Annotated in this window: 77 protein-coding genes and 4 pseudogenes (1 of these 81 running past the window's edge); 52 read left to right on the top strand and 29 right to left on the bottom strand. The window is 59.1% G+C overall.

Translation table 11 applies throughout. The features are described from left to right. Positions 1 to 523: the 5' portion of a dihydromonapterin reductase gene (gene folM, locus AD668_RS03495; protein ID WP_053154673.1), read on the bottom strand. 188 nt of this gene lie to the left of the window's left edge; the window shows 523 of its 711 coding nt (coding positions 1–523); it begins with the start codon at positions 521 to 523; its stop codon lies off the left edge, out of view. A gap of 140 nt (positions 524 to 663) precedes the next feature. Continuing rightward, positions 664 to 1,233: an antibiotic biosynthesis monooxygenase gene (locus tag AD668_RS03500; RefSeq protein ID WP_053154676.1), complete on the bottom strand. Its 570-nt coding sequence runs from the start codon at positions 1,231 to 1,233 to the stop codon at positions 664 to 666. A gap of 219 nt (positions 1,234 to 1,452) precedes the next feature. On the opposite strand from AD668_RS03500, the gene AD668_RS03505 reads away from it, so the two are divergent. After that, positions 1,453 to 2,412 carry a MerR family transcriptional regulator gene (locus AD668_RS03505; protein WP_053154679.1) on the top strand — a complete coding sequence of 320 codons (960 nt, stop codon included), beginning with the start codon at positions 1,453 to 1,455 and terminating at the stop codon, positions 2,410 to 2,412. 3 nt (positions 2,413 to 2,415) lie between these two features. On the opposite strand, the gene AD668_RS03510 is transcribed toward AD668_RS03505, so the two are convergent. Further along, on the bottom strand, positions 2,416 to 3,021 hold the full coding sequence (locus AD668_RS03510) for a hypothetical protein (protein ID WP_053154683.1): 606 nt from the start codon (positions 3,019 to 3,021) through the stop codon (positions 2,416 to 2,418). A 54-nt stretch (positions 3,022 to 3,075) separates the two neighbouring features. Further along, the gene (locus AD668_RS03515) at positions 3,076 to 3,552 is read right to left on the bottom strand and encodes a PAS domain-containing protein (protein WP_053154686.1); all 477 of its coding nucleotides are present in this window, start codon (positions 3,550 to 3,552) and stop codon (positions 3,076 to 3,078) included. 102 nt (positions 3,553 to 3,654) lie between these two features. Between AD668_RS03515 and AD668_RS03520 the strand changes: the two genes are divergently transcribed. From AD668_RS03520 to AD668_RS03535, 4 genes and pseudogenes are all read left to right on the top strand, one after another. Next, positions 3,655 to 4,110, top strand: a complete 456-nt coding sequence (locus AD668_RS03520) for a flavodoxin (RefSeq protein WP_053154689.1) — start codon at positions 3,655 to 3,657, stop codon at positions 4,108 to 4,110. A 224-nt stretch (positions 4,111 to 4,334) separates the two neighbouring features. Beyond that, positions 4,335 to 4,553 (top strand): annotated as a pseudogene (locus tag AD668_RS03525) (class II aldolase/adducin family protein); the annotation flags it as partial. Positions 4,554 to 4,633: 80 nt separating this feature from the next. After that, positions 4,634 to 5,536, top strand: coding sequence for an alpha/beta fold hydrolase (locus AD668_RS03530; RefSeq protein ID WP_053154695.1), 903 nt, complete (start codon positions 4,634 to 4,636; stop codon positions 5,534 to 5,536). Positions 5,537 to 5,738: 202 nt separating this feature from the next. Continuing rightward, positions 5,739 to 6,650, top strand: coding sequence for an SDR family oxidoreductase (locus AD668_RS03535; protein WP_053154698.1), 912 nt, complete (start codon positions 5,739 to 5,741; stop codon positions 6,648 to 6,650). A gap of 72 nt (positions 6,651 to 6,722) precedes the next feature. Here AD668_RS03535 and AD668_RS03540 read toward each other — a convergent pair whose 3' ends face one another. Continuing rightward, entirely contained in the window at positions 6,723 to 7,493 is a 771-nt protein-coding gene (locus AD668_RS03540) for an N-acetylmuramoyl-L-alanine amidase (protein WP_053154702.1), read from the bottom strand. A gap of 581 nt (positions 7,494 to 8,074) precedes the next feature. Here AD668_RS03540 and AD668_RS03545 point away from each other — a divergent pair. The 4 genes from AD668_RS03545 to AD668_RS03560 all read left to right on the top strand — a co-directional run bounded on the left by AD668_RS03545 (position 8,075) and on the right by AD668_RS03560 (position 14,431). Then, complete coding sequence (locus tag AD668_RS03545) at positions 8,075 to 9,868, top strand: DUF1302 domain-containing protein (RefSeq protein ID WP_053154705.1); 1,794 nt, start codon at positions 8,075 to 8,077, stop codon at positions 9,866 to 9,868. A gap of 23 nt (positions 9,869 to 9,891) precedes the next feature. Continuing rightward, positions 9,892 to 11,262: a DUF1329 domain-containing protein gene (locus tag AD668_RS03550; protein WP_053154708.1), complete on the top strand. Its 1,371-nt coding sequence runs from the start codon at positions 9,892 to 9,894 to the stop codon at positions 11,260 to 11,262. 141 nt (positions 11,263 to 11,403) lie between these two features. Beyond that, positions 11,404 to 13,947, top strand: coding sequence for a LuxR C-terminal-related transcriptional regulator (locus AD668_RS03555; protein WP_053154711.1), 2,544 nt, complete (start codon positions 11,404 to 11,406; stop codon positions 13,945 to 13,947). 160 nt (positions 13,948 to 14,107) lie between these two features. Beyond that, on the top strand, positions 14,108 to 14,431 hold the full coding sequence (locus AD668_RS03560; protein ID WP_053154714.1) for a hypothetical protein: 324 nt from the start codon (positions 14,108 to 14,110) through the stop codon (positions 14,429 to 14,431). A 44-nt stretch (positions 14,432 to 14,475) separates the two neighbouring features. Here AD668_RS03560 and AD668_RS03565 read toward each other — a convergent pair whose 3' ends face one another. Next, a complete protein-coding gene (locus tag AD668_RS03565) occupies positions 14,476 to 15,273 on the bottom strand; it encodes an IclR family transcriptional regulator (RefSeq protein ID WP_053154716.1) in 798 nt (265 codons plus the stop codon). A 165-nt stretch (positions 15,274 to 15,438) separates the two neighbouring features. Between AD668_RS03565 and hmgA the strand changes: the two genes are divergently transcribed. The 3 genes from hmgA to maiA are packed head-to-tail and all read left to right on the top strand — an operon-like array spanning position 15,439 to position 18,689. Then, complete coding sequence (gene hmgA / locus AD668_RS03570; protein WP_053154719.1) at positions 15,439 to 16,734, top strand: homogentisate 1,2-dioxygenase; 1,296 nt, start codon at positions 15,439 to 15,441, stop codon at positions 16,732 to 16,734. A gap of 3 nt (positions 16,735 to 16,737) precedes the next feature. Continuing rightward, complete coding sequence (gene fahA / locus AD668_RS03575) at positions 16,738 to 18,042, top strand: fumarylacetoacetase (RefSeq protein ID WP_053154724.1); 1,305 nt, start codon at positions 16,738 to 16,740, stop codon at positions 18,040 to 18,042. An 11-nt stretch (positions 18,043 to 18,053) separates the two neighbouring features. Then, positions 18,054 to 18,689: a maleylacetoacetate isomerase gene (maiA, locus tag AD668_RS03580; RefSeq protein WP_053154727.1), complete on the top strand. Its 636-nt coding sequence runs from the start codon at positions 18,054 to 18,056 to the stop codon at positions 18,687 to 18,689. Between the two features lie 81 nt (positions 18,690 to 18,770). Here maiA and AD668_RS03585 read toward each other — a convergent pair whose 3' ends face one another. Further along, positions 18,771 to 19,574, bottom strand: coding sequence for a SirB1 family protein (locus AD668_RS03585; RefSeq protein ID WP_053154730.1), 804 nt, complete (start codon positions 19,572 to 19,574; stop codon positions 18,771 to 18,773). Positions 19,575 to 19,756: 182 nt separating this feature from the next. Between AD668_RS03585 and AD668_RS03590 the strand changes: the two genes are divergently transcribed. After that, complete coding sequence (locus tag AD668_RS03590) at positions 19,757 to 20,776, top strand: Glu/Leu/Phe/Val dehydrogenase dimerization domain-containing protein (RefSeq protein WP_053154733.1); 1,020 nt, start codon at positions 19,757 to 19,759, stop codon at positions 20,774 to 20,776. Between the two features lie 217 nt (positions 20,777 to 20,993). Here AD668_RS03590 and AD668_RS03595 read toward each other — a convergent pair. Continuing rightward, a pseudogene (locus AD668_RS03595) lies at positions 20,994 to 21,233 on the bottom strand (YebG family protein); the annotation flags it as partial. A gap of 280 nt (positions 21,234 to 21,513) precedes the next feature. On the opposite strand from AD668_RS03595, the gene AD668_RS03600 reads away from it, so the two are divergent. Continuing rightward, positions 21,514 to 22,014, top strand: coding sequence for a phosphate-starvation-inducible protein PsiE (locus AD668_RS03600; RefSeq protein WP_053154740.1), 501 nt, complete (start codon positions 21,514 to 21,516; stop codon positions 22,012 to 22,014). On the opposite strand, the gene AD668_RS03605 is transcribed toward AD668_RS03600, so the two are convergent. Next, positions 22,011 to 22,328 carry a DUF3509 domain-containing protein gene (locus AD668_RS03605; protein ID WP_053154743.1) on the bottom strand — a complete coding sequence of 106 codons (318 nt, stop codon included), beginning with the start codon at positions 22,326 to 22,328 and terminating at the stop codon, positions 22,011 to 22,013. The genes AD668_RS03600 and AD668_RS03605 overlap by 4 nt on opposite strands. A 298-nt stretch (positions 22,329 to 22,626) precedes the next feature. Continuing rightward, the gene (locus AD668_RS03610; RefSeq protein WP_053154746.1) at positions 22,627 to 24,003 is read right to left on the bottom strand and encodes an L-serine ammonia-lyase; all 1,377 of its coding nucleotides are present in this window, start codon (positions 24,001 to 24,003) and stop codon (positions 22,627 to 22,629) included. Between the two features lie 136 nt (positions 24,004 to 24,139). On the opposite strand from AD668_RS03610, the gene AD668_RS03615 reads away from it, so the two are divergent. Next, entirely contained in the window at positions 24,140 to 25,087 is a 948-nt protein-coding gene (locus tag AD668_RS03615; RefSeq protein ID WP_053154749.1) for a LysR substrate-binding domain-containing protein, read from the top strand. A gap of 214 nt (positions 25,088 to 25,301) precedes the next feature. Then, entirely contained in the window at positions 25,302 to 25,706 is a 405-nt protein-coding gene (locus tag AD668_RS03620) for an HPF/RaiA family ribosome-associated protein (RefSeq protein WP_053154753.1), read from the top strand. Positions 25,707 to 25,817: 111 nt separating this feature from the next. Here the strand turns inward: AD668_RS03620 and AD668_RS29385 are convergent. Together AD668_RS29385 and AD668_RS03625 are read right to left on the bottom strand one after the other, a co-directional pair. After that, positions 25,818 to 25,940, bottom strand: a pseudogene (locus AD668_RS29385) (hypothetical protein); the annotation flags it as partial. A gap of 31 nt (positions 25,941 to 25,971) precedes the next feature. Continuing rightward, positions 25,972 to 26,847: an AraC family transcriptional regulator gene (locus tag AD668_RS03625; protein WP_053154755.1), complete on the bottom strand. Its 876-nt coding sequence runs from the start codon at positions 26,845 to 26,847 to the stop codon at positions 25,972 to 25,974. Positions 26,848 to 26,998: 151 nt separating this feature from the next. Here AD668_RS03625 and AD668_RS03630 point away from each other — a divergent pair, with 151 nt between their 5' ends. After that, entirely contained in the window at positions 26,999 to 27,901 is a 903-nt protein-coding gene (locus AD668_RS03630; protein ID WP_053154759.1) for a DMT family transporter, read from the top strand. Between the two features lie 37 nt (positions 27,902 to 27,938). On the opposite strand, the gene AD668_RS03635 is transcribed toward AD668_RS03630, so the two are convergent. Then, positions 27,939 to 28,913, bottom strand: coding sequence for a D-glycerate dehydrogenase (locus AD668_RS03635; RefSeq protein WP_053154762.1), 975 nt, complete (start codon positions 28,911 to 28,913; stop codon positions 27,939 to 27,941). Positions 28,914 to 29,112: 199 nt separating this feature from the next. Between AD668_RS03635 and AD668_RS03640 the strand changes: the two genes are divergently transcribed. Further along, on the top strand, positions 29,113 to 29,370 hold the full coding sequence (locus AD668_RS03640) for a hypothetical protein (protein ID WP_053154765.1): 258 nt from the start codon (positions 29,113 to 29,115) through the stop codon (positions 29,368 to 29,370). 129 nt (positions 29,371 to 29,499) lie between these two features. On the opposite strand, the gene AD668_RS03645 is transcribed toward AD668_RS03640, so the two are convergent. From AD668_RS03645 to norR, 5 genes are all read right to left on the bottom strand, one after another. Beyond that, complete coding sequence (locus AD668_RS03645; RefSeq protein WP_053154769.1) at positions 29,500 to 30,249, bottom strand: YkgJ family cysteine cluster protein; 750 nt, start codon at positions 30,247 to 30,249, stop codon at positions 29,500 to 29,502. A gap of 83 nt (positions 30,250 to 30,332) precedes the next feature. Then, entirely contained in the window at positions 30,333 to 30,656 is a 324-nt protein-coding gene (locus AD668_RS03650; protein WP_053154771.1) for a hypothetical protein, read from the bottom strand. Between the two features lie 260 nt (positions 30,657 to 30,916). After that, entirely contained in the window at positions 30,917 to 31,375 is a 459-nt protein-coding gene (locus AD668_RS03655; RefSeq protein ID WP_053154912.1) for an N-acetyltransferase, read from the bottom strand. A gap of 27 nt (positions 31,376 to 31,402) precedes the next feature. Continuing rightward, entirely contained in the window at positions 31,403 to 32,305 is a 903-nt protein-coding gene (locus AD668_RS03660) for a chemotaxis protein CheV (protein WP_053154773.1), read from the bottom strand. 189 nt (positions 32,306 to 32,494) lie between these two features. Next, positions 32,495 to 34,045, bottom strand: coding sequence for a nitric oxide reductase transcriptional regulator NorR (gene norR, locus AD668_RS03665; RefSeq protein ID WP_053154775.1), 1,551 nt, complete (start codon positions 34,043 to 34,045; stop codon positions 32,495 to 32,497). Between the two features lie 146 nt (positions 34,046 to 34,191). On the opposite strand from norR, the gene hmpA reads away from it, so the two are divergent. The 7 genes from hmpA (at position 34,192) to cyoE (ending at position 41,866) form a co-directional block, all read left to right on the top strand. Continuing rightward, complete coding sequence (hmpA, locus tag AD668_RS03670; RefSeq protein WP_053154777.1) at positions 34,192 to 35,373, top strand: NO-inducible flavohemoprotein; 1,182 nt, start codon at positions 34,192 to 34,194, stop codon at positions 35,371 to 35,373. Positions 35,374 to 35,664: 291 nt separating this feature from the next. Further along, positions 35,665 to 36,174 (top strand): disulfide bond formation protein B, encoded by a 510-nt coding sequence (locus AD668_RS03675; protein WP_053154779.1) that lies wholly within the window; start codon positions 35,665 to 35,667, stop codon positions 36,172 to 36,174. A gap of 842 nt (positions 36,175 to 37,016) precedes the next feature. Beyond that, positions 37,017 to 37,961, top strand: coding sequence for a ubiquinol oxidase subunit II (cyoA, locus tag AD668_RS03680; RefSeq protein WP_053154782.1), 945 nt, complete (start codon positions 37,017 to 37,019; stop codon positions 37,959 to 37,961). Positions 37,962 to 37,964: 3 nt separating this feature from the next. Continuing rightward, positions 37,965 to 39,995: a cytochrome o ubiquinol oxidase subunit I gene (gene cyoB / locus AD668_RS03685; protein ID WP_053154785.1), complete on the top strand. Its 2,031-nt coding sequence runs from the start codon at positions 37,965 to 37,967 to the stop codon at positions 39,993 to 39,995. Between the two features lie 3 nt (positions 39,996 to 39,998). Continuing rightward, a complete protein-coding gene (locus tag AD668_RS03690) occupies positions 39,999 to 40,625 on the top strand; it encodes a cytochrome o ubiquinol oxidase subunit III (protein ID WP_053154788.1) in 627 nt (208 codons plus the stop codon). Then, positions 40,626 to 40,967, top strand: coding sequence for a cytochrome o ubiquinol oxidase subunit IV (gene cyoD / locus AD668_RS03695; protein WP_030128696.1), 342 nt, complete (start codon positions 40,626 to 40,628; stop codon positions 40,965 to 40,967). Positions 40,968 to 40,978: 11 nt separating this feature from the next. After that, positions 40,979 to 41,866, top strand: a complete 888-nt coding sequence (gene cyoE / locus AD668_RS03700; RefSeq protein ID WP_053154791.1) for a heme o synthase — start codon at positions 40,979 to 40,981, stop codon at positions 41,864 to 41,866. Positions 41,867 to 41,923: 57 nt separating this feature from the next. Here cyoE and AD668_RS03705 read toward each other — a convergent pair whose 3' ends face one another. Together AD668_RS03705 and AD668_RS03710 are read right to left on the bottom strand one after the other, a co-directional pair. Beyond that, positions 41,924 to 42,232, bottom strand: a complete 309-nt coding sequence (locus AD668_RS03705) for a DUF3077 domain-containing protein (protein ID WP_053154794.1) — start codon at positions 42,230 to 42,232, stop codon at positions 41,924 to 41,926. Positions 42,233 to 42,317: 85 nt separating this feature from the next. Further along, positions 42,318 to 43,736: a PLP-dependent aminotransferase family protein gene (locus AD668_RS03710; protein ID WP_053154797.1), complete on the bottom strand. Its 1,419-nt coding sequence runs from the start codon at positions 43,734 to 43,736 to the stop codon at positions 42,318 to 42,320. 149 nt (positions 43,737 to 43,885) lie between these two features. On the opposite strand from AD668_RS03710, the gene AD668_RS03715 reads away from it, so the two are divergent. From AD668_RS03715 to AD668_RS03760, 10 genes are all read left to right on the top strand, one after another. Further along, positions 43,886 to 44,986 carry a hypothetical protein gene (locus tag AD668_RS03715; protein WP_053154800.1) on the top strand — a complete coding sequence of 367 codons (1,101 nt, stop codon included), beginning with the start codon at positions 43,886 to 43,888 and terminating at the stop codon, positions 44,984 to 44,986. Between the two features lie 42 nt (positions 44,987 to 45,028). Further along, positions 45,029 to 46,309, top strand: coding sequence for an acetyl-CoA carboxylase biotin carboxylase subunit family protein (locus tag AD668_RS03720; protein ID WP_053154803.1), 1,281 nt, complete (start codon positions 45,029 to 45,031; stop codon positions 46,307 to 46,309). Between the two features lie 51 nt (positions 46,310 to 46,360). Beyond that, complete coding sequence (locus AD668_RS03725) at positions 46,361 to 46,855, top strand: RidA family protein (RefSeq protein ID WP_053154806.1); 495 nt, start codon at positions 46,361 to 46,363, stop codon at positions 46,853 to 46,855. Between the two features lie 82 nt (positions 46,856 to 46,937). Further along, the gene (locus tag AD668_RS03730; RefSeq protein WP_053154809.1) at positions 46,938 to 47,423 is read left to right on the top strand and encodes a cupin domain-containing protein; all 486 of its coding nucleotides are present in this window, start codon (positions 46,938 to 46,940) and stop codon (positions 47,421 to 47,423) included. Between the two features lie 211 nt (positions 47,424 to 47,634). Beyond that, the gene (gene yfcF / locus AD668_RS03735) at positions 47,635 to 48,279 is read left to right on the top strand and encodes a glutathione transferase (protein ID WP_053154812.1); all 645 of its coding nucleotides are present in this window, start codon (positions 47,635 to 47,637) and stop codon (positions 48,277 to 48,279) included. 22 nt (positions 48,280 to 48,301) lie between these two features. Further along, positions 48,302 to 49,642 (top strand): KamA family radical SAM protein, encoded by a 1,341-nt coding sequence (locus tag AD668_RS03740; RefSeq protein WP_053154815.1) that lies wholly within the window; start codon positions 48,302 to 48,304, stop codon positions 49,640 to 49,642. A 22-nt stretch (positions 49,643 to 49,664) separates the two neighbouring features. Beyond that, complete coding sequence (locus AD668_RS03745) at positions 49,665 to 50,540, top strand: branched-chain amino acid aminotransferase (RefSeq protein ID WP_053154818.1); 876 nt, start codon at positions 49,665 to 49,667, stop codon at positions 50,538 to 50,540. 18 nt (positions 50,541 to 50,558) lie between these two features. Then, positions 50,559 to 51,317, top strand: a complete 759-nt coding sequence (locus AD668_RS03750; RefSeq protein WP_053154821.1) for a TauD/TfdA family dioxygenase — start codon at positions 50,559 to 50,561, stop codon at positions 51,315 to 51,317. 67 nt (positions 51,318 to 51,384) lie between these two features. Beyond that, positions 51,385 to 52,344, top strand: a complete 960-nt coding sequence (locus AD668_RS03755; protein ID WP_053154824.1) for a diiron oxygenase — start codon at positions 51,385 to 51,387, stop codon at positions 52,342 to 52,344. Between the two features lie 15 nt (positions 52,345 to 52,359). Continuing rightward, positions 52,360 to 53,157, top strand: a complete 798-nt coding sequence (locus AD668_RS03760; protein ID WP_053154827.1) for an N-acyl homoserine lactonase family protein — start codon at positions 52,360 to 52,362, stop codon at positions 53,155 to 53,157. A gap of 84 nt (positions 53,158 to 53,241) precedes the next feature. On the opposite strand, the gene AD668_RS03765 is transcribed toward AD668_RS03760, so the two are convergent. From AD668_RS03765 to AD668_RS03780, 4 genes are all read right to left on the bottom strand, one after another. Then, the gene (locus AD668_RS03765; protein WP_053154830.1) at positions 53,242 to 54,672 is read right to left on the bottom strand and encodes a PLP-dependent aminotransferase family protein; all 1,431 of its coding nucleotides are present in this window, start codon (positions 54,670 to 54,672) and stop codon (positions 53,242 to 53,244) included. A gap of 316 nt (positions 54,673 to 54,988) precedes the next feature. Further along, positions 54,989 to 55,693: a hypothetical protein gene (locus tag AD668_RS03770; RefSeq protein ID WP_053154834.1), complete on the bottom strand. Its 705-nt coding sequence runs from the start codon at positions 55,691 to 55,693 to the stop codon at positions 54,989 to 54,991. 340 nt (positions 55,694 to 56,033) lie between these two features. Beyond that, positions 56,034 to 57,554, bottom strand: a complete 1,521-nt coding sequence (locus AD668_RS03775) for a HAMP domain-containing sensor histidine kinase (RefSeq protein WP_053154837.1) — start codon at positions 57,552 to 57,554, stop codon at positions 56,034 to 56,036. Next, the gene (locus AD668_RS03780) at positions 57,551 to 58,270 is read right to left on the bottom strand and encodes a response regulator transcription factor (protein ID WP_053154840.1); all 720 of its coding nucleotides are present in this window, start codon (positions 58,268 to 58,270) and stop codon (positions 57,551 to 57,553) included. The genes AD668_RS03775 and AD668_RS03780 overlap by 4 nt, the downstream gene beginning before the upstream one ends. A 298-nt stretch (positions 58,271 to 58,568) precedes the next feature. Here AD668_RS03780 and msrB point away from each other — a divergent pair, with 298 nt between their 5' ends. Both msrB and msrA read left to right on the top strand, forming a co-directional pair. Next, a complete protein-coding gene (gene msrB, locus AD668_RS03785) occupies positions 58,569 to 59,090 on the top strand; it encodes a peptide-methionine (R)-S-oxide reductase MsrB (RefSeq protein WP_053154843.1) in 522 nt (173 codons plus the stop codon). Between the two features lie 31 nt (positions 59,091 to 59,121). Continuing rightward, complete coding sequence (gene msrA, locus AD668_RS03790) at positions 59,122 to 59,826, top strand: peptide-methionine (S)-S-oxide reductase MsrA (protein WP_053154846.1); 705 nt, start codon at positions 59,122 to 59,124, stop codon at positions 59,824 to 59,826. Between the two features lie 3 nt (positions 59,827 to 59,829). Here msrA and AD668_RS03795 read toward each other — a convergent pair whose 3' ends face one another. Both AD668_RS03795 and AD668_RS03800 read right to left on the bottom strand, forming a co-directional pair. Further along, on the bottom strand, positions 59,830 to 60,843 hold the full coding sequence (locus AD668_RS03795) for a sensor domain-containing diguanylate cyclase (protein WP_053154849.1): 1,014 nt from the start codon (positions 60,841 to 60,843) through the stop codon (positions 59,830 to 59,832). Between the two features lie 72 nt (positions 60,844 to 60,915). Next, positions 60,916 to 61,821 (bottom strand): LysR family transcriptional regulator, encoded by a 906-nt coding sequence (locus tag AD668_RS03800; protein ID WP_053154851.1) that lies wholly within the window; start codon positions 61,819 to 61,821, stop codon positions 60,916 to 60,918. Positions 61,822 to 61,923: 102 nt separating this feature from the next. On the opposite strand from AD668_RS03800, the gene AD668_RS03805 reads away from it, so the two are divergent. Then, a complete protein-coding gene (locus AD668_RS03805; RefSeq protein ID WP_053154854.1) occupies positions 61,924 to 63,099 on the top strand; it encodes an aspartate aminotransferase family protein in 1,176 nt (391 codons plus the stop codon). 8 nt (positions 63,100 to 63,107) lie between these two features. Here AD668_RS03805 and AD668_RS03810 read toward each other — a convergent pair whose 3' ends face one another. Continuing rightward, positions 63,108 to 63,362 (bottom strand): Txe/YoeB family addiction module toxin, encoded by a 255-nt coding sequence (locus AD668_RS03810; RefSeq protein ID WP_053154914.1) that lies wholly within the window; start codon positions 63,360 to 63,362, stop codon positions 63,108 to 63,110. Between the two features lie 352 nt (positions 63,363 to 63,714). Between AD668_RS03810 and AD668_RS03815 the strand changes: the two genes are divergently transcribed. Then, positions 63,715 to 64,815 carry a hypothetical protein gene (locus AD668_RS03815; RefSeq protein ID WP_156322302.1) on the top strand — a complete coding sequence of 367 codons (1,101 nt, stop codon included), beginning with the start codon at positions 63,715 to 63,717 and terminating at the stop codon, positions 64,813 to 64,815. On the opposite strand, the gene AD668_RS03820 is transcribed toward AD668_RS03815, so the two are convergent. Continuing rightward, positions 64,812 to 66,731: an alkaline phosphatase D family protein gene (locus tag AD668_RS03820; RefSeq protein ID WP_053154861.1), complete on the bottom strand. Its 1,920-nt coding sequence runs from the start codon at positions 66,729 to 66,731 to the stop codon at positions 64,812 to 64,814. The two genes, AD668_RS03815 and AD668_RS03820, sit on opposite strands and share 4 nt — an antisense overlap. 129 nt (positions 66,732 to 66,860) lie before the next feature. Here AD668_RS03820 and AD668_RS03825 point away from each other — a divergent pair, with 129 nt between their 5' ends. From AD668_RS03825 to AD668_RS03860, 8 genes are all read left to right on the top strand, one after another. After that, entirely contained in the window at positions 66,861 to 67,124 is a 264-nt protein-coding gene (locus tag AD668_RS03825; RefSeq protein WP_053154864.1) for a hypothetical protein, read from the top strand. Between the two features lie 104 nt (positions 67,125 to 67,228). Beyond that, entirely contained in the window at positions 67,229 to 68,209 is a 981-nt protein-coding gene (locus AD668_RS03830; RefSeq protein WP_053154867.1) for a quinone oxidoreductase, read from the top strand. 13 nt (positions 68,210 to 68,222) lie between these two features. After that, a complete protein-coding gene (locus AD668_RS03835; protein WP_053154870.1) occupies positions 68,223 to 69,071 on the top strand; it encodes a TauD/TfdA family dioxygenase in 849 nt (282 codons plus the stop codon). Positions 69,072 to 69,157: 86 nt separating this feature from the next. Beyond that, the gene (locus AD668_RS03840) at positions 69,158 to 70,210 is read left to right on the top strand and encodes a 3-keto-5-aminohexanoate cleavage protein (RefSeq protein WP_053154873.1); all 1,053 of its coding nucleotides are present in this window, start codon (positions 69,158 to 69,160) and stop codon (positions 70,208 to 70,210) included. A 93-nt stretch (positions 70,211 to 70,303) separates the two neighbouring features. Beyond that, positions 70,304 to 71,635 carry an MFS transporter gene (locus AD668_RS03845; protein ID WP_053154876.1) on the top strand — a complete coding sequence of 444 codons (1,332 nt, stop codon included), beginning with the start codon at positions 70,304 to 70,306 and terminating at the stop codon, positions 71,633 to 71,635. Next, positions 71,632 to 72,294 carry a DsbA family oxidoreductase gene (locus tag AD668_RS03850; RefSeq protein WP_053154878.1) on the top strand — a complete coding sequence of 221 codons (663 nt, stop codon included), beginning with the start codon at positions 71,632 to 71,634 and terminating at the stop codon, positions 72,292 to 72,294. Before AD668_RS03845 ends, AD668_RS03850 begins: the two co-directional genes overlap by 4 nt. Continuing rightward, a complete protein-coding gene (locus tag AD668_RS03855; RefSeq protein WP_053154881.1) occupies positions 72,291 to 72,617 on the top strand; it encodes a Rieske 2Fe-2S domain-containing protein in 327 nt (108 codons plus the stop codon). Before AD668_RS03850 ends, AD668_RS03855 begins: the two co-directional genes overlap by 4 nt. Then, positions 72,614 to 73,624 (top strand): YeiH family protein, encoded by a 1,011-nt coding sequence (locus AD668_RS03860; RefSeq protein WP_053154884.1) that lies wholly within the window; start codon positions 72,614 to 72,616, stop codon positions 73,622 to 73,624. Before AD668_RS03855 ends, AD668_RS03860 begins: the two co-directional genes overlap by 4 nt. A 134-nt stretch (positions 73,625 to 73,758) precedes the next feature. On the opposite strand, the gene AD668_RS03865 is transcribed toward AD668_RS03860, so the two are convergent. Next, positions 73,759 to 74,796: an AraC family transcriptional regulator gene (locus AD668_RS03865; protein WP_053154887.1), complete on the bottom strand. Its 1,038-nt coding sequence runs from the start codon at positions 74,794 to 74,796 to the stop codon at positions 73,759 to 73,761. Positions 74,797 to 75,152: 356 nt separating this feature from the next. On the opposite strand from AD668_RS03865, the gene AD668_RS03870 reads away from it, so the two are divergent. The 5 genes and pseudogenes from AD668_RS03870 to AD668_RS03890 form a co-directional block, all read left to right on the top strand. Next, positions 75,153 to 75,734 carry an alpha/beta hydrolase gene (locus AD668_RS03870; RefSeq protein WP_053154916.1) on the top strand — a complete coding sequence of 194 codons (582 nt, stop codon included), beginning with the start codon at positions 75,153 to 75,155 and terminating at the stop codon, positions 75,732 to 75,734. 107 nt (positions 75,735 to 75,841) lie between these two features. Beyond that, on the top strand, positions 75,842 to 77,845 hold the full coding sequence (locus AD668_RS03875; protein ID WP_053154890.1) for a DUF1302 domain-containing protein: 2,004 nt from the start codon (positions 75,842 to 75,844) through the stop codon (positions 77,843 to 77,845). 41 nt (positions 77,846 to 77,886) lie between these two features. Then, positions 77,887 to 79,245, top strand: a complete 1,359-nt coding sequence (locus tag AD668_RS03880; protein ID WP_053154893.1) for a DUF1329 domain-containing protein — start codon at positions 77,887 to 77,889, stop codon at positions 79,243 to 79,245. 152 nt (positions 79,246 to 79,397) lie between these two features. Further along, the gene (locus tag AD668_RS03885) at positions 79,398 to 80,489 is read left to right on the top strand and encodes a YCF48-related protein (RefSeq protein ID WP_053154895.1); all 1,092 of its coding nucleotides are present in this window, start codon (positions 79,398 to 79,400) and stop codon (positions 80,487 to 80,489) included. 16 nt (positions 80,490 to 80,505) lie between these two features. Beyond that, positions 80,506 to 81,395, top strand: a pseudogene (locus tag AD668_RS03890) (RND family transporter); the annotation flags it as partial.

An 81,395-nucleotide genomic window follows, 5' to 3' on the forward strand; every position in this document is an offset into this window, starting at 1 on the left:
TCCCGTTGACCTTGATGGTCGGCGCGTACTTGGCAGCGAAAGACAGGGTCAGGTTATCGAGCCCGGCTTTGCTGGCGCAATAGCCAATGTGCTTGCTGCTGCCCTTGCGGGTTACGTCATCGCTGATGTGTACGATGTCGGCTGGGCTGGAGCGTTGCAGCAGGTCGCCGCAATGCAGGTTGATCAGGTAGGGCGCCAGCATGTGCACGCTGAACATGCGGGTGAACGCTGCTGCATCGGTGTCCGGGGTTTCGGCCAGCCATTCGGAAGCGTTGTGGACAATGGCGCGCAGGCTGTCGGTATGGGTTTGCAGTTCACTGATGAAAGCGAAAATACCGGCCTCGGTGGAAAAGTCTGCGAACACCGCAATTGCGCCCTTGTCACGTAGGGCTTGCACCCCGGCGCGTTCGCTGCGGTAGCTGAAGATGACGCGATGGCCGTCTTCCAGCAGTCGTTGGGCGCAGTGCAGGCCGACCCGCTGGCCGGCACCAGTGATGAGAATGGGAGCAGCAAGAGAAGTCATGAACGGCTCGCGTCGCGGTAAGAGCAAAACTATACCAGCGAGGCGTCATGAGTTGTCTGAGAAAAGATCGCAGTCTTGGGCCGCTGCAGCGGAGATTGCGATCTGTCCATCTGTAGGAGCTGGCGAAGCCTGCGATCTTTTTAGCGGTTATGCGGTACCGAGGTAGAGGGCATGGCGCGTGTCGGTGGGCTGTTCAACCAGCCGGCCAGCAAGCGAGTTGACAGGGGAATAAAGAAATAAACCATCAACGGCGTCAGGCACAGGGTACTGATGAATACTCGCGGCAACAGGCTCATGTCACTTAACAACGGCCCGAGCACAAAGTTGAACAGCAGTGATACCGGAAAAAACGCCAGCCAGATCGCCACGGCTTGCTTCCAGCGGGACGGGCGTTGACCTGTCGCGCCGAACCAGCCTTCGATGCCGCTGACCCGATGTTCCGTTGGGTGAGCAAACAGGTCGCTGCCGCGAGCGAGCCAGGCGGTACGTGAGGCGGAATGCTCCCAGGCGTGCAGGGTCGGTTCGTCGGCGAAGCGGAAGATAATCTGGAATTCGTTATCGTCAGGTGGCGGAGCGAGCACGCCAGAGCCCAGATAACCGGGGAAGTCGGTGGCCAATTGTTCGCCTTCGCGCAACCAGGCGATCAGGTCCTGATAACGTCCATCGGCGACGCGACGCGCAACCATCAGTGTGACCGGTGAGGTAGACATTTTGTATCTCCGTATGACAGTTGCGAGACTCCGGATAAGAGTTTCGCCAGGCGCAACGCCGGGGTGATGGGTTGCGTCTCGGAACAAGCAAGGATTATTCCTGATTTTGCCTGCAACGTCTGTGACGTTTGTGCTCGTTCACGGCATTGAGATTTTACGGAATTTTTACGGACTCGGGCGTTAGAATAAGAATTGGACGATACATGGACGTTTAAAAAGATGCCCGGACTGACTGACGTAATTTCAGGTGTACCGCAGGCCTCATCTCTTGAAAATGAAGAGTTGTTTCCGATTCGCGAGGTTTCACGACTGACCGGAGTGAACCCCGTGACGCTTAGGGCGTGGGAGCGCCGCTATGCGCTGATCGTACCTATCCGCACCGAAAGCGGGCACCGGTTGTATTCGATGACCGATATCGAGCGCGTCCGCAGCATTCTGGATTGGATTGAGCGCGGTGTTGCCGTGAGCAAAATCGGTAAGATCCTCGCCAAGACAACGCCTCTCAAGGCGCTGTCGCATATCATTCCAAGCGACCTGGTCCAGGCCGATTATGCGCAATGGCAGCAACAGGTCCAAGCGGCGGTGAGTGCTTTTGACGAAGCTCAACTGGAGCAGATCTACGGTCAGATTTTTTCCAGTTATCCCGTTACGATCGTGTTCCAGGACATCCTGATCCCCCTTTGGAAGCAGATGTTGTTGCACCAGGACGCGTTCGGCAATACCAGTGAATGGCTATTTTTTGATGGTTTTCTTCGTTCTCGCGTGTTGCAACGCCTGTTGCTGGTCCGGGGGCTGCAGCCTCGGCGCGTGATTGTCTGCGCGCTGTTCGACCAGTGTCGTGAGCTTGAATTACTGATGACAGCATTGTTTTTGAGCAGTGTCGATTCTGCTATTCAGCTTTTGGCGATCGGCCAGCCATTCGAGGAGTTGCCCTTGATTTGCGAGCGGGTCAAACCGCACACGCTGGTGCTGTTATCCAATCAAGCGCCAACATCGGAACTGCCAAGGCGCTTGAATCGCCTGGCGATGAGCCTTGAATGTCAGGTGCTGTTGGCCGGCGATGCAGCCGATCTGGCGCAGGACAGCCTTGCCGGGTCGTCCATTGGCTGTCTGGGAAGTGAGGGCAGTATCATGCGCCAGCGTCTGAAGCAGTTCCTGGCAGGCAAGCTCGATACGTGACGCTTAAAGATGCAGCGAGGGATGAGTCAGGCGATGCTGTTGCAGGATGTACTGGCGCAGCCGCTCGGTTTCGTCGGTGTCGCTTTGGTTAAGTTCGTAGGCGAAGTAACCCTGATCGGTTTCTTTCTCCAAAGCACCGCGCAACGCAATCCGTTCATAGCCTGACGGACTGAACCACAAAGCGAAGTGTTTCGGTGGCTTGGTCTTGTTGCGCATCTCCAGCAAGACCCCTTTGCATGACACCTCGTGCACCCACATCGCGCCGGGTTGGCCCTTGGCATTTTCCAGAGCGACAGGCTCATCGAGCACAAGGCGCCATGGCCGGACCATCGGTCCGTCTTCATAAATGCTGGGAACACCGAGACGCAAGTGCATTGCGTGAAACTCGTCTTCCACCAAATGCAGGGGGAAGGTCATTTGCTGATTTTCGAAATTGGCATGGATAGTGACTTGCTCATGCGCGGCCAGGCGCGTGAGCAAGTCGCGGATCTGCGATCCACCATTAACGAGCAGGCTCGACGTTGCATCCCGCGCATTCAGCTGCGGGTTGTGCTGCATGGTCTGGATGAAATCCAGCTCATCCTGGGTCAGGAGTGCGTCGCGATGCATGGCCAACTCGAAAGATATAGTTACAAAGGCATTGGTGATTGTAGTTAATGACAATTAATTCGCTGATTTGTTTTGGCCGTTCGTCGCTTTCAATGCAGCCAGTTCGGCTTGTACTTCGGCCAACTGTGCTTCGAGTTGCTCAACTCGCTGCTGTGCCTTGACCTGGACCGTGACGTCCTTTTGCACACCAACGAAATAAACCTGGTTATCGCTTGGATTCTTTACCGTCGAAAGGGACAGCTCATTCCAGAAGGGAGTGCCATCCTTGCGATAGTTTCGCAGGATTTCCCGGCACGAACCTTCACTGTCCAATGCGGTGCGAATCAGTGGCAAGGCCTCCTGATCACGGTCGCCGGATTGAAGAAAGCGGCAATCCTGGTAAAGGATCTCTTCGCTGGTATAGCCCGTCAGCCGTTCGAACGCTGGATTGACGTAGATCAGAATCTTGTCCTGCTCGCCTTCCTTCTCGGCGATCACGATGCCGTCGTTGGAAGCGTTAATCACCATTTGCAGCAGTTGTGCGTTAATCATCGAGGCGTCCTTTGCTGATTGATTGTCGATTGCATTCTAAGAGAACAATCTCGGACGTGCTGTTAATATCCCGGTCTTTCACTCGGATTCAGGATCAGATTGATGAAAGTCGCCATCATTTCCGGCTCGGTGTACGGCACGGCTGAAGAAGTCGCCCGGCACGCGGCCAAAATTTTGAAGGATGCCGGGTTCGATACCTGGCACAACCCGCGTGGGACCCTTGCCGATGTTCAGGCTTTTGCTCCCGAAGCTTTTTTGGCTGTGACGTCGACCACCGGCATGGGCGAGTTGCCGGACAACCTGCAACCGTTGTATTCGACGATTCGTGACCAGTTGCCAGCGGCCTGGCGTGGTTTGCCGGGTGCGGTGATCGGCTTGGGTGATGCCAGTTACGGCGACACCTTTTGCGGTGGCGGCGAGCAGATGCGTGAATTATTTGGTGAGCTGGGCGTGCGTGAAGTACTGCCAATGCTGCGTCTGGACGCCAGTGAAAGCGTGACCCCTGAAACCGACGCCGAGCCTTGGCTGGCGGAGCTGATCAACGCATTGCGCACCTGACAGTGTCCCGACGGCAAAGCCGGTCAGGGTTCTGACAGTGCGCTGCAAACGGCGCGTCTGGCCATCTCAGACGTCGGTACTCTGACACGGCTCCAGCGTCCTCGGCGTACTGACTCGCCAGGCCATCAAGCTGGCTGCCAATGCAAGTACACGAACCCGGTGGGGTGACTAGACTCGGTATCTATTGCAAACACTCCATAATAAAAAGACCGGGGTTCCTCGCCGTGAACGTAGCCCTCGCCCAATCGCCACACAGTCTCAAAGACCGGGTCAATGCCGCCGAATGGCAAGCCTGCGTCGACCTCGCTGCCTGCTGCCGACTGGATGCCCAACATGGCTGGGACGATCTGATCTTCACCCACATCTTGGCCAAAGTACCTTGCACTGAAGATTTCCTGATCAATCCGTTCGGGCTGTCGTTTCTTGCGGATGTTGCCAAAAGTGCTCAAGGAATGGGCGGAGCGCTTGCCTGGCCGGCGCTGCTGCGCAAACTCGATAAACTGGACCCGGGTTATAAACACTAATGGCACTCGCCGAGATTCCCCTGTGTGTCTGGCGCAAACGCAGCCAGACGTTCGTCTTCCGTGGTTATACCGTCCATTACTGGACGGCAGGGCAAGGTGAGCCGTTGTTGCTCATACACGGATTTCCCACCGCCAGTTGGGACTGGCATTACCTTTGGCAGCCGCTGACCCAGCGTTATCGCGTGATCGCCTGCGACATGCTCGGCTTCGGCGATTCGGCCAAACCGGCGAATCACGAGTACAGCCTGCTGGAGCAAGCAGATCTGCAACAGGCATTGCTCGCTCACTTGAATGTCGAACAACCGGTGCACCTGTTGGCTCACGACTACGGCGACAGCGTGGCCCAGGAGCTTTTGGCGCGGCATTACGAGTCGTGCAGGCAACTGGCCAGTTGCGTGTTTCTCAACGGTGGCCTGTTTCCTGAAACCCATCGACCGGTGCTGATGCAAAAACTCCTGCTCAGTCCGCTGGGCTGGATGATCGGCCGCGCGTTCAGTCGAGACGGGCTGGTGAAAAGTTTTCAGCAGATTTTCGGACCGCAGACCCGCCCCAGCGAAAGTGAGATGGATGATTTCTGGAGCCTGGTCGAGTGTCATCGCGGGCCACGGATCATGCACAAGCTGATTGGTTACATCCCCGAGCGCCGTGTATGGCGCGACCGTTGGGTGAGCGCGATGCAACGGGGTGAGGTGCCAATGCGGTTGATCGATGGCGAAGTCGATCCGGTTTCCGGCGCGCACATCGTCGAGCGTTATCGGGAGTTGATTGCGGACGCAGACACGGTCCTGTTGCCCGGGATTGGTCACTACCCACAGATTGAGGCGCCGAGCATGGTGCTCAAGCATTACCTGGCATTTCGAGATCAATTACTTTCGGCGGAACGCAAGGTGGCGTGTTCCTGAAAAGATCGCAGCCTTCGGCAGCTCCTACGCAGATAGGCAAGCACCCTGTAGGAGCTGCCGAAGGCTGCGATCTTTGAAAACCCTCACGCATCATCCCCCAGCCTTATCGCGCACCATTCAGCCTCCCCTGTGTTCATTGTGACTCGCTGCGCAGTGCCTGACACTCGGCCCCAATGTCCCTTGGCCTGCTGGAGTCCCTCCCATGAATGAGTCTGTGCGTTTCGAAGATAAGGTCGTGATCATCACCGGTGCCGGTGGTGGCCTGGGACGGGCCCATGCGCTGCTGTTCGCCAGGCAGGGTGCCAAAGTGCTGGTCAACGATCTTGGCGGTTCGGCTCAGGGTGAAGGCGCCAACGCTTCGGCCGCTGATCGCGTGGTGGCGGAAATCCGCGAGGCCGGTGGCATTGCCGAAGCCAACCACGACTCGGTCACCGACGGCGACAAACTGGTCCAGAATGCCCTCGACGTTTTCGGCCGTGTCGATGTCGTGGTCAATAACGCCGGGATCCTGCGGGACAAGACCTTCCACAAAATGGATGATGCCGACTGGGACCTGGTTTACCGCGTCCACGTCGAAGGCGCCTACAAAGTTACCCGCGCCGCCTGGCCGCACATGCGCGAGCGAAACTACGGCCGTGTGATCTTCACCGCGTCCACCTCTGGCATCTACGGCAATTTCGGCCAGTCCAACTACGGCATGGCGAAGCTCGGCCTCTACGGCCTGACCCGCACGCTGGCCATCGAGGGCCGCAAGAACAACATCCTGGTCAACGCCATCGCTCCTACTGGCGGTACGCGGATGACCGAAGGCCTGATCCCGCCACAAGTTTTCGAGCAACTCAAACCGGAACTGGTCAGCCCACTGGTGGTGTACCTCGCCAGCGAAAACTGCCAGGAAACCTCCGGCCTCTTCGAAATCGGCGGCGGCTGGATGGGCAAGGTACGCTGGGAGCGAAGCCTCGGCGTTGGATTCGATCCACGGGCCGGATTTTCTCCGGAAGACGTGGCGGCGAACTGGCAGCAGATTTGCGATTTTGAAGGCGCAGCGCATCCGAAAGACAACATTGAAGCGTTGAAGGAAATGATGGCGAACTTGCAGAAGTATTCGCTCTGACGCCGTGGGCAAGGTCGCGCTGAATGACCTTGCCGCTGCTGTACGTCAATCAATAAGGTTTATCGGCATTGTTCATCCAGGAAAGTATTTGGACACCAATGCCGCCAGATTGGCTGCTGTTTGCGTATCCATCACGCCATCGTAATTTTCCGGGCGAAAGTGCAGCTGAAATGCCCGGACCAATTGCTGGAAGCCAGTTTCGCTCGACGCCTGCGCCACATCGTAACCGTAGGCTTTGAACTGTCGCAGCAATTCACTCCGGGCCGGAAGGCCGCAGGAATCGAATCGTTGGAGGAAGTCATCCCGGGTCGCCTCATCAAACCAGGCACCGACGCCTTTCAAATAAAGCGCGTGCCAAGGAAGCATCGGCCCCGGATCGCTTTTACGACCGACCGCGATATCGGAATGGCCCAGCACCTGTGTCGGGGTGATATCCGGGTATCGCTTGAGGATATTCAACGCCAGTTGTTCGATCGCAGCAATTTGCTCGCAGTGATACGGCGGGAACGTAAAAGCCCCTTCGCTGAACGACGCCAGGTTGACTACTTCAATGCCGATGGACGTGTCGTTCAGATTGCTGCGATTACCCCACTGACTGACACCCGCGTGCCAGGCCCGCTGGGTTTCATCCACAAGGTTGAACACTTCCTGCTCGGTATAACCGGCTTTCAAATAGCTGGGATCAGTGATGTCCGGAACAAGATAGTGCGCGCTGACATTGGGACCGGTCAGGGCATTGATGGAACTGGAAAAGTTACCAGCTGTGTAATGAAGTATCAAAAAGCGTACGCGGCTGTTAAAGCTTCGGTTTGAACGATGTTGGTTGTAATTGATGGGTTTCATAAAAGTTACTCGTCGTAAATAGTTGAGTCGCCAGTCGAAGATAAAAATGACTGGCTTGCTATTCACCTTAATTGCTTGAGTACCTTGGGTGATTACATATGTATGTAGGGTTTTTCTGATGATTATGTAGGTGTGTGAATGAGGATGTTTTGCAGTTGTTAGTTGTCAGGCAGCGAAGTTATTAAAATGGTTACCATAAAAAAGGCCGCTGCAAACGCAGCGGCCAATAAGACGTTTGATCCAGGAGCTACAAATCAACGTCAGTGTACCCAGGGTGATGAACCGAAACTTTCAGCTCATCTGAAGTCTTTCAGCGATGGCAGATGCCGTTGCCGGGCTTTCAGCGATATTCCGTGAAAGCCCGACAAGAATAAGCCCTTGGTCACGAAGGAAAAATACTGATTCCGGACATGCACTGTTGCAGCCCCGGCAATAGTCAGGGTTTCTGTGTCTAACGCCTGGGTGATGCCGCTGTGCCAGTCATCCTTTAGAGCTACACCGCGAATACCTCCTTGGTGCGCTTATCGACCCCGTTGCCCGGCAGTAGGGTGAGGTCTTCTGTCACTCACCGGGGAAGACGCATGACAAAAACAACAATGCGCGCCATCTTCACGCCGCAAGCGCTGGCCGCAGCGGTGGCCTTGGGTTGCTGTGCTCAGGCACAGGCTGTTTCGTTCAACATCGGGGAAATCGAAGGCACGTTCGACTCTTCGCTGGCGGTCGGCGCGAGTTGGGGAATGCGCGATGCCGATGATGCCCTGGTGGGCACGGTCAATGGTGGTTCCGGCCAGGCGTCGACCGGTGACGACGGGCGACTCAACTTCAAGAAAGGCGAAACCTTCTCGAAGATCTTCAAGGGGATTCACGACCTTGAACTGAAGTACGGCGACACCGGTATGTTCGTGCGTGGCAAGTACTGGTACGACTTCGAGCTGAAGGACGAAGACCGCGAGTTCAAACCCATCAGCGATCACGGGCGCAAGGAGGGTGCCAAATCCTCCGGCGGGCAGATCCTCGACGCCTTCGTCTACCACAACTACTCCATCGTCGATCTGCCGGGCACTGCGCGTGTCGGCAAGCAAGTGGTCAGTTGGGGCGAAAGTACCTTCATCGGCAACTCGATCAACAGCATCAACCCGGTCGACGTGTCCGCTTTTCGTCGTCCCGGCGCCGAGATCAAGGAGGGCCTGATTCCGGTGAACATGCTGTTCGCCTCCCAGGGCCTGACAGACAAGTTGACCGTAGAAGGCTTCTATCAACTGGAGTGGGACCAGACCGTTGTCGATAACTGCGGCACCTTCTTCGGTGTCGATGTGGTGGCCGATGGCTGCACCAAGGGCTACACAGTCGCCAGTCCGGCCATTGCACCCTTGCAGCCGATTGCCGCGGCGTTTGGTCAGGGTTTTGAAGTTACCCGCGAAGGCGTAGTCGTGCCACGTGGCAGTGACCGGGATGCGCGGGATTCCGGGCAATGGGGCACGGCGTTGCGTTGGCTGGGAGACGACACAGAGTACGGCCTGTACTTCATGAACTACCACAGCCGCACGCCCAACGTCGGGACGACGACGGCCGGCCTCGGCACGCTGGCGAGCATTCCGGGGATTGTTGCCACCGCCAACCGTATCGCCCCCGGCAGCGGTTCGGGTCTGGCCCAAAGTGTGATGCTCGGTCGCGGTCAGTACTACCTCGAATACCCGGAGGATATTCGTCTCTATGGCGCGAGTTTCTCCACGACCCTGCCCACCGGCACCGCATGGACCGGCGAAATCAGCTATCGCCCCAACGCACCCGTTCAGGTCAACACCAACGACCTGACGCTGGCCATGCTCAATCCGATCGCGGGCGGCGCGGCATCACCCATTGCAACTTCGCCAGGCGCCGACAACAAAGGTTACCGCCGCAAGGAAGTGACGCAGATCCAGAGCACCCTGACGCACTTCATCGATCAAATCGCCGGCGCGGATCGCCTGACACTGGTAGGCGAGGCAGGGGTGGTGCGGGTCGGTGGCCTGGAGTCGCGCAGCAAGCTGCGCTATGGCCGCGACTCGGTGTACGGACAGTATGGATTCGGCGGGGACACCGACGGTTTCGTGACTTCGACGTCGTGGGGTTATCGCGCCCGGGCCATCCTTGACTACAACAACCTGATCGCCGGGATCAACATGCGCCCCAACCTGTCGTGGTCCCATGACGTCAACGGCTACGGTCCCAACGGACTGTTCAACGAGGGTGCCAAGGCCGTCAGCCTCGGCGTCGATGCGGATTACCGCAACACCTACACCGCGAGCCTCAGTTACACCGACTTTTTTGGTGGCGATTACAACGTCCTCGAAGATCGCGACTTCGTGGCGCTGAGCTTTGGCGTGAACTTCTGATCTGGCTGAAAAGGATGATTTCAATGCGCAAGATGATTCTGCAATTGGGCACCGTTCTGACCCTGAGCCTGCTCGCAGTCAATGTGATGGCCGCTGTCTCGGCGCAAGAAGCCAACAAGCTTGGCACCAGCCTCACCCCCTTGGGTGCCGAGAAAGCCGGTAATGCCGATGGCTCGATTCCGGCCTGGACCGGTGGTATCCCGAAAAACGCTGGCGCGGTAGACAGCAAAGGTTTTCTGGCCGACCCGTTCGCCAACGAGAAACCGTTGTTTACCATCACCGCGGCCACGGTCGACAAGTACAAGGACAAACTCTCTGACGGCCAGATAGCGATGTTCAAACGCTATCCCGAGACCTACAGGATTCCGGTCTATCCGAGCCATCGGACGGTGGCCCTGCCAAGCGAAATTTATGAGTCTGCCAAGCGCAGTGCGCTGAACGTAACACCGATCAACGACGGTAACGGCCTGGCCAACTTCACCGGCAATCGCTACTACGCCTTCCCGATTCCGAAGAACGGCGTGGAGGTGATCTGGAACCACGTTACCCGATATCACGGTGGCAATCTGCGCCGCACCATCACCCAGGCAACGCCGCAGTCCAATGGCGATTTCACCGTGATCCGCTTCAAGGATGAAGTTGCCGTGCCTTCGCTACTCGGCGATTTGAAGCCCGGCAGCGACGACAACGTCCTCAATTATTTCAAGCAGGAAGTCACCGCGCCTGCGCGTCTGGCGGGCAACGTGTTGCTGGTTCACGAGACCCTCGATCAGGTCCAGGAGCCGCGCAAAGCCTGGATCTACAACGCCGGACAGCGTCGGGTGCGACGTGCACCGCAGGTGGCCTATGACGGCGTCGGCACCTCGTCCGATGGCCTGCGTACCACCGATAACTTCGACATGTTCTCCGGCGCGCCGGATCGCTACGACTGGAAGCTGATCGGCAAGAAGGAAATGTACATCCCCTACAACAGCTACAAACTCGATTCGCCGAACCTCAAGTACACCGATGTGATCAAGGCCGGGCACATCAATCAGGACCTCACTCGCTACGAATTGCACCGGGTCTGGGAAGTCGTCGCCACGGTCAAGCCGAACGAGCGGCACGTCTATGCCAAGCGCCATATGTACATCGACGAAGACAGTTGGCAGGTGGCGCTGGCTGATCATTACGATGGTCGTGGCCAGCTCTGGCGTGTTGCCGAAGGGCATGCCCAGTTCTATTACGATCATCAAGTGCCGGCCTACACCGTCGAGGCGCTCTACGACCTGATTGCCGGTCGATACATTGCCCTGGGGATGAAGAACGAGGAGAAGCGCAGCTTCGAATTCAACATCGCTGCAAAGGCGGGGGACTACACGCCTGCGGCCCTGCGGAGTACGGGGGTGCGGTAGTCGTCCTACAGGCTCTTACACAAGAAGGTGACTTTTCGGTCACCTTTTTTATAGGGGCTGATCAGTGTGTTGAATACTTCTTCAACAAGCGCTCGGGAGAGGTCTAGGGTGGCGCCAGAATTATAAAAAAGGCGCATCACAATGACTGCCATGACGTACTGTCTGGACCGTCCTGGAATACTGCCCCGATTGTCGTCGCATCACCTGTCTCGCGAGCGTCTGGTCGAGCCACTTTTGGCCTCGACGGCGCGGGTGAAGCTGCTGTGCGCGCCGGCCGGTAGTGGCAAGAGCGCGCTGCTGACCGAATGTCTGTTGCGGGCACCGCAGTCCTGTCGAGTCAGTTGGCTGTCGTTGGCGGGGGAGTCGCTAAGCGCGAGCGATTTTCTATTGCGCCTGTCGCAAGCGCTGGGTCTGGATTGCGTCAATGAGTCGGGAATGCTCGCGCATCTGACGCGATTGCAGGCGCCGACCTGGCTTTTCCTCGATGATTACTGCCGCACGGCCAACCCGGAACTCGATCGAATGCTCGATCGCCTGTTGTCCCTTGGCAACCCTGCGCTGACCTGGTGGCTGGGATCTCGTCGACGACCTCCCTGCAACTGGCCGCGACTGCTGCTGGATGATGAGTTGTACGAGTGCGAAGGCCGGACGCTGGCTTTCACCGAGGTTGAGGTCGTGCAGTTGCTGGGTCATGTCGAGTCGACCCTGGCAGCACAAACCGCCAGAAGGGTTGTTGAGCGCAGTGGTGGCTGGTGCGCTGGCGTGCGGATCGCATTGCTTGAGGGTTGTCCCTGGTCGGGTGAGCAGAGCCGCTCGGCGACACTGCTCGATTATCTGCAACACGAGTTGTTCAACACCTTGCCGTCGGAATTGGTTGAGGTCTGGCAAGTGTTGGTTCATCTGCCACGGTTCAATGCCAGCTTGTGCGAGCATCTGTTCGGAGCGGGCGAAGGTGCTCAGTGGTTGCAAGCGTTGCAGGAAATGGGGTGCTTCATCGAACCTTGGGAAGACTCTGTCGAATGGTTGCGAGTCTTCGAGCCACTGGCCCGAACGATACGTGAAGAGCCGGCGTCGGCCGGGCGATCCTGGCATCGCCGCGCTTGCCAATGGTTCTGCGCCAATGAGGATTGGCAGGGGGCGTTCGAACAGGCATTGCTGGCACAGGAGCACGAGGTTGCGGTCAGTCTTTTGCAACACTTCAGCTTTGAGCATTTGTTCAAGCGTCAGAACGTCGGCTTGTTACTCAAACTGCACGAGTACCTCGGTGAACAATTGACTCTGGGTACACCGCAACGGGTGGGATTGATCACGGCAGCGTTGCTGTTTGCCGGGCGTTTTGAGCAGGCGGCTGCGTGCATTGCACAACTGTCACGTTTCACCCCGCAACCGACCGCGTCCTTGCAACGGCAATTATTGGCGCGCTGGCAGGCTCAGCAAGGTTGGTTGTTGCATTTGCAGGGGCGCATGCCAGCCGCGCGAACGCACTTTATTGAAGCCTTGGACGCACTGGCTGCCGATGCCTGGCCAGCGCGTTTGTTATGCCTGTCGGGGCTGACTCAGCAAGCGTTGCTCATTGCCGACCTCGACGCCGCACAGGTTTTCAATCGTGACGCGTTGTGCCTGGCTCGAGCGCAAGGTTCATTACTGTTTGAAGGTCTGCTGCAACTCGATCACGCGCAATTGCTGGAACAGCGCGGAGCACCGCGTCGAGCCGAAGATTTGTTGGCAGATATCGATTCGATGCTGAGGCGTCAGGCGGATCGACCGACACCCTTGCTGGGGCGAATCGCCCTACGGCGAGGGCGTTTGGCCCTGTGTCAGGGGCTCGACGAACGGGCCGCTGGTTTTTTTCAGGCCGGCCTCGAAGATTGCCTGCAAAGTCAGGACAAGCACGTATTGTACGGATTTCTCGGGCAGTCGCAGTTGGCGGCCAACCGGGGCGATTACGCCCATGCCTTCGATCGTTTGCGCGAAGCCGAGCGGTTGATGCAGCAACGGCAGATTCCCGATACGGTCTATCGCGGTGTACTGCTGCAAATCAGCAGTCATTTCTGGCTGCAGCAGGGGCGACCGGAGCTGGCACGTGAGGCGCTGACCCGTGTTTTGCGTCATTACCGCGGCCCTCACGCGCGCCAGGCGCCTCCGGCAACGCTGCAGTTGATTCCCCGAATCGAATACCAGTTGATATTGGCCGAAACTCACCTGCAAGTGACGCAAAGTTCCTTGGATCGGCTCAAGGCTTTACGTGAGCATGCGCAGCAACACGCCATGCTGGCGCTGGAAACCGAGCTGCAACTGGCCATTTGCGAGGTGGCGGACCTGACGGGCGAACCGAACGTGGCCAGTTCGGCGCTGGAAACCGGTCTGACCCTGGTCGAGCGTTGTCATGGACAACAGGCATTACGCGACTTGAATTTGCGGCAGCCGAACCTGCTCTGTCGTTTGCGAGGGGAAGAGTCGGTGAGTGCGATGGCAGTGGATGCCAACCTGCTGAGCGGGCGGGAACTGGAGGTGCTGGGCTTGATTGCTCAGGGTAACTCCAATCAGCAAATTGCCGAGCACTTGTTCATCTCATTGCATACGGTTAAAACTCACGCCCGGAGAATCCACAGCAAGTTGGGGGTTGAGCGTCGGACACAAGCTGTTGCGATGGCCAAAAAACTAGGTTTGGTACTACAAGGTTGAGTGGGTAAGTAACAGCTGTTCAAGAGGCGGTAATGAATTACAATATTTTGTCGGGTGCAGTAAAAAAATTTTTTAAGTTATTATGCCGGTGGCGCTGATAAACAGGCAAATAACATGCTCTGTGACAGGTCGCTATTAATTAATCTGGAGTTGTTGAATCATGGAAGATCTGAGCATAGAACGAGTGCGTGCCATGTTGCATGCAAGGATTGGCGGGCGCGGAATTGATGTCGATAAAGTTTATATCAATGGCGTCCTCTCTTTGGATGATATGTTGGTTTCATATTCTGAAACACTGGTGTCGGCGCTATATTTAAAGTTACAGGAGGGTGAAGTCCCTTATTTCGAAGGCGAACACCTTGGGATTTTTTCCGAGGGCTACACATTTGATTCGAAGTATCGCTTCAAAGGATTGGACTTCGACGAAGTCAATGGATTGGCCTCAAGCATTGCCCGAGTGTTTCTCGGCGAATCCGTAGCCTGATGAAAACGACAGTGCCCACTCGTCAGTAGGCACTGTCTCTCCGTTTAGGCTGTATGTGTTGCGGGTTCAAATCCCATGCGCCAGCTCACCGCGCGGGTGGCGGATAACAAACGCTGCGCCGCCGGTCCGTTCTCATCGGCATGAAACAGCGAGGTCGGTCCTACCACGGTCAGCACGGCCGCGATCTTGCCCATTGCGTTGAACACCGGTGCCGACAGGGCATCCACGCCAGGCATCAATAATCCATGCACGTGATGCAGACCTCGTTGACGGATCTGCTCGCACATTGCCGTATACGCCTGATCGTCCGCCAGCGCGTGCAGGGTGCTGTTGCGCAATTCCTGATCGCGAAGGTCCACGGTTTCAAGCGCAGGCAGATAAGCGCCGAAGACCAACCCCGTGGAGGAACTGAGCAATGGCAGCACCGACCCCAATTGCGTCACTACCGTCACCGCACGCACTGCCGGTTCGATATGCACAACGGTTGCGCCCTGGTTGCCCCACACTGCCACAAAACATGTTTCGTTCAATTCATCGCGCAACTCAGCCAATGGCAGGGCGGCGACTTTCAGCACGTCCATACTGTTGAGGGCCGCGAGTCCGACACGCAAGGCTTCACGGCCCAGACCGTAATGGTTGGTGGCGGCGTTCTGTTCGGCAAAACCGCTGGCAATCAATGCCTGCAAATACCGATGAACCTTGCTTGCCGGCATCTGTACGTGTTCGGCCAGGCGTGACAGCGAGGTGGAGGGCGACAACTCGGCGAGCGCCTTGAGGATGTCGGTGCCGACTTCGGCCGAGCGGACTTTCTGTTTGCCGTTGCTGTCGCTGGTCTTTTCCATGGTGGTGCCGGGATCTCGGGACGAATGGGCGTCTTTATAGCTTGACGGTCAATAGCAATCAAATTACGTTAAGCGTAATTCAATTACGATAAAAATAACCCCGGCGTGCCACAACCTCTCATACAGAGTGATGGGCCATTGCCGACTCCCTGTTCAGGAGGCTCCATGAACTCCGATTCAACCCTGGCCTATCAATCAGGCTTCGGCAACGAATTCAGCAGCGAAGCATTGCCCGGCGCACTGCCCGTCGGCCAGAACTCTCCGCAAAAAGCCCCGTACGGCCTCTTTACTGAACTGTTTTCCGGTACCGCATTCACCATGGCGCGCAGCGAAGCGCGACGGACGTGGATGTACCGCATCCAGCCATCCGCCAATCATCCGGCATTCGTCAAGCTTGACCGGCAGCTGGCCGGAGGCGCGTTGGGTGAAGTGACACCCAATCGCCTGCGCTGGAACCCGCTGGACATTCCTGACGAACCGACCGATTTCATCGACGGCCTGGTGAGCATGGCGGCGAACTCGGGCGCGGATAAGCCGTCCGGAATCAGCATTTACAACTATCGCGCCAACCGCTCTATGGAGCGTGTGTTCTTCAATGCCGACGGTGAATTATTGCTGGTGCCGGAACTGGGACGCCTGCGTATTGCCACTGAGCTCGGCGTGCTGGACCTGGAGCCGCTGGAAATCGCCGTCCTGCCGCGGGGGTTGAAGTTCCGCATCGAATTGCTCGAGCCGCAAGCCCGAGGCTACGTTGCCGAGAACCATGGCGCGCCCCTGCGCCTGCCGGATCTGGGGCCGATCGGCAGTAACGGCCTGGCCAATCCGCGGGATTTTCTGACCCCGGTGGCGGCTTATGAGAACCTGCAACAACCCACGACACTGGTGCAGAAGTTCCTCGGACAGTTGTGGGGTTGCGAGCTCAATCACTCGCCGCTGAATGTGGTGGCCTGGCACGGCAATAACGTGCCGTACAAATATGACCTGCGCCGCTTCAACACGATTGGCACCGTCAGCTTCGATCACCCGGATCCTTCCATTTTCACCGTATTGACGTCGCCGACCAGTGTCCATGGCCTGGCCAATCTCGACTTCGTGATCTTCCCGCCACGCTGGATGGTCGCCGAGAAAACCTTCCGTCCACCTTGGTTCCACCGCAACCTGATGAACGAATTCATGGGCCTGATCAAGGGCGAATACGACGCCAAGGCTGAAGGCTTCGTGCCTGGTGGCGCGTCGTTGCACAGCTGCATGAGCGCCCACGGCCCGGATGGCGAAACCTGCACCAAAGCGATCAACGCTGATCTCAAACCGGCGAAAATCGACAACACCATGGCCTTCATGTTCGAGACCAGCCAGGTGCTGCGTCCTAGTCGTTTCGCCCTGGATTGCCCGCAATTGCAAACTTCTTACGACGCCTGCTGGGCCACATTGCCCGCCACTTTCGACCCGACCCGGAGATAACCCATGACGCAGACTTCCATCACACGCAGCTGGGTTGCTTGCGCTAACGACCATGCTGATTTCCCGCTGCAGAACCTGCCACTGGGCGTGTTCAGCATTCACGGTTCGGCACCGCGCAGCGGTGTGGCCATTGGCGAGCATATCTTTGATCTGCAAGCGGCGCTGGACGCCGGATTGTTCGACGGCGCCGCCAAAGTAGCGGTCGAAGCCACCCGTGGCGGTCAGTTGAACGCTTTCTTTGAACTGGGTCGTGAGGCGCGTGTTGCCCTGCGTGAACGCCTGCTGGAATTGTTCGCCGAGGGCAGCACCCTACACGGCAAGATCGAAGCCCAGGGTGCAAAACTGTTGCCCCTGGCGGCGGATTGCGAGATGCATCTGCCAGCAAAAATCAACGACTACACCGACTTTTACGTCGGTATCGAGCATGCGCAAAACGTCGGCAAGTTGTTCCGCCCGGACAATCCGTTGCTGCCGAACTACAAGTACGTGCCGATCGGTTATCACGGCCGCGCCTCGACCATTCGCCCGTCCGGTACCGACGTGCGCCGCCCGAAAGGCCAGACCTTGCCAGCCGGCCAGACCGAACCGGCCTTTGGCCCGTGTGCGCGCCTTGATTACGAACTGGAACTGGGCATCTGGATCGGTCAGGGCAACGAAATGGGGGACTCCATCGCCATCGGTGACGCTGCCGATCACATTGCCGGATTCTGCCTGCTCAACGACTGGTCCGCGCGGGATATCCAGGCTTGGGAATACCAACCGCTGGGCCCATTCCTGTCGAAGAGTTTCATCACCAGCATCTCGCCGTGGGTGGTGACGGCCGAAGCGCTGGAACCGTTCCGTCGTGCCCAGCCGGCACGCCCGGAAGGTGACCCGCAGCCGCTGCCATATTTGACCGACAAGCACGATCAAGCGGCGGGCGCCTTCGACATCGAACTGGAAGTGCTACTGCTCACCGAAACCATGCGTGAGCAAAATCTGCCGGCCCATCGCCTGACGTTGAGCAACACCCGGCACATGTACTGGACCGTGGCACAAATGGTCGCGCACCACAGTGTCAACGGTTGCCAGTTGCAGGCCGGTGACCTGTTCGGTTCGGGCACCTTGTCGGGGCCGGAAAACGGTCAGTTCGGCAGCCTGCTGGAAATCACCGAAGGCGGTAAAAAGCCGATCGAACTGGCCTCCGGTGAAGTACGTAAATTTCTTGAGGACGGCGACGAAATCATCCTGCGCGGCCGCTGCCGTCGCGAGGGTTTTGTCTCGATCGGTTTCGGCGAGTGCCGTGGCAAAGTGCTGCCGGCACGCTAAGGGGCGCGGGCATGGAACTCTATACCTATTACCGTTCGACTTCGTCCTACCGGGTGCGCATTGTGTTGGCTCTCAAGGGGTTGGATTACCGGGCGCTGGCCATCAATCTGATCGCACCGCAAGGTGGCGAGCATCGGCAACGGCCGTATCTGGACGTCAATCCGCAAGGTCGTGTACCGGCCTTGCGCACCGACGAAGGCCAATTGCTGATTCAGTCACCGGCGATTATCGAGTACCTTGAGGAACGTTATCCACAGGCGCCGTTGCTGGCCAAAGACCTCGCCACTCGCGCCCATGAGCGTGGTGTGGCGGCGGTGATCGGTTGCGATGTGCATCCACTGCACAACGTCAGCGTGCTCAATCAGCTGCGGCAGTTGGGGCAAGAAGAACCGCAGGTAGTCGAGTGGATCGGGCACTGGATCAGCCAGGGGTTGGCGACAGTGGAAAAGTTGATTGCTGATGAAGGTTATTGCTTCGGCGCTGAGCCGGGTCTGGCGGATGTCTACCTGATTCCGCAGTTGTACGCGGCCGAGCGGTTCAACGTTTCCCTTGAGGCTTATCCGCGAATCCGGCGAGTAGCAGCATTGGCGGTCACGCACCCGGCGTTTATCAAGGCGCATCCTGCGAATCAGCCAGATAGCCCTTGATCCTGGATCAAAAGATCGCAGCCTGCGGCAGCTCCTACAACCATTCTCGTAGGAGCTGCCGCAGGCTGCGATCTTATGCTTTTAGTGGACGATGGCATTGGGCGGCAGATGCTCCAGCCGTTCCGTCAGGCGAATTCGCTGGATCGGGTCGTCGCTGAGCAGCAATGCGTGCTCCAGGTCGAAACGTTCGGCGTTCGGGCAATCCAGACGTTGGTACAGACTGGCGCGGGCCAGGTAATCCGATGCGTTGGCGTTACCCAGTTCGAGTACACGCTCGGCGTCAATCAAGGCACCGATGAAATCGTCATGAGAAAGGTGCAACTGACGCAGGTTGCGAGACAGTCGTTGCAGCATTTGCACAGGCTCGGCAGTGGCCAGGTGTTCGGCACTGAGTTTCATGTTCGGACCGTACTGGCGGTATAGCAACTCCCGGCAATCGTTTGGATAGAGGCGCCGGCCACCGCAAGGGTCGAGCAAATGATCGGCACCCGGTACACGCAACAGAAAGTGCCCGGGGAAGTTGACCCCGACCATGGGAATCTCCAGGCCTCTGGCCAGCTCCAGTGCAATCAGGCTCAGGGCCAGCGGTTGTCCACGTCGACGTTCCAGTACTTTGTCGAGCAGTGCAACTTGCGGGCGCAAGGGTGTGGAATCGTCCTGGGCGAAACCCAGGTCATTCAAGCGACGCAATAGCGGCTGCGCCAGTTCACTCACCGGCAACATCGGCAAGCCGCCGCTGACGCGCTGTAGCAATTGCTTGAAGTCCGTCAAAATGGATGCAGGTTTCACCTCGCTGTCATGCTCGGCCGCAATCCACAGGGCGGCCTCGAACAGCGCGGGCGGTGAGCGTTGCAAACAGGCAAAAAACGATTGGCGCGGGGTCATCAAAATCTCCGGGCAATGCCTCGTTTTAGCCTCGTCTGCGGCATTCGTCCAGTGCTGTGAAGGGTAGATTCGGGTTATTTCCGAATGCCCGTTTTGCCGTAACGCTTATTCCGGTGCGCTTCTGCAAATTTTGAGCGCAAGCCTATACTGGCGACTACAAGATGTGATTCGGGAGCCTTACGATGTTCGCTCTCATGCAAAGCACTCGCCTTGAATCGCTGCACCTGAGCGTCGATCCGGTGACCGGGTTGAAGGCGGTCATTGCCATTCATAACAGCCGACTCGGGCCTGCCCTGGGTGGCTGTCGTTACCTTGCCTATCCCAGCGACGAGTCTGCGGTCGAAGACGCCGTGCGGCTGGCGCAGGGTATGAGTTACAAAGCTGCGTTGGCGGGTCTGGCCCAAGGCGGCGGCGTCGCCGTGATCATACGTCCAGTCCATGTGGAAAGTCGTGCCGCGCTATTTGAAGCATTCGGGCGTTGTATCAATCAACTCGACGGTCGCTACATCACTGCCATCGACAGTGGCACGTCGGTTGCGGACATGGATTGCATCGCCCAACAGACCCGGCACGTCACCAGTACCACCTCGGCGGGAGACCCAGCGCCTCACGCGGCAATGGGGGTCTTTGCCGGTATTCGCAGCACGGCGATGGCTCGATTGGGTAGCGACAATCTGGAAGGTCTGCGCGTGGCGATTCAGGGATTGGGCAATGTCGGTTACGCACTCGCCGAACAGCTGCATGCCGCCGGTGCCGAACTGCTGGTCAGTGACATCGATCATGGCAAGGTTCAATTGGCCATGGAACAGCTCGGCGCGCACCCGATTGCCAACGACGCGTTGCTCAGCACGCCCTGCGACATCCTCGCGCCGTGCGGCCTGGGCGGGGTGCTCAACAGCAACAGCGTGTCGCAATTGCGCTGCTCGGCGGTGGCGGGTTCGGCGAACAATCAACTGACCCATCTGGAAGTCGCCGACCAACTGGAGCGACGCGGCATCCTGTATGCACCGGACTATGTGATCAATTCCGGCGGATTGATCTATGTGTCACTCAAACATCGTGGCGAAGAATTGCCGACCATTACGGCACATCTGTCGAAAATCAGCTCACGTCTGACCGAAGTGTTCGCCCATGCCCAGGCGGAAAAACGATCACCAGCCAGAGTGGCGGATGAGTTGGCGGAGAAGGTGTTGTATCGATAGGGTGATCAACGGATCGCACCTTCGGGGGTTCCTGCTGAAGGCTGCGATATGTTGATTGCGAAAATGAAAAAGGCCCTGAGCCATACAACTCAGGGCCTATTCAATTCGGATGTTACTTCGCGGCTTTCGGCGCCTTGGCGGGTTTGGCCGCTGGGGCTTCGGCTTCGGCCGATTCAACAGGCTCAACCACTGGGGCAACTTCAACCGGTGCCGTCAGCAATTCGGACAACGCGTCCGGTTGGCTCTTGAACGCCTTGGCGAATATATCGCGGTTCTTCGCCATGTAGATCCCGGCTTCTTCCACCTGCTGCTCGGTCAGGGACGGAACGGCTTTGTGCAACACTTCAGCCAGCAATTCAGCCAGTTCGAGCATTTTGTCATGACGGTCAGCTTCGGCTTTATCCATGAACAAGCGCTCCAGATCTCGGCTGCTGCGGTATACCACTTCGACGGCCATTTACCACCTCACATGCCTTCACGTTGTTTGTCTGATTCGACTACTGTATTTATATACAGCTAAAGGATAAGCGAAACACTGCGCTTTGGGTAGTGGCTTTTTAATGTAGTTCGGATTCAGAATTTGTCAGTTGGGCCAGCTGTTGCTCAGATCAGGTGCGACCAAACGCCACGGCGCGCATTTGCGAGCGGCTAGCCATCATGGACTGGCCTTTTTTCTGCATACAGAAAAACCGTCACCCCCGCATCATCCGGTCGAGCCGACCTAAGGAAGCATCATCGTGAAAATCAACTGGGCCGAAAGGCTGCGCCAGAACGTGCATGAACTGGCCGAGTCCCTGGGCAACCTGTTCGTCGAAACCTTTCACTACCTGGCGTTGTTCGCTATTGGAGCAGTCACCGCATGGGCGGCGGTGATGGAGTTCCTCGGGATGCTGGAGCAGGGGCACATCAAGATCGATGACATCTTGCTGCTGTTCATCTATCTGGAACTGGGGGCGATGGTCGGGATTTACTTCAAGACCAACCACATGCCCGTGCGCTTCCTGATCTATGTGGCGATCACCGCGCTGACGCGATTGCTGATTTCCAATGTCTCGCATCACAACCCACCGGACGTTGGCATCATCTACCTGTGCGGCGGGATTTTGCTCCTGGCGTTTTCGATACTGGTGGTGCGTTACGCGTCGTCGCAATTTCCGTCGGTGAAAATTGAAAACCCGCACCGCAAGATTGGCGCGGGTTCCAGTGAGCATCCCGAAGTGGAAAAAGGCGAGCTTTAAAGATTAAGGGTCGGGCGAGGCCGGTCTTTGACCTGATGCGGCGGCAAGGTGCGAGTGTCGCCGCCGGTCATGGCATCAAGAATGCTCATGGCGCTGTGGCCCTGTTCAATGGCGATTCCGAACTGAATGCTTTGCACCAGGCGTTTGAGACGTTGAGGGTCATTGCGTTGTTCGGCGCTGATCAGCCGTTTGGCTACTATGCGACCGCTGTTGGAAAGGGTCAGCATGATGCTGCCGTCCAGACCCTGAATGCTCAGGTTGATCTGGTAATCCGGTGCAAAGGCATCGGTAATGAGCTGAAAAGGGTTGTCCATGATGCGTCACCGCCTGATTGAACGTGCAGTTGTTGACCGGCCGTGATCCAGTTGGTTCGCAACGCCAGACCACCGGCCATATCGCCATCATTGTTCCAACAGGGCTGTAGCAAGAGACATGCCCAAGGCAGGGGGCACCCCTTTAGAAGCGAGCTTGCTCGCGATGGTCGTCAACGATAACGCTGTCAGCCAGGCACTGCGCCGCGACCTCTGGTTCATCGCGAGCAAGCTCGCTCCTACAGGTCGTCTCCGGCCTGCCCGTTTCAGGGCAATAAACGCGGGTGTGCAACCAAATCGGTCAGCATTCCACCCAGTTCACCGCCAGCCCGCCTCGCGAAGTTTCCTTGTACTTGTCGTGCATGTCGGCGCCGGTGTCGCGCATGGTGCGGATGACCCGGTCCAGGGAAATGAAGTGTTTGCCGTCGCCGCGCAGGGCCATTTGCGTGGCGTTGATCGCTTTGACCGCAGCTATCGCATTGCGCTCGATGCACGGCACCTGAACGAGTCCGCCAACCGGATCGCAGGTCAGGCCGAGATTGTGTTCCAGTCCAATTTCGGCGGCATTTTCAAGTTGCTCCGGCGTAGCGCCGAGCACCTCCGCGAGACCGGCGGCAGCCATGGCGCAAGCAGAACCGACTTCGCCTTGGCAGCCGACTTCGGCACCGGAGATTGACGCATTTTTCTTGCAGAGAATGCCGACGGCTGCCGCACCTAAAAAGAAGGCAACGACGTCATCGTCCGAGGCATCTGGATTGAACTTCATGTAGTAGTGCAGCACCGCGGGAATGATCCCCGCCGCACCGTTGGTCGGTGCCGTGACCATGCGACCACCAGCGGCGTTTTCTTCGTTCACGGCAAGGGCGAACAGGTTGACCCATTCCATCGCTGACAGGGTGGAGGTGATGACATTCGGCTTGCCGATTTCCAACAGGCTACGGTGCAATTTCGCTGCTCGACGGGGGACATTCAGACCGCCAGGCAGGATGCCCTCATGACGCAACCCTTGCTCGACGCACTCGCGCATCACCGACCAGATGTGCAGCAGCCCCTTGCGGATTTCTGCATCACTGCGCCATGCCCGTTCGTTGGCCATCATCAATTCGCCCACTCGCAGTCCGTGCTGATTGCAGAGTTTGAGCAATTCGGCGGCACTGGAGAAATCGTAAGGCAGCACCACGTCACTCGACGGTGCGATACCGGATTGGGCTTCTGCGGCTTCGATAATGAATCCACCACCTACCGAGTAATACGTTTGCTCGAACAGCTCGCCGGTTTCGCCGAAGGCTGTCAGGGACATCGCGTTGGGGTGGTAGGGCAGGCTCTCGTCGAGCAGCAGCAGATCGCGTTGCCAGTTAAAGGCAACGATGGCTTTGCCGGCCAGAAGCAGTTCGCCGGTTTCGCGCAGGATGTGAATACGTGGATCAATGGTGGCGGGGTCAATGCTGTCCGGCCATTCGCCCATCAGGCCCATGACGCAAGCGCGGTCGGTGGCATGGCCGACGCCGGTTGCCGATAAAGAGCCGTACAATCGGATTTCCACTCGGCGCACTTCGGCTACAAAACCCTGATCGACTAAAGCTTGCGCGAAGGTTGCAGCCGCACGCATCGGACCGACGGTATGCGAACTGGAGGGGCCGATGCCGACTTTGAAGAGATCGAAAACACTGATAGCCATGCTAAAGCCTATACAAAGCAATGGAGGGAAAATCGCTGCCATTTTTGTAGGACAAGCGCAATGTAGGCGATACTGCCTGTCGCGGTCCTACGTGACCAACGAAAACTCCTAAGACATCCTTTAGCAGGACTAAACGATGAGTCGTCAGTTACACGCCCAGACCTATGTCTGGCTGAACGTGTTTGCCTGTGCCGCGCGGCACTTGTCGTTCACCCGCTGCGCCGAAGAACTGCACATCACACCGGGGGCGGTCAGCCAGCAGATTCGCCAACTTGAAGAGCGTCTGGGGTTCCGTCTGTTTCACCGACGCGCCCGGGGTGTGGAGTTGAGTGCTGAAGGCCAGCGACTGGCCATTACGGTCAACGAGGCTTATGGCAGCATCGACGCCGAGTTACGGCGACTGGACGCGGGCATGATCAGCGGAATTCTGCGGGTGCGTTCGATCCCGTCCTTTCTGAGCAAATGGCTGACGCCGCGTCTGCCGCGTCTGCAGCAGCAGTTCCCGGATATTCAATTGCGCCTGGTGGCCGAGGACAGCAGCGTGCCGCTGCATGAAGGGGACTTCGATCTGGCCATCGACCTCAACGACGGCAGTTACCCCGGGCTGTTATCCACAGCCTTGCTCGATGAGCAGATTTTTCCGGTTTGTGCGCCGAGCCTGCTGCGCGGGCGTCCACCCTTACATGGGCCGGCGGACCTGATTCATTTCCCGTTGTTGCACGACATCACCGCCTGGCGTGGCAGCTACGAATATGCGGAATGGGAGTTCTATCTCAATGCCATCGGGTTCGAAGGAGCCGATGTGCGCCGTGGCCATACCTTCAATCGCAATCACCTGACGATCGAAGCGGCGATTGCCGGGATGGGAGTGGCGATTGCTCGCCGAACCCTGCTTAACGACGAGCTGGAACGCGGGGCGTTGATCGTGCCATTCGGCCTCGCGGTGCCCAATCACAAGCGCTACATGCTGCTGTATGCGCCGGGTGCGCTGAGCCATCCAGGCGTGCGTGCAGTGCATGACTGGCTGGTGGAAGAGGCGGGGATTTTCCGAAGCCTGCACCCACTGGGGGAGCGGCAAATGTGAGCAATTATTACGTAAGAGCAGAGCGACCCAACTCCCGACCTTAACAGCGCTTTTGCCGATTGTCCGGCTTTTTTTGCGAATAGATATTTATCTTTTTTCAGGGGTTGAATTGTTCAGCGTACAGACCGATTGTGTAAGTAAGAGGTCACGGTGATGACGCCCAAGGGCTTAGCTGACCGGCCTCTCGCGAGCTAGCTGAAATAAGGGATGAACTATGCAAATCCAAGTCAATAGTGATAACCATATTCAAGGCAGTAAACGACTGGAGGAGTGGGTACGTACTACCATTGAGAGCACGCTCGAACGCTACGAAGAGGACCTGACACGCGTCGAGGTCCACCTGCGAGACGAGAACGGCGAGAAGCCCGGTCCCCACGATATACGCTGCCAACTGGAGGCGCGGCCAAAAGGCCATCAACCGATTTCCGTCACCCATAAAGCCGACAATCTGGAACTGGCGATAGACGGGGCTGCCGAGAAACTGGAGCATGCGTTGGAACACCTGTTCGGCAAATTGCGCGGCAAGCCACGCGCCACCGTAGTACCGTTCGAACGCCACGCGGATGGGCTGCTGGAAGAAGAATTTCTTGAGAACGAACAGGCAGCACTTAACGGCTGACACCTGATTCAAATTTATCTTCCCAACGACAACGGGCCTGCATTGCAGGCCCGTTTTGTTTTCAGCGATTATTGATTGCGATCAAAACGCCACCGACGTCTGCACAACCGAGTCGCCTTGGTACTTCTGGTTCGTCAGCGTGTTGGTTTGCTGCGAGTCGATGATCTCGTAACGAACGCCCGGCGTGATGGTCCATTTGCCGATATCGATCCGGTCATCGAAAAAAAACGCGCTCCAGAGTCGCGAGCGACGCCGACATTGAGCTCTAGCGCAGGAACGCCTGCCGATACTCACCGGGCGTTCCACCCAGCGCCTGGCGGAATCGGTTGGTGAAATGACTGGCACTGGAGAATCCACAGGCCAGGGCAATTTCACCCAGCGGCTGCGAAGTCGAACGCAACAGCTCCCGCGCCCGGTTGAGGCGCCGCGCCAGTACATACTGATGGGGCGGTAGGCCGAAGCTCTCACGGAACATCCGCGCAAAGTGGTACTCCGACAATGCACACAGCGCCGCCAATTGCCCCAGGCTGATGGCGTCGGCCAGGTGACTGTCGATAAATTCCACCAGGTGCCGCCGCTGATGCGCGGCAAGCCCGCCCTTGAGGCGTAAACCCTGGCGTACATTGACCTGGCTGAGTAGCGCATGGCTGAGCATTTCGTGAGCCAGGCTGCTGGTGAGCAAGCGCTCGCCCGGCTCCTCCCAGTTCAGGGTAATCAACTGTCGAAAACGCCGCGCCTGCTGTGGATCTTCTAGAAAAGTCTGCTCGCGCAGCTGCAATTCCCGGGGCTCGCGATCGAGCAGGGTGACGCAACCCAGGGCGAATTGTTCGGGGCTGAAATACAGGTGCGCCAATCGAATATCGCCGTTGATCACCCATCCCGACTGGTGATCGGCCGGCAGGATGCACAGCTTGTCCGGGCCGCCCATGTTGCCGGGCTGGTCGCGGCGAAAGGTCCCGGTGCCACCGGCGAGGTAGCAGGACAACGTGTGGTGGCTCGGCGCTTCGTAATCCTGTGCGTCGTGGTGGTTGCTCCACAAGGCTGCGGACAAGCCATCACCGAGCTCGGCGCTGTGCTCCAGGCGAGCATTGGGCGAGCGGTTGAGGGCTTGAAAAACTTGTAGGGTATCCAGTGCAGCCATGATCGTTGCTCTCTAACACCTGCATCCAACGCCTTGCATCCTACTCCGTAGCCGTTCGCCTGCCAGCCCGACGCCGGACAAAAGCGCAAGTTTATGCAAGTGCATGAAGGCGAGGCGCAGGACACTGGGCGCCTATCGAGGAGCCTTTGTCATGAACCTGTCTTTGTATTTGTTGACCGTGCTGATCTGGGGCACCACCTGGATTGCCCTGAAATGGCAACTGGGCGTGGTGGCGATTCCCGCGTCGATCGTCTACCGCTTCGGTCTCGCTGCGCTGGTGTTGTTCGTGATCCTGCTGTTGAGCCGACGCCTGCAAGTGATGAACCGACGCGGGCATCTGATTTGCCTGGCGCAGGGACTGTGCCTGTTCTGCATCAACTTCATGTGCTTTCTCACCGCCAGCCAGTGGATCCCCAGCGGTCTGGTCGCTGTGGTGTTTTCCACCGCCACCTTGTGGAACGCCCTGAATGCACGGGTGTTTTTCGGCCAGAACATTGCCCGCAATGTGTTGATGGGCGGTGCATTGGGCCTGTTCGGACTTGGTTTACTGTTCTGGCCTGAGTTGGTCGGGCATACGGCCAGCCCGCAAACCTTGCTCGGTCTGGGCCTGGCACTGTGCGGAACCTTGTGTTTCTCGGCGGGCAACATGCTGTCGAGCCTGCAACAGAAGGCCGGCCTCAAACCGCTGACCACCAACGCCTGGGGCATGGCTTATGGCGCGGCAATGCTTTCGGTGTGGTGCCTGGTCAAAGGCATACCGTTCGACATGGAATGGAATGCCCGCTACATCGGCTCGTTGCTGTATCTGGTGATACCGGGGTCGGTGATCGGTTTCACCGCGTACCTGACGCTGGTCGGGCGCATGGGGCCGGAACGTGCTGCGTACTGCACCGTGCTGTTCCCGGTGGTGGCGCTCAACGTATCGGCGTTCGCCGAGGGTTATCAGTGGACTGCGCCCGCATTGGTGGGGCTTGTGTTGGTGATGGCGGGTAACGTGCTGGTGTTTCGAAAACCCAAACCACCGGTTGTACAGGGTAAGGGCCAGTTGGCTTGAGTTGACGGGCAGGCGTTTTTCAGCCTGCCCGTTTGTTTCAGCCTTTCCAGACTTGCGGATTGACCAGATCCTGCGGGCGGCCACCCAGCAAGGCGCTGCGCAAGTTGTGCAGCGCGCGGTTAGCCATCGCTTCGCGGGTTTCGTGGGTGGCCGAACCGATGTGTGGCAAGGTTACGGCGTTTTTCAGCTGGAACAGCGGCGACTCGGACAAGGGTTCTTTTTCGTAGACGTCCAGCCCGGCGCCGCGAATCCGGTTGTTTTGCAGGGCTTCGATCAGCGCCGGCTCATCGACCACCGGGCCGCGGGCGATGTTCACCAGAATGGCACTCGGCTTCATCAACGCCAGTTCGCGATGGCTGATCAGGTGTTTGGTTTTCTCGCTGAGCGGTACGACCAGGCAGACGAAATCAGCCTCGGCCAGCAATTGATCGAGGCTACGAAATTGCGCGCCTAGCTCCTGTTCCAGTTCGGTCTTGCGGCTATTACCGCTGTAGATGACTGGCATGTTGAACCCCAGGCGACCGCGTCGGGCGATGGCTGCGCCGATGTTGCCCATGCCAATAATGCCCAGTGTCTTGCCATGCACATCGCAACCGAACAGTGGGGCACCGACGGTGGCCTGCCATTGCCCGGCCTTGGTCCAGGCGTCGAGTTCGGCGACGCGGCGGGCGCTGCTCATCAACAGGGCAAATGCCAGATCGGCGGTGCTTTCGGTGAGCACATCCGGCGTGTTGGTCAGCATGATCCCGCGTTCGTTGAAATACGCCAGGTCATAGTTGTCGTAGCCGACCGATACGCTGGAGACAACTTCCAGCCTGGCGGCGTTTTCCAGTTGCGCGCGGCCCAGTTTGCGACCCACACCGATCAAGCCATGGGCGTGGGGCAGGGCTTCGTTGAATTGGGCATTGATGTCGCCGTGTTTCGGATTCGGCACGATGACGTCGAAGTCTTGTTGCAGACGTTCAACCATTGCAGGGGTGACGCGGCTGAACGCGAGGACAGTCTTTTTCATGGGAAGCGGCTCGTCGGGCGGTGAAGAATGCTTAGCAAGCTACAAGTTTCCAGCGGCAGGCTGCAAGTCAAAAAGCCGTTCGCTCGGCTTTTAACTTGAAGCTTGCCGCTAGCAGCTTGTAACTGCCGTTCCGTTTATACTGGCGCCTTTCGCGGCTCGCTCACCGGGCCCGACATTTCATGCATCACCCGGAGCTTTCATGACTTCCCCGAAACAACCGCCGGTCGCCGACACGTTGAGCGACGAACAGGCAGAGCTGCCAGACAGCGTCGACTCCAGCGCCGACAGCGAATCCCAAGCTGCGATCCCGGCCTTCAAGTTCCCGTTCAAACCAGGTGAACTGGCGTCCGCCAAGGGCTCCAACCAGCCGTGGTACAAGAATGGCGCCAAGAATGGCCACACCAAAACCCCGGGCATGGCGCCGCCGGGGACTCGTCGGTCGATGGGTAAGCGCTAGGGTTTCGGGCCGTGCGGTGGTCGATCCGCCGCCATCGTGAGCAGGCTCGCTCCCGCATTTGGAATGCAATCGCCCTGTAGGAGCGAGCCTGCTCGCGATGGCGTCGTCAAAGACGCCAGGTTTTTTGGATCAAGCCGCCCGCAACGAAATAAACGCATAGTTCGCCGGTGTATCTGTCGTCACTTGCGCGCCTGCCGCATACAGTTGCCCGGCGATGTCATCGCCTGACACATGGAACGCCCATTCGCTGCTCCACTCTGGCAATGTTTGCTCAGCCAGGTCGTCGACGATCCCGACAAACTCGGCCATGTCCGGCAGGTAAGCGGTAAAGCCGTCGCCTTTAAGCGCGGTCGTGCGAATGCCCAGCAGCGCGCAAATCGCATCCTTGACCGGGATTTCGTCGCGATCCGCCTGGCGGGAGCGCTGTATCAGGTCTACCAGTGCCTGATCGACCAGACTGCCGCCCACGATCAGCTCTGGCCCTGTTTCCCACGATTCTGGCGGACATTCCTTCACGGCTATGTTCAGAGGAATGTGCGGATTGATTTCCATCGGATAGATACGGCACACCAATGGGCGGCGCTCATAGATGCGGCACAGGTTGTCTTCGTCAAGATTGCGACAGGGACCAACGTTGTACGCGGCAAACGTGATGGCGACATGGGCCGCGGATTCGCCACTGCACACAGGTGCAGAACGGCGCTCGGCGTGCTCACGTTGGTGCTCGGGCAGGCCCAGCCCATTACCCAGGAACGCCTCCACCAGAACGATCACCTGACCGCCATCCGCCGCCCACATCCGGGCTTCGCTCAAGGTCAGGGGGACATGGTGGTCTTTACAGCATTTGCCGCAGCCTACGCAGGAAAACGTCGTGTTCATTGAGCGGTCAGTCGCATCCGGAGTCATGAGGCGGCGACAGAATGCCGCCGCAGATGCGTTTGTCGAAGCAAATTATGCGCCACTCACTTTGCTTTGGCGCAGCGGATGGAATCCCATTCGGTGACGTACGCCGTTTTGTTCTTCTTGTTGTAAAGGCACAGCTCGGTGCCTTGGGCGCCTTTCATGTGTTTTTGCGGGTACTGGCCCTGGAGCAGAAGCGCGGTATAACCGACACGATCGTCGAACTGCGCAGCGTTACCGACCGGTTTGCTGTCCTTCAGGCCGCTGGCTTTGACGCAACTGGCGAGTACGGTCTTGTCGTAGGCGGCCCAGGCGTCTGGGCTGGAGGCATGGGCCTGAATGGCAAGGGTGGTGAGGCAGAAAAAAGTCAGTGTTGCAGATTTCACGGGCAGGCATCCTTGGGGCAGTGGCCGAAGGGTGAGTATGCCTGAAGGGTTTGCGCAGATTTGCCGACCTCTTCGCTGGCAAGCCAGCTCCTACAGAAAATAGTGCTACACCATGATCCGTAGGGGCCGGAGCTGGCGATTGGGCGATGCGGTGTGTCAGGCATACCGCCTTCGCTGGCAAGCCAGCTCCTACAGGTTATGTTTCGTGCACCGAACTTGGTGGTCTCGCTGCAGGCACGAACCTGCTCGCGATGTCGGTATCAGAGCGGAACCGGTTCCCGGCGGATCGCACGCATGCCGATGCTTTCATACAACCGCCGCGCTTGAAGATTGTCTTCCCGCACTTTCAGGTCCACGAAGCCTTCCCGCCGTTGCTGGAACACCTTGAAGGCCTGCAACAACAACGCACGCCCCAGCCCCCGGCCCTGGAATCGGGGATGCACCACCAGGTTCTTGATGTAGGCACTGGTCCAGCAGTGACACACTCCCACGACGCCTTCGCTGTCCAGGGCGATGAAACACAGCACTGGATCATATTCCGGGTCGGTTTCGAACTGCCGTTGCCACATGTCCAGCGTGGCCACGCGACCGCCGCCGTCGAGATAACCGAGCTCCATCAACCGGTGCACGGCTTCTGCGAGTTCGGGGCGGTATGCGCACAATTGCAGGCCCGCAGGCCAATCAGCGGGTGGCACGTCTTCAGTGAGATCGCGCCGCATCAGCCAGCAAAAATCTTCAGCCAAGAGTCAGTAACCTTGCTCGGCGACAGCTTTGGCCGCGGTGATCAGGCATTGGGTCAATTCCGGCGATGAAAACTTGGTCAGCACTGCATTCGCTCCGGCCAGTCGTGCCTTCTCGGCATTCATCGCACTGTCCAGAGACGTGTGCAGCAGCACATAGAGGTGCGCGAAATCCGGGGTTTCGCGCAGGGTGCGGGTGAACGCGTAGCCGTCCATTTCCGACATTTCGATATCCGAAACAATCAGGTTGATCTGCTGGTTGGTGCCTTGCAGGTCCAGCAAGCAGTCGATGGCTTCCTTGGCGCTGCGGGCGGTGTGGCATTGCAGGCCGAGGTTGCGCAGGGTATGCACCGATTGTTGCAGCGCGACCTGGCTGTCATCGACCACCAGAATCCGTGCGCTACCCAGCGTTTCGGCGTCTTCCATGCTCAGTTCGGTCGGGGCCATGTCGATCGCCACCGGGGCGATGCCGTGGATGACTTTTTCGATGTCCAGCACTTGCACCAGCGTGCCATCGACCGAAGTGACGCCGGTTATGTACGCGCGTCCGCCACCGGAACCAAAGGGTGGCGGGCGGATGTCGGTGGTCAGGCAATGGACGATCTTGCTCACGGCCTGAACATGCAGGCCCTGCTTGGAGCGACTGACGTCGGTGACGATCAGGCAGCCGCCGTTCGGGTCTTCCAGAGGTCGCTCGCCAATGGCACGGCTGAGGTCGATCACCGACAGCGACGCACCGCGCAACGTGGCAATGCCTTTGACGTGGGGATGGGACTCCGGCAGCTTGGTCAACGCTGGGCAGGGAATGATTTCGCTGACTTTGAGCAGGTTGATCGCCATCAGCTTGCCGCTGCGCAAAGTAAACAGCAGAAGCGAAAGTGAGTCTGCGCGGGCTTTGGTGGAGGACATAAGAACCTTCTCTGGAAAAAGGTGATGGGCTGTCGCAGGATCGCCGACGGCTATCGATGCAGGGTTATCGACTTGTTTGGGGCTGGCTTTAGCTTAATGAGCAGGGGTAGATCAAAAGATCGCAGCCTGTGGCAGCTCCTACATGGACCACGTTTTTCCGTAGGAGCTGCCGCAGGCTGCGATCTTTGCTTACTTCATCCCCAACCTTTTGGCCATCCGCCCCAGGTTCGCCCGATCCAAGCCTAGCTCACGGGCCGCGCTCGCCCAGTTGTGGTTGTGCCGCTCCAGACAGGCACTGATCAGTTGGCGTTGATAATTCTCCGTGGCCTCGCGCAAGTCGCCGGTCACCGCTTGCGTGACGCTCGTGACGGGTGGCTCGGCCACGGCATCAACGCCGGCATTGGGCAAGTCCAGGTCGGCGGCGCTCAAACTGAGAATCTTTGGCCGTTCCTTGCAGTTGCCCAGTGCTTTCAAGGCGCTGCGGCCGATCAGGTGTTCAAGCTCGCGCACGTTGCCGGGCCAGTCGTAGGCCAGCAATGCTGCCTGGGCGTCGCTGTTCAGGCGCAGGCTATTAAGACCCATGCGCGAGCGGTTCTGCTCCAGGAAGTAGCCGCTGAGTAACAGCACATCACGCCCGCGATCACGCAGGGCGGGGACCAACAATGGATAAACACTGAGGCGATGATAGAAGTCGGCGCGGTAACGGCCGCTGCGCACTTCTTCGGCCAGGTCGCGATTGGTCGCCGCGATCAGGCGCACATCGACCTGATGTTCCTTGTCCGAGCCCAATCGCTGCAATTGACCGCTTTGCAGCACCCGCAGCAGTTTGGCCTGGACCGTCAGCGACAACTCGCCGACTTCATCAAGAAACAGCGTGCCGCCATTGGCCAGTTCGAACTTGCCGCGACGGTCATTCATCGCCCCGGTGAAGGCGCCCCGGACATGGCCGAACAGCTCGCTTTCCACCAGGGTATCGGGCAGCGCAGCGCAGTTGAGGCTGATGATCGGCTTGTCGGCACGGGGCGAGGCGGCGTGAATGGCCTGGGCTACCAACTCTTTGCCGACTCCCGTTTCGCCAGTAATCAACACGGTGAGATCGCTGCCGCCGACCAGATTGATTTCTTCCACCAGTCGCTTGTGCGCCTTGCTCTGACCGATCATCTCGCGGTTCTGCTGACCGCTGGCCTGGCGATAGACTTCGGCGCGCTGGTGCTCGTCTTCCACCCTATTGTTCAATCGCTCAATGCGTTCGGCCGCGTTGACGGTCGCGGCGGCGAGGCTGGCGAAGGCTTGCAGGGCGTCCAGTTCAATCGGTTCAAAACGCTCGGGATCGAGGGCGTCTAGCGTCAGCAAACCCCACGGACGCTCGTCGATAAACAGCGGGCAACCCATGCAGTCGTGGACTTCCAGATGATCATCCAGGCCATCAACCAAGCCGTCATAGGGGTCGGGCAAGTCGCTGTCAGCAGCGAAACGGGTCGGGCCCGGGCCGGCGAGTAACGCTTCGAAACGCGGGTGCTCGCTGACCTTGAAGCGCCGGCCCAGGGTGTCGGTGCTCAAGCCGTCAACGGCCAGCGGCACCAGCCATTCGCCATCGAGGCGCAGCAGCGCTGCCGCGTCGCAGGGGAGAAGGGCGCGCATGGCCTCGAGCAGGCGCCGATAGCGCTCGCCTTCGGGGAGTTCGCGGGACAGGTCGGAGACCAGTGGCAAGAGTGCGGTGAGCAGGGATTTTGCAGTCATAATGACTCCGTGTAGTCGGTATGACTATAAATCAGCTTGTGTCTAAATGACTATAATGTTTTCAAGTTATTGATTTATAACAATTTAATAGTTGGCATGAAACCTGATGGGTATAACGCAACAGTCAGTCGTCCTGGAGTTACCTTATGCTGAGCGCTCAAGACCGTGCCATCGTCAAATCCACCGTGCCGCTGCTCGAAAGCGGGGGTGAAGCGCTGATTACGCACTTCTACCGCATGATGCTCTGCGAATACCCGCAAGTCCGCCCGTTGTTCAACCAGGCCCACCAGGCCAGCGGTGACCAGCCACGGGCGCTGGCCAACGGCGTATTGATGTATGCGCGCCACATCGACCAGCTCGACCAGTTGGGCGATCTGGTGGCCAAGATCATCAACAAGCACGTGGCCCTGCAGATTCTGCCGGAACACTACCCGATTGTCGGCAGCTGCCTGCTGCGGGCCATAGCCGAAGTGCTGGGCGAAGAGATCGCCACACCCGAAGTGATTGCCGCGTGGGGCGCGGCTTATGGTCAACTGGCGGATATCCTGATCGGTGCTGAAGCCAGTATCTACGACCAGAAGGCGCAAGCACCGGGCGGCTGGCGCGGTGCGCGGGAGTTCATCGTCGCGGCCAAGGTTGAAGAGAGCGCGCAAATCACCTCCTTCTACTTCGAGCCGGCGGACAAAGGCCCGATTCTGGTGGCAGAGCCCGGTCAGTACATCGGCATGAAACTGACCCTCGATGGGGAAGAAATTCGTCGCAATTACTCGTTGTCGGCCTTGGCGAACAAGGGCCAGTACCGCATCAGCGTCAAGCGTGAAGACGGCGGTCGTGCGTCCAATTACCTGCATGATCAGTTGCCTGTGGGCGCGAGCATTCAACTGTTTCCGCCAGCGGGCGATTTCACCCTGAGTGCCAGCGACAAACCGCTGGTGCTGATCAGTGGCGGCGTCGGCATCACCCCGACCATTGCGATGCTCGAAGCGGCGCTGCAAACCCAGCGACCGATTCATTTCATCCACTGCGCGCGCAACGGCAGTGTGCATGCCTTCCGTGACTGGATCGACGGACTGGCCGAGCGTCATCCACAACTCAAGCGCTTCTATTGCTACTCCGAGGATGATGGGGTGAGCCCGGCGGCGCACAAGGTCGGGCTGTTGAGTCAGCAGCAGTTGCACGAGTGGCTGCCGCAAGAACGCGACCTGGATGCCTATTTCCTCGGGCCAAAAGGCTTCATGGCGGCCATCAAGCGCCACCTCAAGGCGCTGGGTGTGCCGGAGAAGCAGAGCCGTTACGAGTTCTTCGGGCCGGCTGCTGCGCTGGAGTAAGGGTTTGGCGCGGTGGGCCAGTCTCACCGCGTCGGCTTCATCGCGGGCAAGCCACGTTCCTACAGGTTTTGTGCCGTTCCCATCAATCTGGACCGACACAAATCCCTGTGGGAGCTGGCTTGCCGGCGATTGCTTTACTTCGGTTCCTGAACGGAAAAAAGTTGGAAAGTTAATCCCTTCTTAACTGCCTTATTGTCTATTCCCCCCGAATCCCCCTGACATGCTCCAGACTCTCAAAGGTCCGGATCAGCGTGTAGACTGGCGGGCAATCGAATCTTGAAGGGAAACGCGATGAGCGAGGAAACCATGCGGTTGGGCCGTGAGCGGCGCTATCTGGTGTTGCTGGGCATCATTTGCCTGGCGCTGATCGGCGGTGCGTTGTACATGCAAATTGTCCTGGGTGAGGCGCCTTGCCCACTGTGCATCCTGCAGCGGTATGCGTTGCTGCTGATCGCGATCTTTGCCTTCATCGGTGCGGCCATGCGTTCGCGACGCAGCATCACGGTGTTTGAAACCCTGGTGGTGATCTGCGCGCTGGCGGGCGTCGGCGTTGCCGGTCATCACGTGTATACCCAGTTCTATCCGGCAGTCAGCTGCGGCATCGATGTGCTGCAACCGATTGTCGATGATCTGCCGCTGGCGAAGATCTTCCCTCTGGGCTTTCAGGTCGACGGTTTTTGCTCCACCCCGTACCCGCCCATTCTCGGTCTGTCGCTGGCGCAGTGGGCGCTGGTCGCCTTTGTGCTGATCGTAGTGCTGGTGCCTTTTCTGACCATGCGCAACCGCAAAGCACTGCGGTAAAGACGATCACTGTCCGAATTATTGTCGGACAAAAAAAGCCCCGGCCCTCGATGAGTGGACCGGGGCTTTTTCGTATGGGCGAGCGCAATTCAGGGGGCGGGTGAAAAGACTGTGACAGGTGTCAGTCATGGGTGCGACAAGTGTGCGACATGTTGTCACAGCGCGTATGTCGCAGGGCATTTCAGAGGACTGGATTGGCACCCCGTTGCGCAACGAAATTGTCCGCCTGTGGGCTTTTCACGATTTGGTCATGTTGTTCTGAAACTGGCCGTTTTAACAGTGGCTGGCGAATTGCCAAAGCCCTTGTCACATAGGGGCTCTGGCAGGGTCGTAGACGCCGTGGATGCTATCGAACCTGTCTGAACTGCGGATGGTAGACCTACTATTTTTGGTGTTTTTGTTGAGAATGTATTTCGATAAGATGCGCGACTTTTACGAAAATGGTGAATGATTGTTGCCGGTTCGGATAAAAATTATTTCGGGATGAGACATGGTTTATAAAACGCTACATAACTACAATCGCCCGCACTGAATTCCCGGCCCTGCTCAATCCTTAACCAGATGTTGAGCAGGAGAGGTTAACGAGACTCCGGTGGCTTCATGCGACGCCCAGGTGTCGGTGCCTCCAAAACTACCCGCACCAAATGGAATTGGTCTGTAACAAGGCCTTTGACCACGAATTCGAATAAGAACTCACCGCCAGTCCAGGATTTGTCGAGACGCGTCTGACGCACGACGGGCAGGCCCTTATTCAATCCAAGAAAAATGCCAACCCTTGGCAGGGTGAAGTGTTGGCGATCAAAACCCAACTGCATTGCGCAAGCTGCTTTAGAGGTCGTGAGATGAGTAAAAACAGGTACCCCAGACTACTAGGCTTATTGCCGCTGATCGGCACGTTGTTGCTGTCAGGCTGCAACATGACCTTGCTCAATCCCAAGGGCCAGGTCGGTCTGGACGAGCGAAACCTGATCATCACCGCAACGCTGCTGATGCTGTTGGTCGTGGTTCCGGTCATCGTCATGACGTTCCTGTTCGCCTGGAAATACCGCGCGTCCAACACCAACGCTACCTACACCCCGAAATGGAACCACTCCACCAAGATCGAGATCGCGGTGTGGGCTGTTCCGGTGCTGATCATCATTGCCCTGGGTTACGTCACCTACAAGTCGACCCACGCGCTTGACCCGTACAAGCCGCTGGAATCCGACGTGAAACCGGTGACCATCGAAGTGGTCGCGCTGGACTGGAAGTGGCTGTTCATCTACCCGGAACAAGGCATCGCCACGGTCAACAAGATCGTGTTCCCGGCACACACCCCGATCAACTTCAAGATCACTTCCGACGCCGTGATGAACTCGTTCTTCATCCCTGCGCTGGGCGGCCAGATCTACGCGATGGCGGGCATGCAGACCAGGCTGCACCTGATCGCCAACGAAAACGCTGAGATGGACGGTATTTCCGCCAACTACAGCGGCGCAGGTTTCACCGGTATGAAATTCAAGGCGATCGCCACTTCCCAGGAAGAATTCGACGCCTGGGTAAGTGAAGTCAAAAAGGCACCTAAACAGCTTGAACAAGCTGAATACGCAGCCCTTGCCAAGCAGAGCCAGAACAACCCAGTCGAGCTCTACTCCTCGGTGACGCCGAACCTGTTCCAGACCATCGTCGACAAGTACGAAGGCATGAAACCGGGTCCGAAAGTGAAGCACGAGAAGAAAGAGAAAGAAGTGGCCGCTACGCAAGGAATGGACATGAACGCGCATTCAGCTGCCGGGGCAGAGGAGTAAACGATGTTTGGTAAATTAAGTTGGGAAGCGGTCCCGTTCCACGAACCGATCGTGATGATAACCATCGCCATGATCGCGCTCGGTGGTGTGGCGCTGTTCGCTGCAATCACCTACTTCAAGAAGTGGACCTACCTGTGGACCGAGTGGCTGACGTCGGTCGACCACAAGAAAATCGGCGTGATGTACATCATCGTCGCCATGGTCATGCTGCTGCGCGGTTTTGCCGACGCCATCATGATGCGTACCCAGCTGGCCATGGCCACCGAGGGTTCGCCTGGCTACCTGCCACCTGAACACTATGACCAGATCTTCACCGCTCACGGTGTGATCATGATCATCTTCATGGCGATGCCATTCTTCACCGGCCTGATGAACCTTGCAGTGCCGCTGCAGATCGGCGCGCGTGACGTTGCCTACCCGTTCCTGAACTCCCTGAGCTTCTGGCTGCTGGTTTCCGGCGTAGTGCTGATCAACCTGTCCCTGGGCGTCGGCGAATTCGCCAAGACCGGCTGGGTTGCCTATCCACCGCTGTCGGGCCTGCAATACAGCCCTGGCGTGGGGATGGATTACTACATCTGGGCGCTACAGCTATCCGGTCTGGGGACGACACTGACGGGGGTCAACTTCCTGGCCACCGTGCTGAAAATGCGTACCCCTGGCATGAAGCTGATGGACATGCCGATCTTCACCTGGACCTGCACCTGGGCCAACGTCCTGATCGTGGCTTCGTTCCCGATCCTGACCGCTACCCTGGCACTGCTGACGCTTGACCGTTACATGGATTTCCACATTTTCACCAATGAACTTGGTGGCAATCCGATGATGTACGTCAACCTGTTCTGGGCGTGGGGTCACCCTGAGGTGTACATCCTGATCCTGCCGGCATTCGGCATTTTCTCGGAAGTTATCTCGGCCTTCACCGGCAAGAAACTGTTTGGCCACCACTCGATGATCTACGCTTCGGGCGCGATCTCGATCCTGGGCTTCATGGTTTGGCTGCACCACTTCTTCACCATGGGTTCGGGTGCCAGCGTCAACGCCTTCTTCGGTCTGGCGACGATGCTGATTTCCATCCCGACGGGTGTGAAACTGTTTAACTGGCTGTTCACCATCTACCAGGGCCGTCTGCGTTTCACCAGCCAGGTGCTGTGGACCCTGGGCTTCATGGTGACCTTCGCCATCGGCGGCATGACCGGCGTACTGCTGGCCATCCCGGGTGCTGACTTCGTACTGCACAACAGCCTGTTCGTGATCGCGCACTTCCATAACGTGATCATCGGCGGTGCGGTATTCGGTTACATCGCAGGTTTCGCCTTCTACTTCCCTAAAGCGTTCGGCTTCAAGCTGCACGAAGGTTGGGGCAAGGCAGCGTTCTGGTTCTGGATCTCCGGCTTCTTCGTCGCGTTCATGCCGCTCTATGCACTGGGCTTCATGGGTATGACCCGTCGTCTGAACGCCACCACCAACCCTGAGTGGGTGCCGTACCTGTACGTGGCGATGTTCGGCGCGGTGATGATCGCTGTGGGTATCGCCTGCCAACTGATCCAGCTGTACGTCAGTGTGCGTGACCGCAACAAGCCAGAAAACATGTGCGAACACGGCGACCCGTGGAATGCCCATACCCTGGAATGGTCGACTTCGTCGCCACCACCGTTCTACAACTTCGCTGTGTTGCCGAAAGCCGACTGCATCGACCCGTTCACCGAAGCCAAGGAAAACGGCACCGCGTACAAGGCTCCGGCCAGGTACGAGCCGATCCACATGCCGAACAACACCGCCACTGGCGTAGTGATGGGCGCGCTGTTGACCGTCTTCGGTTTCGCGATGATCTGGCACATCTGGTGGCTGGCAATCGCGAGCCTGGTAGGCACTGTCGTCTACTTCGTGATCCACGCTGCACGTGACGACCAGGGCTATATGGTTCCGGTTGAAACGATCGAGCGCATCGAAGCCGAGCAGCACAAGCGTCTGGTAGCGGCCGGGAAAATCCCGGCCACCGCCACCCGTGTTGAAACCTCGTTGGAACAGGCTTAAACCATGTCGAACTTAGTGACCAATGCTGGACACACCCATGTCGATGGACATGGGCATGATGACCATCACCACGACTCGGGCGAGATGACCGTATTCGGTTTCTGGCTCTACCTGATGACCGACTGCATTCTGTTTGCGTCGATCTTCGCCGTGTACGCGGTTCTGGTTAACAACGTAGCGGGTGGCCCGTCGGGCCACGACATCTTCGAACTGCCATACGTACTGGGCGAAACCGCTCTGCTGCTGTTCAGTTCGATCACCTACGGCTTCGCCATGCTGGCGTTGTACAAGGGCAACAAGAAGGCAGTGCTGGGCTGGCTGGGCATGACCTTCCTGTTGGGTGCAGGCTTTATCGGCATGGAGATCAACGAGTTCCACGTTTTGATCTCCGAAGGCTACGGCCCTAGCCGCTCAGGCTTCCTGTCCGCGTTCTTCACCCTGGTCGGTACCCACGGTCTGCACGTGACCGCCGGTCTGATCTGGATGGGCATCATGATGTACCAGGTGCAGAAAAACGGCCTGACGGCGACCAACAAGACCCGTCTGAGCTGCCTGAGCCTGTTCTGGCACTTCCTGGACGTTGTCTGGATCTGCGTATTCACCGTTGTTTACCTGATGGGGACTATGTAAATGGCTAACCCAGCTCATTCCCACCACGGCCACGATGACGCCGGCCACGGCAGCTACAAGTCGTACGCCATCGGTTTCATCCTGTCGGTGATCCTGACCGTCATTCCATTCGGTCTGGTGATGTACCCGACGCTGCCGAAGTCGATCACTCTGTTGATCGTCCTCGCGTTCGCAATCGTCCAGGTGCTGGTGCACCTGGTGTACTTCCTGCACCTGGACCGTTCGGCCGCGCAGCGTAACAACGTGATTGCGTTTGTCTTCGCCGCGATCGTGATTGTCCTGCTGGTTGGCTTGTCGCTGTGGATCATGTTCAGCATCCACACGTTCATGATGGCGAAGTGAGGTAGATCCGCATGTCCCTTAAGCACTTTATCCAAATCACCAAACCGGGGATCATTTTCGGTAACGTGCTTTCTGTGGCAGGCGGATTTTTCCTGGCCTCCAAAGGGCATGTCGATCTGGCCATCTTCCTGGCCGCCATGATCGGCACGTCCCTGGTGGTTGCCTCCGGTTGCGTGTTCAACAACTGCATCGACCGCGACATCGACCTGAAGATGGAACGCACCAAGAACCGCGTGCTGGTCCAGGGCCTGATCTCCCTGAAACTGGCCCTGATCTATGCGACCGTCCTGGGTGTTGCCGGCGTTGCGTTGTTGTACAAGGTGGCCAACCCGTTGGCCGCGTTGTTCGCAGTCATTGGCTTCGTGATCTACGTCGGCTTCTACAGCCTGTACCTCAAGCGCAAGTCGGTTCACGGCACGCTGGTGGGCAGTCTGTCGGGCGCCATGCCGCCGGTGATCGGCTACGTCGCGGTGAGCAACACCTTCGACATGGCCGCGCTGACCCTGCTGGTGATGTTCAGCCTGTGGCAGATGCCGCATTCCTACGCCATCGCGATCTTCCGCTTCAACGATTACCTGGCCGCATCGATTCCGGTGCTGCCAGTGAAGCGCGGCATCCAGGTGGCCAAGAAGCACATCCTGCTCTACATCCTGGCCTTCCTCGTGGCAACCTTGATGCTGACCTTCAGCGGCTACGCCGGCATGAGCTACCTCGCCGTCGCCGCGGCCATGGGCATGTACTGGCTGTACATGGCCTGGACCGGCTACAAGGCAGTGGATGACACGGTCTGGGCACGCAAGCTGTTCGTGTTCTCGATCTTCACCATTACCGCGTTGAGCGTGATGATGTCCCTGGACTTCAAAGTGCCGACCGAGTTGCTGCTGACGTACGCGCCTTAAGCGTCGGATGCTGTAATGAAAAGCCCCGCCTTCGAGAGAAGCGCGGGGCTTTTTCATTTAGGCGCGGTTGTTACACGGTGCATCGAGCACCTTCACCACGTCGTCGATGATTGCCTTGCTCATGTCCTGCAAAAAATGCGAGGCCCAGGCGTGTCGGTCGGAGTCGCGGACCATGGCGGTGTCGAAGGCGAGCAGTTTGGCGAGGTGGAGCAGTTCGGAGGCGTGGGAAAGGGCTTCGATCACCGGGACACCGGCGTTGATGCGGAACAGTGGTTCGTGGGCGTGGTAGGAGAAAGGGGTAAGGCCGATGGTTTTGAGGTCTTGAGGGACACCGCAACCCCCTGTAGGAGCGAGCCTGCTCGCGATGGCGGTGTGTCAGGCGATATTGATGCGGGATGTGACGGCCCTATCGCGAGCAGGCTCGCTCCTACAGGGGATAGGCGGTGGTCGGTTATTTTTGGGGCTTATCCAGCAACCGGAAAAACCGTTCCCGCACCTGCACATGGTCACTGTGCGCCACGTTGAACCGCAGAAACTGATTGGCATCCGCCGCCTTGCTGAGCATGGTGCCCGGCGCCAGTACCAGATCTATTTCCAGACCCTTTCTGGCCAGGCATTCGGCTTTGAATCCCTCCGGCAATCGCGTCCAGATATACAAACCTTCGCCGGGCAGCGACGACGCCGAACACCCGGCTTCGCCCAGCCACGTCGCCACGCGGCTGTTCGACTCGTAGAGCCGATCCACCGTGCGCCGCATGTGTTTGGCATAGCTGCCGTCGCTGAGCATGGTGCAGATGATCTGCTCGGCCATTTCCGAGGTCATGCCGCCGCAGGCCATTTTCAGCGTCACCATCCGCGCCGCCAGTGCCGGCGACAGCACCGCGAAGCTGACGCGGCTGTTGGCGGTCAAGGTCTTGGAGAACCCGGAGACGTAAGAAACATTGTCCAGCCCGCTCGCCGCCAGGCGCGGTGTCCTGCGCTGCTGCATGTCGCAGTACAGATCGTCTTCGAGGATGTGGAAGTTGTAGCGATGGCTCAACTCCAGCAAGCGATACACCTGCGCTGAAGTGAACGAGTGACCGGTCGGGTTGTGCAGGGCATTGTTGGTCAGGTAGAGCACGGGGCGGTGGGCGATCAACAGTTGCTCGAATGCCTCCAGGTCCATGCCGTCGCACTCGCGGCGGATGGTGATGACCTTGACGCCGTGCCACGCCAGATTGGTGTGCATCGTGAAATAGCACGGGTCATCGAGCAGCACCGTATCGCCGGGTTTGACCAGCAGACGCATCAGCATGTCGATGGCTTGCACGGTGTTGGCGGTGGTGATGATCTGGTCCACCGGCACTTCGATGCCCAGGGTCGACATCTTGACCCGCAAGGCCTGGCGCAGTGGCAGATAACCGCTGGCGTTTCCGTATTCGCCCATGCGCAGGGTCGTGGCGCGAAGCGTTCCGCGCACGGCTTTGAGCAGTTCTTCGGCAGGCAGCCACGAGGTGGGCAGGAAACCGGCGCCCGGACGCAGCGCGCCATTGTCCTGCAGGACTGCGCGGCGGACCACGCTGAGGGTGTCTTGCGGCAGCAGGTCCGGGCCGGCATCGGTCTCGAGGGTGGTGATGGAACGATGCACGTAGTGCCCCGAGCCCTGGCGCGACACCACCAGACCCTTGGCCCGCAAGCGATCCAGGGCATCGACCACGGTGGATTTGCCCACGCTCATCAAGTCGGAAAGTTCGCGAATCGGCGGCAGTCTGGAACCGTGTGGCAAGCCGCCCTGACTGATCGCCACGGTCAATTGATCGACGATCTGCTGCACCAGCGGGACTCCCGGCTGGAACTCGATGGCGGCGATCACTGCGCGCTGAACCTGCATTTTACTGGTCTCTCCGGCAGTAAAGTTCGTTGGATTCTATACGAACTTGCTCTGACCAAGACAAGCATCTCTTTCTACTATCGCTCTGGAAAGTTTCAGGATTGTCGAGCAGTGCCCGTTCGACAGCCCGCCGATTCATGAGGTGTTGGATGAGTGTAGAAACAGCTGCCGTCGTGACGAAACCGGTGATCAACCTGCGGTTGTTCACCATTCGGATCATCACGGCCGTGGCGCTGTTCGCGGTGCTGGGCAAGGCCAACGTCTGGCTCGATACCGCCACCAACAGCATATTGGCCCTCGGTTATCGGGCCTTGTTGCTGCTGTTGCCCTTGACGTTGCTGGTCCTCGGCCGCCGCTCCTTGAGCGTCACGCTGCTGTGCGCCGTTCTCGGTCTGGTGCTTCTGGCGGTCACCCGCCACCAGGGCATCATCATGTTTGCTGCCGCGTTGTTTGCCTACGGCATTGCGATTGCCGGTTACCTGATCAAGAGCGAAGCGGCGCAAACCAAAGAGGGCGCCGCCTACAACCGCGTCGCCATGAACATGGGCAGCCTGTTGGCGGGGTTGATCCTGCTGTCGCCGCTGCTGACCCCCACGGTGTTTTTCCTCGGCGCCGCCGCTTTCGTCCTGCTGTGCCTGCCCATCGCGATGGGGGCGAGCTTCACCACTGAAGCCGCAATGGCCCGTCCGGCCAGTCAGGAGGGCAGCGGCTGGCGCAACAAACTGCCGTGGATCATTGCCGGCGTCATCATGGGCATCAAGCTGTTCGGTGTGTTCTCGATCCTGCCGCAGGCGATCCTGCTTGAGACCGGTGAATTGCCGGCCTGGTACGGCCTGATGCTGATCCTCAACAGTGCCGTGGTGGTCTTTGCGCAAGTGCCGGTCATGAAGCTGATCGAGCGCACCGGGCGCTTCAAGGTCTTGACGGTGATCGGGATCATCGTCGGCGGTTTTGCCGTGCTGTCTTCGCCCGCTGCATTCCACGTCGAAACCCTGACCGGCGCGTTGATCTGGGTCGCACTGCTGTCCATCGCTGAATGCGCGTTCAGCCACCTCGACTACTTCTCGGTCAAGCAGAACAACATGTTCGTCAAAGAGGTGTCCCTGGGCGTCGGGGCCGGGCTGACCGTGCTGATCATGCGGGTCATGCCTGCCCCCTGTAACGCTCTGGTGCTGGCCGCCATTGGCGCTGGCGGGATCCTGGTCTGGTACTGGCTCAACCGTGAGTCCATTGCGTCGCTGCATGACTGAGTCATCGCCGCTTCGGTTTTCAGTTTGTACGTCGGGGGCATCATGAATATGACTTCATGCGTAGTGGTGGTGGGGTACAACGGCGGCCGGGTTCACGATATCCAGAAGCTGCGCGACCTGTGCAAGTCGATGTACGACGCCAGGCTGGTCCTGCTGGTCGAGCACATTCAACCCCATGATGATCAAGTAGCCGACCATGTCTGCAGCACATCGCTGGCGGAGAACGATGTGGCGGCGTCCCTGGAGCTGGTCGTGGGTTGTCTGAAGGCGGATCGCTGGAAACTGATCGGCGTGTTGCCTTTTTCAGATCGCGGCGTGGTGCTCGGTGCGGCCTTGGCCAGTCATTTCGGCCTGCCCGGTATTACCCAGGCTCAGGCGCGGGCGGGGTTGGACAAACAGGTTTTGCGCAAGCTCGAAGCCTCGGCCACCACCGCGCCGGAGGACTACCGTCCGGTGGCGTCCATTCGGGTCGAAAGCCTTGCAGAACTGCGTCAACGGGTCATCGAGCTGGGCGGTAAAGCATTCATCAAGCCAGCCTGCGAAGGCGCGAGCCGCGGTTGTCGGGTCATCCGTCACCCGTCCGAATGCGACGAGGCATGGCAAGCGCTCAAGCCCTATCTCGAGGGCGGCATCGTACTTGAAGAGCTGATCCAGAATGCCCGGGAATTCAGCTGGGATTTTGTTGCGGGAAGCACCTGGATCACCGAAAAAACCACCACCGACGGGGCTTACCGCGCCGAGATCCAGCAAGTGGTGCCCGCACCGTTGACGCCCGACGCGCAGATTCGGCTGATGGCCGCCGGCCGCCACATGGCGGGGTTGGTTTCCCAGGACAACGGCGCCTGGCACAACGAAGTGTTCTACAGAGCCAATCATCGCACCTCGGCGGTGGAAACCAACATGCGCCCCGGTGGTATGCACATCTGGGACCTGGCCAAGCGTGCATTCGTCGATTTCGACCCATGGGAACGCTGGATTCGCTGGGCAGTGGAAGGTCAGATCGACAGTTATGACCCGGTGCCTCGTGGCTACTGCGGCATACGTCTGCTTCGGGCGACGGCTGTCGGCCTCTTGCGCGATGTCCCGGATATCCAGGCGCTGGCCCGGTCGATGGACATCGATCTGGAGGAGGCGGTGCTGACCAAACGCATAGGTGATTCGGTCACTGCACTGGTGAAAGACAATTTTTCGTTTATCGGCCACATCGTGTTGTTCAACGAAGATTACCAACAGCTCGGCAATGATCTGTTGCGTCTGGCCGAGGCTATCGAATCCAGGGTCGGTATCACCAGCCTGGCTTCGCCGGCCAGGGTTTGGAGCTGAGTCGTTGGGGTCGATGTTTTTTTTGCGGTATTGATCAAGAGGGTTGGGTAAATGATTGAGCACATGACCTGTGATGAACGCTTCATCGCGCTGGCACAGGAGTTCGGTTACGACATTTATGGCGAGAACACCGTTGGCGGGCACTACGCACCGCTGATTCGCCACCATGATGAACTGTATATCAGCGGTCTGGTGCCGCGCATGAACGGTAAAATTCACTTTCCGGGACGGGTGGGGCAAGACCTCACCATGGCGGATGCGCAAGCGGCCGCCAGCATCTGTGCGATGCGCGGGTTGGCGCTGATTGTTGATGCCATTGGATCGCTGGACAAGATCAAGTCGCTGATTCGAGTAGCGGTGTACGTGAGGTCCACGGAGGACTTTGTCGACCTCAGCGAAGTCGCCAATGGTGCGTCGGATGTTTTCAGTCACGTGTTGGGCGACGCAGGGAAACATACACGCACTACGGTGGGTGTTTATCAGTTGCCAAAAAATGCGGCGATAGAAGTTGATATGATCGTGGCGGTACGGCCATCGCCGTTATAAGCAGCTGATATTCGCTTTACAGTGCCAAAAGGTTCGCCTAAGGTCGAGAGACCAAGTTGGCGAACTGCATTGGAAATAAAAAATGAATAACGTTAAGGGTGCGTTTTTTTCATATAGGGATTTTCGTGAAAGTTTAGAGCAGCAGCCAATCAAACCCTGCGTGTGGACGGGGGCCGAACTTGCCGATATGCGCGCAACGCTCGCAGGCAGCGATGTTGATATTGTCGCCTTGGCCCACGAGAAAAACGCCGAAGGTTGCCAGTTGACCCCCGGCATGGCGGTGTCCATGCAATGGCTGATACCGGGTTCAACACTCGATGCACATGCACATGCCTGGTGGCACCTGTTCATCATTCAGTGTGGCAGCGGAACATTGACCCTGGGCGACGCCGATGCAGTGAACGTCAACCCTGGCGACGTGTTGCTGGTGCCGGCCTGGACCCGGCACGGCTTCGTCAACACCAGCGATACCGAGCACCTGGCGATGCTTAACCTCAGCAACATGCCGCAGATGGCGTTGCTTTCCAATCATGCCGACAGTGTGGGTCTGATCCCCCGTCAACTGTAGTTCCCCCTTCTGTTGCACTCAGGGAGTCCGCGTTTGCCGGCTCCCTTTTTTCGTTTCTGTCGCCCCACAAAAAACCTTCCGGGCACTGGGCGTGTTCGACTGTCTGTATCGATAGAAACAGACATATTCTGTATCTGTTCAGCACCTGACCAACTTACTACGATCGCTTCACAAGCAATGGATTAATGTAGTTAGTGCAAGGGAGCTTTGAATGGATAGTGCAAAATTTAAACTGTATCTCGGTGCGGATTATGTCAGTGCTTTTGCGATGTCTGCATTTGTGGCGCTTAAGGAAAAGCAACTTTCGTTTGATCTTGTGACGCTGAACTTGAAAGCACGCGAGAATTATCAAGGGGATTACCGCGATCTTTCATTGACCTGCAAAATTCCGGCGTTAGTTCATGAGGAGTTTGCGCTGTCGGAATCTTCGGCCATTGCCGAGTACCTCGACGAGCGCTTTCCTGGAGGTAAAAGACTCTACCCGCAGGACATCAGGCAGCGCGCTCGCGCCCGTCAGCTTCAGGCCTGGCTACGCAGTGATTTGCTGGTAGTACGCAAAGAGCGCCCGTTTGACCTGGTGTACTTCGGCAAAAAGGACTTTCCGTTGTCCGACGACGCCCAGGCCGCTGCTGATCGCTTGTTCTTCGTGGCCGACCGCTTGCTGGAAAAGGGCGCCGAGCACTTGTTCGGTGACTGGAGCATCACCGACACCGACCTGGCAATCATGCTCAACCGACTGGTCGCCAATGGTGATCAAGTCCCGCCGAAACTTGCGGCGTATGTCCAACGGCAGTGGGACCGCGACAGCGTTCGGGCATGGATGGACATCGAGCGCAAAGCGCCGGCCATTGCGTAAAACGACCCTCAGGAGCACGGCCATGCAGGGACTGTCGGAGCACGATCGCTATAAGCCCTACAACGCACGCACCATTCGTGACACACCTTACTGGCACCAACTGGCGCCGGCCTTGCAGGAGGCCATGACCGTCGTGGCCCGCGTCATGCCGTTTCGCACCAACGAGTATGTGCTGAGCACGTTGATCGACTGGAACAACATCCCGGACGACCCGATTTTCCGCATGACCTTTCCCCACAAGGACATGTTGCTGCCGGATGAATACGCATCGCTCAAGCACCTGATCGAGCTGGACGACACGGCGGCGATCAAACGCCGGATCGAGGCGATCTGGCTGCGCATGAACCCGCATCCGGCGGGGCAGTTGACGCACAACAACGCCACCCACGACGGAAAAGTCCTGCAAGGCATCCAGCACAAGTACCGCGAGACCGTGCTGTTTTTCCCTGGCGCCGGCCAGACCTGTCACGCGTACTGCACCTTCTGCTTCCGCTGGGCGCAGTTCATTGGCGAAGAAGAACTGAAGTTCAACGCCCGTGAATCCCAGGAACTGGTGAGCTACCTGCGAGTGCATACCGAGGTCACCGATGTGCTGATCACCGGCGGCGATCCCATGATCATGAACACCCGCTCGCTGGCTGGGTACATCGAGCCGTTGCTGGCACTGCCGCACCTCAAGAGCATTCGTATCGGCACCAAATCCGTGGCGTACTGGCCGCAGCGGTTTGTCAGCGACAAGGACGCACCCGAGTTGCTGGAGCTGTTCCGGCGGATCGTCGCGGCAGGGAAAAACCTCTCGATCATGGGGCACTACAACCACCCGGTGGAGATCCGCCAGGACATCGCCCGTCAGGCCATCGAATGCATTCGCTCCACCGGGGCGACCGTACGCATGCAGGCGCCGGTGATCCGCCACATCAACGAAAACCCGGCCGACTGGGCGGCGCTGTGGACCGAAGGCGTGCGACTCGGTGCAGTGCCTTATTACATGTTCGTCGAACGGGACACCGGCCCCAGTCACTACTTCGCGATGCCATTGGCCCGAGCGTTCGAGATCTTTCAGGCGGCCTATCGCACGGTGTCCGGGCTGGCACGCACGGTGCGCGGGCCGTCCATGAGCACCTTTTACGGCAAGGTGCTGATCAACGGTATCGAGATTGTCGCCGGGGAAAAGGTCTTCGTGCTGCAGTTCCTTCAGGCACGCAATCCGCACTGGGTGTTGCGCACGTTCTATGCGCGATTCGATCCGCACATCACCTGGTTCGATGACATGCGACCGGCGTTTGGCGAACGCTCGTTTTTCTTTCAGAACGAGTTCGAAACGACGCCCGAATTAATACCGGTCCTGCTGCAAACGGCGTAGGACGATTCAGAGGATTAAGGATATGAGCGCAATTCCGTTTGATCAGCGCGAAGGCGTGATCTGGCTCGACGGCGAGTTCGTCGAGTGGTCACGGGCGCAGTTGCATGTGCTGACCCATGGCCTGCATTACGCGAGCACGGTGTACGAAGGCGAGCGCGTGTACAACGGCAGGATTTTCAAGTTGCGCGAGCACACCGGACGGCTATATCGCTCCGCGCAACTGATGGATTTTGCGATCCCGTTCGAACCCGCCGAGCTCGAAGCGGCCAGTCACCAACTGCTGCAACGCAACCAGGTCATCGACGGTTACTTGCGGCCGGTGGCCTGGCGCGGCAGCGAGATGATTTCAACCTCGGCGCGCTTCAACCGTGTGCATGTGGCGATCGCCTGCTGGCAGTGGCCGAGCTATTTCGATCCGGCGGCACGCATGGCCGGCGTTCGCTTGAAAATCGCGTCCTGGCGTCGTCCGCCACCGAACAGCAGCGCCTTCGAAGCCAAGGCGTCCGGGCATTATCAGATTGCGACGCTGAGCAAACACGATGCCGAGAACAACGGCTACCACGATGCCCTGATGCTCGACTGGCGCGGTCATGTCGCCGAAGCCACCAGCGCCAATGTGTTCTTCGTCAAAGACCGGACGCTGCACACGCCGGTGCCGGATTGTTTCCTCAACGGCATCACCCGGCAGACCGTCATCGAACTGGCCAGAGCGCTGGATTACCAGGTTATCCAGCGCACGATTCTGCCTACGGAAATGGGCGACTTCGACGAGTGTTTTCTCACCGGCACCGCCGCCGAAATCACCCCGGTGCAGAGCATCGACCAACAGCACTATCGACCGGGCAACGCCTGCCGCGACTTCATTGCCGCTTACACCTCAATCGTCAACGCCGAATAACCTGTCAGGAACCTCACCATGTCAGATCAAGGGATTGTTGCGTCTCAACCTTACGTTTCACTCGGTCATCGTCATGAAGAATTATCGACCCAAGGCTGGACGGTGCTGAGCCCGGACGAGTTTGTCGACGATGTCGTAGCAACCTTGCACGAATTCGGTCCGATCATTGCGCAGTTCAACGGGCAGATGGCGTTCGCCATCACCCGCAAACCGGGCTACGAAGATTTGCCGTATTCGCAGAGCATGAACGGCATCGGCCCGCATACCGAGGCGCCGGTGTATGGGCCGCCGCCGCGTTATCTGGCCCTGCATTGCCATCAGCAGGCGACGTGCGGGGGCGGGCATACGGGGTTGGTCGATGGTTATGCGTTCCTGAAGTCGCTTGAGCACGCCGAACCGGAACTGCGCGAATGGCTCGAAGACACACCCGTGGAATTCGTCGCCACCGCCAAACCGGGCGAACCGGCGCAAATCCGGGTCAAGGAATACATCCTGACGCCCACCGAGGAAGGGGACATCTTTCGCTTCAGCTACAACCAGTTTCACTACGGCGATGTGAATCCGTCGAAAGAGGCGTTGCAACAATCGCAGCTCGCCAACAACCTTTCTCCACTGGCCAGATTTGCCCTGCTCGGCGAAACGTACTTCGTCGAGCACAACGTTCCGGTGCTGATTCCCGACGGTTGCCTGCTGATTTGGGACAACTGGCGAATGATTCACGCCCGCAGTCGTTACACTGACCCGGCGCGCCACCTGACCCGCTATTGGCTGGCCTGAATTTTCTGTCGCCCTTCATTCTTTTGGCGTACCCCTTGGCGGGTACGCGTCCTACAGGTATCGCGTCATGCAGACAGCAATCGAGATCGCCCAGGTCGATCATCAACTGATCGTGCGGCTCAATCAGGCCTGGACCAAGCGCGCCACGGTGTGTTCGCCGGACAGGGGCCAGGTCGACGAAGTGTTCGACCCGGCGCGTCCGGATTATCCGGAGTGCATGGTGCCTTTTTTCCACCACCCCAAGTTCCAGGTCCTGGACGACGCGCTCAAGAGCCGCGTGGTGACCTGGGGCTGGATCGGCTACAACCTGCGCACCGTCACCGCCGAAGAACTGGTGGTGAACCCGGCGTTGAGTGTCATTGCCAATCAATACCTGGGCCAGGACGACTGGCATTTTCGCGAGGCCATGCAGCAGACCTTGATCGACGAGCATTACCACACGCTCATGCATTTGCGCGCCATCGAGCGGACCAAACGGGACCGGGCGCTCGATCAGGATCTGGACCTGCCGCCCTCGGTCACTTACCTGCGGCTGAAGGCCCAGCGCGAAGCACTGCCCGAGCAATGGCAGCGCGATCTGGCGGCGATCACCTTCGCGGTGGTGGCCGAGATCAGCGTCAACGCCTACCTGGATCTGCTGGCGGATGACCAGACCATTCAGCCGCAAAACCGCCGCGTCGCCGAACTGCACAACCGCGACGAATACGCCCACAGCAAGGTGCTCGCCGAAGTGGCCAAGGTCATGTATGCGAATATGCAGCCGGTACAGCGGGAATTTTTCGCACGCAACCTGTCGGTGGCGCTGAGTGCTTTTATCGCCCAGGACTATTCGATGTGGGAGGCGATTCTGACGCAGCTCGGGGTCGAGGACGCGGCGCTGATCATTGCCGACACCCGCGAGAGCAACAAGAACGCGACGATCATGCGCGACTACAGTGGCCTGCATAAATTGGCGCAGGACCTGGGCATCAGCGAGCAGATCGACTTCGATTTCCGTCCGACCCTCAAAGCCACGGCTGCGGCCTGATCCCCGGAGGTGCTCATGTCCGCTCCCGAGTATGAAGTGTTCGCTATTCGCGTAGGCGCCAACGCCCAGCGTACTGCCAGGGAAAACTTTCTTTACGATGCATGCTGTGGCGATCCGAATGCGCCGATGCCGCTGGATTATTACTTCTGGGTCATTCGCAATGACCAGCAGGTGATCGTGGTCGACACCTGTTTCCAACCGGCTACGGCGGACCGGCGCAATCGTCAGATGTACCGCCTGCCGGAAGAGTCCTTGGGGCAATTGGGTATCGATCCGGCGCAGGTCGAGCATCTGGTTCTCACTCATTTGCATTGGGATCATGCCGGCAATCTCGGGTTGTTTCCCAAGGCCACGGTGCATTTGCAGGAAGCGGAACTGCGCTTCTGCACCGGTCCGAAAATGGCCCATCACACGGTGAACAAAACCTACGAGGTCGAGGATGTGATGTCGGCGCTGCCACCCCTGTTCGAAGGGCGGATGCGCTTGCACAACGGCACGGTTGAAGTGCTGCCCGGCGTGACGTTACACCCGGTGGGCGGGCATACGCCCGGCAGTCAGGTGGTGCGGGTCAATACAGCGCGTGGCTGGATTGTGCTGGCGTCGGACGCTGCGCATTTGTGGCTCAACATTCGTGAGCGCAGCCCGTTTCCGATCCTCGATGATCTGGCGCAAACCCTTGAAGCGTTCAGCGAAATCGACCGTCTGGCCGATGGCGATGACCATGTGATTCCCGGTCATGATCCGCTGATCGCCGAGCGTTTTCCGCATTGGAATGATGACCCGCATATTATCTGCCTGCACCTGCCCGCGTAGGAGCTGCCGCAGGCTGCGATCTTTTGACGTTGATTTTCAAGATCAAAAGATCGCAGCCTGCGGCAGCTCCTACAGGATGTGTGGTTAGCCCTGGGCTTTCAGGATTTTGCCCAACGTCTCCAGCGCCTCATCGATCCGCGCCGAGTAAGGCGCCCCACAACCCATCCGCACGAAGTGATCAAAGTGCCGGGAGTTGGAATAGATATCCCCAGGTGAAATCTGGATGCCGACTTTCAACGCGTCCTGAAAAAACGCCATGGATGAATGCCGGCGAGGCAGTTCCACCCACAGCAACGTGCCACCCTGCGGGTTGGTTAAGCGGGTGCCCAGCGGGAAATATCGAATAATCGCCTCGCTCATCTGTTGACGTTGCAGTGTGAGGGTTTTGCGCAAGCGTCGCAGATAACGTTCGTAGGACGGCGTTTTCATGAAGGCGCTGACCGCCAGTTGTGACAAGGCTTCGCACCCCCGGGTCTGGGTGTGTTTGAGCATTTCCACGCGTTCATGCCATCTCCCGGCGCTGATCCATCCCAGACGCATGCCCGGGGCCAGGGTTTTGTTCAGCGAGGCGCAATAGATCACGTTGTCGGTCAGGTCCCAGTGCTTGAGCGTGGACAGCGGTTGCTCGGTGTCCACCAGATCGCCGTAGGAGTCGTCCTCGATCAGTACCGTGCTCTGTTCGGCGCACAGTTTCACCAGCCGTGCCTTGTTGGCGTCGGGCATGATGCTGCCCAACGGATTTTGCAGATTTGGAATGACGATCAACGCCTTGATTGGCTCTGGACCCTGCAGCAGGCTTTGCAGGGCCGTCAGATTGATTCCCGTGTGCGCCGAGGCCGGGACTTCCAGCACCCGCAGGTTCAGGCTTTCGAGGATTTGCAGCAGGCCATGGAAGGTCGGCGACTCCACGGCGACCGTATCGCCGGGGTGCGTGACGGCACGCAAGGCCAGGTTGATTGCTTCCGTCGCGCCGTTGGTGATCACGATTCGCTCGGCGACCAGGTGGGTCCTGGTGGACAAGGCCCGCCGTGCCAGGACCTGGCGCAACGCGCTATTGCCGCACGTCGAGCCAGCCGCACCGAGTAAATGCGAGTCGTAGCGCAGCGACTTGATCATGTTGTCTTGCAGGGTTTTCAGCGGATAGAGCTCCGGGGCACAGTAGGCACTGGCGAAGTTGACCTTGATCGTCGCCCGCTGACTGGCCTTGAGCACCGAGGACACCTGTTCATGAATGCCGGTGTAACTCCCCGTGTCCAACAAGGGCGGGAGGGCAATCGGGGTGGGTTTGGACAAGGCATCGGGTTGGCGAATGTAGTTGCCTGAGCGGGGCCGCGCTTCGAGCACGCCGCAATCCTCAAGCTCCCGGCACACCTGAACGGCGGTTGACAGACTGACTGCATGTTTTTCCATCATCAGGCGGATCGAAGGAAAGCGTTCGCCGGTTTTCAGGGTGCCGCTGCGGATGGCGTCCAGATAATGGTTGGCCAGCTGACGATACAAGGGCGTCGTGTTCATGATGACCTCAGCAGTCGCACCACTGAGGTCTGGGGCTGGAAAGTGAGTTGACGCTCCCGCAGGCGGACCCGTGGTGCAGGGGGGTGAAGGGAAGTGTTGTCCTGCTGTGGATACTGGAAGACTAATCGCGGTTTTGCCCGAAACCCGGGCAATAAAAAGCGCCAGTCGAATGGCGCGATGCTGCTCAGTTCAAGCGACGTGATTCTTTGTAGGAGCGAGCTTGCTCGCGATGGTCGTTAACGATAACGCGTTCATTCTGGATGAACGCGTTGCCCTTGAGGCCATCGCGAGCAAGCTCGCTCCTACAGTTGTCTTTTTACTGCACGGCGATGCTATAGCCGTCGAACGCGGTCTGCTGTTGCAGGGCGGTGATGATGTTCTTGCGGTTGACCGCTTGCTCGGCGCCACTGTTGTCCAGGAAGGTCTCGCTTTCCAGCTCCGCTTCGTCGCCTTCACCCACGAAGGTGAACCCGAGGAATTCCAGCGCTTCACGGTCAACGCTCAGGCGCGAACGTGGCGTTCGCAGTGGCAAGGTCACGCTCACGCCGTCCTTGCTGATGGTGAACACTTCGGCTTCTTTCTTGGCCTTGGCGGCTTTGCTCTTGCCGCTGCTCGGGTTGCTGATGGCCTGGTGGGTCTGGTTCAGCACTTTCAGGGCCAGGCCGTAGACGATTTCCTGGAACGCCGGATCGTCCTTGAAGCTGGACAGGATACGGCTGATCGGGAATTTGCTGCTCAGGTCTTCAAGGGCGGCAATGTCGGCGGCCTCGGCGTCCTTGAGCTGCTTGAGTTCGCCCATCAGTTCGTAGGCTTTATCGTCGTCGAAGCTGTCGTGGGCCTGGCGAATCGCGGCGCGCAGTTCGCGGATCTGGTCGCTTTCGCGGGACGACTGGAAAGCGTCCAGTACCATCTCGCTGATGGTCTTGGCCTGAGGCACGTGTTGTGAAAGATTGATGGAGTTTTCGTATTCCGCTTTGGACGACAAGGTGACTACGGTTTCAGCGGTGTTGGAATCGGACATTGAAATTTCACTACTTCTATAACTTGAATAGGGGCGAAAAAGCCCGGGGGCCTTTTCAGGTCGCCTAATCTATTGGACCGGGGCAGCGTTGTCACGGATCAACAGGCGGCTGGTCATCTATTTGCCGTTCCTGTGGGAGCTTGCTAGCGATGGACGCTAACGATAACGCGCTCATTCTGGATGAACGCGAAACCCTGTAGGAGCGAGCCTGCTCGCGATGGACGTCAACGATTAAGCGCTCATTCTGGATGAACGCGGTGCCTTTGCGACCATCGCGAGCAAGGAGGGAGCTGATTGGTCGCAAATGAGTCCCTGCTCGCGATGGCCGCGCCACGGTGTGTCAGGCCTGGCGCGTTGTATTCAGGTTCATCGATCGCACCGCCAACGCGCTTGCCGTTTCCTCATCGATCGGCAACGAAAATCGAAAGGTCGCCCCGCGCCCCGGCACGTCGATCAACTGAATCTCACACCCATGCAATTGCAGGATGCGATGCACGATCCGCAATCCCAACCCGCCATCGCGACGGGCGCCGCCAATGTTGAACGGCCGCAGGAACAATCCTTCACGCAGTTCCGCAGCAATCCCCGGTCCGGTATCGCTGACCGTCACTTCGATGAACGCCCCTTGCACACGCAAGCCCAGTTCGATTTCGCCCCCTGGCGGCGTATGGCGCAGCGCGTTGTCGAACAGATTGGTCAACACTCGCTCGATCAACCCAAGGTCGGCACAGGCCGCTGAAACCCTGGGGGCGAACGTGGCCTTCAACTCAACCTGGCGCGCCTCGGCGGTCAGTTCGAATTTCTGGAAAATATCCTGGGCCAGATCGGTCAGGGAAAAGCGCTCCAGCACCGGTTGCACGAACCCGTGCTCCAACCGCACGAGCTCCAGCAGTGATTGTGCCAACCCGCCAACCTTGCGGCTTTGATCCAGCGCGATGCCCAGGTAGCGACGGCGGTCGGCGGGGGACAGCGTGGCGTCCTTGAGCGACAGTGTTTCCAGGTAGCCATGCAGTGAAGCCAGTGGCGTGCGCAGGTCGTGGGAGATGTTCGCCACCAGTTCGCGGCGCTCCTGATCCTGGCGGGTCAACGAGCGCCATTGCTCGCCCAGGCGTGACTGCATCTGGCGGAACGTGGCGTCGAGTATGGCTATTTCGTCGTGGCTGGCGGTTTTATCCACAGTGATTGGCAAGGCTGGGGTGACCGGCACGCCATCGATGTCGAATTGGCTGACGGTCTCGGTCAAACGGCGCAATGGCCGGGTGATCAGCCTGAATGCCGTGAGACCGGCAATCAGGCACAGCAACGCGACCAGACCGATGGACAGCAGGGCGGTATTGAGCGCCGCGCTGGTCGCGCCACGGGCGGCCAGACGATCGTGGTCTTCGCCGAGCAGCACCACGTAGAGATAACCGGCCGGTTTGCCGTCGACCGTCAACGGCGCGGCGCTGAACACCTTGCGCGCATCGACGCTGCGCGGGTCGTCGCCGAGGATCGGCAAGGCATCGCCACGCAGCAGACGCTGGATCGGCGCGAGGTCGAGCCGCTCCCGGCGGACCCGGCCCTCGGGGGCGGCGCTGCCGACGATCTTGCCCTCGGTGTCGAGCAGGTACACCTCGACACTCGGGTTGACCTGCATCAGTTTGCTGAACAGATCACGCACAGCGTCGGGCATCAGGCCTTTGGTGTCCATCAGCACGGTATCGCTGGCGATGTGCTGGGCCAGGTCCCGGGACAACCCTTGCACCACCTCCTGCTCATGCATCTGGTTGGAGCGCACCTGCAACCACGCCGACGTGCCGCAGCACACCAGCAACAGCACGGCGAATACCAGGGACAGGCGTTGTGTCAGGGTCAGCCTCATGGCCTTGGCTCCTCCCCGGTGGCGAACTTGTAGCCGCGGCCCCACACCGTGAGGATGCGTACCGGTTGCGCCGGATCGGTCTCGATCTTGGCGCGCAAGCGATTGATGTGCGTGTTGACGGTGTGCTCGTAACCTTCGTGGCTGTAGCCCCACACGGCGTTGAGCAGGTCCATGCGCGAAAACACCTTGCCGGGCTGGCGCGCAAAGAAGTACAGCAAGTCGAACTCCCGGGGCGTGAGGTCCAAGCGACGGCCGTCGAGGGACACTTCGCGGGTGATCGGATCGATGGCCAGGCCATCGACCAGCAGACTGCCGGCATCCATCTTCAGATTGCGCGCCATGGCTTCGACCCGGCGCAACAGCGCTTTGACCCGCGCCACCAGTTCGAGCATGGAAAACGGTTTGGCCAGGTAGTCGTCGGCACCCAGTTCCAGCCCGAGAATGCGGTGCACTTCGCTGGAACGCGCGCTGGTGATGATGATCGGCGTGTAGCGCGCCATGGCCCTGGCACGGCGGCAGATTTCCAGGCCATCGACACCGGGGAGCATCAGGTCGAGGATCAAGGCATCCCAGTTGCCTTGCTGCAACAGGCGCATGCCTTCGGTGCCGTCGGCGCTGTGCACCACCTCGAACTGCTCATCACGCAGATGCAGGCAGATCAGGTCGGCGATATGCAGGTCATCCTCGACCACGAGGACGCGTTTGGTCTGTTCCATCCAGCTCATCCTTCGGCGCGGTGTGTGCGTAATGCCGCTAACGAAAACCTTGTAGGAGCTGGCTTGCCAGCGAAGACGGCGGCACGCCCACAGTTGATGTGACTGATACATCGCCTTCGCCGGCAAGCCGGCTCCTACAAGGACAGCAATCGCAAGGTTCAAAATTGCATCACGCATTGTGCGGGTTTTTCGGGGGCCGAGTTATCACGAATTGTTTAACTTCCCGTGAGGATTTGGCGATCCCCCAAAGCCTAGGCTGTGTTCCATGAAAGACCCCCTGGAATGTTTGGAGGCGGCAATGTTTTCACGACGGCAATTTTTGGCGGCAAGCAGTGGGCTGGGGGTGGCTGCCCTGGCGATCGGCCTGTTGCCGAAGTTATCCACAGGCGCTGCGCTGATCAGTGAAGCCAGTGCAGAGGAGGTATTCGAAGTGACCCACAGCGACAGCGAATGGCACGCGATCCTGAGTGACGAGCAGTACGAAATTCTTCGTGAAGAGGGTACCGAACGCGCCTACAGCAGTGCGCTGAACAACGAGCATCGTGACGGCACGTTCGCCTGTGCCGGTTGCGACCTGCCGTTGTTTTCTTCGGCAACCAAGTTCGACAGCCGCACCGGCTGGCCGAGTTTCTGGGCGCCGCTGGACAAGGCCGTGGCGACTCGTCAGGACCGCTCGTTTGGCGTGCTGCGTGAAGAGGTTCATTGCCGTCGTTGCGGCGGGCATCTGGGGCATGTCTTCGATGACGGGCCGAAACCGACCGGACTGCGCTACTGCATGAATGGTCTGTCGCTGAAGTTCGAACCCGGGATAGCCGGATGATCGCCCCTCCCATTAGTCAGGAGTCCGTTTCATGAAAACCCAGTTCACGTGGCGCCGCACACTGTTGGCAATGGCCGCCGCCGGCGTCATCGGGCACTGCTCGGCTTTTTCCTTCGGTGCAGAAGAGGCCGTCCTGCTGCCACCCCCGACGCTCGATGAGTCCACTCAGGCGCGCAGTGAAACTGCTGTCTTCGCCGGTGGTTGCTTCTGGGGCGTCCAAGGGGTGTTCCAGCATGTCAAAGGCGTGAAAAACGCAGTCTCCGGTTATGCCGGTGGCGCGGCCAATACCGCTCAATACGAACGCGTCAGTGATGGCAATACCGGGCATGCGGAATCGGTCGAGGTGACGTTCGATCCGACCCTGGTCAGCTACGGCGCCCTGCTGCAAATCTACTTCTCGGTGGCCCACAACCCGACCGAACTCAACCGCCAGGGACCGGACACCGGCACCCAGTACCGTTCGGCCATCTTCACCAGGAACGCCGAGCAGCAAAAAGTCGCGCAGGCCTACATTGCCCAACTCGACGCAGCCAAGTTGTTCAGTAAACCGATTGTGACCAAGCTGGAAACCTTCAACGGTTTCTACCCGGCGGAGGAGGAGCATCAGGACTTTCTGACCGAGCACCCGACCTATCCGTACATCGTGATCAACGATCTGCCGAAGGTGGCGCAGCTCAAACAGCTGTACCCGGAGCGCTATCAGGACCAACCGGTGCTGGTGAAAGCAGGGATGTAATCATCACCCGGAAATCACATTCTTGCCGGCGATTTTCGACCGATACAACGCCTGATCGGCGCGGGCCATCAGGCCGGTCTGCTGTTCTTCGTCAAAGCGCTGGACCACGCCGAAACTCATGGTCACTTTGAAATCGCCCACGGGCAGCAAATCCGCAAGACCGTGGCGGATGGTCTCGGCAAGGGTTCTGGCTTCGGCCAGCGAAGTATTGGGTAACGTCACCATGAATTCGTCACCGCCCCAACGGGCCAGCAAGTCGCCTTCGCGCACGAAGCGCTTCACGTTTTCGACCACATGCACCAGGGCTGCGTCGCCCAGTGCATGGCCGTAGTGATCGTTGATGGTCTTGAAGTCATCGATGTCCATGGCAATCAGCGACAGCGGTTCGCGAAAGCGTTGAGCGCGCTCGCACGCCTGGGGCAGCACTTGTTCCAGGCGATAGCGATTGGCGATGGACGTCAGGGTGTCGGTTTGTGCCAGCTTGCGGTTTTCTTCGAGTTGCTGCTGTAGCTGCTGATTGACCCGTGACAGTTCGCGGGTGCGTTCTTCGATCAGTGCTTCGAGGGAGTGATTGCGCCGTTCGAGCTCTTCGAACAGGCGGCGCTTGTCTTCGATGCTGCGGTGCGCGCCGATCATCCGCGCCACCGAGCCGTCGGCGTTGCGCGCCAGGATGTGGCCGCGGTCTTCGATCCAGAGGTAACTGCCATCCTGCATGCGGCAGCGGTATTCGGCCTGATAACCGGGGGCGCGCTCGTTCAGGTAGTCATCGAACACCGCCATGACCCGCGGGTAATCCTCGGGGTGGATGACGTTCTCCCAGGTCAAGACGTTGTTGTCCAGAGAGTGAGGCGTATAGCCGAGCATTTCGTACCACCGCGCCGTGCGGTAGACGAAGCCGGTGTTGGCGTTCCAGTCCCAGATCCCGTCGCTGACCAGCTCCAGGATGGTGTGCAACATGTGGTCGTTCATGTCCGACAAATTGAATTTCAACGGCTCGATACTCGATGCCTCACCCATCTCGCTCTCCCTGGCGTCCTGATGTCCGGCTAACCCTACAGGCCGCAGATTAGTGCATGAGTATTCGGTCGGCTAGTGTTTGCCCCACATCTGCAGGGCGAAGTCGACGAAGCGCCGCAGTTTTGGCAGGCGGTAGCGGTCTTGGGCGTACATCAAATTCATCGGGCGACTCGGTGGTCGGTAATCGGGCATCAAGGCCAGCAGCTTGCCGTCCTTGAGGTCTTGCTCGACCAAGGCGTCGGGCATCATCACGATACCCATGCCGGTGCGCGCAGCCTGATGCAGACCGGCTGAACTGTTGATCAGCATCGGGCCGCTGACCGCCACCAGAACATCGCCGTCGGGACCGGCCAGGCGCCATTCCTTTTCTACCGAATGCCAGTCATCACCGGCCGGATAGGCGAAGGACAGGCAATCGTGATGTTGCAGGTCTTGCGGCTTTTGCGGGGTGCCTCGGCGAGCCAGGTAGGCGGGTGATGCGCACATTGTCAGGGTGTAGTCGATCAGCGGGCGAGCGATCAGATTGGACGCTTCGAGCTCGCCGAGCCGGAAGGCCACGTCCAGACCGTTTTCGAGTAAGTCCGGGCGTCGATTGGTCAGCATGACGTCCAGTTTCACCCGCGGGTTGTGCAGGCTGAACTCACTCAAGGCCGGCGCCAGGCGTTCAGTGCCGAAGGTCAGCGGCGCTGTAATGCGCAGCGTACCGCTCGGCTCGTCGATGGCCTGCTCGGCCAACCGTTCCGAATCGGCCACCAACCCCAGTACTTCAAGGCAGCGCTGGTAGTACGCCGCGCCGAACTCGGTGAGCCGCTGGCGCCGCGTCGTCCGGTTGAGCAGGCGTACGCCAAGGCGTTGTTCCAGCGCCTTAAGGTGGTTGCCGACCATGGTCGTGGACATTTCGCACTGCAAGGCAGCGGCCGTCATGCTGCCGGATTCCACCACTTTTACGTAAACGGTCATTGCCTGGAACAGGTCCATTATCAAGCCTGGGTTTAAGATGATTGAAGTTTTACCAAGTTTATCCAGCTCAGGTGGCTAACCATACTGCAAAAACAACGACCCTTGCTGGAGCTTGATGTCATGACCGCCGCCTGCCTGATGAGCACTTACCAACCCTTGACCTTGAGCTTCAACAAGGGCCTGGGCACGCGCCTGTGGGATCAGGCCGGACGCGAATACCTGGACGCGGTGGCCGGTGTGGCGGTGACTAACGTCGGCCACTCCCATCCGAAAATCGTCGCCGCCATCACCGAGCAGGCCGGGTTGCTGCTGCACACGTCCAACCTCTACAGCATCGACTGGCAACTACGGCTGGCGCAGAAATTGACGCGGTTGTCGGGCATGGACCGGGCGTTCTTCAACAACTCAGGTGCAGAAGCGAACGAGACTGCGCTGAAGATTGCGCGCCTGCATGGCTGGCACAAAGGCATCGAGCAACCGCTGGTGGTGGTCATGGAAAACGCCTTTCACGGCCGCACCCTCGGCACCTTGTCGGCCAGTGACGGCCCGGCCGTGCGCCTGGGCTTCAACAGGTTGCCGGGGGATTTCATCAAAGTGCCTTTCGGCGACCTGAAGGCGTTGGACCAGGTGCAGCAGACACATGGCCCGCGCATCGTGGCGATCCTGATGGAACCGATTCAGGGCGAGAGCGGCGTGCAACTGGCACCGCCCGGTTACCTGAAAGCCTTACGCGAACTGTGCAACCGGCGCTCATGGCTACTGATGCTCGACGAAATCCAGACCGGCATCGGCCGCACCGGCCAGTGGTTTGCGTTCCAGCACGAAGGCATCGTCCCGGACGTCATGACGTTGGCCAAAGGCCTGGGCAACGGCGTGCCGATTGGCGCCTGCCTGGCCCGTGGCAAAGCCGCCGACCTGTTCACGCCCGGCAGCCACGGCAGCACCTTCGGGGGCAACCCGCTGGCATGCCGGGTGGGATGCACCGTGCTGGGGATCATCGAGGAACAAGGCCTGCTGGAGAACGCCCGGTGTCAGGGCGAACACTTGCTGCGCAGATTGCGCATGGAGTTGGCGGATAACCCCAACGTCTCGGCGATCCGTGGACAGGGCCTGATGATCGGTATCGAACTCAAGCAACCGATCCGCGACCTGAGCCTGATCGCTGCGCGCGATCATGCGTTGCTGATCAACGTGACCCGGGGGCAAATCATTCGGTTGTTGCCGCCGTTGACCATTGATGAGCGGGAGGTGGAGATGATTGTCAGAGGGGTGAGTCGAGTTGTGAAAGCGGCGTGAGGTTTAACTCAGTAATGGTATCTGCACATTACGATGCGCAAATCTCCGTCCTCGATGGTGTAGACCAAGCGATGCTCAGTAGTAATCCGTCGTGACCAGAAGCCACTCAGATTGTGTTTGAGCGGCTCTGGTTTTCCCGGGCCATCGAACGGTTCGCGCTGAATTGACTTGATCAACAAGTTAATTCTTTTGAGCCCCGCCTTGTCGTTCTGCTGGAACCAAAGGTAGTCGTCCCAGCCTTCAGGAGTAACCTCGATTTTCATTCTTCGATGAGTTGCCTGAATTTGGTTTTTTCCGGCCCGCAGGTTGCCGATTGACTTGATCAAGCGTTCTTCATCGGCGGCGATCCGCGCCATACCCAGGGATTCGGCGCGGGGGCGGGCGATGCTGTGTTCGTCGCACAGCCAGTGCATCGAATCGAGGTCGACCCAGGGCACTTGCAGTTGTCCGGACAGTCGCTGCGCCAGCCAGCTTTTACCCGAGCCGGAGTTGCCGATGATCAGGGTTCGGATGAGTTGCGGATTGTGCGAAATTCGCCTGTTCATTTTCATTCACTGGACACCGCCGGCAGAATCCGCAGAATCGCCTCTGGTTCAGGGAAAGGAGTTCCATCACGTGTCGGTTCGATTGCTGTTTCTCTCGTTGCTGTGCACCGCCTCAGGCGTCACCCATGCTGCAAACCAGGACGAGGGCATTGCTGGACATTACACCCTGCAGGCCAGGGAAATCGGCTCGCAACTGGTGCTGCAACCCGATAGCACCTTTGATGCCATGATCGTGTATGCCGGTGCCCAAGGCGCCGCCAAAGGACACTGGAAGCGTGCCGGTGACACCTTGCTGTTGACCAGCGACGCCGTTGAACCGCCGGCCGAAAAACTGCTGTTCAACCTGAGCCGTACCCACAGTCTGGCAGAACTCAAGGATGCGCATTTGCCCGACGGCGGTGACGCGTTCAAACAGGCGAAAAACCACTACGTCCTGAACCTGCGTTTCGCACGCTCCAGCCCCGTGCCGAGCATCGCGCCGGTGACGGTGTTGTTCGAGTTCGATGAGGGGCCAGAAACCCGGTTGATATGGGATAACGCCCAGGGCCGGCAGCTGTATTTGCCGTATTCGCAGCAGCGAAACCTGACGCGGATCGGCTTTCAAAGCGCTGCCGATCAGGCTGTGCAATGGTTTGCGATTGATCCCGTGACTCGCACCTTGTCGCTGAACTGGAAAGTCGATCGCGCGACGGGTCAGATGAGCTATGAAAAATCTGAAGAGCTGACCCTCGTGCAGTCGCAGCAGTTTCTGCGCAACGCCCCCAGGGAACGGGCGCTGATCGAGCGCAATTATGTCCTGAGGATGAATTACGGTGTGCCGGCGCAGCCGCCGGCGATCAAGCCTGTGGTTATCGAATGGTCCTACGACGATGGTTCGCAGAAGATTCTGCGCTGGACCGACTCACGACAATCTCAATTGAAAATGCCGGTCGAGGAGGGCAAGACCCTGCAAAGGCTCGGTTTGCGGATGAGTGATGCTCAAGCCGACACGCAATGGTTCGAGGTCGAGCCTGACAGCCGTGCGCTCGACCTGATGTGGGATGAGCGGGTCAACGCCGCGCAGATGCGCGACTTGTCCGGCATCTTCAAAACCCTGGCGCTGGACGTCAAAGGCGATTGCCTGGCAGTGGACCTGGGCAATGGCCTGGCGTGTTATCGCAAGCAGGATTAGTCGTGGTGTTGCGGCGCAACCATCCGGGTTTTCGGTGAGCCGTTCGAGTTGTGCTGATAGATGTCCTGCGGTTGGCCGCTTTCATTGAAAAACACCTGGCCAATGCCCGCCGAATTCCACAATCGTTCGCCAGCTTCAGCATGCTCCGGGACATGCGGCACGATGCGCATGCGCCGACGTTTGGTTAGCCAGTTCAGTGGCGAGCGCGGCGAGTACAGCCAGCGATTGAGCCGGTCGAACCATTCCAGCAGTGTCGCAGGAAACTCGTTCTTGATGCCGCTGCTGGTGATCTGCCAGATTTTCGGCCCGGCCTTGCGATGCCGGATCAGCACTTCGTAGACGAAGGAGTAATGCACATCGCCGGACAGCACCACGTAGTTACCCGGTGTGCGTGAGTGACGGAAAATATTCAGGATCACCTGCGCGGCACCGCGATGGGCCATCCAGTTTTCCGCGTCCACCAACAGGGGGAAGCCGCACCAGCTGAAGATCCGCTGCACGGTCTCGATCAATTTGACGCCGAAGATCGGCGCCGGTGAAACGATGATTGCGCTCGGATGGTCCAGCAGTTCCTGTTGCAGTTCGCTGAGGGCTTCCCAGTCCAGCAGGCCGGAGGGTTGCTTGAGGTTCATCTCGCTGCGCCAGCGTCGGGTACGGGTGTCGATCACGACGATGGCCGGGGTGGTTGGAAGGACAAAATGCCAGTTCTGAAACTTCAGCAGATCGTCGATCAAGTCGTCCTGAACCGGACTGTCGAGGTAGCGGTCATGCCCGGTGGCGCTGAACGCGTCGGTTTTTTTCAGGACTTCGCTGAAGGCGTCCGGATTGTTGCCCCAGCCCTGGCACAGCATGTAGGCAATCAGCGCATTGCCGATGATGCGTTTGGAGAACGGATGGCCATAGGCCGTTTCCTCCCATTGCGCGGAAAGATTCCAGTCATCGGTAATGTCGTGGTCGTCGAAAATCATCAGCGTCGGAATGTGCGCCAATGCCCGGGCGACGTTGCCCAGCCCGGCCTTGAAGCCGTCAATGTACGTTTGCTCGAGTGTGTAGCGCTCACGCCTTTTCGCTGTCAGTGCCGGAGGTTGCGGGGCGATCAGGGTCCAGGGCGTTGGCGACCAGACCAGCAGGTACATGGCCATGACTTCAGCAAATGTCACCAGATGGTTGTCGGCATTGCTGCTGGTGAAAATCGGTTTGCGCGCACCGCCGAAAAAACGGTCGCGCAGGGTTTCGTTGCTCTGCAGCGCCGGTAGCAAATCCGCGCGGTGGTAGTAACTGGCGGGATGCTCGTAGAGTTTGGCGCTGTCGCTGACCACGGCGCCTTCGAGGTGTTCTTCGAACAACCCCAAGCGTTCGATCAAGGCATGGATCGCCCGCAACATCGGCCCCGCGACATCGTCGGCGTAGATCTGATCGCCGGTCATGATCAACAGGGCGGGGCGATCCAGCGCTTCATGTTGCTGCGCGAGCAGCTCATCGACGCACAGCAAGCCGTCGGTCGCCGGGTGATGCGGCTTGCGGCAGGAACCGTGGAGCAATTGATCGACCCGTGAGCGCAGCACGAAGTCGGGATGCGAGGCATCGCCGTACAGCAGATGCGGTGCCCATGTAGCGATGCCCTCAACGCCATCGATCAGCAGGTCGTATTCGATCCGCTCGTCACAGGGCAGGGCGTTCTCCAGCGAGACGTCGATCAAATGGACGAAGGCATGAACACCCACCGACACCACGGTGCACTGCTGCGTACCGAGACGAATGTCGCCAACACCTTGCACACGCAGCGTCAGCGTCAGCGCCCGCGACCCGACCAGCCACATCACCAGGCGCGAGGGCTCCAGGCGTCGCAACAGCGGGCCGGCCAGGACCGGCGGCAGGGAAGTGCAATCGTCAGGCAGTGGCAGCGTCGCGGACATCCGGATTCAAGACTCTTGGGGGCACAGAAGCGGGCGATGATAGCGCACGTCAAGACGTGACAGGCTAATGTGAGCATGTCACGCCATGTGTTGGCGTTTGAGCATCCATCGAATCGAAGAGAGGGCGTCATGCACCGAATTATCCTGCCGGCACTGGCCATTTTGCTGGTGGCGCAGTCCCCGGCCTATGCCATCAACGACAAGTATCGCAAGCAACTCGAAGCGTCCGGTTGCACCCAGATGAGTGAGCTGCAGGGCTGTGATATCCACAAGACCAAGGCTGAAAACGCCAAGGCCGGGTTCAGCAATCCTGAAACCCCGGTCACAGGCGAAAAACCCCAAGACAAGTCGACCAACGGAAAAGAAGGAGCAAAGCCACCTGTCACGAAATGAAAAGCCATTGTCGTCTGATGAGAAGCATCCCGACAGGCCTCGTCCTACAGTCCAATCAATGCAATTCGATGCTACGCCAACTTGCTGATTGGAGAATAAGAAAAATGGCCAAAGCCGTACGCTTTTACGAAACCGGTGGTCCTGAAGTCCTACGTTACGAGGACGTCGAAGTCGGCGATCCCGGTCCGGGCCAGGTTCGTCTTCGACACGTAGCTGTTGGTTTGAACTACGCCGACACCTACTTCCGCAATGGTACTTACCCAATCCCGATGCCGAACGGCATGGGGGTTGAAGCCTCCGGCGTGGTCCAGGCCATCGGCGAAGGCGTGACCAACGTCCAGGTGGGGGACCGCGTCACTTACACCGGTTTTCTCAATACCCTGGGTGCTTACAGCACCGAGCGCCTGATCGCTGCCGCGCCGCTGATCAAGCTGCCGGAAACCATCAGCTTCGAAACCGCCGCCGCGATGACGATGCGTGGCCTGACGTCTTCGTACCTGATGCGCCGCATCTACGACTTCAAGCCGGGCGACAGCATCCTGTTGCACGCCGCTGCCGGTGGTGTAGGCCTGATCGTTTCGCAATGGGCCAAACTGCTGGGCCTGAACGTGATCGGCACGGTGTCGACCGAGCAAAAGGCTGAAATCGCCCGTGCTCACGGTTGCGACCACACGATCAATTACAGCCATGAAGATGTCGCCGCTCGCGTTCGCGAATTGACCGACGGTGTGGGCGTCAACGTGGTGTTCGACAGCGTTGGCAAAAACACCTTCATGGGCTCCCTGGACTCGTTGAAGCCCCGTGGCCTGATGGTCTGCGTGGGTACCGCGTCCGGCCCGATCCCGGCGTTCGACCCGGTGATGCTGGCGATGAAAGGCTCGCTGTACCTGACCCGTCCAGCCCTGGCCAACTACATCAGCGACCCGGCCGAAAAAGCCGCCCTGGCGGGCGAGTTGTTCGACCACGTCGGCAGCGGCCGGATCAAGATCGAGATCAACCAGCACTACGCCCTGCAGGACGCTGTGCAGGCGCACCGCGATCTGGAATCGCGCAAAACTACCGGCTCGTCGATTTTCGTCGTTTAAGGAGCTACCAGCCATGAAAGTCGAACAATTGACCTACAGCATTGGCGCCGAACTGACCGGCGTCAACCTGGCCGATGCGGTGCATGACGACGGTCTGTTTGCCGAGATTCGTGCCCAGTTGCTCAAGCACCGTGTGGTGTTCCTGCGCGATCAGGACATCACCCGCGCCGAGCACGTGGCCTTCGCCCGTCGCTTCGGCGAGCTGGAAGATCACCCGGTGGCCGGCAGCGATCCGGATCACCCTGGGCTGGTGCGGATCTACAAGAACCCGGATCAGCCGATGGACCGCTACGAAAACGCCTGGCACACCGACGCCACCTGGCGCGATGCCCCGCCGATGGGTTGCGTGCTGCGCTGCGTGGAGTGCCCGCCCGTGGGCGGCGACACCATGTGGACCAACATGGTCGCGGCTTACGCGAACCTGCCGGAAGACATAAAGGTCAAGATCGCCGACCTGCGTGCCCGCCACAGCATTGAAGCGAGCTTCGGTGCGGCCATGCCGATCGAGAAGCGCCTGGGCCTCAAAGCAATGTACCCGGATGCGGAACACCCGGTGGTGCGCATCCACCCGGAAACCGGCGAGAAGGTGTTGTTCGTCAACGCCTTCACCACCCACTTCAGCAACTACCACACCCCGGAGCGGGTGCGCTTCGGTCAGGACGCCAACCCTGGCGCCGGCGAATTGCTGCGCTACCTGATCAGCCAGGCGTACATCCCTGAGTATCAAGTGCGCTGGCGCTGGAAGCCGAACAGCATCGCCATCTGGGACAACCGCAGTACCCAGCATTACGCGGTGATGGATTACCCACCGTGCCATCGCAAGATGGAGCGCGCCGGCATCATCGGCGAAAAGACCTACTGATCCACCCTATCGCATTCGCACTCGTGAACACGTCCGCCCGGCTCGACCCCGGGTGGGCGGGACAATCATAAGAACTGGAGTAACTCATGCAATTCTTCGACGATTCCCTGCACCCGGAAAACATGGATAAGGTAGTCATTACCGTGGCCCCGTACGGCCCGGAGTGGATGCCGGAAGACTTCCCGGAAGACATCCCGCTGACCATGGATGAGCAGGTTCAAAAAGCAGTTGAATGCTATGAGGCCGGCGCCACGGTTCTGCACTTGCACGTGCGTGAACTGGACGGCAAGGGCTCCAAGCGTCTGTCGAAATTCAACGAACTGATCGCCGGTGTGCGTGAAGCTGTGCCGGACATGATCATCCAGGTCGGCGGTTCGATTTCCTTCGCCCCTGAAAGCGATGGCGAAGCGGCCAAGTGGCTGTCCGACGACACCCGCCACATGCTGGCCGAACTGACCCCGAAACCGGATCAGGTCACCGTGGCAATCAACACCACGCAAATGAACATCATGGAGCTGTTGTACCCGGAGTACCTCAAAGGTACTTCCCTGGACAACCCGATGACCCACGCCGCCTACAGCGAAATGACCGTACCGGCAGGCCCGGCCTGGGTTGCAGAGCACCTCAAGCGCCTGATGGACAACGGCATCCAGCCGCACTTCCAGCTGACCGGCATGCACGCCCTGGAAACCCTCGAGCGCCTGGTGCGTCGTGGCGTTTACAAAGGCCCGCTGAACCTGACCTGGATCGGCATCGGCGGTGGCTTCGACGGCCCGAACCCGTTCAACTTCTTCAACTTCATTCACCGCGCGCCGGACGGTTGCACCCTGACCTCCGAATCGCTGCTCAAGAACGTCATGCCGTTCAACACCATGTCGATGGCCATGGGCATGCACCCGCGTGTGGGCAACGAAGACACTATCATTGATCACAAGGGCGACCGTTTCGGCTCCGTTGACCAGATCAAGCAAACCGTGCGCATTGCCCATGAACTGGGTCGTGAAATCGCCACCGGCAAAGAAGCCCGCGAGATCTACCGCATTGGCGTGCAGTACGAAACCATCGAAGAAACCCTGTTGGCCAACGGCATGGCCCCCAACCGCAAGGCTGGGCAGAAAGGTGTACCGCAACGCGGTTAACCGAAGGTCGGGACGAGAGGCCGTGACCTCTCGTCCTCCTGACCGTTACACGCTTGAATAACAAAAATAAAACAAAGCTCTTGAGGAGGCTGCATGGCCTTTCACCCAATAGCCGCTGACGATGACGACTCCAGCGGAGTCGGCGTTGCGCGCCAATATGCCTGGATCGTCTTTGCATTGACGTTCGGCCTGTTGATTTCCGATTACATGTCGCGTCAGGTGCTGAACGCGGTATTCCCCCTGCTCAAGACTGAGTGGGCATTGAGCGACGGCCAGCTCGGCTTGCTCAGCGGTATCGTTGCCCTGATGGTCGGCCTGCTGACATTTCCCCTGTCGTTGATGGCGGACCGTTTCGGTCGGGTCAAAAGCCTGGCGCTGATGGCTTTCCTGTGGAGCGTGGCCACCTTGGGTTGCGCGTTGGCGCAAGATTACCAACAGATGTTCATCGCGCGTTTCATGGTCGGTGTCGGCGAAGCCGCCTACGGCAGCGTGGGCATCGCGGTGGTGATCTCGGTGTTCCCTAAAGAGATGCGGGCAACCCTGGCCAGCGCCTTCATGGCGGGCGGGATGTTCGGTTCGGTGCTGGGCATGGCGTTGGGCGGTGCGATTGCCGCCAAGCTGGGCTGGCGCTGGTCGTTCGCCGGGATGTCGTTGTTCGGCCTGTGCCTGGCGATTCTGTACCCGCTCATCGTCAAGGAAGCGCGCATTGCGCCGCAACGTGCCGCTCAGGTTGCAAACAAAACCGCGGCGGCGGTCAAGCGTCCGCTGCGCACGCTGTGGTCCAGCCGTTCGGTGGTGTCGACCTACGTCGCCAGTGGCTTGCAGTTGTTCGTGGGCGGCACCGTGATGGTGTGGATTCCCAGCTACATGAATCGCTACTACGACATGCCTACCGACAAGGCCGGCGGCATGGCGGCAATCATCGTGCTGTGCAGCGGTGCGGGGATGATCCTGTGCGGCATGCTCAGTGATCGTCTGTGCCGCAACTCGCCTGATCGCAAGGTCAGCCTGGCCATCTTTTTCTGCCTGGGCAGCTGTCTGCTGCTATCGGCGGCGTTCGCGCTACCGGCCGGGCCTTTACAACTGGTGCTGATCTGCCTGGGTATGCTGATTGCCACTGGCACCACCGGCCCAAGTGGCGCGATGGTCGCCAACCTGACGCATTACTCGGTCCACGGCACGGCGTTCGCCACGCTGACGTTGGCCAACAACATGTTGGGGCTGGCGCCGGGGCCGTTCATCACCGGCAAGGTATCGGACCTCATCGGTTTGCATGCCGCGTTCCAACTGGTGCCACTGGTCAGCCTCGCGGCAGCAGCGGTGTTCTTTTACGCCAAGTGTCACTACCACAAAGATATTGCCCGTCTTCAGGGTCAGAGCGTGTCTGGCCCCGTCAATGAAGCCGGATTAGAGGTGAAGTTGTGAGTCGTCGTTTACGTATTGATGTGTTTTTCGATTTCATCTGCCCCTGGTGCCTGATCGGCAAGCGCCAACTGGAACATGCACAAGTGCAGTTTCGCAGTCGCTATCCGGATGTGCAGATCACCACGGTGTGGCACGGCGTGCAGTTGCTGCCGCAGTTGCCGGCACAAGGTGAGCCGTTCGCCGATTTCTACCGCAATCGTCTGGGCAATGCCGACGCTGTAGCGATGCGCCAGGCCCAGGTACAACAGGCGGCTGCCTCGGTTGGGCTGGCCATCGATCTGAGCCGCATCGCGACGATGCCCAACACCGCAGACGCCCATCGTCTGTTCGAGCGAGCCGGCACGGTAGGCAACGCTGCCCAGCGTGAGATGTTGCTCGAACGTTTGTTCGCCGCGTATTTCAAGAAAGGCGAAGACCTGGGCTGCCGTGAGACCTTGCTCGCCATTGCCCGCGACTGCGGCATTGACGAAAACGCCGTGGCCGACGCCTTGCTGGGCGACGCCACGCCATTTCCAGGATCGCCTGGCGCGAGCAGCGGCGTGCCGAGCTTCCAGTTCGACCGCCGGATGACGGTGGTGGGCGCGCAACCTGCCGAGTCATTGCTCGCAGCAATGAAAGAAGCGCTCAAGGAAAGTGATCGCGAGCGGCAGCCGGCATGACCCGGCGCATTCCCGTACCTGCCGGCAAGTACCCGCAGGCCGGCGGTCGGGCGCTGTTCGAGTTCGAAGACAAGAGCCTGGCGCTGTTCAATATCGACGGGCAGTTGTATGCCATCGACGACAGCTGTCCGCATCAGGGCTCTTCGCTGTGCGGCGGGCGACTTGAGGGCCGGGTGATCCAATGCCTGGCCCATGGTTTGCGCTTCGATTTGCACAGCGGTTACCTGCTCAATTCCAAGCAGGTCAAAATCAACAACTACCCGGTCGAGATCATCGACGGCCAGGCGTTTATCGTCATCGCTACCGAGGAGTCCGCGCCATGAGCGCTTTAGCTCTCTCCCGCATCCAAAGCCGCACGCGCGAATTGGCCCCGGGATTTATCGTCAGTCTGATTGTCGCGGCCGCCGCGTCGTTCCTGTCCGAGCACTACGGTGCACCGGTCATGCTGTTTGCCTTGCTGCTGGGCATGGCTCTGAATTTTCTCGCCGATGACGGCCCGTGCAAGGCCGGTGTCGAGTTCACTGCCCGCACGGTGCTGCGCATCGGCGTGGCGCTGCTGGGCATGCGCATTACCCTTGAGCAGATGGCGGCACTGGGCTGGAAGCCGATTGCGCTGGTCGTGATTCTGGTGGTGGTGACTATCTCTATCTCGGTGATCGCCGCGAAGTTTCTGGGTTTCTCGCGTCTGTTCGGCATGCTCACCGGTGGCGCGACGGCAATCTGTGGTGCCTCGGCGGCATTGGCGCTGGCAGCGGCACTGCCCAACCATCCGCAGAAAGAACGCGCCACGCTGTTCACGGTGATCGGCGTCTCGGCGCTGTCGACCCTGGCGATGATCGTCTATCCGATGATCGCCAACTGGCTGCATTTGTCGCCGCAGGTGGCGGGCGTGTTCCTCGGCGCCACGATCCACGACGTGGCCCAGGTGGTCGGCGCCGGTTACGGCATGTCCACCGAGACCGGCGACACGGCGACAGTGGTCAAGCTGATGCGCGTTGCCATGCTGCTGCCGGTGATCGTCACCGCCGCCATGATCACCCGCATGCAAGGCGCCGACCCGACCGGTAAACGTCCGCCGTTGCTGCCGTGGTTCGCCGTCGGCTTTTTGATTCTGGCGTGCATCAACAGCACCGGCTGGATCGCTCCGGTGGTGCAGGGATCGGTCAACGAACTGTCGCGCTGGTGCCTGGTGATTTCCATCAGTGCCCTGGGCATGAAGACCCGGCTCAAAGAGCTCGCAGCGGTTGGCATCAAGCCGATCCTGCTGATGGTGGGAGAGACGGTGTTCCTGGTCGTGCTGGTGCTGCTGTTGCTGCACTGGGGTGCCTGAGCAGGCTTGGCAAATGTGTTATGGCAGGGTCACACAGCGTTGACTCCTCATGCTGTGGGGCTCCAGGCCGGTGTTACAAGCACCGGTCTTTCGCGGCGACTGTACCAGCAGTCGCCGTTTTTTTTGCCGGGTGATCAGGTGTCATTCGGATCGCTCGGCGGCTTTGTGCCAGCCAGCTTTTGCGAACTGCGCCACGCCGCCGGCGGCATGCCGAACTGGCTGATGAACCACCGCGTAAACGAACTCGCCATGGAATAGCCCAGCATGTCGGCAATACGACTGAGCGAGTAGGCCGGGTTGTCCAGGTAGCGCAGCACCAGGTCGCGACGCACATCGTTGATCACGTCGTTGAAGGCGCAGCCGTCGTCCTTGAGGCGCCGTTGCAGGGTGCGTACGTTCATGCCCTGGCTTTGCGCGACCTGCTCGATGGTGGCGCGCCCCATGGGCAGCAGCAGGTAGATGGCCTTGCGCACTTCGAACAGCATCGAGGCCTTTTCGTTGCCTTGCAGTGTGTCGAGGTAGCTCTGGGCGTAGCGAGCCATCGTCGGATCGGCGTTGGGGTTGGTCACGTCGAGGCTGGCGTCGGAACAGACGATGCCGTTGAACTCGCTGCCGAACTCCAGGCTGCAGCCGAACAGACGCCGATGCAGCTGCAGGTTGTCGGGGGGCTGGTGCATGAAGTTGACGCTGTAGGGGTGCCAGTGCGAGCCGAGCAGGGCCGAGCACAGGCGGAACAACACGCCGATGGCCAGCTCTGTGGCCTGGCGGCTGGGCATCGGCGAATCGGTGACCACCTCTTCGCGAATGATCACCATCTTGCCGGCTTCTTCAATGAAAATGGCCAGCGAGTCGTTCATCAAATGCCGGTATTGCTTCACCACCTGCAAGGCATCGCGCAGGGTGCGCTGGTGGCTGAGCAACAGGCTGACAACACCAAAATCCGAGAGCTGGCGCGATTCGGCCATGCTCAGGCCGAACGTCTGGCAACCGCTGGCGGTGGCCGAATCTTCCAGCAGGCGCACGGCGGCATCGATGTGGATACGGTGTTCGGGGGCCAGCAAATGTGCCTTGCTCAGGCCCACCCCCGCCAGCACGTCGCGCGGGTTGAATCCCAGGTACTGGGTGACCTCAAGGTAGTTGGTCAGGACGGCGGCGCGAACAAGCTTGGACATGCTGAGAGTCTTCCCTGGGCCGATGGCGAGTGGCGAAAGCGTGGCGACTATATCCAGCGCATCGGCCGTTGAACAGTTGTCTTGTAATTGTTGGTTTACCCTGCTGCCAGGTCCCGAATCATCTACGCTTTGGAGGGCTATCGCACTCATTCGTTGATTACAGTGACCTTGGGCCAATCTGCGATGATTTTCGACCAGCGGTTATCTTGTCCCAATGTCTGACAATTTGTCATCAAAAGAAAAGTGCATGACGTCCAATGTAAAGCGTAGTGGGCGGGTGAACTTTAATGTCGACACAACAAAAAGACTCTGGCGAAAACAGCCAGTCGAGTCACCGAGAAAACGAAGGTGTTGACGTGGACAAACTGCAAACTGGCGCTACCATTCTGATCGTCCCGGGTCTGCGTGATCACGTTGCCGAACATTGGCAGACATTGCTTGAAGCCAGGCTGTGCAAAGTGCGCAGTGTTCCGCCACTGGAAACCGACAAACTCGATTGCATGGCCCGCGTTCGGGCGATCCAGCACGAGCTGGAACAGATCGACGGTCCGGTGATTCTTGTTGCCCACAGCGCTGGCGTACTGATGGTCGCGCACTGGGCCAAGCATTACAGCCGTCCGATCAAGGGCGCCTTGCTGGCCGCGCCACCGGATCTCGATGCGGTCTGGCCGGCTAATTATCCTTCCTCCGAGACCCTGCGCAGTCAGGGCTGGAATCCTCTTCCCGAAGGTCCGTTGCCGTTCCCGAGCATCGTGGCCGGCAGTACCAATGATCACCTTGCCAGTCTTTCTGCCGTTACTCGAATGGCAGAAGGCTGGGGCTCCGAATTGCTCAATCTGGGCGATGTCGGGCACCTCAATCCGGCCGCAGGATTTGGCCATTGGCAGCAAGCCGAGGCACTCATCCTGCAGCTGGACAGCGAACAGGAACCGGTCTGACATTACGTCAACCGGCATTTGCCCTCACTCCTGAAAACGCAGACCCGAAGAGGAATGCGCGAGGGCGGCTGCGCTTAAAACAAAGACAAAAAGGCGGAGACAACGCAATGCACAACAATAAGAGTCACGGCTTCACCACCCAACGCTACACCTTGCTGGCATCGGCCATTCTTGCGGCAACCGTTCCGATGGCCCATGCGGTCGAGATCGAGACGGGGAATCCGGACTGGAACGTACGGGTGGATAACACCATCAAGTACAACTACGGTGTGCGCACTGAAAGTGCTGACAAACGCATGTTGGCAACGCCGAACAACAACGACGGCGACTACAACTTCCGCAAGGCCGGGACCAACATCACCAACCGTATCGACTTGTTGACCGAGATGGATGTGGTCTTCAAGAACGCCATGGGTTTTCGCGTCAGCGCCGCCAGCTGGTACGACAAGGCCTATGAGAACGTCGGTTCCAACTCCAACCCGTTCGTCAACGGTAACGACGCGCGTTCTGGCCTGGTCGCCAACGATCCTCGCCTGGCCCCGGTCGTCAATGACAACGTCGGTTTTGGCAGCCCGCACCTGAGCAACTACGCCTCGCGTTATTACACCGGTCCGTCTGGTGAAATCCTCGACGCCTTCGTGTTCTACAGCACCGAAGTGGGTGAGGAGTCGATGTTCAGCGCCAAGGCCGGCCAGCACAACGTGTTCTGGGGCGAGACCATTCTCAACCCGGTGCATTCGATGAGCTACGGCCAGTCCGGCCTCGACCTGGCCAAACTGGCCGCGTCGCCGGGTACCGAAGCCAAGGAACTGTTTGTCCCGCGCAACCAGCTGTCGATGTCGTTCACCGTCAATCCTGAATTGACCCTGGGCGCCCAGTACTTCCTGGATTGGAACGAAGCACGTCTGCCGGAAGCGGGCACCTATTACGGTGGTTCCGATCTGGTCGGTTTCGGTGCGCAATCGTTCCTGTTGGGTAACACCAACGCCGTGGTACCGGGCAGCCCGCTGGGTTGTGGCCTGGCACCGTGCAACGGCTTGACCAATGTGCGTCGTGGCAAGGACCTGACCCCGCATGACAGCGGCGACTGGGGCATCATGGCCAAGTGGTCGCCAGCCTGGCTGGACGGCACCCTCGGCGTTTACTACCGCGAGACCTCGGAAATCCTGCCGCAAGCCTATCTGGACGCCAGGGGCATTACCTCGGCCAACCCGAACGGTACCCGTCCGGCCGGGCAAGTGCCTGCGGTGGTCAACACCCTGAACTCGCTGGATACCGCCACCTATCAACTGGCTTATGCCGACAACATCAAGATCGCCGGCCTGAGCCTGTCCAAGGACGTGGGCGGGGTGAGCGTGGGTTCGGACCTGAACGTTCGTCACAACATGCCGCTGGCCAGTATCCCGGCGATCGTCAGTACCCGTAGCCCGCTGGGCCTGGGTCAAGGGCTTGGCCTGTTGCCTGCCCGTACAGACGCCACCGGTGTGGTCTATGACACCCCGAGCCGCGGCGACAGCATGAGCGCCACCGGTGACACCTTGCACTGGACGCTCAACGGTCTGATGACCCTGCCTAAAACCCCAGTGTTCGACCAGGCGACTGTGCTGGCCGAGTTGTACTACAGCAACCTGCTCGAACTCGATAGCAAGAACGAGGCGCTCTACAAAGGCAAGAGCACCTATCGCGGTATCGACGCGTCGACCCGCGACAACTGGGGTCTGGCCATCAACTTCACACCGACCTGGTACCAGGTATTCCCGGGTGTCGACTTCAACGCGCCGATGTCCGTCAACGTCGGTCTCGATGGCGTGTCCCCGGTCACCGGTGGCGGTGCCAAAGACACCGGCAACTATGCCGTTGGCATCGGTGCCGTTGTGTACAACAAATACTTTGTCGACCTGAAGTACGTGGACTCTTTCGGCGAAACCGACAAGTGCAAAAACAGTGGTGTGAGCACCGGCCCGACCGGTGGTGATGGCTCCACCCCGAACGCCTTTAGCGGCAACGAAAACTACGCCTGCTACGCCGGTGGCTACTCAGCCTTCTCCGGTGGTGGTGCTACGACTGAGGACCGTGGCGCGGTGTACCTGACGATGAAAACTACATTCTGATTCACCACTGATTTGCTTAACGCAAGCAGGAGAATAACAACATGAAATTTGTAAAAACCGTGTTGGCCGCTTCGCTGGCCATGGTCTTCGCCGCTCAGGCACAGGCCGCTGTTTCAACTCAGGAAGCTGCCAAGCTTGGCGCTAACCTGACCCAGGTAGGGGCTGAAAAAGCCGGGAACGCTGATGGTTCCATTCCTGCCTACAACGGCGGCTTGACCACTGCTCCAGCCAGCTTCAAAGCCGGTGACAGCATGCGTCCGGATCCGTTTGCCAGTGAAAAACCTGTGCTGGTGATCGACGGCAAAAACGTCGATCAGTACAAGGGCATGCTCACCGCGACTACGGTAGAGCTGGCCAAGCGTTTCCCGACGTTCCGTGTCGACGTGTTCCCGACGCACCGCACCGTATCGCTGCCTCAAGCGATTCTGGACAACGGCGTGAAAAACGCCGTCGGCGCCAAGTCCCTGGAAGGTGGCCTGGCCATCGACAACGTCCTGCCGGGCATTCCGTTCCCGATTCCGCAGTCGGGCAACGAAGCGATGTGGAACTTCCTGCTGCGCTACCAGGGCGTCAGCATCAGCTCCAAGTACGACTCCTGGAACGTTGACTCGGCCGGTGTGGCGAGCCTGGCGACCACCGGGCAGGCGAACATCTCCTACCCGATCTATGAAAACCTCTCGCAGCCGATCAGCAGCTCCGACGTGTACTACCAGATGAAGCTGGCGTACACCGGTCCTGCGCGCCGCGCCGGTGAGGCGATCATGCTCAAGGATGCCGCCAACCCGTTGCAGCAACCCCGTCGCGCCTGGCAGTACTTGCCAGGGCAGCGTCGCGTGAAACTGGCGCCGAGCCTGGCTTACGACACGCCAAACCCGGGTACCGCCGGTGCGGGCACCTACGATGACGTGTTCGTGTTCAACGGTGCGCTGGATCGCTACGACTGGAAGCTGGTCGGCAAGCAAGAAATGATCGTGCCTTACAACACCTACAAGCTGACCTACGTGCAGGATCCGAAGTCGCTGACCACCGCCAATCACCTGGCACCTGACTTCGTACGCTGGGAAAAACACCGCGTGTGGGTCGTGGAAGGCAACCTCAAGGCCGGTGCTCGCCACATCTACCAGAAGCGCCGCTTCTACCTCGACGAAGACAGCTGGACCGCTTTGGCCTCGGATCAATATGACGCCCGTGGTCAGCTCTATCGCGGTTCCTTCGCCTTCCTCAGCCAGAGCTATGACAAGCAGGTTCCAGACTCCACCCCGTTCATGATCTATGACCTGGTGGGCGGCTCCTACAACATCAACGGTGTAGTCGGCCCTTACGGCGGCATCAAGTACATCGAGCCGCTCTCCAAGGCCCAGTGGTCTTCGGAATCCCTGGCCGGCGCCGGCATTCGCTAAGCCAACTGCAAAAAAATGCGCCCGTTCGGTCCACTGCCCACAAGGCGGTGAGACCGTCGGCGGTCGGTTCGCGCCGATCGCTACGAACGCCAGGTTTTAACGTCAGGCACACCTTTGTGTGCCCCGGCGCGGTTTTCCGAAGAGGACGCAGTATGTGTTCATATAAAAATAATAGATTGCTACTGGCCCTTGGCGTTGTGCTCTGCCTGTCGCAGGGCGTCACCCAGGCGGCCGAATATGTCGACGTGCTGGACCTGCCTGCCAGGGTCAGTGCCTTGGCCATCAACAGCCCGCTGTCGGGCATGACCCGCGCCGGTGAGCGCGTGATTGCCGTCGGCCAGCGTGGCCATATTCTGTTTTCCGATGATTCTGCAAAGCACTGGCAACAGGCCGCCGTGCCGGCCAGTGCCGACCTCACTGCGGTGAATTTTCCGACAGCCACCCAAGGCTGGGCGGTGGGTAACGACGGCGTGGTGCTGCACAGCAGCGACGCCGGCGCGACCTGGCAAAAACAACTCGACGGTCGTCAGATCGGCGCCTTGCTGGTCAAGCATTACACGGCTTTGGCGAGTGCCGAGCCGAGCAACGAGCAATGGCCCCAGTTGGCTATGGAAGGCCAACGACTAGCCGATCAGGGCGCGGACAAACCGCTGCTCGGCGTCTGGTTCGCCAACGAAAAAACCGGCTACGTGGTCGGCGTGTTCAACCTGATCCTGCGCACCGACGACGGTGGCCAGACATGGACGCCGTATCAGGACCGCACCGAGAACCCCCAGGGTTTCCACCTCAACGCCATCGCCTCCACCGGCGACAGTGTGTACATCGCTGGCGAGCAAGGCCTGTTGCTCAAATGGGATGACAGCGCCCAGCGTTTCGCCGCCGTGCCAACGCCGTATCAAGGCAGCTTCTTCGGTGTCGTCGGCCAGCCCGGCGAAGTGCTGGTGTATGGCTTGCGCGGCAACGTGTTGCGCAGCACCGACGGCGGCCAGAACTGGACCGCGCTGGACAGCGGCCTGCACGTCAGCATCACCGCCGGCCTGATCGATGCCCGTGGCCATTACCGCCTGTTCACCCAGGGCGGGCAGATGCTGGTCAGCCAAGGGACTGGCGCGCAAATGCGTCTGACGCAGCAACCGGCGCGCGCACCGGTTGCCGGCGCCACCCAGTCCGCCGATGGTGCACTGGTGGTCGCGGGCAGCCGCGGCGCCCAGACGCTGACCGTCGATCCAGCCCTCGAACCCTAAGAGCGAGAACCCAGACATGGGCAATATCAAACAAGACGCCATGCCGGTGATTCGCGAACTGCGCGATTTCGACCAACGCTCCGGCAACCTCCTCGAACGGCTGGTGTTCAACTACCGCCCGCTGTTCATGCTGCTGATGGCGCTGGCCACCGTGGTCCTGGGTTTCATGGCCGTGACGCGCCTGGAGTTGCGGCCAAGTTTCGAAAAAATGATTCCGCAGAGCCAGCCCTACATCCAGAACTTCCTGGAAAACCGCGCTTCACTGCGCGGCCTGGGCAACTCGGTGCGGGTGGTGGTCGAGAACACCCAGGGCGATATTTTCGACCCCGCTTACCTCGATGTGCTCAAGCAGGTCAACGACCAGCTGTTCCTCACCGAAGGCGTCGACCGTGCGTGGATGAAGTCGCTGTGGAGCCCGGCCGTGCGCTGGACCGAAGTCACCGAGGACGGTTTCCAGGGTGGCCCGGTGATGCCCGACAGTTATCAGGGCTCGCCTTCGGACATTGAACAGCTGCGCCAGAACATCTCCCGTGCCGGTATCGTCGGCAGCCTGGTGGCCAGCGATTTCAAGTCGACCATGCTGATCGTGCCGCTGATGGACAAGGCCGCCGCCGGCGGCCAACGCATCAACTACCACGCCTTCTCGCAGATGCTCGAAGAGCAGTTGCGCGACAAGATCGAATACGCCGGCGACAGCGCGGCGCGTAAATCCGGGGTCGAAGGCAGCGGCCATTACAAAGTCCGGGTGATCGGCTTCGCCAAACTGATGGGCGACCTGATCGACGGCCTGATCCAGGTGATGATGTTCTTCGGCCTGGCCGTGGTCACCTCGCTGATCATCATCTATGCCTACACCCGTTGCGTGCGCAGCACCCTGCTGGTGGTCGGCTGCTCGCTGGTTGCGGT

It is taken from the genome of Pseudomonas sp. P1.8 (assembly GCF_001269805.1).
Lineage (GTDB): Bacteria > Pseudomonadota > Gammaproteobacteria > Pseudomonadales > Pseudomonadaceae > Aquipseudomonas.

Coding starts and splice junctions, on each gene's coding strand:
- AD668_RS03620 (WP_053154753.1), top strand. CDS start 25,302: ATGCAAATCCAAGTCAATAGTGATAACCATATTCAAGGCAGTAAACGA.
- AD668_RS03540 (WP_053154702.1), bottom strand. CDS start 7,493: ATGAAACCCATCAATTACAACCAACATCGTTCAAACCGAAGCTTTAAC.
- AD668_RS03750 (WP_053154821.1), top strand. CDS start 50,559: ATGTCAGATCAAGGGATTGTTGCGTCTCAACCTTACGTTTCACTCGGT.
- hmgA (WP_053154719.1), top strand. CDS start 15,439: ATGAACTCCGATTCAACCCTGGCCTATCAATCAGGCTTCGGCAACGAA.
- AD668_RS03690 (WP_053154788.1), top strand. CDS start 39,999: ATGTCGAACTTAGTGACCAATGCTGGACACACCCATGTCGATGGACAT.
- AD668_RS03865 (WP_053154887.1), bottom strand. CDS start 74,796: ATGTCCAAGCTTGTTCGCGCCGCCGTCCTGACCAACTACCTTGAGGTC.
- AD668_RS03715 (WP_053154800.1), top strand. CDS start 43,886: ATGAGTGTAGAAACAGCTGCCGTCGTGACGAAACCGGTGATCAACCTG.
- AD668_RS03885 (WP_053154895.1), top strand. CDS start 79,398: ATGTGTTCATATAAAAATAATAGATTGCTACTGGCCCTTGGCGTTGTG.
- norR (WP_053154775.1), bottom strand. CDS start 34,045: ATGACTGCAAAATCCCTGCTCACCGCACTCTTGCCACTGGTCTCCGAC.
- AD668_RS03710 (WP_053154797.1), bottom strand. CDS start 43,736: ATGCAGGTTCAGCGCGCAGTGATCGCCGCCATCGAGTTCCAGCCGGGA.
- AD668_RS03585 (WP_053154730.1), bottom strand. CDS start 19,574: ATGACCCCGCGCCAATCGTTTTTTGCCTGTTTGCAACGCTCACCGCCC.
- AD668_RS03825 (WP_053154864.1), top strand. CDS start 66,861: ATGCACCGAATTATCCTGCCGGCACTGGCCATTTTGCTGGTGGCGCAG.
- msrA (WP_053154846.1), top strand. CDS start 59,122: ATGAAAACCCAGTTCACGTGGCGCCGCACACTGTTGGCAATGGCCGCC.
- AD668_RS03505 (WP_053154679.1), top strand. CDS start 1,453: ATGCCCGGACTGACTGACGTAATTTCAGGTGTACCGCAGGCCTCATCT.
- AD668_RS03805 (WP_053154854.1), top strand. CDS start 61,924: ATGACCGCCGCCTGCCTGATGAGCACTTACCAACCCTTGACCTTGAGC.
- cyoD (WP_030128696.1), top strand. CDS start 40,626: ATGGCTAACCCAGCTCATTCCCACCACGGCCACGATGACGCCGGCCAC.
- msrB (WP_053154843.1), top strand. CDS start 58,569: ATGTTTTCACGACGGCAATTTTTGGCGGCAAGCAGTGGGCTGGGGGTG.
- AD668_RS03610 (WP_053154746.1), bottom strand. CDS start 24,003: ATGGCTATCAGTGTTTTCGATCTCTTCAAAGTCGGCATCGGCCCCTCC.
- AD668_RS03830 (WP_053154867.1), top strand. CDS start 67,229: ATGGCCAAAGCCGTACGCTTTTACGAAACCGGTGGTCCTGAAGTCCTA.
- yfcF (WP_053154812.1), top strand. CDS start 47,635: ATGGATAGTGCAAAATTTAAACTGTATCTCGGTGCGGATTATGTCAGT.
- AD668_RS03820 (WP_053154861.1), bottom strand. CDS start 66,731: ATGTCCGCGACGCTGCCACTGCCTGACGATTGCACTTCCCTGCCGCCG.
- cyoB (WP_053154785.1), top strand. CDS start 37,965: ATGTTTGGTAAATTAAGTTGGGAAGCGGTCCCGTTCCACGAACCGATC.
- AD668_RS03645 (WP_053154769.1), bottom strand. CDS start 30,249: ATGAACACGACGTTTTCCTGCGTAGGCTGCGGCAAATGCTGTAAAGAC.
- AD668_RS03780 (WP_053154840.1), bottom strand. CDS start 58,270: ATGGAACAGACCAAACGCGTCCTCGTGGTCGAGGATGACCTGCATATC.
- AD668_RS03630 (WP_053154759.1), top strand. CDS start 26,999: ATGAACCTGTCTTTGTATTTGTTGACCGTGCTGATCTGGGGCACCACC.
- AD668_RS03565 (WP_053154716.1), bottom strand. CDS start 15,273: ATGGAAAAGACCAGCGACAGCAACGGCAAACAGAAAGTCCGCTCGGCC.
- AD668_RS03770 (WP_053154834.1), bottom strand. CDS start 55,693: ATGTCCGATTCCAACACCGCTGAAACCGTAGTCACCTTGTCGTCCAAA.
- AD668_RS03675 (WP_053154779.1), top strand. CDS start 35,665: ATGAGCGAGGAAACCATGCGGTTGGGCCGTGAGCGGCGCTATCTGGTG.
- AD668_RS03875 (WP_053154890.1), top strand. CDS start 75,842: ATGCACAACAATAAGAGTCACGGCTTCACCACCCAACGCTACACCTTG.
- AD668_RS03720 (WP_053154803.1), top strand. CDS start 45,029: ATGAATATGACTTCATGCGTAGTGGTGGTGGGGTACAACGGCGGCCGG.
- AD668_RS03840 (WP_053154873.1), top strand. CDS start 69,158: ATGCAATTCTTCGACGATTCCCTGCACCCGGAAAACATGGATAAGGTA.
- AD668_RS03625 (WP_053154755.1), bottom strand. CDS start 26,847: ATGGCTGCACTGGATACCCTACAAGTTTTTCAAGCCCTCAACCGCTCG.
- AD668_RS03880 (WP_053154893.1), top strand. CDS start 77,887: ATGAAATTTGTAAAAACCGTGTTGGCCGCTTCGCTGGCCATGGTCTTC.
- AD668_RS03615 (WP_053154749.1), top strand. CDS start 24,140: ATGAGTCGTCAGTTACACGCCCAGACCTATGTCTGGCTGAACGTGTTT.
- AD668_RS03555 (WP_053154711.1), top strand. CDS start 11,404: ATGACTGCCATGACGTACTGTCTGGACCGTCCTGGAATACTGCCCCGA.
- AD668_RS03660 (WP_053154773.1), bottom strand. CDS start 32,305: ATGTCCTCCACCAAAGCCCGCGCAGACTCACTTTCGCTTCTGCTGTTT.
- AD668_RS03640 (WP_053154765.1), top strand. CDS start 29,113: ATGACTTCCCCGAAACAACCGCCGGTCGCCGACACGTTGAGCGACGAA.
- maiA (WP_053154727.1), top strand. CDS start 18,054: ATGGAACTCTATACCTATTACCGTTCGACTTCGTCCTACCGGGTGCGC.
- AD668_RS03655 (WP_053154912.1), bottom strand. CDS start 31,375: ATGCGGCGCGATCTCACTGAAGACGTGCCACCCGCTGATTGGCCTGCG.
- AD668_RS03740 (WP_053154815.1), top strand. CDS start 48,302: ATGCAGGGACTGTCGGAGCACGATCGCTATAAGCCCTACAACGCACGC.
- AD668_RS03730 (WP_053154809.1), top strand. CDS start 46,938: ATGAATAACGTTAAGGGTGCGTTTTTTTCATATAGGGATTTTCGTGAA.
- AD668_RS03500 (WP_053154676.1), bottom strand. CDS start 1,233: ATGTCTACCTCACCGGTCACACTGATGGTTGCGCGTCGCGTCGCCGAT.
- AD668_RS03510 (WP_053154683.1), bottom strand. CDS start 3,021: ATGCATCGCGACGCACTCCTGACCCAGGATGAGCTGGATTTCATCCAG.
- AD668_RS03800 (WP_053154851.1), bottom strand. CDS start 61,821: ATGGACCTGTTCCAGGCAATGACCGTTTACGTAAAAGTGGTGGAATCC.
- AD668_RS03845 (WP_053154876.1), top strand. CDS start 70,304: ATGGCCTTTCACCCAATAGCCGCTGACGATGACGACTCCAGCGGAGTC.
- fahA (WP_053154724.1), top strand. CDS start 16,738: ATGACGCAGACTTCCATCACACGCAGCTGGGTTGCTTGCGCTAACGAC.
- AD668_RS03590 (WP_053154733.1), top strand. CDS start 19,757: ATGTTCGCTCTCATGCAAAGCACTCGCCTTGAATCGCTGCACCTGAGC.
- AD668_RS03530 (WP_053154695.1), top strand. CDS start 4,634: ATGGCACTCGCCGAGATTCCCCTGTGTGTCTGGCGCAAACGCAGCCAG.
- AD668_RS03765 (WP_053154830.1), bottom strand. CDS start 54,672: ATGAACACGACGCCCTTGTATCGTCAGCTGGCCAACCATTATCTGGAC.
- cyoE (WP_053154791.1), top strand. CDS start 40,979: ATGTCCCTTAAGCACTTTATCCAAATCACCAAACCGGGGATCATTTTC.
- cyoA (WP_053154782.1), top strand. CDS start 37,017: ATGAGTAAAAACAGGTACCCCAGACTACTAGGCTTATTGCCGCTGATC.
- AD668_RS03725 (WP_053154806.1), top strand. CDS start 46,361: ATGATTGAGCACATGACCTGTGATGAACGCTTCATCGCGCTGGCACAG.
- AD668_RS03635 (WP_053154762.1), bottom strand. CDS start 28,913: ATGAAAAAGACTGTCCTCGCGTTCAGCCGCGTCACCCCTGCAATGGTT.
- AD668_RS03775 (WP_053154837.1), bottom strand. CDS start 57,554: ATGAGGCTGACCCTGACACAACGCCTGTCCCTGGTATTCGCCGTGCTG.
- AD668_RS03550 (WP_053154708.1), top strand. CDS start 9,892: ATGCGCAAGATGATTCTGCAATTGGGCACCGTTCTGACCCTGAGCCTG.
- hmpA (WP_053154777.1), top strand. CDS start 34,192: ATGCTGAGCGCTCAAGACCGTGCCATCGTCAAATCCACCGTGCCGCTG.
- AD668_RS03810 (WP_053154914.1), bottom strand. CDS start 63,362: ATGAAAATCGAGGTTACTCCTGAAGGCTGGGACGACTACCTTTGGTTC.
- AD668_RS03835 (WP_053154870.1), top strand. CDS start 68,223: ATGAAAGTCGAACAATTGACCTACAGCATTGGCGCCGAACTGACCGGC.
- AD668_RS03605 (WP_053154743.1), bottom strand. CDS start 22,328: ATGGACAACCCTTTTCAGCTCATTACCGATGCCTTTGCACCGGATTAC.
- AD668_RS03745 (WP_053154818.1), top strand. CDS start 49,665: ATGAGCGCAATTCCGTTTGATCAGCGCGAAGGCGTGATCTGGCTCGAC.
- AD668_RS03515 (WP_053154686.1), bottom strand. CDS start 3,552: ATGATTAACGCACAACTGCTGCAAATGGTGATTAACGCTTCCAACGAC.
- AD668_RS03560 (WP_053154714.1), top strand. CDS start 14,108: ATGGAAGATCTGAGCATAGAACGAGTGCGTGCCATGTTGCATGCAAGG.
- AD668_RS03760 (WP_053154827.1), top strand. CDS start 52,360: ATGTCCGCTCCCGAGTATGAAGTGTTCGCTATTCGCGTAGGCGCCAAC.
- AD668_RS03545 (WP_053154705.1), top strand. CDS start 8,075: ATGACAAAAACAACAATGCGCGCCATCTTCACGCCGCAAGCGCTGGCC.
- AD668_RS03855 (WP_053154881.1), top strand. CDS start 72,291: ATGACCCGGCGCATTCCCGTACCTGCCGGCAAGTACCCGCAGGCCGGC.
- AD668_RS03860 (WP_053154884.1), top strand. CDS start 72,614: ATGAGCGCTTTAGCTCTCTCCCGCATCCAAAGCCGCACGCGCGAATTG.
- AD668_RS03535 (WP_053154698.1), top strand. CDS start 5,739: ATGAATGAGTCTGTGCGTTTCGAAGATAAGGTCGTGATCATCACCGGT.
- AD668_RS03795 (WP_053154849.1), bottom strand. CDS start 60,843: ATGGGTGAGGCATCGAGTATCGAGCCGTTGAAATTCAATTTGTCGGAC.
- AD668_RS03520 (WP_053154689.1), top strand. CDS start 3,655: ATGAAAGTCGCCATCATTTCCGGCTCGGTGTACGGCACGGCTGAAGAA.
- AD668_RS03755 (WP_053154824.1), top strand. CDS start 51,385: ATGCAGACAGCAATCGAGATCGCCCAGGTCGATCATCAACTGATCGTG.